Genomic DNA, 112,243 nt, shown 5'->3' with positions numbered 1-112,243 from the left:
CACAAAGCGCCAGTGGCATGGCACGATCAGAAAAACGGAGCGAATCCGTACTCATGATTTCGCGCGCTGGCTGGGCGCTGTCTCTGTAGTGCGTGATACAGCTGAACAAGGCCGGGATGATGTAGCAGCTGCAATATGTGATGCTGTAGAGATGTCGATTTTTACTGGTTTACGCAAATCAGAAATTTTCGGTCTAACCTGGGATCGCGTGAATATGGGCGGGCGATTTTTCTGGATTGATATCACCAAGAACGGCGACCCTCTGGAGCTACCTATGACAGGTACGTTGCTCGAGCTTTTCCGGCGCCGGCTGAAAATGAAATCTGGTGACGAGGTATTAGTGTTTCCCGGTGCGAAAGGCATCATTAAAGAATATCGGCATGTTATCGATCGCATCAGTGCCGCAACCATCCCAAGTCCCAACCCTGATATGCTGCAGCCAATACCTTTCAAATGGCACGATGGTCGCCGTACCTTTGGTACCGTTGCCGAGCTGGTGGGCGTGGGGAGTTATATCCTTAAGCGGCTGATGAACCACCGGACAATGCGCAGCGCAGACGTAACGCAGGGTTATCTTCATTTCGGCGCAGATGAATTGCTGGAGCCAGCTTCCAGAATAGAACGCGCTATTCTTGAGTATGCAGGATTGGTCGAAATTAAAAGCGGACTCGATAGTCAGCTGATTAATGCTCTAAGCACATTAAGTGATGATGAAAAGAGAAAGTTAATTTTCCAATGTCTCAATAAAGAAACTAAATCTGAGGCAAAGAAATGAAAAAAATGAAACTAAAAAGAGAAGCTTTTCTGGTTGCTCCATTTATTACTGACCTGTTCGCACTGGGAGTCGACTCACCGGGCGGAATAGTATTAACAGAGTTTCTCAAGCAAGATGGAGGGAAATCAGCAATAGAGCGTATAACATCATATTTTGATGCCTCTGCTGAACCTATGTCAGAGTTTCTGCATTTTATTGGATGTGAAGATTTTGAAGATGTTGAGCCAAATAAAATCAAAGCGTTATCTATAGCATTGAGTATGGATTCGAATAATGACCTGTGCCTTGATGTTCCATTCAAGGGAGAAGGCGTCGATATTTTAAATTCTGCACTGACATTGAATGCTCTGGGACTTAAAAATCAAGCTGATAGATTGGTTAGAATCGGCATAAAAATGACCATTGAGAATATTTTTAATGATGCTCTTGCGTCAATTAGTAATAGAGAAATTATCTCAAAGAGCCAAAGTGAAAGAGCGAAAAAACCTCGGAATGCTTATTACTCAGAGATTATGGAGGTGATCAGGCTTACTTGGTTGACGTACCCCGGCGCCTCTAAAACAGGAATCATCGAAGAATTAATGGTGCAGTATCATAAGAAAGTAACGAGGGGGTCATTGGATAACTGGATCGAAAGCTCTGGCCTAAGACCACCAAAGCCCAAGAAGTACACCTCATTCGAATTGGTTTACCCCCCAATAGCCGGCTATTAGGGGGCATTAGCCGGTTATCGCCTCTGAGTAACAGGCTGTTGGACTGATAATCCAATACTTGAAAATGGATAGTTATCACCATTGTTAATCTGCAATTGAAGGTGATAACTATGCGTTCTGTTCCACTCAATCCATCCCTATCTCGCTTCACCCGCGCTGAAGCCGCATCCTACCTTGGCGTAAACCCCCAGACTCTCGCTAACTGGGCTTGTACCGGTAAGGTATCAATTCCGCATCATAAGGTGGGGAGAAAGGTCATTTACATGAAGTCAGATCTGGATACGTACCTTGCAGCGAACCGTCGTACTCAGACAGCGTGAGGTGGGGTATGGTAGATAAAACAAAGGCGGCCTTGCAGGGCCGCCAGTGGGATCATTCGAAACAAAATCAGCATACCTGGCCAGCAGCTGGTGGTCAAAGCCAGAGCGCTCCTTTAATTACAGGAGCTGAAGAATCGCCTGAGATTTCAGGCGATATCGGAACTGCGCCATTGGCGGGGTTCCCATTTCAAATTCCACCCTTATCAGGATGTACTTCATTGCAGCATACCCAATACTTCCGCCATTGGCGGGGGTATGCGCCAATGCCGTACACCCCTAAAGTGATCTCCCCAAAACTGGGGAGATCTGGAGTTGCAAAAATGCAACTCGGTGCATTTCCCCAGTGCGGGATAAACACGGGGATCTCCCATATTTTCGGGAGATTGATTTTTAACCGAGGAAGTTACGCCTTGTCAGCCTCTTTAGTGAGTTTGCGCTGGCGCCGTTTAATCTCATTCTCTAATGCTGTGACAACAAACTGCCCTGTACTTTCACCATCATTTTTCAAAATCTCTACAGCTTCGGCTACTTGGTGTGGGACGCGAACATCGAATCTTTTTGACTTTGCATTGATGGATTTAGTTGCCATTACTCAATTCCTAGTGATTAGGTGTCGGACAATAATATACGAAGAAAAGGTTATGGCAATACTTGACGTGTCGGACACCAGTAAATACTATGTGTCGGACACTTTGATTTTGCTTAAGTGTAAAAACAGCGAAGCCCGGCAGTGTTGGAGCACTAACCGGGCCTCTGACCATAACGTAATCGAGACTTACATCATGGCTGATCAACAGCATACTCAATCTCACCTTAAATATACATGGCGTTTTCTTGCCTTGAACCGGCACGATAAAAAAGCCAAGCCGTGCCGCCTGTCAGTTGATGCAGTGAGCGAACGTGAAGCACGTAGCATACTGGCCCCTCATTTTATCCTTCCTCTGGCTGCTCGCCTGCCGATCACGGAGGTGTGCAATGCGTGATATATACCACCAGCTCGTAAGGCACTCTCCTGATTTTGAATGCCTCAGCGATGATGACCTGCTCGCTTCCAGTGATGTATATGGCGATGGCGTTTTCGCCATAACCAGCGCGCTTACCCTGATCGGCAATCTGACTCTTGATGCTACGGAATCTGAAAGCTATGCCGATGAGGATGCACGCCGTGATTTGGTGCTGCTTGGCAATGCACTACGTCATTTACCAAGAATGGCTCAGGCACTTGAGCAAAACAGCAGTACGGCAAATTACGTCCTTAGAAAGCGCCGCGGGGAGGTAGTGCAATGATCAGTAACGTCAAATTTAATGAACTGGAAAGACGAGTTGATCTGCTGGTGGAGCGCGTTCTGCAGCTTGAATTGCAGGTTCGCACATTGACTGATAGCCACGGTGGTGAAATTCCCCCGGGCATGACGCCCGTGGCCACGCTTGCGGCAGAGTATGGTATTTCCACGAAAAAGGCGGAAGAACTGGCGAAGAATACCGGCGTGATGCTGGTCAAGATGAAATCTGGCGGCTTCATTGCGCCTGATGAGAAATTCCGGGAGGCAGCACGCCTGGTGCTGCGCAGTGCTAAACGTAAATACGGATCTGCTTACTGGTTCCATCCTTTGCTGGGTAAATTCCAGATGAGCGGAGGTATTCCACAATGACTGTTCAATTGACGGCCGTAGAAGTGGTGTCCGATGCTCTGTTCGCCTGTTCTTACCTTTGGTCGCACGGGCGCCCCTACACCCGTAGCGATCTGGATAAAGCCATCCACCAGCACAAAGACACGACCACGCGCTACGGCAAGCTGGTGGCAAAACTAACCCAGCTTCACGGCATGACCTACGAAGAGTTGTGCGATGCCGGCTATCTGGGCAGCGATGCCGGGCAGGTGAACGAGCTGCGCCGCGAAGCGCTGAAAGAAGTGATAGGCGAAGAGGAATTGAAAGCCTGGCTTACGGACGCTCAGCGGATACAGCGCGTGTTCCCTTCCACTGAAATACAGTCCCGACGCACCCGGCTTCCGTTATCTCGCGGATCAGAGGGATATGACGCCCGACAGGATTTTGTGATCAAGCATTTCTTACCGGCGCAGTCGCTTTGCAGCATCTACGGCCCCAGCGGTTCCTATAAAAGCTTTCTGGCGGTCTCATGGGCCTGCCATATAGCAACAGGCCAGTTCTGGGCTGGCAAGAAGGTGGCTCAGGGCGCCGTACTTTATGTAGTCGGTGAGGGTGGTGTGGGCGTTCCTCGGCGTATCAGAGCATGGGAGCAAGTGAACGGTCTGCAGGCCGATAATCTCTATTTGGTCAACCGGCCGGTATTTCCAGTTCGATCGTCAGAGGTCAATGAAGTGCTGCTGGCGGCGCGGCAGGTGGAGGCTGAATGTGGTCTGCCTGTTCTTCTGGTTGTGATCGACACGCTGGCCCGCTGCTTTGGTGGCAATGATGAGAATGATGCCCGAGATATGGGAGCGTTTATCGAGGGATGTGACACCATCAAGCAGAAAACAGGAGCTACGGTGCTGGTGGTGCACCACTCCGGCAAGGATGAGGCGAAGGGGGCGCGCGGATCCAGTTCATTCCGGGCTGCGCTGGATGCAGAATTCAATGTTAAGCGTGAGGGGGAGGGTAAAGCACTGATCCTCTCCTGCACCAAGATGAAAGATGCTGAGGAGCCAGATCGCAAGGCATATGACCTACGGACTGCGGAGCTGTATACCGATGAGGATGGAGAGGCAATTTGCTCTTTGGTGGTACACGATGTTCCAAGGGAGGCAAAAGAAGTTGAACCTGAGTTAGCGAATGTGTCTCGGCTAACCGAAAATCATCAGGCCTTGTGGCAGGCTGTAAGAAGTCGAACAGCCAGTGGAGAGTCATGCACCATATCGGTGATTAAAGATGATCTTCGTGCAACGCTTGGGGCAGATAAGGTTAGAAAGTCGTTCCCTCGTTGGTTGGATAAACTGGAGAGTGAGAAAATTATTCGCGTTGACGGGGAAAACCTTTATCCGACTACCGTTGATTAAATGCGGCGGTAAGCGCGGCAAGCGCGGCATTTGGTGTATTTTATGACCTGATGCCGCACTTAAGACCTGTATATGCGCGCTAAGTGCGGCGTTTGGCTGAAAGCCTTGCCATTACTGAGTTTGACAGAGTTTTTGTGAAGATTGGTGCGGCATTAAGCGTGGCATTTCTAAACGCGGCGCTAAGTGCGGCAGATTAGACGAAAAAGGAGCTTAAATGCCAATTACTATTCAAGAAATCAAAGAGCATTATGACCAATTTGGACTTCATGACATGAGTACAATGCCAACCGCCGAGTATCAGCAGGCGCTTGCCGATGGGGCACTTTTCTGGATTGATCATCATGATTTTGTGAGAAGTACACTTTCCGGTGAGATTTTTGCTACTAACAAAGAGCAACTCGAAGTGATGATAGAACATCTAAAGGAATATCTGAGTAAGATGACTTCTTCACCAGAGCTATAATTAATGAACAAAAGAGGGCCGCATTCAAGCGGCCTTGTATCAATAATTGCTTAATACATCTCTAAGGAGTGGGTTTAAGGAGTATTCAAAACCTTCCTGAGGTTGTTCAAAAATAATAGATTTCTTATACTCTCCAAATGTCGCATGGCTAGGAGCAAAGTGGCTTCTCCTGTCATGTCCAAACCAAGTTGTTTTTATGACATCCCTTTCTAAAAGTAATTTAAACTTTGCTAGTTCTTTTTCTGGCATTGAATTAAATACTCGGGTTGCAGCATTTATTTCTAGGGCGGATGTATCATTAGAATATTCTTTTTCCAAAATATCTGCAGCCACAGCTGTTAAAGATAGGCTTTGTGTATGCTCACCAGAAGCTACTACATAGGTAATCTTTGCATTACATAACGAAAACAGCGCTGCACCTTTAGAGTGCGAGCAATGATTTTTACCAATTAAAGTTTTCACTATATAAAGTTGAAAAATGTCTAGCTTTTTGAATTCCTCTCTAACATTATCTCTCATGATAGCATTCATTTTTAATTTTTCTTGATTAGCAATATCACTTTTTTTCCTTTCCTGTTCCTTCTCGATTTTTCTTGAAAGAAAGCTATGGATAAGGTTGATTAGAGAGAATACTAATCTGGTGGTGGTTATTAGTATTAAACTTTGAGGGATTAGCTTTGGAACAGGGTCCAGTATAAAATGATCAGCTGGAGAGATTAAGATTAACACTAGGCATGTTACTAAAATTGCAATGTTTAATCTTACATCAGTCATCTTCTGCAATGACTCTAAAAACTCCTTAAATCCCTGCATTCATTCACCTATATTATGGTAAAAATAATTGTAAATTATTTATACCTTATTCTACTCCTTCCTACTCCCTGCTCGAAAGGGGGTTTCTTTAATTATTTTCGTGTATATCTTGATGTGTGACACTCCGGCGGGAGCCGTCACAGGTCGCTTACTCTATTACGCGGGGGTAAGCGACCACCCTCCTTAATGATCAGGTTTCCCGTCCGATTAATAATCAACGATGGAAACTCGCATGAAGAAATTACTCGAACTTCGCCAGCAAAAGACCTCCCTCAAAACCCAGATGCGCTCGCTTCTGGATAAAGCCGAGACCGAAAAGCGCAGCCTGAGCGATGAAGAGGGCAAGCAGTTCGACGAACTCCGCGCCCAGGCCGAAACTCTTGATGTGGAAATCGCCCGTCTTGAGGCTGTGGCGGATGATGAGCGTAGCCAGCCGGGTAAACCAGCTGAAGGCAAAACCATTTCCAATGACGAACTGCGCCACTACATCACTACAGGTGATACCCGTGCACTCTCCACGACCACGAACGCCGACGGCGGCTATACCGTTATCCCTGAACTGGATCGCGAGATCATGCGCCAGCTTAAAGATGATTCGGTTATGCGTTCGATCGCCACGGTGAAGACCACCAAAACCAATAAATACCAGAAGCTGGTTTCTGCTGGTGGGGCGAAGATTGCACGTGGCACTGAAGGAACTGCCCGTACGGCCACTGATACGCCAACGCTGAACGAAGTTGAGATTGTCCTCAACCCGATTTATGCCTATCCGAAAACTACCCAGGAGATTCTCGACTTCTCTGAAGTGGATATCCTCGGCTGGCTGACTTCTGAAGTAACCGATACCTTCGCAGAGACCGAAGAAGATGACTTCGTTAACGGCGACGGTACCAAAAAATCAAAAGGGTTCCTGGCCTACACCCGTGAAGCAACCTCTGACAAGACCCGAGCATTCGGCAAGCTGGAAAAGATGGTTACAGCCGCAGCGACCATTGCTGCAGATGAACTGATCGACCTGCTGTTCAAACTGAAAGCGAAGTACCGCAAAAATGCCGTGTGGGTGATGAACTCACAGACAGCAGCTGCGCTGCAGAAACTGAAAAACAGCAATGGTGATTACATCTGGCGTGATCGCCTGGTGGCCGGTTCCCCGGATATGTTGCTGGGCCAGCCGGTTCAGTATCTCGAAACCATGCCAGATATCGGCGTGGGTAAAGCACCGCTGGCAGTGGGTGACTTCAAGCGCGGTTATTACATTGTCGATCACACCACTGGTGTTCGTACCCGCCCTGACAACATCACCGAGCCTGGCTTCTATAAGGTTCACACTGACAAATATCTGGGCGGTGGTGTGGTGGACTCCAATGCGATCAAAGTTCTGGAAATGAAACCGGCACCTTGATTTGGAACTTCGGGGGCTTCGGCCCCTTTTTGCCCCTGCGGAGTCTGGCAATGAAAAGTATCGATTTTGAAATTCGCACATCAGAGCTTAGTGCCAGCAATAAAAAGCTGGTGGGCTACGCCGTGCGCTGGAATAGCCTGTCGGAAATCATCTGGGATGAATTCCGTGAGCAATTTGCTCCAGGGGCGTTTAAAGACAGCCTGGCATCCGGCATCGATGTACGCGCATTGTTTGAGCATAACTATACCCAGCTGCTGGGGCGTACTAAATCCGGCACGCTTGTGCTGGCGGAGGACGATATCGGACTGCGCTTTGAGCTGACGCCGCCAAATACGCAGCTTGGCAATGATGTTCTAACGCTGGTGGAGCGCGGGGATCTGTCCGGCATGAGCTTCGGCTTCCGTGCTCTGAAAGAGGCATGGGATATTGCTCAGTCTCCATACCTGCGTACCGTGATCGCTGCCGAACTACGGGAAATCACCGTAACTTCTATGCCTGCTTATCCTGAGTCTGGCGTGGAAATCGCGCACCGCTCACTTTTCTTACAACACCCGGGACTGCGCCGTAACGCTGATAATCGCAGTCGCTGGGCTGAGCTGGCGGGGCTTTAATATGTGGAATCTCTGGCCCTTCAGCCGCAAGTCTGATCAGCGCAGCATGACCATTGATGAGTTTATGGCGCTGGCAGGGATCCCCAATACCGGTTCAGGCGAATATGTCTCGACAGGAACAGCTGAATCCCTGCCGGCGGTAATGAATGCCGTATCAGTCATAAGTGAAGCGGTGGCAACCATGCCGTGTTACCTGTACTTGGTCAGAAATGATCAGGGGCGCGAGGCACGGGAATGGCTGAGTATGCACCCCGTCGACCTGCTGCTGAACGAACGGCCAAACGACTATCAGACTGCTTATCAGTTTAAGCGCACGATGATGCGCCATTGCCTGTTAAACGGTAATGCCTATGCAGTGATCGAGTGGGGCAGTGATGGCCAGCCAAAAGCACTGCATCCCTACGCGCCGGGTTCTGTTGTGCCTGAACGTATTGGTGATAAACGATACAAATACACGATCACCGAACCTTACTCAGGGACTGTGAAAACATACCTGCAGGAAGAGATTCTCCATCTTCGCTATGCCACAGACGACGGCTTTCTGGGGCGCTCACCTGTCACGATTTGCCGTGAAACGCTGGGGCTGGGCTTGGCTCAACAGCGCCACGGGGCCAGCGTAATGAAAGATGGAATGCTGGCTAGCGGTATCCTGACAACTGATGAGTACCTTGATGGGCCTAAGGGTGAGAAGGTCAAAAAGGTACTGGAACGTTATCAGGGCGCCAGAAATGCAGGAAAAGTACCGATCATTGAAGGAGGCATGGATTACAAAGAACTGGGCATGAACAATAAGGATGCCGAATGGCTGGCATCCCGTCGCTTCTCTATCGAGGACATCGCCCGCATGTTCAACGTCTCGCCGATCTTCCTTCAGGACTACAGCAACAGCTCGTACAGCAACTTCAGTGAAGCCAGTCGTGCTTTCCTTACCATGACCATGCGCCCCTGGCTGGCGAACTTTGAACAACAGATTAAATCCTCGCTGCTCATTACCTCGATTATGCCGGGGGTGCGTTATCTGATGGAGTTCGATTCTGCTGATCTTCTCCGGGCTAATCCGACAGAGCGATTCTCTACCTACGAAAAAGGCATCAAATCAGGCGTCATGTGCCCTAACGAAGCCCGCGAACGTGAAGGCATGCCACCGCGTGAGGGTGGAGACGAATACAGCCAGGCATGGAAACAGACCGTTGAGGTGAAAGGGGCAAATGATGACAGCAGCTCAGATTAGCCTTGAAGAGGCGAAGATGCACCTGCGCCTGGATGATGACTTTGATTATGAGGATACGCTCCTGCAGGGGCTTATTGCGGCCTCGATTGAGGTTTGTCAGACCTATATCGGCAAACGTTTTGGAGAGGAACTCGATTTTACTCCGGCGATCCGCATTGGCTGCCTGATGTACATGGCTTTCCTCTATGAAAACCGGGGCATGGTCTCAGAGGTAGAAAAAGCCGAAGTGCCTTTGACCATCGGTGCCCTCTGGGGTGTCTATCGCGATCCGGGGGTTTACTGATGCCCTGTGCACCCCTCCGTTACTGCAGCGTCCAGGGCTGTAAAGCCCGTGTTAAGTCAGGGCGGTGCGCTGAACATCTCAGCGAGGCGAGAGCGGAGCACGACTCCCGTCGCGGTACGCGCTCTCAGCGTGGCTATACCAACCGCTGGCAGCGATATCGCCTGCGGTATCTCAAAGTCAACCCTCTCTGTAAATCCTGCCAGAAGGCAGGGGAGTACACACCCGCCGTCATTGTGGATCACATCATCCCAATCCAGGGTGAGGCTGATGTGTTGTTCTGGCCCGACTGGAATCACCAGCCACTGTGTCATGCCTGCCATAACCGCAAGACATTCCAGGATGATCCCATTACCAAATCGAATCGCGCTGCCGGGCATTACTGGGCTGAAGAAGCCAGAGCAGCGAGGCAGAGAGACTGGCAACTCCATAGCGACGACTCAGCAACTGGAGAGGTTACCTGTGTGTGAGTTCTCAGTGGGACATCATGGATTGCAACGAGGCTGCAGGGTGCTAAGCAGAGCAGGTGAGAGCAAGGGCCTGCCCGGGCCGACCGGTAGCCCTGCGACGGGGTGGGGGGAGTTTTCAAAACAAGCCGCGAGCCTGCCGGGACCGCCCGCCCCCTCAAATTTTTGCGCACGGCTTTTTTTCTGAAAATAAGGACGAACAATGGCAAGACCTCCGAAACCGCCAGCTTATCTGGATGAACTGGCCAGCCAGCAATGGAAGGCAAAAGCGAAGCAATTGGCAGAACGCGGTGATCTGACCCCGGCAGACTGGATCAATCTTGAACTTTACTGCGCCAATTATTCGATTTACCGGAAGGCGGTTGAGGACGTGGCCAGCCGTGGCTTCAGCATTACAAACAGCCAGGGTAGCGAGAGCCGAAACCCCGCGCTGAGTGCAAAGGCCGACGCGGAAAAAATCATGATTAAAATGTCATCACTGCTGGGCTTTGACCCGGTCAGCCGTCGCCGGAATCCGGTAGAAACAGATGAGGGTGACGAACTTGACGGCCTGGCATGAGTACGCTGTTGCGATAAAAACAGGAGAAATTCCTGCCTGTAAGCGTATTAAACAGGCGGTAAACAGGTACTTTTCCGACCTTGAAGACTCCCGTTATGCATTCGATAACGCAGTTGTTGAGCGCTTTATTGCGTTCTCACGCGTCTGTCCACATGTGAAAGGACCGTTACGCGGCAAGCCGATTGTGCTCGAGCCCTGGCAGCAATTTGCCTTTGCATGCCTGTTAGGGTTCCGGATCAGGACCAGCGGGTTACGTAAATACCGTAGCGCCTATATTCAGGTGCCCCGTAAAAATGCCAAATCAACTGTAGCAGCTATCCTCGCCAACTGGTTCCTGGTGATGGAAGAAGGGCAGCAGGACATTTACACCGCGGCAGTGAGTCGCGATCAGGCCCGGATCGTATTTGATGATGCCCGGCAGATGAGCCTATTGTCGAAACCGCTGCGCAAAAGGCTGGCAATTCAGCAGCACAAGATGATTTACCCGAAATCGAACAGCCTGCTGAAGCCTCTGGCAGCAAAGGCGGCGACCATTGAAGGGACTAACCCGAGCCTGGCGATAGTTGATGAATATCACCTGCATCCGGATAACAGCGTTTATTCTGCACTGGAACTGGGGATGGGTGCGCGTCCTGAGCCTTTCCTGTTCGCTATCACCACCGCCGGCAGCAGCATCGTGTCAGCCTGTAAGCAGCATTACGATTACTGCTGCCAGATCCTCGATGGCGATGAGGTAAACGACTCGCTGTTTGCCTTGATTTACGAACTGGACGATGAAAAAGAGATCGACCAGCCGGAGTTGTGGATAAAGGCTAATCCCAACCTGGATGTATCGGTGAACCGCGATGCGCTGGGTGACACTATCCAGAAAGCACGCGGCATCCCGTCTCAGTGGGTGGAGATGCTTACCAAGCGCTTCAACATCTGGTGCCAGGGCGCGACTCCCTGGCTTGGTCGCGGGATGTGGGATATGTGCAAAACGGATTATCAGGATACTGACCTGACAGGTGCCCGTTGCTACATCGGGCTAGATCTCTCCTCAACCAGCGACATATCCAGTGTCTGCTACATCTTCCCGTTGGGCAGGGAAGTCAAAATTGTTACCCGGCATTATCTTCCAGAACTGCAGCTGGCTAACCCTGCAAACAAGAATCGCCAGCTTTATCGCGGCTGGGAAAAGGCCGGATGGCTGCGCACGACCCCTGGCGACTGTATTGACTATGATCGCATCCGGGACGACATCCTTAGTGATGCTGATGAATTCGATATCGTGCAGGTCGGGTTTGATACCTGGAATGCCACGCATCTGCGTACCCAGTTAATGGGTGCCGGTTTTGACGTTGTTCCCTTTCCTCAGAACTTCCAGAAATTTAGCCCGGTGGCTAAGGCCGCTGAGGTATTCGTTAACCGTAAGGTCATTCAGCACAACGGTGATCCAATACTGGCGTGGGCGATCAGTAACGTGGTGATGGAGACCGATGCTGCCGCCAACATCAAACCAAACAAGAAGAAGTCTGCAAACAAAATCGACCCTGCCGTCGCGTTCCTGATGGCGCTCGGTACCTGTCTCAATGAAAACGAAGAGTTCGCTTACACCGTGAGCGAAGAACACCAATCCTGGCTGGAGAATTTCAATGGCGTCTAAACGCATTTTTACATCATCAAAAAACGTGTCTGCACTGGCTAAAGGCATCAGCCTTCCGGCATCAATGCGCGAAATCCTGCCGCGTATTGGCGAGCTGTCTGGCGGAGAAAATCTTACCCGACTCTGCACTGATGCCCGTATTGCTTCCCAACTGATCGCAACTTCAAATCTGGCTAAATAAGGAATTACACAATGAAAGAGATCATCCTCAGCAAACCTATTACTGCTCATGGCGAAGAAATTCATGTACTGGAACTGCGTGAGCCTACCTATGATGAAATTGAAGCGCTGGGCATCCCGTTCAGCTACACCGCCAGTGGCGAAATGAATCTGAACACGGCATCAGCTCTGAAATACATTCCTGTTCTGGCCGGTATTCCACGTTCTTCAGCGAAACAGATGACCCCGGGTGATGTATTCAGTGTCGGTATGGCCGTCATTGGTTTTTTTACGGGGTCGGCGAACCAAGAGGACTAAGAGAGCGACTCTACAATGTTGCCCATTTCTGGCGGGTTAACCCGCTGGATTTGAAGCGTGAAGCCCTCAGCCAGTTTCTGGAGCTGGAACAGGAGGCTATCAGGATAGACGGGGAGATGAATCGTGGCAGGTAACTTTGAACTAAAGGCCATTATATCCGGGATAGATAAGCTGTCCCCTGAACTTAAAAAGATGCAAAAAAACATCAAAAAGGTCAGGGAGCAAACCGGAGAAATAGCTGTTAAAGCGCTGGCAATGGGAACAGCACTGACCACAGCCTTTGCCCTTCCGATCAGCAAAGCTATGGCCTTTGAGTCAACGATGGCTGATATCCGGAAGGTAGTGGATTTCGATAACGCCAAACAGTTTTCTGAAATGGGTGAGGCGGTTCTGAAACTCTCCACGCAGCTGCCGATGGCTGCGGAGGGTATCGGGCAGATCGTGGCCGCTGGTGGGCAGGCTGGTATTGCGCGTAACGAGCTTATGGGGTTTGCCAGTGACGCGGTAAAAATGGGTATCGCTTTCGATCAGACTGCTGAAGAGTCTGGCCAGATGATGGCGACGTGGCGTACGGCCTTCAAAATGACCCAGGGTGAAGTGGTTACCCTCGCTGATAAAATTAACTTCCTCGGCAACACTGGCCCCGCTAATGCGAAGAAGATTTCGGACGTTGTTACCCGTGTGGGTAGCATTGGTAAAACCGCGGGGCTCAATAGCGGTGAAGTTGCTGCTCTGGGTGCAACGATCACTGGTGTCGGTGTGCAGTCGGAAGTTGCCTCCACGGGTATTAAAAACCTGACCAAGGCCCTCACCGCCGGTAGGGCGATGACGAAAGACCAGGTTGCAGGTTTTAAAATGCTGGGCTTTAACAACACCCAGCTTGCGAAAGACATGCAGAAAGATGCGAAGGGCACGATCGTTAAAGTATTAAGCGCTCTCGGTAAAATATCAGAGGACAGGCAGCAGGCAGCGATGCTCAAGCTTTTCGGATCTGAATCCGCAGAAGCCATTGTGCCATTACTGACCAACCTTGATTTGTTACGGACGAACTTTGGGCGTGTGACCGATGCGCAGCAGTACGCGGGGTCGATGCAAAAAGAATACGCCTCAAGGGCAGCGACAACACAGAACGCCGTGCAGCTTCTGCGAAACCAGTTTGATGCAGCGAGTGTTACCATTGGCTCGGTGTTCCTGCCTTACATCACTGAGCTCACGAAGAAGGTTCAGCCGGTACTGGAGCAATTCCGGCAGTACGTTAAAAATAACCCTGACATGGTGAAAAATACCTTTAAGTTAGGCGTCGCGTTACTCAGTGTTGGCGCTGCATTCGGTACGGTTTCCCGCGCAGCGAAGATTCTCGAAGGGGTGATGAAAATGTCTACCCTGGGCAGAGTGGTTTCTCTTCTTACCTTAGGCGCCACACTGGCGATCAGTAACTGGGACAAAGTAGGGCCGGTTGTGAAATCTGTCTGGCGAGAACTGGATAAAGTGGCGCAATCCATGGGGGGCTGGGAAGAGACAATTACCTCTATCTCAACTGTGATGGCAGGTATGTTTATGATCAAGACCGTAGGCTCCCTCCGTGCGGCGCTGGGAACTGCGCAATCTCTTTCAGGTATTCTGGGACGTATTTCTTCTCTGGGAGCTATGACGGTCACGATTGGCATTGCGTTATCAATGTTCAAGCAACTGGAGGATCTGGAAAAGCAATCTTCGCAGGCTGGTAAAAGTAAGGGCCAGTTCCTGGTGGACAAAATGCAGTCCAATGAACATGAGCGAGGTTATACCGGTTTCATTTCCCGTTTACGTGAATTGCTGGGTATGGATGCTTCCATTCCTCAGGGACATTACTCTCCGTCCGTGCCATTGAACCGCGGGCAGCCGGCCGAATTGAAAGTGAGCTTTGAAGGGGCGCCTCCAGGAATGAAAGTCACGCCTGCGGCGACGGCAACTCCGTGGTTAAGTTACGATGTTGGATATACAAAATTCTCTAACCCTACACAGTGATCACTGATCACTAGAAGCAGCTATCTTAAATGATCAGTGATCACTCCATAAAACACAGGAAAAGTGATCACTGATCTCCCCTCATAGCTTGTGACTTTCTGCCATAGTTATCTTTTCACCTCAATTAAATCATAAGGTTGCTATTTTGGTTATCACGCAACAGAGCAAATAACTGACTTCATTTGTCTAATTACCGTGTTTTCAGATGAGTGATCACTTTTACGTGATCGGTGATGTCTCTGATACCCCATATGAGAGGAGAACGGCTGTGGTTGCTTTGGAGTGTATTCCTATTTCAATGTATTGCGCCCAAACGGGCGAGACTTTGGATGCAGTGAATAAACGTATTCAAAGGGGAATCTGGCGTGAAGGGACGCACGTTTTAAAAATTGAAGGCGTAAAGGAAAGATGGATCGATCTGGCTGAGGTCAGTACTTGGGCCAGAAGTAACGGCAAGCATCATACTCGGTGATACCTGTACAAGGTATCCTATAGGTATCCTAGAAAAGACTAAGGGCCTACGTTTTCACGTAAGCCCTTGATATTTGGTGGCCCCTGCTGGACTTGAACCAGCGACCAAGCGATTATGAGTCGCCTGCTCTAACCACTGAGCTAAGGGGCCGTGGCGGTGGATTATAAAGTAACTCCTCGCCGCAATCCAGACATACCCGCCTGCCTGCTGTTTTTATAAACAACCCATTTTCAATCTCTTATACTTAGAGCCTGAATCATTAAGCGGGAGTAATCATGATCAACGACATCCTTGCGCCAGGCCTGAGGGTGGTGTTCTGCGGCATCAATCCGGGCAAGTCCTCTGCCCATACTGGTTTTCACTTTGCTCATCCGGGAAATCGCTTCTGGAAGGTGGTCTACCAGGCCGGGTTCACCGACAAACTGCTGAAGCCGGAAGAGGAGCAGCAGCTGCTGGATACGCGCTGCGGCATCACCATGCTGGTGGAACGGCCGACGGTGCAGGCGAGCGAGGTGGATCTGCATGAGCTGCGCAGCGGCGGGCGGGAACTGATTAAGAAGATAGAGGACTATCAGCCGGCGGCGCTGGCGATCCTCGGTAAGCAGGCCTACGAGCAGGCGTTCAGTCAGCGAGGCGTGCAGTGGGGAAAGCAGAGCATTACCATCGGCGTGACCCAGGTGTGGGTGCTGCCCAATCCGAGCGGGCTGAACAGAGCGACGGTGGAGAAGCTGGTGGAGGCGTATCGGGAGCTGGATGAGGCGCTGGTGACGCGAGGGCTTTAAAACCCCCTCACCCTGACCCTCTCCCCATAGGGGAGAGGGAAAAAAGCCAAAAAAAAGCTCCCGATTGGGAGCTTTTTTACGTTCAGGACTGTTAGTCGTCCAGGAAGCTACGCAGCACTTCAGAGCGGCTTGGGTGACGCAGTTTACGCAGCGCCTTCGCTTCGATCTGACGGATACGTTCGCGGGTCACGTCGAACTGTTTACCCACTTCTTCCAGCGTGTGGTCGGTATTCATATCGATACCGAAACGCATACGCAGGACTTTCGCTTCACGGGCGGTCAGGCCAGCCAGCACGTCGTGGGTGGCGGCACGCAGGCTCTCGGTGGTAGCAGAGTCCAGCGGCAGCTCGAGGGTGGTATCCTCGATAAAGTCACCCAGATGCGAATCTTCATCGTCGCCGATTGGCGTTTCCATGGAGATTGGCTCTTTGGCGATCTTCAGCACCTTACGGATCTTGTCTTCTGGCATCAGCATGCGCTCGGCCAGCTCTTCTGGCGTCGGCTCGCGGCCCATCTCCTGCAGCATCTGGCGGGAAATACGGTTGAGCTTGTTGATGGTCTCAATCATATGCACCGGAATACGGATGGTGCGCGCCTGATCCGCGATAGAGCGGGTGATAGCCTGACGGATCCACCAGGTTGCGTAGGTGGAGAACTTGTAACCACGACGGTATTCGAACTTATCAACCGCTTTCATCAGACCGATGTTACCTTCCTGAATCAGATCCAGGAACTGCAGGCCACGGTTGGTGTATTTCTTGGCGATAGAGATAACCAGACGCAAGTTCGCTTCAACCATCTCTTTCTTCGCACGGCGGGCTTTCGCTTCACCGATGGACATACGACGGTTAATGTCTTTGACCTGCTCGATGGTCAGGCCGGTCTCTTCTTCAATCTGCTGCAGCTTCTGCAGGCCACGATGTACGTCGTCAGCCACGTCACGCAGTTTTTCAGACCAGGGTTTGTTCATCGCGATAGCTGCGTTGAACCAGGTTTCGCTGGTTTCGTTGCCGGTGAACAGGGTGATGAAGTTCTTCTTCGGCATTTTGCACTGTTCAACGCACATTTTCATGATGATGCGTTCCTGGGTACGGACGCGGTCCATCATGACGCGCATGCTGTTAACCAGGTAATCGAACTGTTTTGGCACCAGACGGAACTGTTTGAACACTTCAGAAAGCTTCAGGATCTCTTCCTGAGCGGCAGCATGGCTACGGCCTTTGGCTTTAATGGTGTCGCGGGTGACTTCATACTGTGTACGCAGCTCACCGAACTTCTCGCGCGCCAGCTCAGGGTCGATGCTGTTGTCATCGTCGCTGCTGTCGTCATCGCTCTCTTCTTCGTCTTCGTCTTCGTCATCATCCATCTCTTCCTGAGACAGTTCAGATCCGACGTGCGTCGCCGTAGGGGCCATGTCTTCTTCCGCGTTCGGATCGACAAAGCCGGTGATCAGATCGGACAGACGCGCTTCTTCTGCTTCTACGCGATCGTACTGCTCGAGCAGATAGGTGATGGCTTCCGGGTATTCGGCAACGGAACACTGAACCTGGTTGATCCCGTCTTCGATACGTTTAGCGATGTCAATTTCGCCTTCACGGGTCAACAGTTCAACGGTACCCATTTCACGCATGTACATGCGAACCGGGTCAGTCGTACGGCCGATTTCAGATTCAACGCTCGACAGAACCTGTGCAGCAGCTTCTTCTGCATCTTCGTCGGTGTTGTTTGAGTTTTCAGCAAGCAACAGATCATCGGCATCAGGGGCTTCTTCCATCACCTGAATACCCATGTCATTGATCATTTGGATGATGTCTTCGATCTGATCGGAGTCGACGATATCTTCCGGCAGATGGTCATTGACCTCGGCATAGGTCAGATAGCCTTGCTCCTTACCACGTTGGACAAGAAGTTTCAGCTGTGACTGCGGGTTTTGCTCCATAAGACGGTATCCACACTTATTCGTTTGATTGGTGTCGGCGATGCTGCAGCCAACCTTTAAAGCGAGGGCGTACTTGTATTTTTGCCGCTGCCTCTCAGTGCGGCTGTCGGGATCTACCCGAACGATATTCGGCACTTAAGCCGTTAAATTCACTTCCGGGCGCGTGCTTCAGTAATCACACGCACCTCTTCGCGTTCTGCTGGCGTCAACCCGTGGGTCCGCGAGCGCGCGATTAATTCAGAGAGCCGCAGCTCAAGCATTGAATCAAACATATGGTTGAGCGAGTCGGTGAAGGTCTCTTCAGCGATATCTTTATCTGCTATATCGTCCCACATCGACAGTTTTTCAAGGGTTGCGGACGCTTTTGTTCCGCGATAGTGCTCTAAAAGTTGCCCGGTGGTCAGACCTGGCTGTGACAGACAAGTGTTGACCAGTTCTGCAAATAAGCCAAGTCCGGGCAGCTTTTCGTGGTCCAGACCTGCCAGCGAGGGCACTTTCGGTGCCAGTTCTGGATTTTGCACCAGCAGTCCTATCAGTATACGCATGGTTGTGCGTTTTAGCTGAGGAGCGGCGCGAACCGCGCCGCTATCCGCCAGCTTTGGCATTAAACGTTCAAGCTGACTGTCATCCAGAATGCCGAGTTTTTTACCCAGCTCCTGGCGCAGATAGATGCGCAACGTTTCGCCCGGCACCTGCGTAATGAGCGGCAAGGCCAGCGTGCTCAGCTGAGCGCGGCCATCCGGGGTGCTCAAATCAACCTGCGGCATCAGGCTGTTAAACAGAAACGTGGAGAGCGGCTGAGCCTGCTCCATCCGCGCTTCAAATGCCGCTTTGCCCTCTTTACGCACCAGCGTATCCGGGTCTTCGCCGTCGGGCAGGAACATAAAGCGCAGCTGACGCCCGTCGGTCATATACGGCAGCGCCGTTTCCAGCGCACGCCACGCGGCTTCGCGTCCAGCGCGGTCGCCGTCGTAACAGCAGACCACGGTGTTGGTCACCCGGAACAGCAGCTGAATATGGTCGGCGGTGGTAGAGGTACCCAGAGACGCAACGGCATAGTTAATGTCGAACTGCGCCAGCGCCACCACGTCCATATAGCCTTCGACCACCAACAGGCGCTGCGGTTCAGCGTTGTCCTGCTGGGCTTCATACAGGCCATACAGCTGGCGGCCCTTATGGAAAATATCGGTTTCCGGGGAGTTGAGGTATTTCGGCAGGGCATCGCCCAGCACGCGGCCACCAAAACCAATAACCCGGCCACGCTTGTCGCGAATGGGGAACATCACCCGCTCGCGGAAGCGGTCATAGCTACGTCCCTTGTCATTAGTGACCAGCATGCCCGCGTCGATGAGGGATTTACGATCTTCGCTATTGCCGCCAAAACGCTTTAACACGTTATCCCAACCGGGAGGGGCGTAACCAATAGCGAAACGCGCAATAACATCGTCGCTCAGTCCGCGCTTGTTCAGATACTGACGCGCAGGCTCAGCCGCAGAGTGCTTAAGAGACTGTTGGTAAAATGCGTTCAGGCCGTCCATCAGCTGATACAGCGTTTGTCGTTGATGACGCTCTATCTGACTTGGCCCGCTGCCTGCTTCATACGGCACTTCAAGGTTGTGCATGGCAGCCAGCTCTTCGACGGTTTCAACGAACTCGAGCTTGTCGTAGTTCATCAAAAAGTCGACGGCGTTGCCGTGCGCGCCACAGCCGAAGCAGTGGTAGAACTGCTTTTCACCGTTCACGGTGAAAGAGGGGGTTTTTTCGTTATGGAATGGACAGCACGCGTGGTAGTTCTTGCCCTGCTTTTTCAGCTTTACCCGCGCGTCGATGAGATCGACGATGTCGGTTCTTGCCAGCAGATCATTAATGAAAACGCGAGGAATTCGTCCAGCCATAGGCCCCATTAATTTTTAGTGACTCATAAACGAAAACAAGCCGCGCATTCCTTCCGGAAGCACGGCCTTACGACTATTACTCTGTCTGACAATTGAGGACGCGTGTCCTCAAAAGATTAGTACAGACGAGTACGGCGTGCGTTTTCGCGAGCCAGTTTCTTCGCGTGACGTTTCACAGCAGAAGCTTTAGCGCGCTTACGTTCGGTCGTTGGTTTTTCATAGAACTCACGACGACGAACTTCAGCCAGAACACCTGCTTTCTCGCATGAACGCTTGAAGCGACGCAGTGCTACGTCGAACGGCTCGTTTTCACGTACTTTAATTACCGGCATGTAACTCTCACCTTTATAAATTCGGTTTGCCGCTGGCATCAACGCCAGCTTATTTCAAAATGGTGCGGAATTTTACTGCAATTGCTGCTGCTTTGTAAAGCACCGCGGCCGTTTTTGAAAGGGACTTTTATAAGGGTGAGGAGTATACACGAAGAGAACTCCAGGGGTGAGGAAAGTTTTACATCAACCCGCCCAGGCTCTACACTGCGCGGTATCTGAGTGAGGTAAAACAAGTCATGCGTGTACTGGGTATTGAAACATCCTGCGATGAAACCGGCATCGCAATTTACGACGATGAAAAAGGGCTGGTCGCCAACCAACTGTATAGTCAGGTGAAATTACATGCTGACTACGGCGGCGTGGTGCCGGAGCTGGCCTCCCGCGACCATGTGCGTAAAACGGTGCCCCTGATTCAGGCGGCGCTGAAAGAGGCGGGCTTAACGGCAAAAGATATCGACGCCGTGGCCTACACGGCCGGTCCGGGTCTGGTCGGCGCGCTGCTGGTCGGCGCAACCATTGGCCGTTCGCTGGCGTTCGCGTGGGATGTACCGGCAATCCCGGTTCACCATATGGAAGGGCACCTGCTGGCACCGATGCTGGAAGACAATCCACCGGCATTTCCGTTCGTGGCGCTGCTGGTCTCCGGCGGCCATACTCAGCTGATCAGCGTTACCGGCATTGGTCAGTACGAACTGCTGGGCGAGTCCATTGACGATGCGGCGGGCGAAGCCTTCGACAAAACAGCCAAGCTGCTGGGGCTCGATTACCCGGGCGGCCCGATGCTGTCGAAGATGGCCTCCCAGGGCACCGAAGGACGCTTTGTCTTCCCGCGTCCGATGACCGATCGTCCGGGTCTCGATTTCAGCTTCTCCGGCCTGAAAACCTTCGCGGCGAATACTATCCGTAATAATGATGACGACGATCAGACCCGCGCCGATATCGCCCGTGCCTTTGAGGATGCGGTGGTGGATACGCTGATGATCAAGTGCAAGCGCGCTTTGGATCAGACCGGCTTTAAGCGTCTGGTGATGGCCGGCGGCGTCAGCGCCAACCGCACCCTGCGTGCGAAGCTCGCCGAGATGATGCAAAAACGTCGCGGTGAAGTGTTCTATGCCCGCCCGGAGTTTTGCACCGATAACGGGGCGATGATCGCCTATGCCGGGATGGTACGTCTGAAACCGGACGCCACGGCGGATTTAAGCGTCTCAGTACGCCCGCGCTGGCCGCTGGCAGAATTACCTGCCGCCTGATGGTACCGCCTTGCCCGGATGTCAGAGTGTGATATCAAACATCCGGGTTTTGGCTAACAGGCAGTAAAGCTGACAGCCGTTGTTCACCCCCAGTTTCTCCATCGCCCGCATTTTATGTGCGCTCACGGTTTTGATGCTCAGATGCATCCGCCGTGAGATATCCGTCAGGCTAAGCCCCTTGCAGATCAAGCGCAGCACTTCCGTTTCCCGTGGCGAAAGCGCTTCACTGTGCATTTTTCCTTGCTGAAAAAGGGTATTCATCAGCGTGCGCTCGATAAAAACCTCGCCGTTAATGACCGAATGGAGCGCCTGGTGAAGGATCTTCTCATCCACGTGGCGGCTCAGGTAGGCTCTGGCACCTGCCGCCAGCGCCAGGCGAATCATCAGCGGATTGGTATCGGGCGAGATCATCATCACTTTCAGTGTTGGATAGTTATGGGCTAACCATTTCACCAGCGTCAGGCCCTCCATCTCGTTGAGCGAATGGATGAGCGTATACCCCAGCAGTAAAATATCCGTCGTGTTGCGGGCAAGCAGGGCGATAAGCTCACCGGTCGATGCCGCCTCTCCAGAGAGATCAAAGCGCGCAGCCGGAGCGGCCTCCGTCAGCTGTCCCGTGCTGTTCATGATCATGGCGTGTACCCCGCGACGAATCAGGGTGTGTTCATCAGCAATCGCAATATTGATTGTCATCGGGTTTCCTTCAGCATTTTATATGCCGTTAATAATGAGTCGTGCAGACTGACAGATATTTTATATTAAGAGAGGAGTGGCTTATTGCCGTTGTAAAAGCATTATTATAAAAAAGTGTGCTTGCGTTATATGTTTTAAATGCCAGGGCGATAATTTAGGTTATTTTTATCCGCTGTCAGCGTTGACATATTTATCATGCTGGTGTTCATTCTGAAAATAGCGTGTCGGGACAATTCTTATTTTTTAAAAGAGCGCTCTTATTGGATGGCGTACTTTTTTCATTCATTCTGAAAATACGGAAGATTGTTTATTACATGTCATAAAGGAATGTTGGCTAAAATGAAAAAAAGTATTCTCTCGCTACTCATTTGCGCAGCCGTCACCTGTTCGGCTTACGCCGAAACGGCCCCTCACGCAGAACTGGCTCAGGAGGGGGAGTCTTATGCGGCGATTGTGATAAAGCTTAAGCCCGGCAAGCCCCTGTTGAAAGCGACCAGCACCGCGACCACTGCTTCCCCGGATAAGCTGACCCTCAGCGACCCGGCTCTCGTCCCGACCACCATGTTTCACTCTGATAAATTACGCAGCAGTGCCTCCGATGATTTAGCGCAACTCAACGCGCGTTATGGCTTCGATCGCTATGTGCGTATTGAATTGCCGGAAAATAAAAGTACGGATAAGACCTATATTAATAACCTGATCGCCGAGCTGGAGCAAAACCAGAATATCGAGCTTGTTTATCCCGAAACTCTGCCGGTCTCGCTGGATAAAATTGAGATGGATGAAGGACAAACCCGGCCGTTATTAAAATCCACCCTGCAAAATACCGTGGGTGCTACGGCCGTACCGGATTTTCGTCAACTACAGGATTATGCCAAATCGCCTGGCGAAAAACGCCAGGGGTATTATATGGGGGGCGTTAACCGCGACAGCGTGAATGGGTATCCCGGTAACGACGGTGAAGGCGTAACCATTATTTCCATGGAAAACTATATCTGGAACACCAGCCATGTAAATCTGCCGACGCCAGCCCTGACGCAGGGCGACAGCCGGTATCGCACCGGCGAAGACCATGATACCGCCTCTGTGGGGATCATGGCCGCGAAAGATATGGGCGCAGGCATACGCGGCCTGAGCTGGAAAAGCCGGGTGGGTTTTGCCGCATGGCAGTATAACAACCTCTACAACATGATCCCGTTGCTGAAGGCGGGTGACGTGGTGCAGATGGGGATGCAGACCGGCGGCGGGGAGATCACCGGTTGCACCACCAACGCCTGCTACGTGCCGCAGGAAAACGTGCAGAGCTATTACGACATTATCAAAGCCCTGACCGATAAAGGTGTGTACGTGATTGAAGCCGCCGGCAACGGTAATGTTAATCTCGACCACCCGGCCTTCAACGGCAAATTTGATGTACACACCCGTGATTCCGGGGCCATTATCGCCGGTGCCTTCTGTGCGAAAAGCGGAAAAAGAGCCTCGTTCAGCACCTACGGCTCCCGCGTCACCAGCTCCTCGTGGGGTTGCTCAGACGTGGCGAGTACCGGCTATGGCGATCTGTACAACAGTACAAACGCCCAGTATACGCGCTCCTTCTCAGGCACCTCTTCGGCCAACCCCATCGTGGCCGGCGTCGTTGCCAGCCTGTCGGGCATCGCCAAAGCCAACGGCATCACCGTGACCCCGGTGCAGATGCGCCAGATCCTGCAGGAAACCGGCACGCCGCTGGCGGATGGGGATTCGGCAAAAGTGGGGACCCACCCTGATATGGAACGGGCGGTGGCCAGGATCCTGGCGCTGAAGCAGGGGGATAAAACGGTGCCCGCCCCGACCGCTGCGGCAGGCGCAGATTACACCATGGTTTCGCCTGCCAGCGGGGTCAGCACCTATCCGCTGGATGGCAGCAAGAGCCTGAACGTGAAGTCGTTTAACTGGAGTGTCAGCAAAGGGGCCGGAACGTTCTGGCTGCAGGAGAAGCTGAACGGTTCGCTGGTGAACAGCGTGAATAGCGCCAACGCATGGGCGGTGATCCCGGCCAATACCGAAGGTGAAGTGACCTATACGCTGACCACCACCGGCGAAGACGGGCGTACCGCGCAGGACAGCATGACCATCAAGGTCAGCAAACCGGCAGCGCCTGCAACCGCCGTCCCGGCCTATAACGCCAAAATTGCCTATCCGACCAAATGCACGAAAGTGTCCTACAACGGCAAAATCTGGATGAACCAGTGGTACGTCAACCCGGGTCAGGAAACGCCGGGGAATGGCGGGACCTGGGGCGTCTGGCGTCAGCAGGGGGCATCAGGAAACAGTTGCAAATAACCTTCTCAGCCTGGCGATAAGCCAGGCTTTTTTCTGCACTAAACCTTGAGCATCCCTTTCTCTTCCAGAAACGCAATAATCGTTGCCAGACCGTTGCCCGCCTTCAGGTTGGTAAAGGTCCAGGGACGCTCGCCGCGCATGCGGTGAGTATCGCGTTCCATGACTTCCAGCGAGGCACCCACATAGGGCGCGAGATCGGTTTTGTTGATCACCAGAAAATCGGATTTGGTGATCCCCGGCCCACCCTTACGCGGGATCTTCTCCCCTTCGGCGACGTCGATCACGTAGATGGTCAGATCCGCCAGCTCCGGGCTGAAGGTGGCGCTCAGGTTATCCCCGCCGCTCTCAACAAAAATCAGATCCAGATTGCCGAACTTCTCGCTTAACGCTTCCACCGCCGCGAGGTTCATCGAGGCATCTTCGCGGATCGCGGTATGCGGGCAGCCGCCGGTCTCCACCCCGACAATGCGCTCCGGCTCCAGCGCGCCTGCTTCGGTGAGGATCCGCTGATCCTCTTTGGTGTAAATGTCGTTGGTCACGACTGCCAGCTGATACTGGTCGCGCATCGCTTTGCACAGGGCTTCCAGCAGGGCGGTTTTGCCCGACCCCACCGGGCCGCCGACGCCCACGCGCAGGGGGTGTTTGTACTCAGACATAGGACTCCTCAGGAACGGAATAACCGTGAATATTGGGTTTCATGACGCGCCGAGGCGATGGCAGAGAGCGGCGTCGCCGCCCCCAGCTGGTCATCGCGGCGCAGAAGCGCCTGCTCCAGCCCGTCGGCATAGCGATCGCAAAGTTCGATGATCAACAGCTGGGCCGCCTGCTGGCCGAAGGGCACCAGCTTGACGCCCGCCATCACCGCGCTCTCAATCCAGCTGTAGCCGAGGCTTAATGCCATTTCCCGCAGGCCGATACCCCAGCGCACGCCGAGCCACGCCATGCCGCACAGCTGGCTTTGTGAGAACAGCGGCAGCCAGTTGGGCGGGCAGTCCGTCTCCCAGCTTTTGATCAGCCGGGTGAAGGCCGCCCCGCGGTTGCGCTCCTCTTCCCGCAGCTCGCGGGTTTCGCGGCAGGCGAGCAGGTACGCCGTCCAGCGCGAGGCGGCGGCAATATCCTGCTGCTCGCAGGCGCGGTACAGGCGGGCAAACAGCGGCAGATCGACGCAGAAAAAGCTCTGCTCCATCTGCTGACATTGCCAGGCTTTGAACGCTGCCGGGGTGGTAACCCAGCCCGCTTCCGCCGCCCACTCCAGCCCCTGCGACCAGGTATAAGATCCCACCGGCAGGCTGCTGCTGGTGAGCTGCATCAGGCGCAGCTGGCGGGAGGGCTTCATCAGCTCATCAGCGCCAGCAGGGCGGAGGCGATCAGCCCCCCGCCGAAGACTTTACGCAGCCCGTCGTGACGGCGCAGCAGCATACCGGCCGCAAAGCTGACGCACAGCACCGCGGCGCTGGCGAGCATAAAGCCGCTGGTGAACAGCCAGAAGCTGTGGCCCGCCATCTCAACCCCGTGCGCCCAGCCGTGGAACATCGCCAGCGCCGGAACGGCCAACAGCAGGCGATTTTCGGCTTTGAACATCATCGCCCCGCACACCGCCAGCGAGGCGACGATCAGCATCTCCATCCCGCCAAAGCCGCCGAGCAGGCTACCTGCTACCGCGCCGGTGAGCATCATGCCGAGGGTGGCAAAGGGCATCAGCAACTTGCGACCGCTCAGCGCGGCGAGCACGCCTGCGCCGGTCAGCATCAGCAGATGATCCAGCCCGGTCAGGGGATGGAAAAAGCCGGCCTGAAAACTGTCGCTGCCGTGCCCCGGATGGGCCAGCGCGGGCAGAGAGAAGGCCAGCAGGAGCAGGGGTAACAGCTTGCGCATGATGAATCCTTAATGTGAATGAGCGTGAGAGTGCGAATGGGAGTGGCCTTCGCTGGCATAGGCACCCGCCTCCGGTTCGAAGGGCAGGCTGGCGAACGTCACCTCGAGATCGAACAGCTGCAGCATCTCGTCCAGGACGTGATCGTGGTGGTAGCGCAGCTCGCCGGGCAGGATTTGCAGCGGCACGTGGCGGTTGCCGAGGTGATAGCAGGCCCGGGCCAGCAGGAAGGGATCGGCGCAACGCACCACCGACAGCGGCTCGGCGGCGGCAATGACTTCCACCACCTCGCGCCCGTCGTCACTGATGAGCAGGTCGCCGCCCCGCAGCAGCAGGCCTCGCGGCAGCATCAGCCCCGCGTCGCGTCCGTCGTCCAGCACCACGCGGGCGCGGCTCTTGACCCGGACATCAATCGGCAGCGTCACGCGGGCGGTGACGGGGTGCGAATGGTCGAGGCGTTGGGTTAAGGTGAGCATAATTTCTCCTCAGAACAGAAAATAGCGTTGCGCCATCGGCAGAACCTCTGCCGGTTCGCTGGTGATCGGTTCCCCGTCAATGCGCACCTCGTAGGTTTGCGCGTCGACGGTAATGTTCGGCTGCAGGCCGTTATGGATCATGTCGGCCTTTTTCACCGTCCGGCAGCCTTTTACCACCGCGGTGGCGCTCTGCAGGTTCAGCTGCTGCGCGATGCCGTGGTCGGCGGCGGCCCGGGAAAGAAACGTCAGGCGGGTGGCGTGACGGGCGGCACCCAACGCGCCAAACATTGGCCGGTAGTGCACCGGCTGCGGGGTGGGGATCGAGGCGTTAATGTCGCCCATCGGCGCGCAGGCGATCATCCCGCCTTTGACGATGGTGGCGGGCTTCACGCCAAAGAAGGCGGGGGACCAGACCACCAGATCCGCCAGCTTTCCGGCCTCAATCGACCCGACCTCGTGGGCAATGCCGTGGGTCAGCGCCGGGTTGATGGTGTACTTGGCGATATAGCGTTTCACCCGCAGGTTATCGTTATCGCCTGTCTCCTCTGGCAGCGGGCCGCGCTGCACCTTCATGCGGTGCGCCACCTGCCAGGTGCGGATAATCACTTCGCCTACCCGGCCCATTGCCTGCGAATCCGACGAGGTGAGGGAGAAGGCGCCGATGTCGTGCAGCACGTCCTCGGCGGCGATGGTCTCCCGGCGAATGCGCGATTCGGCAAAGGCCACGTCCTCGGCAATATCCGGATCGAGGTGGTGGCAGACCATCAGCATGTCCAGATGCTCGTCGATGGTGTTGACCGTATACGGCAGGGTCGGGTTGGTGGAGGAGGGCAGAATATTCGGGTGCGCGCAGGCGGTGATGATATCCGGCGCATGGCCGCCGCCCGCCCCTTCGGTGTGGAAGGTGTGGATGGTGCGCCCGGCGATGGCCGCCAGGGTGTCTTCCACAAAACCGGCCTCGTTGAGAGTGTCACTGTGCAGCGCCACCTGGATATCCATCTCATCCGCCACCGTCAGGGAGCAGTCGATCGCCGCAGGGGTTGAACCCCAGTCCTCATGAATTTTCAGGCCAATCGCACCCGCCGCAACCTGCTCGCGCAGGGCATCCGGGTTGGAAGCGTTGCCTTTGCCCAGCAGGCCGATATTCACCGGCAGGGTGTCGGCGGCCTGGAGCATCCGCGCGATATACCAGGGACCCGGCGTGCAGGTGGTGGCATGGGTTCCGGCAGCAGGCCCGGTGCCGCCGCCGATCATGGTGGTGACGCCGGAGACCAGCGCCTCTTCCGCCTGCTGCGGGCAGATCCAGTGGATGTGGGTATCCACCCCGCCCGCGGTGACGATCTTGCCTTCGGCGGCGATCGCTTCGGTGGACGCGCCAATCGGGATGGTCACACCGGGCTGAATGTCCGGGTTACCGGCTTTGCCGACGGCAACGATCCGGCCATCCTTGACGCCGATATCAGCTTTGACGATCCCCCAGTGATCGACGATCAACGCATTGGTCAGGACCAGATCCACGCAATCCTGCGCCGTCATTTGCCCCTGGCCCATGCCGTCGCGGATCACCTTCCCGCCGCCGAATTTAACCTCTTCGCCGTAGATCGTCAGATCCTGTTCCACCTCGATCCACAGCTCGGTATCGGCCAGCCGCACTTTATCCCCGGTGGTGGGGCCAAACATGTCGGCATAGGCCTGACGCGAGATCTCAGCCATGATCCACCTCGCCCATTACCTCGCCGCGAAAGCCGACGATGCGCTGTGCGCCCGCCACCTGCACCAGGGTGACGGTGCGCTTTTGCCCCGGCTCGAAGCGCACGGCGGTGCCGGCGGCAATGTTCAGCCGGAAGCCTTTGGTTGGCTCACGATCGAACTTCAGCGCCGGATTGACTTCGTAAAAATGGTAATGGGATCCGACCTGGATCGGCCGATCCCCGTGGTTCTCGACGATCGTCGTCAGCGTGTTGCGCCCGGCATTGATAACGATCTGTCCGGGTTGTATCTGATATTCGCCTGGGATCATGCTGCCCCCTTACAGGATCGGATTGTGAACGGTGACCAGCTTGGAGCCGTCCGGGAAGGTGGCCTCCACCTGAATGTCCGGGATCATCTCCGGCACGCCCTCCATCACCTGGCTGCGGGTCAGGACGTGGCGGCCGGCTTCCATCAGCTCCGCCACCGTCTGCCCGTCGCGCGCCCCTTCCATAATGAAGGCGCTGATCAGGGCCACCGATTCCGGGTAATTGAGCTTCACGCCGCGGGCGAGACGGCGCTCGGCCACCAGCGCGGCGGTAAACAGCAACAGCTTGTCTTTTTCTCTGGGGGTCAGTTCCATCGTGCGTCTCTCAGGTGTGCCAGATTCGGGGCGAGCAGGGGGCTTTGGCGGTGAGCTGCGGGCGCAGGCGCTGCCAGATCTCGCGCATCGCCTGCTGGCAAATCAGGTTGTCATGGGCCAGAAAACGGACCGACAGCAGGCCGTCGGTGAGGGTCGCGCCCGCGAAATGATCCAGCGGTGCCAGGGCCTCGCGGGCCTCCTCCAGCTGCGTTTCGGTCGCCGGATAAAACAGCAGGGTGCCGATCCACGGGTGTTCCGCCACGGGCGTCAGATCGCCGTCGGCCAGATGCTGGCGCTCGATCAGCAGCGGTTCGCCCTCGAGCCAGACCTCAAGGCGACTCTCAATGCGTCCGTGGCTGAAGGGCTCATTGATCACCGGGCGGCCGAGGCAAAACAGCTCCCAGGCCAGCAGGGTGCTGCTGCGCTGCAGATGAAACACCGAGCGCAGGGCGGCATTCGCGCCGGGGAAGAAAATGGTGTCCTGCGGCAGCCACTCCAGAATGGCGTTCTCATCCAGGGTGAAGTGCTGATCCAGCCGCGCCAGGGCACCAGTGCTGCGATAGAACTTGCTGGCACCGGGCATGGTGATCAGCGCGTGGCTGCGGGCCTCAAGGTGAACGTCGATCGTCAGTTCATCTCCGCCGACAATCCCGCCCGGCGGGTGCAGCAGGTAGAGGTGACAAGTTTCGTCTTCGGGATAGAACGGGCGTTGCACGGTGAGCGGCCCGACGTGGCGGGCAGAATGAAGGAGGGTTTTTTCAGGAGTGTGACAAAACTGCAAAGCAAGCGAGGCTTGCCAGCCTTTTACCGTTTTATCAACCCTCTGAGTTGCTAACATACGTCATCCATCTGCTCGCTATCGGGATATTTTCAGTATGCCCTGGCGGAAATGAAGGCTGTCATATGAGTCACTTATGGATGGGGCGGCAATGCCCGGCGGCGCTATGCTTGCCGGGCCTACAGATCGTGCATGTTGTGGGTTTGTAGGCCGGGTAAGGCGTAGCCGCCACCCGGCTTCTCCGTTGCCTGAGCGTGGCACGGGTGTTGAGTCCCCGCTGAAATCGGCGAACCGGAGACCGGATGACAAGGGCTGGACGCCACGTTCACCGGTTCCGTTCATTTCATATTCTGCTGGACATGAGGTGAACGGAACGATTCCACTCCTTGAAAAGAGAAACTTACCGATAATCCTCCGCATCAATATCATACCCGGAGGGCTCCCAGCGGATCGCCAGTAGCGAAACCAACCCAATCAGCGGCGCAAGGGCAATCACCCAGAAAACAGCCGTATCCATCGACGCCACCAGCAGCGGGAACATAAACAGCGACAGCGTCGAGCTGCTGCGCATCAGCGTCTGGTTCAGCCCCACGCCGACCCCGCGCAGCGACGTCGGGTAACTGAGCGAAGCAAAGGTCATGGTGTGCGCCCCGGGACCAAAGCCCTGGCCGAACAGGAACAGGGCCAGCATCGCCACCGCTGCGATCCCTTCCGCAGCACCTTCCGGACGACCAATAATCGCCAGCACCACCAGGGCCGTAAGCTGACAGGCATACCCCCCCAGCGACATCCGCCATGCGCCAAAGCGTGGAACCAGTCGCACCGCCAGCAGACCGCCGACAAACGCAAACAGTAGGTTCAGGGCCAGCGAGATAAGAATGGTGGTCAGCATCGACTGCACAAAGAAGCTGGAGATAATCACCGGCAGGCCAAAAGCCACGGCGTTATAGGCGAAGGACGACACAATCGACAGCAGCGTGGCCAGCGTAGTGCGGCGCAGATAGACCCCGCGGAACAGATTCAGGTAGTTACGCCAGCTGGCTTTATTCACCACCGGGGCGGGCTGGTCGAGCGCCTCCTGCGGCACGTGGGCATTGATGTTGTATGCCTTGCGCAGAATCGAGGCCGCCTCTTTCAGGTTGCCCTGATTCGCCGCCCAGACCGGGGATTCACTCATATACCGGCTGCGGATGGCGATGATCGCCAGGGCGGGAAGCGCCCCGAAGCCAAGGATAATCCGCCACAGCCAGTCGCTGTGCGTCTCTGGCAGCACGCCATAGAAGAAGAGCACCAGCAGATAAGAGATGCTGATTGCGGTATACCAGGTAGGGCACCACATCGCGACGCTGGCGGCTTTGTTGCCGGGGCCTTTTAGCCTCGCGAACTCGCTTAAGAAGGCCATCGCCACCGGAAGATCGATCCCCACGCCCAGACCCATCACAAAGCGCGCCCCGGCCAGCACGTACTCGTTTGGGGCAAAGGCACAGGCGATGGCCGCGACCACAAAGAACACCATATCGGCCATAAAGACCCGGTAGCGCCCGATTTTATCCGTCAGGTAGCCGCCAATGAGCGCCCCGACAATGGCGCCGAAGGTGATCGCCGAGGCCACCATGCCGGTGCCCGCGGGGGTGAGGTTGAACTCGCGGGTAATGTCTTTGATCCCGAACGCCAGCGCACCCAGGTCGTAGGCATCGAGAAAGATACCGCCCAGGGCAATGCCGATGACGATGCGCGCATTGGCCCGGCCCTGTGAGCCTTCATTGACCAGTTGGGTGACGTCCGCTGCGTTACGGACCCATTTGATCTCCCCGTCGGGAGTTTTTCCTGCCGTTGCAAGTGAGGTTGGATCTGCGATCTCTGTCATTTTCTTATGTTGTGTTGGCTGTACGAACAAAAAGAGTACTCACAGCAAGAAAACGATCTAAATCACATTTGGTTATAAGGCATAACGAAGGGGTTAAGGCGAAAGGGGTTTTACAGCGACGCCTTACTGCGGATCTTTCTTCTTTCTCTTCAGCCGGGCCCAGATCTTGGTCTCCTGACGACGCCACAGGCGCTGGATGTTGTCATGATGACGCAGCAGGATCAGGCAGGAGAGCATCGACACCGGGAAGGTGAACTGGGGTTTGAACCACCAGACGTAAAACGGGGCAATCAGCGCGCTGACGATGGCACCCAGAGAAGAGTAACCGCTGAGCAACACGCTGAGCAGCCAGGTGCCGGCCATCACGCCGGTGAGATCCCAGCCGATAGGGGCAATGGCACCGAAGGCAGTGGCTACGCCTTTACCGCCTTTGAAACCGAAGAAGACCGGCCAGATGTGGCCCAGACAGGCGGCGATGGCAATCAGCCCCAGCCAGAACGGCGTCACGCCCAGTGCATACGCCCCCCAGACGGGAAGCATGCCTTTCAGGACGTCAAAAATCAGAACCGCTACGGCTGCTCCTTTGCCGCCAATTCGTAGTACATTGGTCGCCCCCGGATTCCCGGAACCACTCTCGCGTGGGTCAGGCAACCCGGCGATACGGCAGACCAGAATGGCGCTGGATATTGAGCCGCAAAGGTAGGCAAGGAGGATCATTCCAGGCGCGATTGCACTCATAACGCTGTTCCGTTTTGAAAATATCGTTTTGTACTTAGCATCTGTGGATAATACGCATAATTCGCCGGGAGTGGTATCCGGTTTAGCCAAAAACCAGGCAGGTCGTGATGGATATAGTATTTATAGAGCAACTTTCGGTAATCACCACTATCGGGGTGTATGACTGGGAACAGACCATCGAGCAGAAATTAGTGTTCGATATCGAAATGGGCTGGGATAACGTCGCCGCCGCGAAAAGCGATGATGTGAACGACTGCCTGAGCTATGCCGACGTCAGTGAAACCGTCATCAGCCACGTGGAAGGCCAGCGTTTTGCGCTGGTGGAGCGCGTGGCGGAAGAGGTGGCGGAACTGCTGCTTAGCCGCTTTAATTCCCCGTGGGTGCGCATCAAAGTCAGCAAGCCGGGCGCGGTGGCGCGGGCGGCCAATGTGGGCGTTATTATTGAGCGTAGCCAAAATCTGAAAGGAAACATTTAACGGTATAATAGTTAAACCAATTCCTGTTAAATCAGTCTTACAGCTGTTCCTTCTGCGGTTACCCTCCGGGTAACCCGTTTTTTCTGTCTTTTTAGGGGTTTATTGATGAGCGATATGCACTCCCTGCTGGTGGCAGCAATACTGGGTGTGGTCGAAGGATTGACAGAGTTTTTGCCGGTTTCCAGTACGGGCCACATGATTATTGTTGGCCATCTGCTGGGGTTCGAAGGCGAAACGGCGAAAACCTTTGAGGTGGTGATCCAGTTAGGATCCATTCTGGCGGTGGTGGTGATGTTCTGGCGCCGTCTGTTCGGGCTGATTGGCATTCACTTTGGTCATCCGCCGCATGAAGGCACCGGAAAAGGGCGGTTGACCCTGGTGCACATTCTGCTCGGGATGATCCCGGCGGTGGTGCTGGGCCTGGTGTTGCACGACACCATCAAATCGCTGTTTAACCCGATAAACGTGATGTACGCGCTGGTGGTCGGTGGCGTGCTGCTGATTGCCGCTGAACTGCTGAAGCCAAAAGAGCCGCGCGCGGAGGGTCTGGATGACATGACCTACCGTCAGGCGTTTATGATTGGTTGCTTCCAGTGTCTGGCGCTGTGGCCGGGCTTCTCCCGCTCCGGGGCGACGATTTCAGGCGGGATGCTGATGGGCGTGAGCCGCTATGCCGCCTCTGAGTTCTCGTTCCTGCTGGCGGTGCCGATGATGATGGGGGCGACCGCGCTCGATCTCTACAAGAGCTACCACTTCCTGACCGCAGGCGACATTCCGATGTTTGCCGTGGGCTTTATCACCGCCTTTATCGTGGCGCTGATCGCCATCAAAACCTTCCTGCAGCTGATCAAGCGCATCTCGTTTATCCCGTTCGCCATCTATCGCTTTATCGTGGCGGCCGCAGTTTACGTGGTCTTCTTCTGATGACTCACTGCCCTCAGTCTTTCGGCTGAGGGCAACGCTGTTCCTTCCAGTCCGCTACCGCCTGAATCCGCCGTTTTGTTAACTCTTCCCGAATCTCTGGCCCTTTAAAGCCGGCCTGGATCACCGCTTGAGTCGGCACGGCTTTCGCCACCTCCCAGGCTTCACGCAGCAACCGCCCCTGCGGATAGTCGCTGGCTTCAAACCCGGTGCGCCCGCGCACGTCAGCCTCGCTGGTCAGGGCGATTTGCTCCACGCGCTGTGGCTTGCGCCAGGCGTCGATGCTGTCGAACAGCTTCACAATGGTGGCCGGTTTGAGGATGGGGAAGGTGTGGATCAGGTCATGGAACTCGGCGACCAGCTTCGCCAGATCGCGGATCTCATTCGGCACCCGCATGCGCTGGCAGACCTTCTCAACCAGCCTGACCCCCGCCGGGCCGTGTCCGTGATGGCGTGGCCACAGCTCGGGCGGCGTTAAGCCCTTGCCGAGGTCATGACAGAGGGTAGCGAAGCGCACGTCCACCTCCGGGCTGAGCATCGCCGCCATGCTTAAGGTCATCAGAGTATGGATGCCGGTATCAATTTCCGGGTGCCACTTCGCCGGGGCTGGTACGCCAAACAGCGCATCCACTTCCGGGAACAGCACCTTCAGCGCCCCGCAGTCGCGCAGCACCTGGAAGTAAACCTGCGGATTACGGGTGGTGAGCGCACTCTCGGTCTCTTTCCACACGCGCTCCGGGGTGAGGTGTTCCAGCTCGCCTGCCTCGGTCATCGCCGTCATCAGCGTCATAGTTTCATCGGCGATGCGAAAGCTCAGATGGGCATAGCGGGCAGCAAAGCGCGCCACGCGCAGCACGCGGAGCGGATCTTCAGAGAAGGCGGGGGAGACATGGCGCAGGATGCGGTTTTGCAGATCCTGTTTACCGCCGTAAGCATCGACGATATGACCGTTTTCATCCTGCGCGAGGGCATTGATGGTCAGATCGCGGCGCTGTAAATCGTCTTCGAGGGTGACATCAGGGTCGGCATGGCAGATAAACCCGGTATAGCCGACGCCGGATTTGCGCTCGGTACGCGCCAGAGCGTACTCCTGGCGGCTTTGGGGGTGCAGAAACACGGGGAAATCGCGGCCTACCTGCTGGTAACCCGCGTCGAGCATCGCCTGAGGGGTGGCGCCCACCACCACCCAGTCTTTATCTTTGACCGGCAGACCTAACAACGCATCACGAACCGCACCACCGACCAGATAAATCTTCACGCCACACTCTCCCGTATCAAATATTGGCAAAATAATACGTAAGTGTGGCAGAGATGGCGACTTAGTTCATCCAACGGTCTTTACGCTTACGGCTCGGCACCAGATGCGGCAGCACCAGACCCAGCAGCAGACCCATACCCAGCACGCCGCCGCCATACATAAACCACTGCATGATGATGGTGCGCTGTTTGTCATCCAGCTGCAGGTTGGCCGCGCTCACCTTTTTCTGCGCGACGATCAGCTCGTTCTTCAGCTTCTGGTTCTCATCTTTGAGACCGTTGATGACGCCGTCGCTCTGGGCCACTTTCTGCTGCATCTCAGCGGTGCGCTGGTTCCAGGTGGCGTCGATATTGGTCAGCTTGTCGGTCAGGGTTTTGACCTGGTTTTCCAGATCCGGCACGCGGGTGCGCAGGCTCGGGTCGGTGCTAAGCTCTTTCAGGGGGATCCAGGCGGTACGGCCGCTGCTGTCGCGCACCTGGCCATAGTTGGATTCCGCGTTGCTCTGCAACAGCACCACTTCCTCGCCGGCATTAATCGTACCCACGAGGCGATAATTGTCACCCGGACCGCTGCGTACCCAGGTATTCAGTTCGTCAGAAACGTAGCGCTTCTCTTCTGCGTGGACCACGGTCGCGGCGCTAAAAGCAAGTAATGTCAGTCCGATCAGGCGTAATTTAAGCATCAGGCAGTCGTTATTTTCATGAAAAGTGGAACGATATTAGTGGAAACAGCCTTCAGGCTCAAAGGATTCGTCAGCATTCGGAATCCTCTGTGCGCTGTTGCCCACTGTAGCAAACTTTACGCCCGTCAAATTGCCCATTGCGTGGCAATCTGGCGCAAAATACTATCTACTGACAAAAAAGTGGCGAGTAAGTTCGCCGTAATTTACCCCACGATATTGCAATCAAAAAGAACAAGGCCATGGCTCAGGAAATCGAATTAAAGTTTATCGTTGAAAGCGACAGCGTTGACGCGCTGCGAAACCATCTGCATCAGCTGACCGGCGAGCATCACGCGCCGGTGCAACTGCTCAACATCTATTACGAAACGCAGGACCTGTGGCTGCGCCGTCATGACCGTGGGCTGCGCATCCGTGGCGTGGACGGGCGTTACGAGATGACCATGAAAATCGGCGGTCGCGTGGTCGGCGGCTTGCATCAGCGCCCGGAATACAACGTTGATATCAGCCAGCCTGAGCTGGAGCTGGCGCGCTTCCCCGCGGAAGTGTGGCCGGAAGGCGGGCTGCCAGACGGTCTGGCGGAGCGCGTCAGCCCGTTGTTCAGCACCGATTTCTGGCGCGAGAAGTGGCTGGTGAACGAAGGTAAAAGCCGGATCGAAATTGCCCTCGACCTGGGCGAAGTGAAAGCCGGGGAGTTCCAGGAGCCGATCTGCGAGCTGGAGCTTGAGCTGCTGGAAGGCCACGCCGATGACGTGCTGAAGCTGGCCCGCAAGCTGGTGACCCAGAGCGGTCTGCGTCAGGGCAGCCTGAGCAAAGCCGCTCGCGGCTATCATCTGGCCCAGGGCAACGCCCCGCGTCTCCTGAAACCCACCGACATTCTGCGCCTCGCACCGAAATCTTCGGTCGAGCAGGGCTTTGAAGCCTCGCTGGAGCTGGCCCTGAGCCAGTGGCAGTACCACGAAGAGCTGTGGATCCGCGGCGTGAAAGGGGCCAAAGAACAGGTGCTGGCGGCGATGGCGCTGGTGCGTCACAGCCTGACGCTGTTCGGCGGCATTGTGCCACGTAAAGCGAGTGCTCACTTACGTGATCTGTTGACCCAGGCCGACGCCCTGATGGCTTCTGACGTCTCTGCCGAAACGGCGGTCTACAATCCGCAAACCGCTACTGCCAAACTGGCGCTCACCGAGTTCCTGGTGACCCGCGGCTGGCGCAGCTTCCTCGATGCGAAGGGGGAGACCAAAATTGCGGATAACTTTAAACGTTTCGCCGATATCCACCTGTCCCGCCACGCCGCTGAGCTGAAAACCATTTTCGGACATCCGCTGGGCGATCAGTACGGCGATCAGCTGATCCGTCTGGCGCGTAACGTCGACAGCATTCTGCTGCTGGCAGGGGCCTATGACGGCCCGGTCGCCCGCGCATGGCTGGAGAACTGGCAAGGGCTGCTGTATGCCATCAAAACCCGCCAGCACATTGAAATTGAGCATTTCCGCAACGAAGCCATTTCGCAGGAGCCATTCTGGCTGCACAGCGGAAAACGTTAACGCAGGCAAGGAACCCCCATGATGCCGCTTTCTTCACCCTTAGAGCAGCAGTGGCAGACGGTATGTGAGCGTCTGCCGGAAGCATTACCCGCTTCGTCGTTAAGCGAGCAGGCGCGACAGGTACTGACCTTCAGCGACTTTGTGCAGGAGAGCGTCACCGCCCATCCTGACTGGCTGGCGGAACTTGAAGCCTCGGCACCTCAGGCGGACGAGTGGCAGCACTACGCGCAGTGGTTACAGGACGCGCTGGCGGACATCAGCGATGAAGCTGCGCTGATGCGCGCGCTGCGCCAGTTCCGCCGTCGGGTGATGGTACGCATCGCCTGGGCGCAGGCGTTGATGCGGGTGAGTGAAGAGAGCACGTTGCAGCAGTTAAGCCACCTGGCGGAGACGCTGATCGTCGCCGCCCGCGACTGGCTGTACGACGCCTGCTGCCGCGAATGGGGCACGCCGTGCAGCGAGGAGGGCACTCCGCAGCCGCTGCTGATATTAGGCATGGGCAAACTGGGCGGCGGCGAACTCAATTTTTCCTCGGATATCGATCTGATCTTCGCCTGGCCGGAGAAGGGCGCCACCCGCGGCGGACGTCGCGAGCTGGATAACGCCCAGTTCTTCACCCGCCTGGGGCAGCGGTTGATTAAGGCGCTGGATCAACCCACCCAGGACGGCTTTGTCTACCGGGTGGATATGCGCCTGCGTCCGTTCGGCGACAGCGGCCCGCTGGTGCTGAGCTTTGCCGCGCTGGAAGATTATTACCAGGAGCAGGGCCGCGACTGGGAACGCTACGCGATGGTTAAGGCGCGGATCATGGGCGATAACGCCGATGTGTACGCCAACGAGCTGCGCGCCATGCTGCGCCCGTTCGTGTTCCGTCGCTACATTGATTTCAGCGTCATCCAGTCGCTGCGCAACATGAAAGGGATGATTGCCCGGGAAGTGCGTCGTCGCGGCCTGAAGGACAACATCAAGCTGGGGGCGGGCGGCATCCGCGAGATCGAGTTTATCGTCCAGGTCTTCCAGCTGATCCGCGGCGGGCGCGAGCCCTCGCTACAGTCCCGCTCCCTGCTGCCAACCCTGTCCGCTATCGCTCAGCTGCACCTGCTGCCGGAAGGCGATGACCGGATCCTGCGCGAGGCCTACCTCTTTTTGCGGCGTCTGGAAAACCTGCTCCAGAGCATCAATGACGAACAAACCCAGACCCTGCCGGGGGATGAGCTTAACCGCGCCCGCCTCGCCTGGGGAATGCGCGTAGACAACTGGCAGGCGCTGACCGACGCGCTGGATGCACATATGGCAGCGGTGCGGCGTATTTTTAACGACCTGATCGGCGACGATGAGAGCGAATCCCAGGACGATGAGCTGTCCGAACACTGGCGTGAGCTATGGCAGGATGCGCTGCAGGAGGACGACACCACCCCGGTGCTGACCCACCTCAGCGATGAGGATCGCCATCGGGTCGTGGCGCTGATTGCCGATTTCCGCCTTGAGCTGAACAAGCGCGCCATTGGCCCGCGCGGCCGCCAGGTGCTGGATCACCTGATGCCGCACCTGCTCAGCGACGTCTGCTCCCGGGCCGATGCCCCGGTGCCGCTGTCGCGCCTGACCCCGCTGCTGAGCGGGATCATCACCCGTACCACCTATCTGGAGCTGCTCAGCGAGTTTCCGGGGGCGCTCAAGCACCTGATTTCCCTCTGCGCCGCCTCGCCGATGATTGCCAGCAAGCTGGCACGCTATCCGCTGCTGCTGGACGAGCTGCTCGATCCCAACACCCTTTACCAGCCGACGGCGACCGACGCCTATCGCGACGAGCTGCGCCAGTATCTGCTGCGCGTGCCGGAAGAGGACGAAGAGCAACAGCTGGAGGCGCTGCGTCAGTTTAAACAGGCGCAGCTGCTGCGCGTGGCGGCGGCCGATATCTCCGGCACGCTGCCAGTGATGAAAGTGAGCGATCACTTAACCTGGCTGGCGGAAGCGATTATCGATGCGGTGGTCCATCAGGCGTGGGTGCAGATGGTGGCGCGTTACGGCCAGCCGAAGCACCTGGCCGATCGCGAAGGACGCGGCTTTGCGGTGGTGGGCTACGGCAAACTGGGCGGCTGGGAGCTGGGCTACAGCTCCGATCTGGATCTGATTTTCCTCCACGACTGCCCGGTGGACGTAATGACCGACGGCGAGCGCGAGATCGACGGGCGTCAGTTCTATCTGCGCCTCGCCCAGCGCATTATGCACCTCTTCAGCACCCGCACCTCGTCCGGCATTCTGTATGAGGTGGACGCCCGCCTGCGTCCGTCCGGGGCGGCGGGCATGCTGGTCACCTCCACCGACGCCTTCGCTGATTATCAGCAGAACGAGGCCTGGACCTGGGAGCATCAGGCCCTGGTGCGCGCCCGGGTGGTGTATGGCGATCCGCAGCTGAAAGCGCAGTTCGATACCATTCGTCGCGACGTGCTGACCGCCACGCGCGAGGGCCCGACGCTGCAAACCGAAGTGCGCGAGATGCGCGAGAAGATGCGCGCCCATCTGGGAAATAAACACCGCGATCGCTTTGATATCAAAGCCGATGAGGGCGGGATCACCGACATTGAATTTATCACCCAGTACCTGGTGCTGCGTGACGCGCACAGCAAGCCGAAGCTCACCCGCTGGTCGGATAACGTGCGCATTCTGGAGCTGCTGGCGCAAAACGACATTATGGACGAGCACGAGGCGCTGGCATTGACCCGCGCCTACACCACGCTGCGCGATGAGCTGCACCATCTGGCCCTGCAGGAGCAGCCCGGGCATCTGCCGCTGGACTGTTTTAACGCCGAGCGAGAGCTGGTGCGTGCCTGCTGGCAGAAGTGGCTGGTGGAACCGTGCGTAACAAAACAAGTGTGATATTATCGCGCGCAAATTGTGAATCTTTCTGGAGTCAGGAATGAAAGTAACACTGCCAGAGTTTGAACGTGCTGGAGTTATGGTGGTTGGCGATGTGATGCTGGATCGCTACTGGTATGGGCCAACCAGCCGCATTTCCCCGGAAGCCCCGGTCCCGGTGGTGAAGGTGGATACCATTGAAGAGCGTCCTGGCGGCGCGGCAAACGTGGCGATGAACATTGCTTCTCTCGGCGCGCATTCGCGCCTGGTGGGGCTGACCGGCATCGATGACGCCGCACGGGCACTGAGCAAGACCCTGGCGGATGTGAACGTCAAATGTGATTTCGTTTCTGTCCCGACGCACCCGACGATCACCAAGCTGCGCGTGCTGTCACGCAACCAGCAGCTGATCCGCCTCGACTTTGAAGAGGGTTTCGAAGGCGTGGATCCTGAGCCGCTGCACGAGCGCATCAACCAGGCGCTGGGCAATATCGGCGCGCTGGTGCTCTCCGACTACGCCAAAGGGGCGCTGGCCAGCGTTCAGCAGATGATTACGCTGGCGCGTAATGCCGGCGTGCCGGTGCTGATCGACCCGAAAGGCACCGATTTTGAACGCTATCGCGGGGCGACGCTGCTCACGCCAAACCTGTCTGAATTCGAAGCTGTGGCGGGTAAATGTAAATCCGAAGAGGAGATCGTTGAGCGCGGCATGAAGATCATCGCCGATTTCGACTTCTCCGCGCTGCTGGTGACCCGCTCCGAGCAGGGGATGACCCTGCTGCAGCCGGGCAAAGCGCCGCTGCATATGCCAACCCAGGCGCAGGAAGTGTATGACGTCACCGGTGCCGGTGATACCGTTATCGGCGTGCTGGCGGCCACCCTGGCCGCGGGTAATACCCTGGAAGAGGCCTGCTACTTTGCTAATGCCGCCGCGGGCGTGGTGGTGGGTAAACTGGGGACCTCTACCGTTTCGCCTATCGAACTGGAAAACGCGGTACGCGGTCGTGCCGATACCGGCTTTGGCGTGATGAGCGAAGACGAGCTGAAAGTGGCGGTGGCCGCCGCGCGTAAGCGTGGTGAGAAAGTGGTGATGACCAACGGCGTGTTCGACATTCTGCACGCGGGCCACGTCTCCTATCTGGCGAACGCGCGCAAGCTGGGCGACCGTCTGATTGTGGCGGTTAACAGCGATGCCTCTACCAAACGGCTGAAGGGCGAGACCCGTCCGGTGAACCCGCTTGAGCAGCGCATGATTGTGCTCGGCGCGCTGGAAGCGGTGGACTGGGTGGTTTCGTTCGAGGAAGACACGCCGCAGCGCCTGATTGCCGGGATCCTGCCGGATCTGCTGGTCAAAGGCGGTGACTACAAGCCTGAACAGATCGCGGGTAGCGAAGAGGTGTGGGCTAACGGCGGGGAAGTGATGGTGCTCAACTTTGAGGACGGGTGTTCAACCACCAACATCATTAAGAAGATCCAGAAAGACAGTCAGTAATTCGTGCGGGCTGATGCCCTCACCCCAACCCTCTCCCACAGGGAGAGGGGGTAAACATTAAAAACGGCAACCTGGGTTGCCGTTTTGCGTTTACCTTGTAGGCCCGTGCAAGCGCAGCGCCGCCGGGAATTATTCCACGTTATCCACCGGTGGGATCGCCGGCGCCGGTTTCACTTCGTCAACGACGTTGCGGTTTTCCAGCTCGGTCAGACGCTGTTCCAGCAGGGCGATTTTCTCGCGGGTACGCAGCAGCACCTGCGTCTGCACGTCAAATTCTTCACGGCTGACCAGATCCAGACGCATCAGCTGCGACTGCAGCACCTGGCGGATCTTCTTCTCAACATCATCACCAAACTCACGTACGCCTTTCGGCATGGATTCATGGACCTGGCGGGCAAGTTGTTCAATTTTTTTTGGGTCGATCATGGTAGTTCCCTTGAAGAAAAGGTGTTAACGACCATTGTAGCGCGTAACCGCGATCCTTAAACCAGAATTGTGTGAAGCTTATGCGTTGCCGAACATAATCATTAGCGTTATAGTTATCCCGCTTATTCTCAGGGCGGGGCGAAATTCCCCACCGGCGGTAAATCAACCTTCGCGTTGAAAGCCCGCGAGCGCTTTGGGTGCAAACTCAAAGGTCAGCAGATCCGGTGTAATTCCGGGGCCGACGGTTAAAGTCCGGATGGGAGAGAGTAACGAACCAGCCGGGCGAGGCCCGCTCACGTTATTTTTTTGCCGTACTACGGCGCTCCTAAGACTGCCCTGATTCTGGTAACCATAATTTTAATGAGGTTTTTTTACCATGAATCAGACGCTCCTTTCCTCTTTCGGCACCTCTGCTGACCGTGTAGAACACGCGCTTGCTGCGCTTCGCGAAGGTCGCGGCGTGATGGTGCTTGACGATGAAGATCGTGAAAACGAAGGCGATATGATTTTCGCCGCCGAAACCATGACCGTTGAACAGATGGCGCTGACCATCCGTCACGGCAGCGGTATTGTTTGCCTGTGTATCACCGAAGATCGCCGTAAGCAGCTGGATCTACCGATGATGGTAGAGAACAACACCAGCGCCTATGGCACCGGTTTTACCGTGACCATCGAAGCGGCCAGCGGTGTGACCACCGGTGTGTCAGCTGCTGACCGCGTGACCACCGTGCGCGCAGCCATTGCCGATGGCGCAAAACCTTCTGACCTGAACCGTCCGGGCCACGTATTCCCGCTGCGCGCGCAGCCGGGTGGCGTCCTGACGCGCGGCGGCCACACCGAAGCGACTATCGATCTGGTGACTCTGGCCGGTTTCAAACCTGCCGGTGTGCTGTGTGAACTGACCAATGATGATGGCTCTATGGCGCGCGCGCCGGAGTGCATTGAATTCGCCGGTAAACACAACATGGCCGTGGTCACCATCGAAGATCTGGTGGCGTATCGCCAGGCGCATGAGCGCAAAGCCAGCTGATAACACAGCATAAAAAACGCCGGGATAACCCGGCGTTTTTTTAGCCTATTCCTGCCGTCTGGAGCAGCACCAGACTGAGTCCCATCACCGACATCCCGCACAGCACACCGTAGCTGGGGTTGTTATTCGGATCGATCTCTTTGGCGAGCGGCATCAGCTCATCCACCGACAGCGCCACCATAATCCCTGCTACTGCCGCCATAATGGCCGCCATTACCACCGGCGAAATCAGACTGCCGAGAATCAGCCACGCCAGCACCCCGCCGAGGATCTCTGCCATGCCGGATATACCTGCCCAAAACACCGCTTTACGCTTTGAGCCCGTGGCCGCATAGACCGGGCCCGCTACCGCCAGTCCTTCCGGGATATTATGCAATGCGACTGCCAGCGCAATACCGAAACCCAACTCCAGATTGTTGCTGGCGGTCACGTAGGTGGCGACACCTTCGGGGAAGTTGTGCAGGCTGATGCCGAGGGTCAGCAGCATCGCTGTACGCCTCAGGTTGCCCGGCAGCGGCTGACTGCCCTTTTGCATCAGATCCTGCGGATGCGCGTGGGGCAGCATTTTGTCCAGTGCAAAGTAGCCCAGCAGACCAATGACAAACATCCCGTACCCGAGTACCGGCGACATGCCTTCCGTACCGAGGGCGGCAGGCAGCATCTCCATCAGGGAGATGAGCAGCATGATCCCGGCGGCAAAGCCGAGGGAAAAGGCCAGCACGCGGTTAGAGGGCTTCTGGCCCAGGACGCCGAGCATGGCGCCGATAAAGGTGGCGGCACCTGCAAGAATAGTCAGAATCAGGGGAACTGACATTCACCTCTCCTTATGATAATGATTCTCATTCATATTAAAGGCTAAACGCACGCAACGCGAGCGGGTACAGACGCCTTTACAGATCCCTTACATTCAAATTTCCTGATGATCTTCATCATGGTTATCTGAGTTCATCTTATCCGGATAACGGGTAAGGTAAAGCAATCAAATCGACACCTTGTGTAAGGATATCATCATGACTTCTTCCCGTATGCCAGCGCTGTTTTTGGGTCACGGTAGCCCAATGAATGTGCTGGAAGATAACGTCTACACCCGCGCCTGGCGACATCTGGGCGAGACGTTGCCGCGTCCGAAGGCGATTGTGGTGGTCTCCGCACACTGGTTTACCCGTGGCACCGGCGTCACCGCGATGGAAACGCCGAAAACCATCCATGATTTTGGTGGGTTCCCGCAGGCGCTGTACGACACGCACTATCCAGCACCGGGATCCCCGGCACTGGCGCAGCAGCTGGTGGATCTGCTGGCACCGATCCCTGTCACCCTCGATAAAGAGGCGTGGGGCTTTGACCATGGCTCCTGGGGCGTGCTGATCAAGATGTACCCGGAAGCCGACATCCCGATGGTGCAGCTCAGCATCGACAGCACCAAACCGGCGGCCTGGCACTTAGAGGTGGGCCGTAAGCTGGCGTCTCTGCGTGATGAAGGCATTATGCTGGTAGCCAGTGGCAACGTGGTGCATAACCTGCGTACCGCCCGCTGGCACGGGGAAAATACGCCTTATCCGTGGGCGACGTCTTTCAATGATTACGTGAAAGCGAACCTTAACTGGCAAGGGCCGGCAGAAGAGCATCCGCTAGTGAATTATCTGGCGCACGACGGCGGCTCGCTCTCTAACCCGACGGCGGAACACTTCCTGCCGCTGCTCTATGTCCTGGGCGCATGGGACGGCCAGGAGCCAATTACTACGCCGGTGGACGGTATCGAGATGGGCAGCCTGAGTATGTTGTCGGTGCAGGTGGGGTAAAGCGCCCGGTGGCGCTACGCTTACCGGGCCTACGGGATTTGTAGGCCGGGTAAGGCGAAGCCGCCACCCGGCAATGCGGTTACTCCACAAAAATATGCGGATAGAAGCGGGACAGATCCTGGGTGATCAGCGCCCGATCCTCGCGAATACCGATCCCGGCTGGCTGATCGTTGATTAGCCAGCTGCCAATCAGCATATAGCTGTCGCCATACTTCGGTAGCTGACAGAACTGCTGGACGATCATTCCTTCTTCGCCATACGGGCCTTCTACCGCTTCCACGGTGTTACCGTTTTCGATAATCGACACGTTGGCTCCCTCGCGGGAGAAAATCGGCTTTTTGACGTACTTATCCATTTGTGGATAGTCATCTTCCGCGAAGTACGCCGGCAGCAGATTGGGATGGTCCGGGAACATCTCCCACAGCAACGGCAGCAGGGCTTTGTTGGAGATAATGCTCTTCCAGGCCGGTTCCAGCCAGCGCACGCCGGCATCTTCCAGCTTGGTGGAGAACACTTCGCGCAGCATGTATTCCCACGGATAGAGCTTGAACAGGTTGCTGATCACCTGATCCTGCGTGTCGGTGAACTGACCTTTTTCGCCAAGGCCAATATCTTCGATATAGAGGAATTCAGTGGCGACTTCTGCCTCGGCGGCACAATCCTGCAGATACTGCACCGTGCCGCGATCTTCGACCGTGTCACGACAGCAGGCAAAGTGCAGTAGATTGAAGCCATGCTGCTCGCGCAGCTCAGCGAAACGCTCGATCAGCTTTTCCTGCAGGCTGTTGAACTGGTCGCTGCCTTCCGGTAGATGACCGGCGTTCTGCTGATCTTCCAGCCAGATCCACTGGAAGAAGGCCGCTTCATACAGCGAGGTGGGCGTATCGGCGTTGTTCTCGAGCAGCTTCGGCTCGCCGGTGCCATCCCACGCCAGATCGAGGCGCGAATAGAGCGACGGCTGATGGGTCAGCCATGACTGACGCACAAAGCCCCAGGTGTGCTTCGGAATGCGGAATTTGGTCAGCAGCTCATCGCTGTTAATGACCTTCTCCACCACCTTCAGGCACATCTGATGCAGCTCTGCCGTTACCGCTTCCAGCTTCTCAACCTGGGCGAGGGTCAGCTTGTAATAGGCATCTTCACACCAGTACGGCTCGCCGTACATGGTGTGAAAGTTGAATCCGTATTCGGTGGCTTTTTCGCGCCAGTCCGGGCGCTCAACAATACTGACTCGTTCCATTATCAGCCGCCCATAGAGCGAGTTGAGGTGCCGGCCGCGCTGCGTTGCATGGTGTTCTGTTTGGCAACAGAATCACCAAAGCCGCCGCGGGTAACGGTATTAGTGGTGGCCGGTTTTGGCGCCATCGCGGTTTTAGGTACGTTCATGGTACGGCCTGGCTGGGCGGCACCGTAACCTTTGCCGCTGGCATCGGTGTACTGGCCATAAGCCGGGCTGGCCGGGTTCTTCGAGCTGAACAGGGGCTGCTGTTGATAGCCCGCACCGCCGCTCATCAGACGGCCCATCATGTAACCCGCCATCAACGGCATCCAGAAGCTTCCGCTGGATTGGGCCTGCGCCTGGTTTTCTGCTGGCGCGGTGCCTGCCTGAGCCGGGGTCGGTGCCTGCTGGCACTGGCCTTCACCGAACTCTGCCACGCAGTCTTCACGGCTGGCGTATTTCGGCGCGGTACGTTCCGCTTCCTTCAGGGCGTTGTTGTACGAGGTGGTACACTCCGCGCTTTTGCCGGTAGCGGCCGCACAGTCATCGGCGTTTTGATAGAGGGAAACCGTTTCGTCGGTTTTTTCACAGCCTGCCAGCATAAAAGCGGCGCTCAGCGCCAGGGCGACAGGGGTGAAATGACGCGCGTTCCAGCTTTTACGGAACGAGGCGTGATTAATAGATTTTGTCCGTTTCATCATTGTCTTCCAGGACCCAGTGGTAAAACACAGAAAATAACGCTCAGAATAGAGGATGAGTGGTGGAAATTGAAGCTATCGGAGTCAAAGAGGAGGATCTTTACGTTGGCTTACGTATTTTTGTCGGACTGGGGGGATTTACCCGGCCTGGTGGACCCAGGCCAGGTAGCAGCATCAGTTGCTGGTGGTGCGTGCAGTAGCAGGGGTCAAACCGTCAGCAGACGCGTCCTGCTGTGGGTTTTCCGGCGCGACGGCTTCAGGCGTGGTCGAGATCGGTTTACCTAATGAACCGTTGAGCGCAACCAGATCCTGCTCGTTCAACGTACCCAGCGCCTGCTTGATGTTCAGCTGGTTAATCAGGTAGTTATAACGGGCGTTGGAGAGCTGTTGTTTGGCGTTATACAGCGTGGTGGTCGCGTCCAGCACGTCGACAATGGTACGGGTACCCACCGCGTAACCGGCTTCTGACGCATCCAGTGAGCTCTGGGCAGAGACAACGGCCTGTTTGTAGGCGTTGATGCTGCTGACAGAGGCGTTCACGTTGTTGAAGGAGGAACGCACGGTCTGCACAACGCTGCGGTGCGCGCTTTCAAGCTGCTCGCTGGCACCGACAAAGTTGTACTGCGCCTGTTTGACCTGCGAGTTGACCTGGCCGCCCTGATAGATTGGCAGGGAGAAGTTCAGGCCGATTTTGTTCTGGCCAACGTCGCTGTCGTTGTACTGGGCACCACTGGTGCGGGAACCGCTGTAGCTGGTGTTAGAAATGCCGCTGGAGGCACTCAGGCTCAGGGTCGGCAGATGGCCATCCTGTGCCAGGCGGATCTGCTCGCGGGCCAGATCCTGGCTCAGACGGGCCTGCAACAGGTTAAGGTTACGGTTTTCAGCTTCTTTCAGCAGGGCATTCACCGCCTGCGGCTTTTCAGTTTTGAAGTGATCAACGTTTAACGATGCCAGTTGCGGGTAGTAATTACCGGTGACCTGACGCAGCTCTTCAACGGCGTTATCCAGATCGTTACGCGCGGTCACTTCGTTCGCCAGCACGCTGTCGTATTGTGAACGGGCGTTCTGTACGTCAGTGATGGCAACCAGACCCACGTTGAAACGCTGGGTGGTCTGATCGAGCTGGCGATAGATAGCTTGTTTCTGCGCTTCAATGTAGGAGAGCGTATCGATTGAGCTCAGCACTTTGAAGTAGGCGGTTGCGGTATTAAGGATCAGCGTCTGCTGGTCGGTCTGATAGGTGACATCCTGAATACCGGCAGATTTCTCCTGCAGGCTCAGGTTACGCCATTTGGACATATCAAACAGCGTCTGGGTTAACTGGAGCGAACCGCTGGTGACGTTGGAGTCGACGCCGTTAGCATCACGATAACCGTTGTTATAGGTATAATCGGCACCCAAACCCAGCTGTGGTAATAATGGGCTGCGTGCTTCATTAATTTTTTCAAAGGCAGCATCACGATCGGCAGCGGATTTACGCAGTTCCGGGTTGCTCAGACGTGCCTGCTTATAAACCTGTATCAGGTCTTCTGCCTGACTCAACGCGCTGAAACCCGTCAGGCTCAGGCCGATGAGGATGGGGAGCAATTTCTTCATTTGCTTTCCTTGTTGTGAAGCTTAGTTAGCGCTGATCTAATTAAAAAATATCTACCGATTCTAGCAGACTTCGCCACTGCAAAAGGTTGGCGTTCCGTGCCATGCGGCAGTAACTTGCACCAATTTACCATACTGTAGTAGAAACCGCAGTTTAGCAGAATTGAATTTCACCTTAACGCCACCATTTATACCAGGATGCAAACATGGATAAACCAGAAAAGTTGCCAGTGACTTTTACAAAAAACGATGTAGAAATTATTGCACGAGAAACGCTCTACAGCGGATTTTTTTCACTGGAATTATACCGTTTTCGCCATCGTTTGTTTAACGGTGAAATGAGTGGCGAAGTCAGGCGCGAAATTTTTGAGCGCGGGCATGCCGCAGTCTTGCTACCCTTTGACCCAGTGCGTGACGAAGTGGTACTGATAGAGCAGATTCGCATTGCCGCGCTGGATACCAGCGAAAGCCCATGGTTACTTGAGATGGTGGCCGGGATGATCGAAGAGGGCGAGACGCCGGAAGATGTCGCCCGCCGCGAGGCGATGGAAGAGGCCGGGCTGGACGTCGGTCGGACAAAACCGATCACCAGCTATCTGGCAAGCCCAGGGGGCACCAGCGAGCGCCTGTCAATTCTGGTTGGCGAAGTGGACGCCACGACCGCGCAAGGGATTCACGGTCTGGTTGATGAAAACGAAGATATTCGGGTTCATGTGGTAAGTCGGGAGCAGGCTTATCAATGGGTAAAAGAGGGGAAAATCGACAACGCGGCTTCTGTCATCGCTTTGCAATGGCTACAGCTGCATTATCAGGACTTACGAAACGAGTGGAAAAGATGAAGCGTTATACACCTGACTTCCCTGAAATGATGCGTCTGTGCGAGACCAATTTCGCACAATTACGCCGACTACTGCCGCGTAACGACGTGGCCGGTGAAACAGTGAGCTATCAGGTGAGCAACGCGCAGTATCGGTTAACTATTGTTGAATCAACCCGTTACACTACCCTGGTGGAGATTGAGCAAACCGCGCCGTCCATCAGCTACTGGAGCCTGCCGTCAATGACGGTGCGGCTCTACCATGACGCGACGGTCGCTGAAGTGTGTTCAAGCCAGCAGATCTTCCGCTTCAAAGCGCGGTATGATTACCCAAATAAAAAGTTGCATCAACGTGACGAAAAGCATCAAATTAACCAGTTTTTAGCCGACTGGCTAAAATATTGTTTAGCACATGGAGCAATGGCGATTCCGGTTTGTTAGCGTCGTAAACCTACCTAAGGACACCATTTGGAAAGCCTGTTGAACCTGACTGTTGCTGGTGGGGCGCCAGTCAGGGTATTACAAATTACTGATACTCACCTGTTTGCCAAAAAGCATGAAACCCTGTTGGGTGTTAATACCTGGGAGAGTTATCAGGCTGTTCTGGAAGCCATTCATGCCCAGAAGCGCGAATGCGATCTGATTGTCGCCACGGGCGATTTGGCGCAGGATCAAACCTCCGCGGCTTATCAGCATTTTGCTGAAGGTATCGCGAGCTTTAATGCGCCCTGCGTCTGGTTACCCGGTAATCACGATTTTCAACCTTCGATGTACAGCGCGCTTCAGGATGCGGGGATTTCGCCTGCGAAGCGGGTTCATTCAGGCGACAACTGGCAGATCCTGCTGCTCGACAGCCAGGTCTTCGGCGTGCCGCACGGCGAGCTGAGCGAGTTTCAGCTGGAGTGGCTCGAAGCAAAGCTGGCGGCCGATCCCGAGCGTCACACCCTGCTTTTATTGCATCATCATCCGCTGCCAGCAGGATGTAGCTGGCTCGATCAGCACAGCCTGCGCAACTCTGCAGATCTCGATCAGGTGCTGATGAAATTCCCACGGGTCAATAACCTACTTTGCGGCCATATTCACCAGGAACTCGATCTCGACTGGAACGGTCGTCGCCTGCTGGCTACGCCCTCCACCTGCGTGCAGTTCAAACCGCACTGTGCGAACTTCACCTTAGACACCATTGCCCCAGGCTGGCGCTGGCTGGATCTGCATCCCGACGGTCGGCTTACGACTGAAGTCTGCCGCCTGGAAGGCTCGCAGTTCCGCCCGGATACTGCGTCAGAAGGCTACTGATGTCTGCGCTCCTTTATTTGCACGGGTTCAACAGTTCCCCGCGTTCGGCAAAAGCGACGCTGTTTCGACAGTGGCTGGAGGTCAATCATCCCCACGTCGAGATGATCGTCCCGCAGCTGCCGCCTTACCCGGCCGACGCCGCCGAAATGCTGGAGGCGATTGTCATGGCCCACGGCGGCGAGCCCTTTGGCGTGGTGGGGTCATCTCTCGGTGGCTATTACGCCACCTGGCTGTCCCAGTGCTTTATGGTGCCTGCGGTGGTAGTCAACCCGGCGGTGCGGCCTTTTGAGCTGCTGGTGGGCTATCTGGGGCACAACGAGAACCCCTACACCGGACAGCAATATGTGCTAGAGTCACGCCATATTTACGACCTCAAAGTTATGCAGATTGACCCGCTGGAAGCGCCAGATCTTATCTGGCTGCTGCAACAGACGGGTGATGAAGTGCTGGATTACCGCCAGGCGGTGGCGTATTACGCCTCCTGCCGCCAGACTATAGAAGAGGGCGGTAATCATGCCTTCACGGGCTTTGAGGATCATTTCACCCAGATTGTCGACTTTCTTGGTCTGCACAGCCTCTGACAATCGCTGCGAATTGCTAGTTTAAATCATGACGCAAACCTATAACGCTGATGCCATTGAGGTACTCACCGGGCTTGAGCCGGTTCGCCGCCGTCCGGGGATGTACACCGATACCACGCGCCCAAACCATCTGGGCCAGGAAGTAATTGATAACAGCGTCGACGAAGCGCTGGCGGGTCATGCCAAACGCGTCGACGTCATTCTGCACGCCGACCAGTCGCTGGAAGTGATCGACGACGGTCGCGGCATGCCGGTGGATATTCATCCCGAAGAGGGTGTCCCGGCGGTTGAGCTGATCCTCTGTCGTCTGCACGCGGGCGGCAAATTCTCCAACAAAAATTACCAGTTCTCAGGCGGCCTGCACGGGGTAGGTATCTCCGTGGTCAACGCCCTGTCAAAACGGGTTGAAGTCACCGTGCGCCGCGACGGCCAGGTGTACAACATTGCCTTTGAGAACGGTGACAAAGTCCAGGATTTGAAGGTGATCGGCACCTGCGGCAAACGCAATACCGGCACCAGCGTCCACTTCTGGCCGGACGAGAGCTTCTTCGATAGCCCGCGTTTCTCGGTCTCGCGCTTAACGCATATTCTGAAAGCGAAAGCGGTCCTGTGTCCTGGGGTGGAAATCACCTTTAAAGACGAGGTCAACAACAGCGAGCAGCGCTGGTGCTACGAGGACGGTCTGAACGACTACCTGGGCGAAGCGGTCAACGGCCTGCCAACCCTGCCGGAAAAACCCTTTATCGGTAATTTTTCCGGGGATACGGAAGCGGTGGATTGGGCGCTGCTGTGGCTGCCGGAAGGCGGCGAGCTGCTGACCGAAAGCTACGTAAACCTGATCCCGACCATGCAGGGCGGGACGCACGTGAACGGTCTGCGCCAGGGGCTGCTGGACGCCATGCGCGAGTTCTGCGAATACCGCAATATCCTGCCGCGCGGCGTGAAGCTGTCGGCGGAAGATATCTGGGATCGCTGCGCCTACGTGCTGTCGGTCAAAATGCAGGATCCGCAGTTTGCCGGGCAGACCAAAGAGCGTCTCTCCTCGCGCCAGTGCGCGGCGTTCGTCTCCGGCGTGGTGAAAGATGCCTTCAGCCTGTGGCTGAACCAGAACGTACAGGCCGCAGAGATGCTGGCCGAAATGGCGATCTCCAGCGCCCAGCGTCGTCTGCGCGCCGCGAAAAAAGTGGTGCGTAAAAAGCTGACCAGCGGCCCCGCGCTGCCGGGCAAGCTGGCGGACTGCACCGCGCAGGATCTGAACCGCACCGAGCTGTTCCTGGTGGAAGGGGATTCGGCAGGCGGATCGGCCAAGCAGGCGCGCGATCGTGAATATCAGGCGATCATGCCGCTGAAGGGCAAGATCCTTAACACCTGGGAAGTCTCTTCCGATGAGGTGCTGGCGTCGCAGGAGGTGCATGACATCTCGGTGGCGATCGGTATCGATCCGGACAGCGACGATCTGAGCCAGCTGCGTTACGGCAAGATCTGCATCCTTGCGGATGCGGACTCCGACGGTCTGCACATCGCCACCCTGCTGTGCGCGCTGTTCGTGAAGCACTTCCGCACGCTGGTGAAAAACGGTCATGTCCACGTGGCGCTGCCGCCGCTGTACCGTATCGATCTTGGTAAAGAGGTCTATTACGCCCTGACCGAAGAAGAGAAAGCGGGCGTGCTGGAGCAGCTGAAACGCAAGAAGGGCAAACCAAACGTACAGCGCTTTAAAGGGCTGGGCGAGATGAACCCGCTGCAGCTGCGTGAAACCACGCTCGACCCCAATACCCGCCGTCTGGTGCAGCTCACCATCAGCGATGAAGACGAGCAGCAGACCAACGCGATGATGGATATGCTGCTGGCCAAGAAGCGCTCGGAAGACCGTCGCAACTGGCTGCAGGAGAAGGGCGACCTGGCGGATATCGAAGGTTGATGCATTGCCGGGCAGCAAGGTAAAAGCAAAAAGGCAACGTAAGTTGCCTTTTTTTATGTTTGCGCCCTCTCCCTGTGGGAGAGGGCTGGGGTGAGGGCATCAGGCCGCACTATGATTCTTCCGGTACTGCAAGGGCGTCTCTCCGATGCCCTTTTTAAATGCGCTAATAAAATACGTCACATCCGAAAACCCCACCCGCGCGGCGATCTCCCGCACGCTCGCCTCCGTGTGCAGCAAACTTTCGCAGGCCTTACGCAGGCGTAACGTATTCAGGTAATCGTGAATTTTCTCCCCCGTTTCGGCATGGAATTTCCGTGAGACGTAGCTGCGGGATTTCCCCAGCTCGTCTGCCAGCGCATCAAGGCTGAATTTTTGCTGGTAATGCTCATCCAGCCAGAACATCACCTGGCTGGCGATGCCCTGGCTGTTGCCGGGCTGGCCTTCGTCATCGTGCGGCAGCATGGCAAACAGCCCAATCAGCAGGCTGGCGACGCGCTCGCTGTTCATCGGCGGCGGGTAACAGCGGAACAGATGGTCGAGATGGCTGTGGCAGTGCGCCATATCCGCCACCCAGGCTTCGCCCCCGCGCTGCGACAGTTTCTGTAGTCGCTGCTGGGTCTGGGGAAAGTCGCGCAGCGCCTTCAGGACCGCATGCTGGTCGAGATGAATAATGGTGCGGCGGTAGTTCGCTTCGGCCTGCGGATCAACCATCACCTTATGCAGGGTAAAGGGCGGAAAGAAAAACAGTCGGCCCGGGCGCATGGTGTAGTGGCGATTATCGACAATCGCTATGCCAAACCCTTCTTCAACATAAAGAATTTCCAGACACTGGTGCCAGTGGTGGTAGCGCACGGTGTTGGCGAACAGGCGACTGAACGACACGATGGCGTCGTTCAGGGTAATCAGCTCAAGGCGTTCTGCCGTGGGTGTCTCGCGCATAGTGCAATAAAACTCAACTTTTCCCTTTTCCTGCCTCTTTATAAACCACCTTTTTAAATTTCCTCAACTGCGGGTTTATTCATCTCTCGCTCCTGTGACCCGGGTAACATTTCTGCCCCTCGCTGATTAACTATTCTTTGCCGCAGTTGATTACGAGGACGACCCTATGTGCGCGGCAAACAAAGAAAAATCAAATCCGTTGTCATCCCGCCAGGATCTGGTGGCGGCCCTCAATACCCTGCTGGAAGCGGTAGATACCCAGTTCCCGGCAGGCCGTTCCCGCTTTTCGCTGGGTGATACCAGCGCGCACTACGCTACGGATGTCGCGCAGATGGAGGGGCTGTCCCGGGTACTGTGGGGGTTGTTTCCGCTGATGGCCGCAGGCGACACCACGCCGTTCAGGGACAAATACATCGCCGCCATTAAGCAGGGCACCGACCCGCAGAGCGCGGGCTACTGGGGCGAGGCCGGGCCTTACGATCAGCGTCTGGTGGAGATGGCGGCCTACGGCCTCGGGCTGGCGCTGCTGCAGGAGAAGCTCACCGATCTGTTCAGCGAGCGCGAGCTGATGAACCTGCACGCCTGGCTAAACCAAATCACCGACGCGACGATGCCGGACAGCAACTGGAACTACTTCGCCATCATGGTGCAGCTCGGCTTTAAGCGTGCCGGGTTGCCATACGACCAGCAGGCCATCGATCGCCGCTTCGCGATGATGGACGCCTACTACCTGGGGGAGGGCTGGTACTCCGATGGTCCGGGTCGGCCAAAGGATTACTACATCTCGATGGCGTTTCACTTTTATGGCCTGATCTACGCCACCCTGAGCGGTGATGAAGCACGGGCAGAGGTGCTGCGCCAGCGTTCGCGTCTGTTTGCCGAAGACTTTATTTATATGTCGGCCGCCGACGGTGCTTCGGTACCCTTTGGCCGCAGCCTGACCTACCGCTTCGCGATGGTCGCCTTCTGGAGCGCGGTGGCCTTCTCCGGGCTGGAGGTGTTCACGCCGGGCATCGTGAAGGGGATCATCCTGCGTCATCTGCGCTGGTGGCAGCAGCAGCCGATAACCGATCGCGACGGGATCCTGACCCTCGGGTTTGCCTACCCGAATCTGGCGATGTGCGAGGACTATAACAGCCCCGGCTCGCCTTACTGGGCGCTAAAAACCTTGTTGATCCTGGCCCTGCCGGAGAGCCATCCGTTCTGGCAGGCCGACGAGCAGCCGCTGCCTGCGCTTGCCGAAAAGCGCGTCATCCCCCATGCCCAACAGATCCTGATCCATACCGACCATGTGACGATGCTCACCGCCGGTCAGCTGGAGCTGAACAACTACGTCAACACCGAGGCGAAATACACCAAATTTGCCTACTCCAGCCGCTTTGGTTTCACCATTGAGCGCGGGCGTTTTGGCCTCAAGCACGCGGCCTGCGATTCCATGCTGCTGCTGGCTGATGGCGATAACTACTTCCGCGGACGCCGCGAGTGCGAGGAGGTCCGTGTTAACGAAAATTATATTTTTTCGCGCTGGTCGCCGTGGCACGACGTCCAGATCGACAGCTGGCTGGTGCCCTTCGGCGAGTGGCATCTGCGTCTGCACCGCATCAACAGCGCCCGCACGCTGCAAACGGTCGAGGGCGGGTTTGCGGTGTTGAAAACCGAGCCGCAGCTTCTCGGTCGTGGCAGTTACCTGAGCGCAGATAACGGCAGCAGCGCCATTGTCGATCTCTCGCCTGCCATCACTCGTCAGCCCGACAGCGTGGTGACGCCGCCGAACAGCAGCATCATGTTTGCCGACTGCGCCGCCATTCCGGTGCTCGCCGCCGCCATCCCGCAGGGAGAGAGCTGGCTCTGCTGCGCGGTGACGGCGTCTGCACAGAATAAAAACAGGGCGGAAAGCCCACAACTGCATATCAACAATAACCAGGTCGTGATTCGTGCGCCTGGAAGCGAACGTCAGCTGTCGTTCATTTTATAAAGCCCTTACCCTGGATATCGGCGAGGATGGTATGAATAACAAAACTGAATATTACAAAATCAGCAGTTTTATCTTTCTCTATTTCTTTACCTGGTCGGCAAGTATTGGTCTGCTGGCGATCTGGCTCGGACAAAAAGCCAATCTCAGCGGGTCGGTGATCGGCACCGTATTTGCGGTGAACGGCGTCTTCTCCGTTATTCTCAAACCGATCTACGGCTATATTCTGGATAAGATCGGCATGAGCAAATACCTGCTCTATTTTGTGGTGGCGATGTCCGCCCTGATGGCGCCGTTCTATATTTATGTTTATCAGCCGCTGTTAATGTCCAATACCATGCTGGGGATTATTATCGGCGCGCTCTATTTAAGCTTCGCCTGGTATGCGGGCGTGGCGGCGTGCGAATCCTATTCCGACCGTTTCAGCCGCCTGAATGGTATGGAGTTCGGGCAGATCCGCATGTGGGGATCGCTCGGGTGGGCGGTGGCCTCCTCGTTCTCCGGCCTGCTGTTTAACCTCTCGCCGTCTTACAACTTTATTATGGGCAGCGTGGCATCGGTGATTATGCTGATCGTCCTGCTAAGCCTGAAAGTGAATACCCACTCGGCCCATGCCGGTGAGGTGCTGACCAAAGAGAAAATCGCCCCGGCGGATGTCTATGCCCTGTTGCGCAGCCGCAAGTTCTGGGCCTTCTGCCTGTACGTGGCGGGGGTGGCGTGGATGATGTTTATCGCCGAGCAGCAGTTCTCCCGCTATTTCGTCACCTTCTTCGATGATGTCCACCGGGGCAACGCGGTGTTTGGCTATCTGGGTACCGTGCAGTCGGGAATGGAGTTCGTCATGTATATGGTGATCCCGCTGTTTGTGAACTTTATTGGGGCCAAGCGGGGATTGTTAATCGTCGGCCTGGTTGTCGGGGCGCGACTGATTATTTCCGGGATGTGCGATTCGCACCTGTTAATTTCGGTCCTCAAGCCGCTGTACGGTCTGGAGATCTGCCTCCTGCTGGTGTCGGTATTTAAATATATCGCCGAGCATTTCGATAAACGCGTCAACGCCACCATGTACCTGCTGGGCTATCAGGCGATGCTCTACGTCGGCAATGTCGTGGTGTCGTCCCCGGCCGGGTATATGTATGACCGCATCGGCTTTGAGCAGACCTATATCATCATGGGCGCCACGGCGCTGACCTTTACCCTGATTTCTGCGTTTACCTTATCCGCCTGCCAGAGCAAATGGCGCGGGGCGAAAACGCTGAACGTTGCAGAACACCACTAATTTACGCCGTCAAAGAAGGAATCGAATTATGTTAAGTCATATCACCGAGGAACGTCTGGCCGATATTCCTGCGCCCGTCGACGAACGCGCTTTTAGCGATGAATTAAGCTCGGCGCGCAGCCACGTCCTCGATTTGATTAGCCGTCATTTAACGGCGTTCGGCGACAAATTCCCGGCAGAAACCTGCAAGGAGGGGTATTACCCGCTGACGGAGAACGTCGAGTGGACCACCAGCTTCTGGACCGGACAGCTGTGGCTGGCATGGGAGATGAGCGGTGACGACAAATTTCGCGCCATGGCTGAGAAACACACCCGCTCGTTTGGCCTGCGCATCGCCGGGCGCAGCGACACCAACACCCACGATCTCGGCTTCCTCTACACGCTCTCCTGCGTGGCAGACTGGCGGCTGACCGGCAGCCGTGAGGCGCGCGGCTTCTCGCTGCTGGCCGCCGAAGCGCTGCTGGAGCGCTTTCACGAGAAAGCGAAGATCATTCAGGCGTGGGGCGATCTGGCGGATCCTGAGCAGGCCGGGCGGATGATCATCGACTGCAACATGAACCTGCCGCTGCTCTACTGGGCGACCGAGCAGACCGGCGACCCGCGCTTTGCCGAGGCCGCAAAAGCCCACGTAATGCAGGCCGCGACTTATCTGATCCGCGAAGATGCGTCGACCTTCCACACCTACTATATGGACGTGGTCACCGGCGCGCCGCGCTACGGCAACACCCAGCAGGGCTATGCGGATGACTCCTGCTGGTCGCGCGGCCAGGCGTGGGGGATCTACGGCTTTCTGCTGAGCTACATCTATACCGGCGACGCGACGATGATCGCCCTGTCAAAACGGCTGGCGAACTACTTCCTCAACCGCCTGCCGGAAGATTACGTCTGTCACTGGGATCTGGCCCTGGTGGGCACCGACGCCCTGCGTGATTCGTCGTCGGCGGCGATTGCAGTGTGCGGCCTGCTGGAGCTGGTGAAGCACCTGCCGGTGACCGACCCGGATCGCGAGCGCTATCTGGCGTGGGCGAAAGGGATCATGTCCTCGCTGACGAAGCACTATCTGATGGGCAAAGAGGAGAAGGGCAACGGCCTGCTGAAGCACTCGGTTTATCACCTCGCCAGCAATAAAGGCGTGGATGAGTGTGCCAGCTGGGGGGACTACTTCTATGTGGAAGCGCTGGTGCGCTTTACCCAGAGCTGGAAGCTCTACTGGTAACAGAAAAGCCCGGTGGCGCTAAGCTTACCGGGCATGGATGGTCAGGCTTCAGGAATACGCAGCGTCTGGCCCGGATAAATTTTATCGGGGCTGGAGAGCATAGGGCGGTTGGCCTCAAAGATTTTGTTGTATTTCGACGCATCGCCATACACGGTTTTGGAGATGGCGCTCAGGGTGTCGCCCGATTTTACCGTGTAATAGGTGGCTTCATGCTGGGTGTCGGTGGCGGTGATGGTGTTTTCCACCTCGCTGACGCCCGCAATGTTACCCACCGCGACCTGGATTTTTTCTTTCTGCTCCTGAGTCAGCCCGTCACCCGTCACCACGGCCTTACCGTCGTTGACGTTAACCTGCACCTTGTCGGCGCCCGGGATGTTGAGCTTTTTAAGGTGTTCTGAGACTTTATCGCTTTGACCTTTGTGATCGGTCAGGTTGTCCCACAGCTTTTCACCTGCTTCTTTAACGAAGTTAAAAATTCCCATTCCTTCCTCCAGATAACAATGAAATCAGGAATAAGCATAGCAGGTGCGCTTTAAGGTGATAAAAAAAGCCCGGTAACGCTATGCGTACCGGGCTTCTGTTTTGCCCGTTGGCGCTACGCTTACCGGGCCTACAAAACCGTAGGCCGGGCAAACGCAGTGCCGCCCGGCGGTACCGCGGAGATTAAACCCCGTTTTCCAGAATACGGATGTGCGTTTCCAGAACATCTGCTTTCACCGCCTCGCTCCACGCTTTCATGTGCGGGGTTTGCAGGTGCGCTTCGAGGTGGGCTACGGTTTCCCACAGCTCAACCATCACAATGGAGTCCGGAGCGGTGGTCTGGAAGCTGACGCCTGCGGCGGTGTCCACCATCGGCGCATAGCCGTGGCAGCCTGCCTCTTCTAAAACGGTTGGGATAATTTTTGCGAACTGATCCAGCACCGCCTGACGGTGATGTTGCCCAGGACGGGTGCGAATTTCAGCAATAACGGTAAGCATGGTCATTTCTCCTGATAACATGCCATCAGTTAAGCAAAAATTTCCGCGAGATGCTTGCGATATTCTGCGATATAGCGTGGCACATCCGGCATTTTGATCACGTCGTTGGTAATAAAGGTTGGCAGGGCCTCCATTCCGAGGAACTGGTTGGCCTTGTGGAACGGCAGATAGACACCGTCAACGCCCACGCCGTGGAAGAACTGGTCTTCTTCGGTGAAGGCCTCCATTGGCGCGTTCCAGGTCAGGGAGAGCATGTACTTTTTCCCCTGAATCAGGCCGCCGGAGCCATATTTTTTAGACGAATCTGAACGGGTACGGCCGTCGCTGGCATACAGCGCGCCGTGACCTTCGGTAAAGACATCGTCCATGTACTTTTTCACGGTCCATGGCGCGCCCATCCACCAGCCAGGCATCTGCCAGATCACGACGTCAGCCCAGAGGAAGTTTTGCACTTCGGCCTGGATATCGTACTCGCCGTCGGTGCGCACGATTTTAACATCATGCCCGGCGTCGCGCAGGAAGCCGTCCGCGACCTCGGTCAGGGTGTCATTCAGTTGGCCATTGGAGTGGGCGAATTTTTTCGCGCCGTTGATAATCAGAATATTGCTCATTAAGTTGTCCTCAGAGTAGCGAGTCTGAGGGCCATTCTACGCGCGACAGCGGTGCGGTGAAATTAGCAAAATGTGCAAAGTCTTTTGCTAAAAAAGCAATAATCCCTTACCAGCCGATCCTGACCTCAAATCCGCCATCCTGCCCGTTGCCGAGCGTGACCCTCATCCGGTGCAGCGTGGCGATGCGCTTCACGATCGACAGGCCCAGGCCGCTGCCGGTCTGATCCTGGCCGGGCGGGCGATAAAAACGCTCCCCGATCCGCGTCAGGGCATCGGGGGAAATGCCCGGGCCGGTGTCGCGCACGGTAAAGCTGTGGGCATCGAGCGTCACTTCTACCCGGCTGCCGCGCGGGCTGTAGCGCACGGCGTTGTCGAGCAGGTTACGCACCAGCAGGCTCAGGAGTAATGGCTGCCCGGCGCGGGTGACCTGCGGGGCGTTAATGTTCAACCGAATGTCGATCCCGGCCTGCTGCGCCGGATGATAGATATCCATCACCGCCGACTGGAGCAGATCGGCCATGTTAAGGGATTCGACATCGTCGAGATTTTCCAGTGAATCCAGGCGCGACAGTGTCAGGAGTTGCTCAACCAGCCGCGAGGCCCGGTCGATCCCGGCGTGCAGTTGGGTCAGGGCTTTCGCCTGCGCCTGCGGGTCGTCCAGCGACAGCTGCGCTACCTCGGTCTGCACTTTAAGCGCGGTCAACGGGCTGCGCAGCTCATGGGCGGCATCCGAGGTAAAACGCCGCTCCCGGGCCATCATCTCCTGGGTGCGGGCGAAAAGCTGATTCAGGGCGTCGACCACGGGGCTAACCTCCACAGGCACGCCGTGCGTCGCCAGCCGGTCGGTGGCATCGGGTGAGCGGGCGCGCAGGGTTTGGGTCAGCTTTTTCAGCGGCCAGAGTTCACGGGTCAACAGGACGATCAGCAACAGCAGCATCACCGGCAGGGCCACCAGCCACGGCGTGAGCTGCGACCTGACCACCTCCAGCGCCATCTCCTGGCGGTACTCCCGCTCCTGGCCAACCACCACCCGGTACTTGCCGTCCGGTGCGGTGAGCCATAAGAAGCGCCATTCGTCGTTATCGTCGTTGAGCTGGCCGTTATCAAAGCCTTCCCGGCGATAGTGGTAGGGAATATCGCGGCCATTTTCACCGTCGTTGAGCACCATTTTGCCGTCGGGGGTGAAGATGGCGAAGGCCAGCGCATCGTCATCCAGATGCCCGTGTTTCGCTTTTTTCGGCACCTCGCGCATCCGCTGCGGGGCGCGGATCTCATCCTGGTCCATGGTCAGCAGCCGTTTAGCGAACAGCATCTGCTGGGTGTCGAACAGCTTATCGAGCTTCTCGCTGGTCTGGTGCCAGGCGACCAGGCTGGCGGCAAACCACGCCGTCAGCGACAGGACCAGGAACAGCAGCGTCAGGCGCAGCTTGAGGCTCAGGCGTTGGGTCAGTTTCATGCGTCACCCAGGGTGTAACCGATGCCGTGCACGGTGCGGATAAAATCGCTGCCAAGCTTGCGGCGCAGATGGTGAACGTGGACTTCGATGGCGTTGCTGGAGACATCGTCGTCCCAGGTATAGAGCTTCTCTTCAATCAGCTTGCGCGGCAGCACCCGGCCCGCGTTGCGCATCAACAGCTCCAGCAGGGCGAACTCTTTCGGCTTGAGCACCAGAGTTTCGCCGTTGAGGCTGGCCACCAGACGAGTCGGATCGAGCGTCACGCCGCCGTGGCGCAGCTCGCTGCGCGCCTGGCCGTGGCTGCGGCGCACCAGCGCCTCAAGGCGGGCGGCCACTTCGATCAGCGCAAAGGGTTTACAGAGATAATCGTCGGCACCGAGGCGTAACCCCTCGACGCGCTGGTTGAGCGCATCCCGCGCGGTGAGGATCAGCACCGGCTCGCTGCGGCCCTGTTCCCGCCAGTCGCGCAGGATCTGCAGCCCGTCGATGCCGGGCAACGTCAGGTCGAGCACCACGGCATCATAGGGGGCACTGTAGAGCGCGGCTCTGCCGGTGTCACCCTCGGTGAACCAGTCCACGCTGAAGCCCAGTTTCGTCAGCCCGGCCTTAATGCCGTCGCCAATCAGCTTGTCGTCTTCTACCAGTAAAATGCGCATGTTCCCTCCCTGTTGCGGCCAGTAAACCCTCTCTAACCTTCAGCTGTACAGTAAAAAAATTTAAATTTCCCGCTTAAGAAGTTGTTAAGGTTTACCCTGTTTAATGGATTGCGAAACGACATTAAAGGGAGAGTTAAGATGAAAAAATTCGCTGCTATTGCTGCCATCATGATGATCACCACTGCGCCGGTTTTTGCGGCGCAGGGCGGGTTTAACGGCCCGTCAGCGACGGCAACCCAGACGCAAACCCAGCAGGGCGGTTTTGTCGATAACGACGCCAACCTCACCACGGCGCAAAAGGTCAAGGATCAGAAGGACGACAGCTGGGTGAAACTGCGCGGGAACATCACCGAGCGCCTGTCCGACGACCGCTACACCTTCCGCGATGAGAGCGGTACGGTAGTGGTAGAGATTGACCACAAACGCTGGAACGGCGTGACTGTCACCCCGCAGGATAAGGTTGAGCTGCAGGGCAAAGTCGACAAAGAGTGGAACGATTTCGAAATCGACGTGAAACAGGTTATCAAGCTGAATAAATAACCCGGAAAGGGGCCGCAATGGCGGCCCTTTTTCTTTGTGACTCGACTCGCCAGATGAGGTAGTATCTGCGGCAATATTGCCTGAAACCAACTGGTTTCTGAGTTGAGGAATCCCATTTAATGAGCGATATGGCAGAGCGCCTCGCGCTACATGAATTCACGGAAAACGCCTACCTGAACTACTCCATGTACGTCATCATGGACAGGGCGTTGCCGTTTATCGGTGATGGGCTGAAACCCGTTCAGCGCCGCATCGTTTATGCGATGTCTGAGCTGGGTCTGAACGCCAGCGCCAAGTTTAAAAAATCCGCCCGTACCGTGGGTGACGTGCTGGGTAAATACCATCCGCACGGCGACAGCGCCTGCTATGAAGCCATGGTGCTGATGGCCCAACCGTTCTCTTACCGCTATCCACTGGTCGACGGCCAGGGGAACTGGGGTGCGCCGGACGATCCGAAGTCCTTCGCGGCGATGCGTTACACCGAATCCCGTCTCTCTAAATATGCCGAACTGCTGCTCAGCGAGCTGGGTCAGGGCACCGTGGAGTGGGTACCGAACTTCGACGGGACGATGCAGGAGCCAAAAATGCTGCCTGCGCGTCTGCCGAACATTCTGCTAAACGGCACCACCGGCATTGCCGTGGGGATGGCGACGGACATTCCGCCGCACAACCTGCGCGAAGTGGCGCAAGCGGCGATTACCCTGATTGAACAGCCGAAAACCTCGCTCGACGAGCTGCTGGATATCGTGCAGGGGCCGGACTACCCGACCGAAGCGGAGATCATCACCTCCCGCGCGGAAATCCGCAAAATCTACCAGAACGGTCGCGGCTCCGTGCGCATGCGTGCGGTGTGGACCAAAGAGGACGGTGCGGTGGTGATCACGGCGCTGCCGCACCAGGTCTCCGGCGCGAAAGTGCTGGAGCAGATCGCCGCCCAGATGCGCAATAAAAAGCTGCCGATGGTGGATGACCTGCGCGACGAATCCGACCACGAGAACCCGACCCGTCTGGTGATCGTGCCGCGTTCCAACCGCGTGGACATGGAGCCGGTGATGAATCACCTGTTCGCCACCACCGATCTGGAAAAAAGCTACCGTATTAACCTGAACATGATCGGGCTCGACGGCCGTCCGGCGGTGAAAAACCTGCTGGAGATCCTCACCGAGTGGCTGACCTTCCGCCGCGATACGGTGCGCCGTCGCCTGAACCATCGTCTGGAAAAAGTGCTTAAGCGCCTGCATATCCTCGAAGGTTTGCTGGTAGCGTTCCTGAATATCGACGAAGTGATCGAGATCATCCGTTCTGAGGATGAGCCGAAGCCGGCGCTGATGTCGCGTTTTGGCATCAGCGAAACCCAGGCGGAAGCGATCCTCGAGCTGAAGCTGCGCCATCTCGCCAAACTGGAAGAGATGAAGATCCGCGGCGAGCAGAACGCGCTGGAAAAAGAGCGCGATCAGCTGCAGGCGATCCTCGCCTCCGATCGCAAGATGAACAACCTGCTGAAGAAAGAGCTGCAGGCGGATGCCGAAGCCTTCGGTGACGACCGACGTTCTCCGCTGCACGAGCGCGAAGAGGCGAAAGCGATGAGCGAGCATGACATGCAGCCGTCCGAGCCGGTCACCATCGTTCTGTCGCAAAGCGGTTGGGTACGTAGCGCCAAGGGGCACGATATCGACGCTCCGGGCCTGAGTTACAAAGCGGGCGACAGCTTCAAAGCTGCCGTGAAAGGCAAAAGCAACCAGCCGGTGGCCTTTATTGACACCACCGGGCGCAGCTACGCTATCGATCCGATTACGCTGCCGTCGGCGCGCGGGCAGGGCGAGCCGCTGACCGGCAAGCTGACGCTGCCGCCGGGCGCAACGGTTGAGCATATGCTGATGGAAGGCGACGAGCAGAAGCTGCTGCTGGCCTCCGATGCGGGCTATGGTTTTATCTGTACCTTCAACGATCTGGTGTCGCGTAACCGCGCGGGCAAGGCGTTGATTAGCCTGCCGGATAACGCCCGCGTTCTGACGCCGCTGGTGATTGAGGACGAGAGCGACATGCTGCTGGCGATCTCCGCCGCGGGCCGGATGCTGATGTTCCCGCTCAGCGACCTGCCGCAGCTGTCGAAAGGCAAGGGCAACAAGATCATCAACATCTCGACGGCGGAAGCGGCCGCAGGCGAAGACAGCCTGGCGCATCTCTTCATTCTGCCGCCGCAGAGCACTCTGACCATCCACATGGGTAAACGCAAAATCAAACTGCGCCCGGAAGAGCTGCAGAAAGTGGTGGGCGAACGTGGACGCAGAGGGTCGTTGATGCGCGGCCTGCAACGCATTGACCGGGTGGAGATCGACTCTCCGAACCGCGGTAATGCGAGCGACGAAGCGTAATTGAGCCTCTCCCCCTCCGTTCAGGAGGGGGTCTCGCGAAAAATATCCGTTATAAAAACAAAGCAGTTACCCGTTGCAGTATAATCGTTAGCTGTCAGGGGTTTTTGAGGTCGCTATGCTATTAATTGTTCGAACCATTCTTGCCGTTATTTACTGCATTCTGGTCTGTGTTTTCGGCTGTATTTACTGCCTGTTCAGCCCGCGTAATCCAAAGCACGTTGCCACTTTTGGCCACATGTTCGCCCGTCTGGGGCCGCTGTTTGGCCTGAAGGTCGAAACGCGCCTGCCGGAAGGGGCAGAGAAACATGGCAACGCTATCTATATCGGTAACCATCAGAACAACTACGATATGGTCACCGCGGCCAAAATCGTCCAGCCGCCTACCGTCACCGTGGGTAAAAAAAGCCTGCTGTGGGTGCCGTTCTTCGGCCTGCTCTACTGGTTGACCGGCAACCTGCTGATCGACCGTAACAACCGCGCTAAAGCGCACGGCACTATCGCCGAGGTGGTGAACCACTTCAAAAAGCGCAAAATCTCCATCTGGATGTTCCCGGAAGGGACCCGCAGCCGGGGTCGTGGCCTGCTGCCGTTTAAAACTGGCGCGTTTCACGCCGCAATTGCGGCAGGTGTACCGATTATTCCGGTGTGTGTTTCCAACACATCGAATAAGATTAACCTCAACCGCCTGCGTAACGGTCTGGTTATCGTCGAGATGCTGCCGCCGGTCGATGTCAGTAAATATGGCAAAGATCAGGTGCGCGAGCTGGCGGCCCACTGCCGCGAATTAATGCTGAATAAAATCGCTGAGCTCGATAAAGAAGTCGCAGAGCGCGAAGCCGCTGGCAGGGTTTAAGCCGGCTTGAAGGGAAAACGAGTTCCCGCGTTGTTAGTACGTTTATACATGGAGCTAATATGTCACTCAGTCGCCGTCAGTTTATTCAGGCATCGGGTATCGCACTTTGTGCTGGTGCGGTTCCGCTGAGGGCAAACGCCGCCGGGCAGCAGCAGCCGCTGCCCATCCCGCCGTTACTTGAATCCCGTCGCGGTCAGCCGCTGTTCCTGACGCTACAGCGCACCCACTGGTCGTTCACCCAGGGCACGCGGGCGAACGTCTGGGGCATTAACGGGCGCTACCTCGGCCCGACGGTGCGCGTCTGGAGCGGCGATGACGTCAAACTGATCTACAGCAACCGCCTGGCGGAGAACGTCGCCATGACCATCAGCGGTTTGCAGGTGCCGGGCCCGCTGCTGGGCGGCGCGCCGCGCATGATGTCCCCGAGCGCCGACTGGGCACCGGTGCTGCCCGTTCGCCAGAACGCCGCCACCCTCTGGTATCACGCCAACACGCCAAACCGCACCGCGCAGCAGGTCTATACCGGTCTGGCGGGGATGTGGCTGATAGAAGATGAGATCAGCAAATCCCTGCCGATCCCCAATCACTACGGGGTCGATGACTTTCCGATCATCATTCAGGATAAGCGGCTGGATAACTTCGGTACGCCGGAGTATAGCGAGCCGGGCAGCGGCGGCTTTGTCGGTGACACGCTGCTGGTCAACGGCGCGCAGAGCCCCTATGTCGAGGTGTCGCGCGGCTGGGTGCGCCTGCGTCTGCTGAATGCTTCCAACTCGCGCCGCTACCAGCTGCAGATGAGCGATGGCCGTGCGCTGCACGTGATTGCCGGGGATCAGGGCTTCCTCCCGGCTCCGGTGCCGGTTAAGCAGCTGGCGCTGGCCCCGGGCGAGCGACGCGAAATTCTGGTGGATATGACCAACGGCGATGAAGTGTCGATCACCTGCGGCGAGGCGGCGGGTATCGTGGATCGCCTGCGCGGCTTCTTTGAGCCGTCGAGTATTCTGGTCTCGACCCTGGTGCTGACCCTGCGTCCAACCGGCCTGTTGCCGCTGGTCACCGATACCCTGCCGATGCGCCTGCTGCCGGAAGAGATCCTGAGCGGGACGCCGGTGCGTACCCGGGATATCAGCCTTGGTGACGATCCGGGCATTAACGGCCAGCTGTGGGATGTGAACCGCATTGATATCACCGCCCAGCAGGGCTCCTGGGAGCGCTGGACGGTGCGCGCCGACATGCCGCAGGCGTTCCATATCGAAGGGGTACGGTTCCTGGTGCGTAACGTCAACGGGGCCATGCCGTTCCCGGAAGACAGAGGCTGGAAAGATACCGTCTGGGTCGACGGGCAGGTGGAGCTGCTGGTTTATTACGGTCAGCCTTCCTGGCCACACTTCCCGTTCCTGTTCCACAGCCAGACGCTGGAGATGATGGACAGGGGTTCAGTGGGACAAATGTTAATTAATCCGGCACCGTAATCGTGCCGGGTGGCGGCTTCGCCTTACCCGGCCTACATGCCCCGTAGGCCCGGTAAGCGCAGCGCCACCGGGCAATAATATCTGCGCACAATACTCCTTCATTTCCCACATTGATCCAGCGTATAATCCCGCTCCTTTTGTCTATTTTTTCTTCGGAAGCATTATGAGCGCAATTTCCCTGATCCAGCCGGATCGTGACCTCTTCTCCTGGCCCCAGTACTGGGCGGCCTGCTTTGGACCGGCGCCGTTCCTGCCGATGTCTCGTGAAGAGATGGACCAACTTGGCTGGGACAGCTGCGACATTATTCTGGTGACCGGCGATGCCTACGTCGATCACCCGAGCTTTGGCATGGCGATCTGTGGTCGCATGCTTGAAGCCCAGGGCTTCCGCGTCGGGATCATTGCCCAGCCGGACTGGAACAGCAAAGAGGACTTTATGCGCCTCGGTAAACCAAACCTGTTCTTCGGCGTCACCGCGGGCAACATGGACTCGATGATCAACCGTTACACCGCCGACCGCAAACTGCGTCACGACGATGCCTATACCGCGGATAACGTGGCGGGCAAGCGTCCGGATCGCGCGACTCTCGTCTACACCCAACGATGCAAAGAAGCATGGAAAGACGTGCCGGTCATCCTGGGGGGGATCGAGGCGAGCCTGCGCCGTACCGCGCATTATGATTACTGGTCTGATACCGTGCGCCGTTCGGTGCTGGTGGACTCCAAAGCCGATATGCTGATCTTCGGCAACGGTGAGCGTCCGCTGGTGGAAGTGGCGCACCGTCTGTCTCAGGGCGAGCCGGTAGGCAATATCCGCGACGTGCGCAACACCGCGATCATGGTGAAAGAGGCACTGCCGGGCTGGAGCGGAGTCGATTCCCGTATCATCGATATGCCGGGCAAAATCGACCCTATCCCGCACCCGTACGGCGAAGATCTGCCGTGTGCGGACAACAAGCCTGTCGAGCCGAAGAAAGCCGAAGCCAAAGCCATCACCGTTCAGCCGCCGCGTCCAAAGCCGTGGGAAAAGACCTACGTGCTGCTGCCGTCCTTTGAGAAAGTCAAAGCGGACAAAGTGCTGTACGCTCATGCCTCGCGTATTCTGCACCACGAAACCAACCCGGGCTGTGCCCGTGCATTAATGCAAAAGCACGGCGAGCGTTATATCTGGGTCAACCCGCCGGCCATCCCGCTCTCCACTGAAGAGATGGACAGCGTCTTTGCGCTGCCGTACAAGCGCGTGCCGCATCCGGCATACGGTAACAGCCGCATTCCGGCGTACGAGATGATCCGCTTCTCGATCAACATTATGCGCGGCTGCTTCGGCGGGTGCTCTTTCTGCTCCATTACCGAGCATGAAGGGCGCATTATTCAGAGCCGCTCCGAAGAGTCGATTGTTAACGAGATCGAAGCCATTCGCGACACGGTGCCGGGCTTTACCGGCGTGATCTCCGATCTGGGTGGCCCGACCGCCAACATGTACATGCTGCGCTGTAAGTCGCCGCGTGCGGAGCAAACCTGCCGTCGTCTCTCCTGTGTCTATCCGAGCATTTGCGAGCACATGGACACCAACCACGAGCCGACGATCAACCTGTATCGTCGCGCCCGCGACCTGAAGGGCATCAAGAAAATCCTGATCGCCTCCGGCGTGCGTTACGACATCGCGGTGGAAGATCCGCGCTACATCAAAGAGCTGGCGACCCACCACGTGGGCGGCTACCTGAAGATTGCCCCTGAGCATACCGAAGAAGGCCCGCTGTCGAAGATGATGAAGCCGGGAATGGGCAGCTACGACCGCTTCAAAGAGCTGTTCGATACCTACTCCAAACAGGCAGGGAAAGAGCAGTATCTGATCCCGTACTTCATCTCCGCGCACCCGGGTACGCGTGATGAGGACATGGTGAATCTGGCCCTGTGGCTGAAGCAGCGCCGCTTCCGTCTGGATCAGGTGCAGAACTTCTACCCGTCACCGCTGGCGAACTCGACCACCATGTATTACACCGGCAAGAACCCGCTGAGTAAGATTGGTTATAAGAGTGAAGATGTGGTGGTGCCGAAAGGGGACAAGCAGCGTCGCCTGCATAAAGCCCTGCTGCGTTACCACGATCCGGCTAACTGGCCGCTAATCCGCCAGGCGCTGGAAGAGATGGGTAAAAAGCACCTGATCGGCTCCCGTCGCGACTGCCTGGTGCCTGCACCGACGCTGGATGAGATGCGCGAAGCGCGTCGCCAGAATCGCAATACGCGCCCGGCGCTGACCAAGCACACGCCGATTGTGCATCAGCGTTCGAACGCGGGGGCGACGGCGAAGAAGGGTGTAAAACGTAAGATCGGTTAACGATGATGCCCTCACCCCGGCCCTCTCCCTGTGGGAGAGGGTGGAAAGTATTCCCTCTCCCACAGGGAGAGGGTTAGGGTGAGGGGAAGTTACCCGCCAAACTGATCCGGATCCGGCCCTAAACGCTTGCCTTTATCCAGCTTCGCAATTTCACCCAGCTCGTCTTTATCGAGACGGAAATCCCACACCTTGAAGTTCTCCGCGATGCGCGCCGGAGTAACGGATTTCGGGATCACCACCAGGCCGCAGTCCAGATGCCAGCGAATGACAATCTGTGCCGGGGTTTTGCCGTACTTATCGGCCAGGTCACGAATAATTTTCTGATCGAACACGCCTTCGCCGCCCTGAGCCAGCGGGCTCCAGGATTCGGTCTGGATCTTGTGGGTGGCATTCCAGGAATGGAGCTGACGCTGCTGCATCAGCGGGTGCAGTTCGATCTGGTTGATCACCGGGGCTACGCCCGTCTCATCAATCAGGCGCTGCAGGTGGTGGACCTGGAAGTTACAGACCCCGATGCTTTTCACCAGCCCGGCTTTTTGCAGGTCTATCATCCCTTTCCAGGCGTCGACATAGTGGTCGATGGCCGGAACCGGCCAGTGCATCAGGTAGAGATCGACAAAATCGAGTTGCAGCTTGTCCAGGCTCTCCTGCAGCGCTTGTGCCGGACGTTTCTGGTCGTCGTTCCACAGCTTAGTGGTGATGAATAACTCATCGCGTGGCACACCGGCGCTGGCCAGCGCTTTGCCCACGCCGTCCTCATTTTTGTAGGCGGCTGCGGTATCAATAGAGCGATAGCCGACTTCCAGTGCTTTATGAATGGCGGACACGACCTCGTCGTTACCGGCTTTCCATACGCCGAGCCCCAACTGGGGCATTACGTTGCCGTCCTGAAGCTTGATTACGGTTTGGTTTGCCATTTTTCCTCCTTCATTGGACATCCACCAGAGGTAGTCCTCTGGTGGTGTATGTGCATTAAGCCTGGCCTAAATGCCGAAAAACGAAAGGTAAGCGTGCAAAATCGCTTAGCGAGCGGCCTCGTAAATACGACGGCTCACGTCGAGGGTAATGTCGTGATGCTCACCGATCTGGGTCATGCCGTGCTCTTCGAGTTTCGCCAGCAGGGCAGGGATGGAGCTTCCGTCCAGGCCGTAGCCGGAGAGACGTGTCGGCACGCCCAGCTGCTCGAAGAAGTTGCGGGTGGCGGCGATAGCGGCATCGATACGCTCGTCGTCAGACCCGTCGGTGATACCCCAGACGCGCTCAGCGTACTGCAGCAGTTTGCCGCGCTTGGTGTCGCGTTTTTCATTCCACAGCGCCGGCAGTACGACCGCCAGAGTCTGGGCGTGATCGAGGCCATGCATCGCCGTCAGCTCGTGGCCCAACATGTGGGTGGCCCAGTCCTGCGGCACGCCAGCACCGATCAGGCCGTTCAGCGCCTGAGTCGCAGCCCACATCACGTTGGCACGCACGTCGTAGTTTTCGGGCTCTTTCAGCGCCAGCGGGCCGTCTTCGATCAGGGTCAGCAGAATGCCCTCAGCGAAACGATCCTGGATTTTGGCGTTCACCGGGTAAGTGACGTACTGCTCCACGGTGTGGACAAAGGCATCGACTACGCCGTTCGCCACCTGACGCGGCGGCAGGGTGTAGGTGTAAACCGGATCCAGCACCGCAAACACCGGCTGCACGTGCTCGTTCATAAAGGCCTGCTTGTCGCCGGTGGTTTTACGGGAAATCACCGCGCCTTTGTTGGATTCGGAGCCGGTCGCGGGCAGGGTCAGCACGGAGCCCATCGGGATGGCGCTTTTGATGTCGCTGCCGCCGGTCTGCAGGATGTGCCACGGGTCGATGCCGTCAGCATAGTGGGCTGCCGCAGCGATAAACTTGGTGCCGTCCAGCACGGAACCGCCGCCGACTGCCAGCAGGAAGGTGATCTTCTCATCGCGGGCGATTTTCACGGCGTTCATCAGGGTTTCGTAAGACGGGTTCGGCTCGATGCCGCCAAACTCACGCACGTCCAGCCCTTCCAGCGCGCTGTAGACCTGATCCAGCACGCCGTTTTTCTTCACGCTGCCGCCGCCGTAGGTGATCAGCACGCGGGCGTCGGTCGGGATCTGCTCGCGCAGGTCGGCGATAGCATCTTTACCAAACAGAATGCGGGTCGGGGTATGCAGATTAAAATTGTTCATTGTTCGTTCCCTTTGGTGGGTGAAAATACCGGGCTAACTGATGGTGCCCATTGTGGCGAGCACAGGCTCTACTCTCAATGCACATTCCTGCCGTTGTCTTGCCCATTTCTACAGGGCGCTGGAGAAACTGCGAAAAACCGCGCACACTGCAAGCGTCGGAAACCCTCCCCGGAATGAGCAAAGATGAACCGTGATGAGACCTGCCTGCAGCTGACGGCGAAAATTAACAGACTGAAAGATAATGAAAATACTCTCGGCACGCTGTTGCCGGACGTGCGTCTGCTGTACGGCACCCAGCCCGGCACTCGCACGCCGGTGATGTATCAGCCAGGTATCATTTTTCTCTTTTCCGGGCATAAAATTGGCTATATCAACGAGCGGGTGTTCCGCTACGACCCGCGTGAATATCTGCTCCTGACAGTACCTTTACCCTTCGAATGTGAAACCTTCGCGACAGAAGCCGTGCCGCTGGCTGGTATTCGTTTGAATGTCGATATCCTGCAGCTGCAGGAGCTGTTGATGGACATTGGCGAGGACGAGCTGTTTTGCCCATCGATGGCGGCAAGCGGGATCAACTCCGCCACGCTGACGGATGAGATCCTCTGCGCCATTGAGCGTCTGCTGGATGTGATGGAGCGCCCGCTGGATGCGCGCATCCTCGGGAAGCAAATAGTGCGCGAGATCCTCTATCATGTCCTGCTGGGGCCGGGCGGCGGGGCGCTGCTGGCTCTGGTCAGCCGTCAGACCCACTTCAGTCTGATCAGCCGGGTGCTGAAGCGCATTGAGAGCCAGTACACCGAAAACCTGAGCGTCGATCAGCTGGCAGCAGAGGCCAATATGAGCGTCTCGGCGTTTCACCATAACTTCAAATCGGTGACCAGCACCTCGCCGCTGCAATATCTCAAGAGCTATCGCCTGCACAAGGCGCGGATGATGATGATCCACGACGGCATGAAAGCCAGCGCGGCCGCGCTGCGGGTAGGGTATGAAAGCGCGTCGCAGTTCAGTCGGGAGTTCAAACGTTACTTCGGGGTCACGCCAGGGGAAGATGCGGCGCGTATCCGGATGATGCAGGGGATGTGATGGTGCGGGCTGTTGCCCTCACCCTAACCCTCTCCCACAGGGAGAGGGAACCGTTTCTCCCTCTCCCCTTGGGAGAGGGCAGGGGTGAGGGAGAGTAACAATCAGGCGCTACAGTATTTCTTACGGATCACCACCACGATAGTGCCCACCAGCCCGGCTACCAGCAGGAACAGCGGCAGGATCATCAGGAAGGTCATGACCTGATCTTCGTGGCGTTTCACGAACGGGATCATGCTCAGGGCATAGCCGAAGGTGGTCACCACGCCGACCCACAGCAGCGCGCTCAGCCAGTTAAAGAACTGGAAGCGGCGGTTAGAGAGCCCGGAGATGCCCGCCATGGTTGGCAGCAGGGTGCGCACAAAGGCCAAAAAACGCCCGGCGAGCAGCGCCAGCAGGCCGTGGCGATCGAACATGCAGGTCGCCCGCTGATGGTATTTATGCGGCAACTGCGCCAGCCAGCTTTTCACCAGTCGCGTATTGCCCAGCCAGCGGCCCTGCAAATAGCTGAGCCAGCAGCCCAGGCTGGCGGCGGAGGTCAGGATCACCATCGTGGGGGCAAAGTCCATCACCCCTTTACCGATTAACGCTCCTGCGAGCAGCAGCAGGCTGTCGCCTGGTAAAAATGAGGCAGGCAGTAACCCATTTTCCAGAAACAGCGTGGCAAACATCACCAGATAAACAATCCCCACCACGTGCGGATCCGCCAGCGCTGCAAAATCGTGTTGCCAGAGTGCAGCGATAATATCTTGAATAACAGCCATGGGCTTTCCTGTGGAACAGCATATATAGGGCTATTGTACTCCCTATTTCGCCGGCGGGCTTTGATCGCAGGCGCAACAAATCAGACTTTTCTGCCCGTAATGTGGAGAAAAGTGTCCGCAGAGTGTTTTTATGACCCTGCGCTATTCGATACGGGCAAAACCGGCCTCTAGATCGGCAATCAAATCCTCGACGTTTTCCAGGCCGATATGCAGACGGATCAGGGTGCCGGTAAAGTCCACTTCTCCGCCCGGACGCAGGGCAGCAATCTGCTCTGGCTGGTTCGGCAGGATCAGCGACTCGAAGCCGCCCCATGAGTAGGCCATGCTGAACAGCGAGAAGTTATCGAGGTAGTTTGCCAGCTCGTCATTGCTCAGACGCTTGTTCAGAATAAACGAGAACAAGCCGCTGCTGCCCGTAAAGTCACGTTGCCAGAACTCATGCCCGACGCTGCCCGGCAGCGCCGGATGGTTCACGCGCGCCACCTGCGGGTGCTGCGCCAGCCACCGGGCGACCTGCAGGCTGCTTTCATGATGCTGGCGCAGGCGAACGCTCAGGGTACGCAGGCCGCGGCTGGTCATGTAGGCAGTATCTGCATCCACCATCTGCCCCATCAGATAGGCATTTTCACACAGCTGCTCCCAGCAGCGGGCGTTGGAGACCGCCGTGCCGATCATGCCGTCCGAGTGGCCAATCAGGTATTTGGTGGCCGCCTGGATAGAAATATCGATACCAAAATCGAGCGCCTTAAACAGCACGCCTGCCGCCCAGGTGTTGTCGATCATAATGATGGCGTCCGGCGCTTTGCTGCGTACCGCCTGCACAATGGCCGGTACATCATGGACTTCCATGGTGATCGAACCCGGCGATTCGAGGAACACTATCCGGGTATTGGGCTGGATCAGATCGGCAATCTTCGCGCCGATCTGTGGATCGAACCAGCCGGTGGTCACGCCCAGCTTGCTGAGAATTTTGGTGCAGAAGTCCTGGCTCGGTTCGTAGGCGGTGTTGGTCATCAGGATATGATCCCCTTGCTCGACAAACGCCAGGATGGTGTTCGCCACCGCCGCCGCGCCGCATGGGAACAGCGCACAGCCCGCGCCGCCCTCCAGCTCGCACATTGCTTCCTGCAAAGAGAAGTGGGTCAGCGTGCCGCGCCGCCCGTAGAACAGCTCGCCCTTGGCCCGGTTACGGGTGGCGTGCTTTTTCGCCTCGACGGTATCGAATACCAGGGACGAGGCGCGCTGAATCACGCTGTTGACCGAACCGAGGGTATATTTCTTGCTGCGTCCTGCCTGGACAAGAGTGGTATCAAGATGTTTTTCTTTCATGTCTGCACGACCTGTTTTTATACGTCTGGACGTCCAGACTACCATGAAAGTAAAAAGGGTCACGAGAAGGGGGGCGCATTAAGTCGAAAATTTTTTAAAATTTGTTTCCGGGAAATTTTTCCTGCGTAAGCGCAAGGAAAATGAAACGAATTTACGGCACTATGTAAATACTAATGAGAACTACTATCAATTCGACGCTGTTTTGATATTATTATGCTCAGATTTTGTGATTTGCGTCCTGGAGATACCGAGTGGGTAATAATTTGATGCAGACGGATCTCTCCGTCTGGGGTATGTATCATCATGCCGACATCGTGGTGAAGATTGTGATGATCGGCCTGATTCTGGCGTCCGTCGTCACCTGGGCTATTTTCTTTAGCAAGAGCGTGGAGCTCATCTCGCACAAGCGTCGTCTTAAGCGTGAACAGCAGCAACTGGCCGAGGCCCGCACCCTGAATCAGGCGAGCGACATGACCTCTTCCTTCCAGGCCAAAAGCCTGACCACCCAGTTAATCAACGAAGCCCAGAACGAGCTTGAACTCTCTGCCGGCAGCGAAGACAACGAAGGGATTAAAGAGCGTACCGGCTTCCGCCTCGAGCGGCGTGTGGCGGCCATCGGTCGTCATATGGGTCGTGGTAACGGCTATCTGGCGACTATCGGTGCGATCTCCCCGTTCGTCGGTCTTTTCGGTACGGTCTGGGGCATCATGAACAGCTTTATCGGCATCGCCCAGACGCAAACCACCAACCTCGCGGTTGTAGCCCCTGGCATCGCAGAAGCCCTGCTGGCGACGGCGATTGGTCTGGTTGCCGCTATTCCGGCTGTGGTTATCTATAACATCTTCGCCCGTATGATTGGCAGCTACAAAGCCACCCTCGGTGACGTTGCCGCTCAGGTTCTGCTGCTGCAAAGCCGCGATCTGGACCTCAGCGCCAGCTCGGTTAAGCCGGTCCGTTCTGCTCAGAAATTACACTTAGGTTGATTCGCCATGGCAATGCGTCTTAATGAAAATCTGGACGATAACGGCGAAATGCACGAAATCAACGTGACGCCGTTTATCGACGTCATGCTGGTTCTGCTGATTATCTTCATGGTTGCTGCGCCGCTGGCGACGGTGGACGTGAAGGTCAATCTGCCTGCGTCATCCAGCCAGCCGCAGCCGCGCCCGGAAAAACCGATTTATCTGTCCGTGAAGGCGGATAAATCCATGTTCCTGGGTAACGATCCGGTGACGGACGAGTCGGTGATCCCGGCGCTGAATACGCTCACCGACGGCAAGAAAGACACTACCGTCTTCTTCCGTGCCGACAAGACCGTCGACTACGAAACCATGATGAAGGTAATGGACACGCTGCATCAGGCGGGTTACCTGAAGATTGGCCTGGTCGGCGAAGAGAAAGCGGCAGCGAAATAAAACGCAAAAAGGCAACGTAAGTTGCCTTTTTTAATGGTTATTCCCTCTCCCCGTGGGAGAGGGCCAGGGTGAGGGCATCAGCCCGCAAAGAATCGGTAAGCCCGGTAAGCGTCGCGCCACCGGGCAATGCTCTACACTACCCCAGATGCTCCCCGCCGCACACCCCGTGCACTTCCGCGGTCACATAGCTTGATTCCTGGCTCGCCAGATAGACATACACCGGTGCCAGCTCCGCAGGCTGCCCTGCACGCTTCATCGGCGTCTGCTGACCAAACTGCGGGATTTTCTCCTGGGTCTGACCGCCGGAGATTTGCAGCGCTGTCCAGATAGGCCCTGGGGCCACCACGTTGACGCGCACGCCGCTCTCGGCCACCTGTTTCGCCAGCCCGCGGCTGTAGTTGAGGATAGCCGCTTTCGTGGAGGCATAGTCCAGCAGGTGCGGGCTCGGCTGATAGGCCTGAATCGACGAGGTGGTAATGATGCTCGCCCCGGCCGGCAGCAGCGGCAGTGCCTCCTGGGTTATCCAGAACAGCGCCAGCACGTTCACGGTATAGGTCTGCTTAAACTGCTCGGTCGTCAGGTCGGCAATCTTCTCTACCGCAACCTGCTTACCGGCCACCAGCGCCAGCACGTCCAGTCCACCCAGCTCCTGATGGGCTTTATGTACCAGTGAACGGGCAAACTTTTCATCGCTCAGGTCGCCGGGGATCAGCACCGCTTTGCGTCCTGCTTCCTCTATCAGCTGCTTAACCTGCTGCGCATCCTCTTCTTCGGCGGGCAGGTAGTTAATGGCGACGTCTGCTCCTTCACGCGCGTAAGCGATGGCGGCAGCGCGTCCAATACCTGAGTCGCCCCCTGTCACCAGTGCCTTACGATCCTGTAGTCTGCCGCTGCCTTTATAGCTCTTCTCGCCGCAGTCCGGCACCGGATCCATCTTGCTCTGCACGCCGGGGGCAGGCTGCTTCTGCTGTGGGTATTCGCCAGTGTGGTACTGGGTTTTAGGGTTCTGAATTTTGCTCTGGGAATGTGCCATTGAGGTTCTCCTTGAGGGGTTAATCAGGCTTTAAGCTTAGGAGAATCAACCGGGAAGTGAGGATCATTCAGGATAATCCTTAAATCAACAGCAACAGGCGGAGCGGTACCTGCTGACGGGGATTACGGTTTTTGCGGCGGGATGTCGGCTTTCGCGGCCAGCACGTCTTCATTCAGCGCGACGGTGGTCACGCTGGTTGTACGATAGCCTTCATCGGCCAGTTTACGGGTGACGCGCAGGGTGGCGGTTTCACGCGCCCGCAGATACTGATAATTGGTTTCCAGGCGGGCCAGTATTTTCTCTTTCAGGTCGGGCCGCTGCGCCATAATGGCGTTTATTGTCGCACCGTAGATCTCTTCTTTAACCTGTAACGGGTAAATTTCCCGGCGGTTCTGCCATTTCAAACGCACCAGGCCTGCCGGAATGGAGAGCAGTTCTTTTGCAATGCGTTGTATTTCGGCATTTTTGATTTCTTTTAGCGCCGCCAGATTTTGCTCTAAGATAAATTCATCGCTCTTTTTGTCATCTAAAGCTAAATAAACGTTGTTGTTATCAACATCCTTCACGTTATTCATCCTCTAGCTTATAGAAAATAGGCGTGTTTTTTTCGCAAGTAATTAGATTCAGCCAAATGTCATTCCCGGCTTCGTTAATCTCGTCGGTTTTTTCCGCCAATATTTGACTTAGTGCCTGCGCGTCTATTTCTCCCTCTGCCTGCAGGTCATTGAGCAGGCGGGCAAACACCTCGATTTTAACCACCCGGAATAACCGGTCCTTTATATGGCGGTCGTGCTCTTCGAGCAACATATTGCGGGAGTTACCGGTGCGGGTAACACCAATTAATATATCAGGCGCGTAATCCGCGAGTGTTCTTTTCCCCTTAGTGAAATTTGCATTGCTTTCTGCTTCTGGCGGTTTCGGTTCCACGGAAGAAATGTGAAACTTAGCCGGGACCAGATTGTCGGGCAACATTTTATATTTCCTTTAATTTCAACGGGGTAGGGTTGTCTGGAGTGTGAGATTCGTTGACAATAACATGAGGCAAATTTAAAATCAAAAAAAATGGAGCCTGCCTATATGAACAGCATTTTTTATACTGTCATTACTTTGTTATTGCTTACCGCCGTGGTTCTTTTATTGATGAAAGAGTTCAATAAAAGCAGCGAAGCGGAGAACGCGCACAACCCTGCCCTGCCAGAACGGATGTCAAAAGAAGAGGGCGAAGACCATTTTTCAGTGTTAATGAATGCGATTACGCCGGTTTGGTACTGGCGTGTTAATCATGAATATATTGATTTCCTCCATGCCACAATTAAACGAATGAATATGGTGGAAATAAATAGCATTCCTGACCTGTTTGAGGCGCAGCGCCGTTGCAGCGATCTTAACTCGGCGGTGTACAAATATTACGACAATATCAAGAAGCGCTGCCTTAATGGTGAGAAAGTGTCGCATTCCGATCTGGAGGTTATGAACCTGAGCCAGTGTTTTCGCGAGTTCAGCCTTGAGGCTTATCCGTCGCTGGTGGTGCTGGTTTGGCCGGAATATCAACGACCTGTGGTTAATCCTGAGCAGGTGTAGGGTCTTTGTTGTTTAGTTGTTGCAAACACTTTGCCGCGTTGCGATATACTGCGCACTGGTTTCGTTTGCAGACAGGACTCTATGGAACGCTTTTTTGAAAACGCAATGTATGCCTCCCGCTGGCTATTAGCGCCGGTCTATTTTGGCCTTTCGCTGGCGCTGGTGGCGCTCTGTATTAAATTCTTTCAGGAAATTTATCACGTCCTGCCGCATATTTTCAGCGTCGCGGAATCCGACCTGATTCTGCTGCTGCTGTCGCTGGTGGATATGACCCTGGTGGGCGGCCTGCTGGTGATGGTGATGTTCTCGGGCTACGAAAACTTCGTCTCGCAGCTGGATATCTCTTCTGATAAAGAGAAGCTGAGCTGGCTGGGCAAGATGGATGCCTCGTCGCTGAAAAACAAAGTGGCCGCCTCGATCGTTGCCATCTCGTCGATTCACCTGCTGCGGGTGTTTATGGATGCCAAAAACATCCCGGATAACAAGCTGATGTGGTATGTGATCATCCACCTGACGTTTGTGCTGTCGGCGTTTGTGATGGGGTATCTGGATAAGCTGAGCCGCAAGTAAACAGTATGGTGTAGGCCGGGTAAGCGCAGCGCCACCCGGCTTTTTATTTACTTATCTGACGACGCCTGCCACAGATTCAGCTGCCCGTCGGCTACGTGCTGGTCAATCTGCTGCAACTCCTCATCGCTAAAGTGCAGATTATTCAGCGCCTGCACGTTCTCCTCCAGCTGCTCCGTCCGGCTGGCGCCAATCAATACCGACGTCACCCGCTCATCCTTCAGCAGCCAGCTCAGGGCCATCTGCGCCATCGTCTGACCGCGCGCCTGGGCCATTCCGTTCAGTAAACGCAGACTGTTCAGGTTGGCCTCGGTGAGCATATTCTCGGTCAGGCCGCGCACCTTTTTGCCTTCGCGCTGCATGCGTGAGCCGTCAGGAATGCCGTTCAGGTACTTCCCGGTCAGCAGCCCCTGCGCCAGCGGGGTAAAGGCGATACAGCCGGTTCCGTTGGCTTCCAGGGTATCCAGCAGGCCGCTCTTGTCCACCCAGCGGTTGAGCAGGTTGTAAGAAGGCTGATGGATAAGCAGCGGGATCTTCCACTCGCGCAGCAGCTCCGCCATCTTCTGGGTCCGCTCCGGCGAATAGGACGAGATGCCGACGTACAACGCCTTCCCGCTCTGCACCGCCTGCGCCAGCGCCGAGGCGGTCTCTTCCATCGGCGTGTTTTCATCTACGCGGTGGGAATAGAAGATATCCACGTACTCCAGCCCCATCCGCTTCAGGCTCTGATCGAGACTGGCGAGCAGATACTTGCGCGAGCCGCCCGCCCCGTAAGGACCTGGCCACATGTCATAGCCCGCTTTGGTGGAGATAATCAGTTCATCGCGATACGCTGCAAAATCATCCCGCAGCAGGCGGCCAAAATTTTCCTCCGCGCTGCCCGGCGGTGGGCCATAGTTATTGGCGAGATCAAAATGGGTGATGCCGCAGTCAAAGGCTTTGCGCAGCAGGGCGCGCTGGGAATCGAGGGCTTGAACATGGCCAAAGCTGTGCCACAAACCCAGTGACAGGGCGGGTAAGCGCAGGCCGCTTTTTCCGCAATAGCGGTACTGCATATTCTCGTAGCGTTCAGGGGAGGCGTTCCAGGGCATGATGTCTCCTTTCTTAGTGATTGATTTTCGAAACAGCGTTTCTATTCTATCCTTAGTTCGTTCACAATTCATGGAGATATGCGATGACGCGTATGACCGCCAAAGACTTTCCTCAGGAATTGCTCGACTACTACGACTATTACGCTCACGGCAATATCAACAAACGTGAGTTCCTCAATCTGGCTGCCCGCTACGCCGTCGGCGGCGTCACGGCGCTGGCGCTGTTCAATATGCTCAAGCCCAATTACGCTCTCGCCGAGCAGGTGAAGTTTACCGATCCCGATATTCTGCCCGAGTACATCACCTATCCCTCTCCGGACGGTCATGGCCAGGTGCGCGGCTATCTGGTGAAACCGACCAAAGCCACGGGCAAAGTCCCGGCGGTGGTGGTGGTGCACGAAAACCGCGGCCTTAACCCCTACATTGAGGACGTGGCGCGTCGGGTGGCAAAAGCGGGCTACATCGCCCTGGCGCCGGATGGCTTAAGTTCCGTAGGCGGTTATCCCGGCAACGATGAGGAGGGGAAGGTCCTGCAGCAGAAGGTCGATCCCACGAAGCTGATGAACGACTTCTTTGCCGCTGTTGGGTTTATGGAAAAACATCCGGATGCCACGGGCAAGGTGGGGATCACCGGCTTCTGTTACGGCGGGGGCGTTTCTAACGCCGCGGCGGTCGCCTGGCCGGAGCTGGCCTGCGCGGTGCCCTTCTATGGCCGCCAGCCGCCAGCCGCGGACGTCGCTAAAATTAAGGCCCCCTTGCTGCTGCATTATGCCGAACTCGACAAGAATGTTAACGAGGGCTGGCCAGCGTATGAAGCCGCGCTTAAATCCAACGGCAAAGTGTACGAAGCCTGGATCTATCCTGGCGTAAACCACGGATTCCACAACGATTCTACCCCGCGTTACGATCAACCCGCCGCGGAATTAGCCTGGAAACGCACCCTGGGATGGTTTGAGAAATATTTAAGTTAACCCGCCTGAAAATACCCGGCAGGGATCCTGGTGCCGGGTTCAGGTTATTTATTATAACAATGAAGATCTATGCTCTCTATTTGCATCGTTATGAAATATAAAGACGGATTATTTTAAGGGGTAATGCCCTGGGTGCTCTGTTTTAATTTCCACACTTATTAAACAGAAATGAAAAGTTTATAAAATTAACCAATAAAAGGTACCGCTTCGCATTTTATTGCCGATAACGAGGATAGTACTCGCCTCCGGGCGAGATCTCCCTCATGGCAAGGAAATAACTATGCACGTGTTTCGTAATTTCACGATCCGGTTCGTCATGCTGACGATCCTGGGGATTTTCTGCTTAATGTGGGCGGGCGTCGGGCTGTATAGCTCCTGGGCGCTGTCGCGCGTTACCGATGGCAATGACGTCGATCGGCAGCTGGTCAAACAGATGACGGTGCTCAGTCAGGGTAACGATCAGTATTTCCGCTTTGTCACCCGTCTGAGCCGGGCGATGGATGTTCAGGCCGCAGGCGGTACGGCGGATCTTACCTCCGTACAGCAGGCGCTGGACACCATGAGCAAAAAGTTCGAGGAGATGAAAGCCATGTCACCGGGGCCGATGGATGCGCAGATCTCATCCCAGACGATCGCCAGCTGGCAGGCGCTGCTGGAAAACGGCGTAAAGCCTCAGATGCAGTTCGCGCAGCAGGGTAACCTCGATGCCTATCGCCAGCAGGCGAATAACGTCACTCCGCCGCTGAGTCGCGCCTTTGGTGAAAGTGCCGGGCAATTCAATAAAGCCGCCGACACCGTTCTCGACCGTACCCGCGTGACGGTGGACGGCCTCACAAGCTTAACCCGCACGGTGATCATTACCGCGACCCTTATCGGGCTGCTGATCCTGCTGTTCGCCGATCGCTACCTGGTCGCGATGCTGGTGAAACCGCTGGATCAGCTCCGCCACCACTTTCGTCAGATTGCCCAGGGCGATCTCAGCCAGCCGATTGCTCCGTTTGGCCGTAACTGCGTGGGCCAGCTGGTGCCGCTGCTGACGGCGATGCAGGACAGCCTGCGCGAAGCGGTCAGCACCATCCGCGCCGGTAGCGAAAACATCTGGCGCGGCGCCACGGAGATCTCCTCCGGTAATAACGATCTCTCGTCGCGTACCGAAGAGCAGGCGGCGGCGCTGGAAGAGACGGCGGCCAGCATGGAGCAGCTCACCGCCACGGTGAAGCTGAATGCCGATAACGCCCGTCAGGCCAGCGAACTGGCGGATGTGGCCTCTACCACCGCCAGCCGCGGCGGGGCGCTGGTGGAAAACGTGGTCCACACCATGACCGGGATCTCCGTCAGCTCGAAGAAAATCGCGGAGATCACCAGCGTCATCAACAGCATTGCCTTCCAGACCAATATTCTCGCCCTCAACGCGGCGGTGGAAGCGGCGCGTGCGGGCGAGCAGGGGCGTGGTTTTGCGGTGGTGGCGGGCGAGGTGCGTAATCTTGCCAGCCGCAGCGCCAATGCGGCAAAAGAGATCGAAGGGCTGATTGCCGACTCCGTCTCCCGCGTGGAGGAGGGGGCCCGGCTGGTGAACGATACCGGCACCACCATGGAGGCGGTGCTGCGCGATATCACCGGCGTGACCACCATCATGAAGCAGATTGCCGCCGCCTCGGAAGAGCAGAGCAAAGGCATTTCGCAGGTGGGGGTGGCGATCACCCAGATGGACGGCGTGACCCAGCAGAACGCCTCGCTGGTAGAGCAGGTCTCGGCCGCGGCTTCCGCGCTGGAGCGTCAGACCGAGGAACTGCAACGCTCGGTGCAGAAGTTCCGCCTGGCGAGCTAACGGCGGGCCAGCTGCACGTCGCTGATCAATTGGGTCACCTGTGAGAGGTGGCCTATTTTCACTTCGCTGGAGCGCTGGAACTTGCTCTTGTCGATCAGCAGCAGCGACTGGCTGGCGCGGCTTAGCAGCTGCGACTTAAAACCCGCGCTGTGCGGGGTGGGATCCCACATCACACCCTGCTCATCCACTCCTTCGCACGAAAAAATAAACAGGTCGATCTCCAGCCCTTTCAGCTGGGTTACCAGAGCCGGGTTCACATAGCAGCGGTACTTGCGCTCCAGCGTCCCGCCCGAGCAGATCAGGGTGATGCGTTCGCGCTTCGCCATCTCATGGCAGATCGGCAGGCTGTTGGTGAACACCGTCAGGGCAATATCCGGCAGCTGCCGTGCCAGGTGAAAGCAGGTTGAACTGGCATCAAGGGCGAGGGTCATCCCCTCGCTGACCCAGTCGAGGGCGTGGCGGGCAATGTCGGCTTTATCGGCGTAATGGCTTTTCAGCCGCGCGCCAAAAGGTTCGCCGCCGTCGCGATGGTCCGGGTGGATGGCCCGCGCCCGCCCGTGATGGCGCACAATTTTGCCCTGCTGTTGCAGCTGCTTCAGATCGCGGCGAATCGTCTCTTTGCTGACGTTAAGATCCGCGGCAAGCGCGTCGGTGGTCAGCCAGTCGGACGCCGCCAGCAGACGGAGAAGATCCTGATGACGGGTGCTTTTCATGGATGCGTTCCGCTGCGGGAGAGGGAGATCAGCGTCTGGCCAATCGCCACGCCATTCTTGCCGGTGTGTTTAATCTGGTACATCGACCGATCGGCGCGGCGCAGGGCGTTGACGAAATCATCCTGCTCCTGCACCTCATCGATCCCCACCGAGGCTCCCACCTGCGCCTGGCCGTTATCCAGTTCGAACGGCGTCAGGGCTGCATTCAGGCAGTGGTGCGCGGTGCTGTGCACCAGCAGGCTGGTGAGGGGGAAGGGCAGCAGCAGGACAAACTCGTCTCCGCCCAGACGCCCGACCACGGCGCCCGGCGGACAGGTGTCGCGCAGACGCTGGCTGAGCTGGATCAGCAGCTCATCGCCGCTACGGTGACCGAAGGTATCGTTCACCGTTTTAAAGTCATCCAGATCGATAAAGGCAATGCACAGCGGGCCCTGGGCTTTAAGCTGTGCGAAGTGCGTGAGCAGCGCATGGCGGTTGGCGAGGCCGGTGAGCGGATCGTGATTCGCCAGCTGGGCCAGCTGCTCCTCGTACTGCTTCTCTTTGGTCATGTCGATGTGGGTGCCGGTCACCTTCAGGGCGTTGCCTTGCTCGTCCCACTCCGTGACGCGGCCACGATCCAGCACCCAGGTGACGGTGCCGTTTTTGTGCTGCATCCGGTGCAGCGCTTCGTAGAAGGGGGTTTTGCCGTGCAGATGATCGTAGAAGGCATCCAGCACGTTCTGCCTGTCATCGGGGTGCAGATGTTCGCGCCAGATCTCAAACTGCGCGCTCAGCTCCTTGGGCTGATAGCCCAGCATCGAGCCCCAGCGGCGGTTATAAATAATCAGCTTCCCGGTCGGGACGTCGAGCTGCCATAAACAGAGACCCGTTCCGTCGAGCGCGGCGCTGAGCTTGCTGCGGGCGTCACGCGCCAGCCTGGCAAGCCGGGCATTGTGCTTTTTGAGAATCTGAATCTGGTGTTCCAGCGCCTTTTCTGACATGCGAATAGTCTGAAGAAAGAAATTATTGATGCCAGTTTACCGGATGGTTGTAAATACGCTGTTGAAAAAAGAGGGGGATTTGCGTTAAAGCCTTTTACCCCTAAAGGAGGCACGACGTCATAACCGCTTCGCTGTATAATTAAATATATAACGAATGCGAGGACATGATGAAACAGCAATTTTGGCAAGCTTTTACCCTGAGTTTAATGGCTTTACTGCCCCTCTCTTCCCAGGCATCCCGCCTGATCACCGACCAGATTGGCCGTCAGGTAACGATCCCCGATGAGGTCGACCGCGTGGTGGTACTTCAACACCAGACCCTGAACCTGCTGGTGCAAATGAACGCCACCGACAAAATCGTCGGGGTGATGGCGAACTGGAAACAGCAGCTGGGCGACGGCTACGCGCGTCTGGCTCCTGAGCTGAACCAGAAAGCGGCGCTGGGCGATCTGACCCACGTCGACCCGGAAAAGCTGGTGGACCTGAAGCCGGATGTGGTGTTTGTCACCAACTACGCGCCGCAGGAGATGATCGACAAGATCGCTGGCCTCGGTATTCCGGTGGTCGCCATCTCCCTGCGCCACGATGCCGCGGGCGAAAAAGCAAAAATGAACCCGACGATGGCCGATGAAGAGCAGGCGTACGATCTCGGGCTGCGCGAAGGGATCACGCTGATCGGCGAGATCGTCAACAAGCAGCCGGAAGCGAAGGCGCTGATCGAAGCGACCGACAAAGGCCGCAGGATGGTCAGCGATCGCCTGAAAGATATTCCGGCGGAAAAACGCGTTCGCGCCTATATGGCTAACCCGGAACTGACCACCTACGGCTCCGGGAAATACACCGGGCTGATGATGGCGCATGCGGGGGCGGTTAACGTGGCGGCGGCAACCATTCAGGGTTTCAAAACCGTGGCGATGGAGCAGGTGATTGCCTGGAACCCGCAGGTGATTTTCGTTCAGGACCGATACCCTTCCGTGGTCAACGAGATCAAAACCGGCGCGCAGTGGCAGACCATTGACGCGGTGAAAAATCAGCGCGTCTACCTGATGCCGGACTACGCCAAAGCCTGGGGCTACCCGATGCCGGAGGCGATGGGCATCGGCGAGCTGTGGATGGCGAAAAAACTCTACCCGGAGAAATTCAAGGACGTGGATATGCGCCAGGTGGCTAACGACTGGTATCAGCGCTTCTATCGCACCACGTATCAGGGGATCGACTGATGCGCGTGCTGGCCGCTGGCAGCCTGCGCAGGGTATGGCCGCAGTTAATGGCCCACTTCCCGGAACCGGTTGAGACGCAGTTCGGCCCGGCAGGGCTGTTACGTGAGCGTATTGAATCGGGCGAGGCCTGCGATCTCTTTGCCTCGGCCAATCTTGCCCATCCGCAGTCGCTGCTGGCTGCCGGGCGGGCGCAATCCGTGGCGCTGTTCGCCAGCAATAGACTCTGTCTGACCGTGCGCAGCGAGGTGCTGCGCGATGGCGATGACTGGCGCTCTGTGCTGACCCGGGCCGATTTACGCATTGCCACCTCGACGGCGGGAGCCGATCCGTCCGGGGATTACACGCAGACGCTGTTTACCCGGATGGGTGAGGCTGGCGAGGCGGTGAGAAAACGGGCGCTGCCGCTGGTGGGGGGACGAGGATCCGTCCCCGTTCCGGCAGGCAGGCTGGCGGCGGAGTGGATTATCCTGAGCGGGCAGGCGGAGGTCTTTATCGGTTACGCCAGCTACGCGGCACCTTTGCGCGAGATAGCCGGGCTGACGGTCATCGACATCCCGGCACCCTTTAATCCGCGCGCGGAGTATGGCTGCGCGGTGATGACGCCGCAGGGGCAAACGCTGGCGGATTTTTTACAGTCAGAAAAGGCAAAAACGATCCTGCAAGATGAGGGTTTTTTGCCGGGTGGCGCTGAGCTTACCCGGCCTACAAAACCCAACCCGTAGGCCCGGCAAGCGCAGCGCCGCCGGGCAATGGGTCAGCACATCTTAACCCTGACGTTTATCTTCGGTATTGGTATCAAAATCGCTCGCGGCATGACGCTCATGCAGCTGTTCGTTCAGCTCGCCGTTGGTGCGGTTGACGATACGCCCGCGCTTCACCGCCGGACGGCTGGCGATATCTTTCGCCCAGCGCTGGACGTTCTTGTAGCTTTCCGCGTCGAGGAACTCCGCCGCGCCATAGACCTGGCCGAGCGCCACGCTGCCAAACCACGGCCAGATAGCGATATCCGCGATGCTGTACTCTTCTCCCGCTACATAACGACCGCGCGCCAGCTGTTTATCCAGCACGTCGAACAGGCGTTTGGCTTCCATGGTGAAGCGGTCAATCGCATACTCAATTTTCACCGGGGCATAGTGATAGAAGTGACCAAACCCGCCGCCGAGGAACGGGGCGGAGCCCTGCAGCCAGAACAGCCAGTTCAGGGTTTCTACCCGTCCAGCGGGATCTTTTGGCAGGAAGTGACCGAATTTCTCCGCCAGATAGAGCAGGATATTGCCGGATTCAAACACGCGGGTCGGCGGCGTGGTGGAGTGATCGCGCAGGGCCGGAATTTTGGAGTTCGGGTTAACGTCGACAAAGCCACTGGAGAACTGATCGCCCTCGCCGATGCGGATCAGCCAGGCGTCATATTCCGCACCGGTCACGCCCAGCGCCAGCAGCTCTTCCAGCAGGATCGTCACCTTCTGGCCGTTCGGCGTGCCCAGGGAGTAAAGCTGCAGCGGATGCGACCCGACCGGCAGTTCTTTGTCATGGGTCGCGCCCGAGATTGGACGGTTGATGCTGGCGAACGCGCCGCCGTTGGGGTTCTGCTTCCATTCCCAGACTTTCGCTGGCTGGTAGTTGTTGTCGGACATGTTGATCTGCCTTTTTGGGATGTGTTGAGGCAGTTTAGCAGGCATTCAGTGAAGGGTTTAACGAACTGAGCGCATAAGCATATGCAGTATTCCTTCTGGCGCTTATATATATAAATTCCGCATAAGCTTAATCAAAAATGGCATTTTCATTGTTAATGCGAAAGGGCTTAAAGCTGAATATGATGCGCAAACAGATATCTGTGAAAAATAAAAATTAGCAGTTAAAAAAACTTTCAAGGCAAGGAGTTAGTGAGATATGCGTAAGCCATTAGTATCTGCTGTTCTGGTCGCGCTGGCCCTGGTCGCCGCGGGCTGTGATGATGCCAAAAATAAAGAGACTGCGTCGGCCCCGGCGGCCAAAAGCGATGCGCCAAAAGAGGGCGGTTCACTGATTATCGGCATTACCTCCGGCGACCCGCTGGCGGTTAACCCGCTGTATGCCAGCGACCGCACCACCCTGACCATCATGCAGGCGCTCTATGCTCCGCTCTACAGCTTTAACGATGGCAAAATCGAATGGGGCCTGGCCGAAAGCCTGACGCCATCCGCCGATAACCTCAGCTACACCCTGACCTTAAAACCGAATCTGAAATGGCAGGACGGCCAGCCGCTGACCGCCGACGACGTGGTCTTCACCTTCAATAAACTGCTGGAGGAGAAACAGCACAGCTTCTTCCGCAGCATGTTCACCTATGGCGGCAAGCCGGTGGCGGTGAGCAAGGTCGACGATCGCACCGTCAAGTTCACCCTGCCGCAGGTGAGCGCCGCCTTTACCGGCACTCTGGTGCAGATCTACCCGATCCCGCAGCACGTCTTCGCCAGTGAAGCCGATCTGGAAAAGAGCACCAAAAACGATGCACCGGTCGGTTCCGGGCCGTTCAAATTTAAAGAGTACCGCGCCGGGCAGTATTACGCCCTGACCCGCTTTGACGACTACTGGAACGGCAAAGCGAAGCTCGACTCCGTGACCTACCGTTTCGCCAAGGACAGCAACTCCGCCAACCTCGCGCTGCAAAACGGCGAGATCAACCTGAAGATGGTCGATCCGCAGGATGTGTCGCGCCTGAAGAATACCGGCAAGTTTGATTTCGTGGTCTATCCGGAAGGGCGTCTGGCCTATATGACCTTCAACCAGAACGTGCCGGTGATGAAGAGCAAAGAGCTGCGCCAGGCTATCGCTTACGCCATCAATAAGGACGAGCTGACCCAGACCGCGTTCACCTCGCTGGACTATGCCAAACCGGCCACCTCGTTCCTGACCCCGGATACGCTGTACCAGACTAACGACGTTGAGCAGTACAAGTTCGACCAGCAGAAAGCCAAAGATCTGCTGAAAGCCTCCGGCGCGCCGGCAAACCTCAAGCTGCGTCTGGCCTACGTCAACACCAACAAAACCCAGGAGAGCCAGGCGCTCTACATTCAGCAGGCGCTGAAGGGGATTGGCGTGAACGTGGAGCTGATGCCGCTCGACTCTAACGCCATGTCCCAGCGCAGTCTGGATATGAAGAATACTGCCTGGGAGCTGAACCTCGGCGGCTACATCATGGGTGCCGAGCCGGATGGCTACAAATCGCTGTTCATGAGCAACGAAGCCTACAACTACGCCCACTACAAGAACCCGCAGTTCGATGCCCTGTGGGATAAAGGTGCCGTGGAGACCGACGCCGGCAAACGTGCTGAGATCTACAAGCAGATCCAGCAGACCGTGGCCAATGAAATGACCTACTACCCGATTGCCTACACCAACGCCACCGTGGCCGTGGATAAACGCTTCGGCGGCACCAAAGAAGCGGAACCGAAGCCGGTGTATCTGTTCCAGGATCTGTCAAAAATCTACCAAAAATAAGCTGTCGCCCCGGTCAACCGATCGGGGCTTTTTGTTGGGTAAGTCGTAAGGGCATGTCGTGAACACATTACTGATGCGTCGGCTGCTGCAACTGGTGCCGATGCTGTTCTTTATCTCGCTGGTGGCGTTTTTGCTGGTCAAGCTCGCCCCGGGCGATCCGGTGGCGGCGTACATTACCCCGCGCATGGCACCTGAGGACATCGAGCGTATTCGCCAGAGTCTGGGGCTGGATAAGCCGCTGGTGACGCAATATTTTCTGTGGCTGAAAAACATTCTGCAGGGCGATCTGGGCTATTCGCTGATCTACCACCGCCCGGTGCTGGTGATGATTGCCGAGCGAATTCCGGCCACCCTTGGGCTGATGGGAGCCTCGCTGCTGATGGCGATTATCCTCGCCATTCCGCTGGGGCTGCTGGCCGGAGCCTTTAAGCACCGCTGGCTGGATCATGTCCTGAACCTGTTCGCCTATATTGGCATCTCGGTGCCGATTTTCTGGTTTGGTATTCTGCTGATTACCGTCTTTGCCGTGCAGCTCAACTGGTTCCCCAGCATGGGAATGCGCACCATCGGCATGGAGGATAACTGGCTGGACGTGGTGCGCCACGGCGTGCTGCCGTGCATTGCGCTCACCTTCTATAACCTCTCCAGCTACGTGCGCTACATCCGCTCCAACACCATCTCGCAGCTCTCGGCCGACTACGTGCAGACCCAGCTGGCCTATGGGGCCACACGTTCCAGCATCCTGTTCCGCCACGTGCTGAAAAACGTGCTGCTGCCGGTGATCACCCTGTTTGGCCTGTCGTTTGGCGAGCTGGTGGTGGGGGCCTATGTCACCGAGAGCGTCTTCTCGTGGCCGGGCATGGGATTACTGGGGATCCAGTCGATCACCTCCCTGGACTACCCGCTGATTATGGCGATCATCATGCTTTCGTCGCTGATGCTGATCGTCGGCAACCTGATCGCCGACCTGTTATATCGCTTCGCCGATCCCCGCATACGTACCCTGAGGTAACCCCGGATGAGCAGACGCTGGCAACAGGTTCGTCACCAGCTGCGCCGCAATCGTCCGGCGCAGTTCTCTCTTTTTGTCCTCTTTATTTTTGTCGCCGCCGCGCTCTGCGCGGGGCTGAGCCCTTACGATCCGGATCAGATGTTACTGGGCGCACGCACGCTACCGCCGGATGGCGCCCACTGGTTTGGCACCGACGAGTACGGGCGCGACTACTTTACCCGCGCCCTGTACGGCGGGCAGATCTCGCTGATGGTCGGCTGTCTGGCGATGGTCTTTTCAACGCTGATCGGCACCCTTGTCGGCACGGTGAGCGGCTACTTCGGCGGCTGGCTGGATAACCTGATGATGCGCGCGGTGGATATCCTGATGGCGATCCCGGCCTTCTTCCTGCTGCTGGTGCTCAACGCTTATCTGAAGCCCGGCGTGGATAACATCATCATGATCATCAGCCTGCTGACGTGGATGAACATGTCCCGGCTGGTGCGTGCCGAAACGCTGTCCGTTAAAGAGCGCGAGTATGTGCTCTATGCCCGCGCCTCGGGGGAGCACCCGTTGCGGATTATCCTGCGCCACATCATCCCTGGCGTGCTGCCGACCATTATCGTCGCCGCCACCCTGAATATTGCCTCGGCCATTCTGATGGAGTCGACCCTTAGCTTCCTCGGACTCGGGGTGCAGGCACCTGCCGCCTCATGGGGCAGCATGCTCAATAACGCCCAGTCCTATATTGGGGAGGCCTCGTGGCTGGCGATGTTCCCCGGCATTCTGATTTTGCTGACGGTATTCAGTTTTAACGTGTTAGGCGACGTGTTCCGCACCGCCTTTGAGCCGGGAGCGAACCGCGATGAATAACTTACTTGAACTCGACAACCTGCAAACCACCTTCCGCACCCGCGATGGCGATGTCCACGCGGTGCGCGGGGTGAGCTTTCACGTTCAGCCGGGGGAGCTGGTGGGCATTGTCGGCGAGTCCGGCTGCGGCAAGAGCGTCACCTGCAAATCGATCATTCAGCTGCTGGGCAGCAACGGGCGCATTACCGGGGGGCAGATCCGTTTCAACAATGACGATCTGGCCCAGAAATCCCCGGAGCAGATGCGCGCCATTCGCGGGAACCAGATCGCGATGATTTTTCAGGATCCGATGACGGCGCTTAACCCGGTGGTCACCATCGGCAGGCAGATGTCCGAGATCCTGATGCGTAACAAAGGTCTGAACAAAAGAGCGGCCCGCGCGGCGAGCATCGCCATGCTGGAGCAGGTGGGCATTGCCGAAGCGGAGCGCCGTTACGACCAGTATCCGCACGAGTTCAGCGGCGGGATGCGCCAGCGGGTGATGATCGCCATCGCGCTCTCCTGCGATCCCAAACTGCTGATAGCCGATGAACCCACTACCGCGCTGGACGTCACCATTCAGGCGCAGATCCTGCGGCTGCTGAAAAGCCTGCAGCAGAAAACCCACACCGCCATCCTGCTGATCACCCACGATCTCGGGGTCGTCGCCCAGGTATGCAGTCGGGTGGTGGTAATGTACGGCGGGCTGGTGATGGAGGAGGGCAGCGTGGAGGATATCTTTTATCGCCCGGCGCACCCCTACACTCAGGGGCTGCTGGCGTCGCTGCCGCACCCGGAGCAGAGCAGCCATCGCCTGTCGCCTATCGAAGGATCGCCGCCGGGCCTGCTCAATCCGCCCCCGGGTTGCCCGTTTGCCGAACGCTGTCCACACCGGATGCCGCAGTGCGATCGTCAGCCCGCATTTTACCGCCCCGATCCGGGGCACCGCGCGGCCTGCTGGCTGCTGGCCGATAAGGAGGTTCAGGCATGAGCGAACAACATTCCCCGCTGGTCAGCGTCCGGGACCTGCATAAGCACTTCACCCTCAACGGCGGCCTGCTGCGCAAAGGGGTAGCGGTGAAAGCGGTGGACGGCGTCAGCTTTGATATCCGCCAGGGAGAGACCTTTGGCCTGGTGGGCGAGTCCGGCTGCGGTAAATCGACCCTCGGGCGCGCCATTCTGCGGCTGTTTGATATCACCTCCGGTGAGATAGATTTTGCCGGGCAACCGATCGCCCAGGCCAGCGAAAAGCAGCTCAAGCCGCTGCGCAAGCGGATGCAGGCCATTTTCCAGGACCCGTATTCGTCGCTGAACCCCGGGATGACCGTCCAGCAGCTGGTGGCGGAGCCGATGCAGATCCACGGCTACAGCCGCGAGGAGCAGCGGGAGCGTACCGAAACCCTGCTCTATAAAGTGGGGCTCAAGCAGGAACATCTTCAGCGCTTCCCGCACGAGTTCAGCGGCGGCCAGCGTCAGCGGATCAGCATTGCCCGGGCGCTGTCGGTGCGCCCGGAGTTTGTCCTGTGCGATGAGCCCCTGTCGGCGCTGGATGTTTCGGTGCAGGCGCAGGTGGTGAACATCCTCCAGGATCTGCAGCAGGAGCTGGGGCTGACCTACCTGTTTATCGCCCACGATCTGTCGATGGTGCGCCATATCTCGACGCGCATCGGGGTGATGTACCTCGGCAAGCTGGTAGAGGTGGCGCCTGCCGACAGGCTATATCAGCATCCGGCGCACCCCTACACCCGGGCCCTGTTAGCCTCGGTGCCGCAGCCCGATCCGCGGATCCGCAATCTGGAGCAGGCGACCTTGCGCGGGGAGATCCCCGGCCCGACCTCCGTACTGCCGGGCTGTAAGTTCTGCAGCCGCTGCCCGCACGTGATGCCGGTATGCCGCCTCGAAACCCCCGCAATGCAGGAGATCGCCCCCGGCCATTTCACTGCCTGTTGGTTGTTTAAGGTGTGAGGGCATCAGGCCGCACATTCCCGTAGGCCCGTGCAAGCGCAGCGCCGCCGGGCAATGGCCGCCGGGCAAGGCGTTTCGAACTATCCTTCAGAGATCCCCTTTATTCTGTCGGAGTTGACCATGAAACCTTTCTCGATCCTGTCCGCGGCCGTCGTGCTTTCCCTCTCTCTCTTTACCTCCCACGTTAACGCTGCCCTCGAGGCGGGCAGCAGGGCACCCAACTTCACGCTGCAGGGGGCGCTGGCGGGAAAACCCCTGACCTTCTCCCTGCAGCAGGCGCTGCAAAAAGGACCGGTGGTGCTCTACTTCTTCCCGGCGGCCTTCAGCAAGGGCTGCAACATCGAAGCCAACGCCTTTGCCGACGCCACCGACGAATTTTACAAGCTCGGTGCCAGCGTGGTGGGCGTCACCGCCGGCAATGTCGAGCAGGTGGATGAGTTTTCCAAAAAAGAGTGCCGGGATAAATTCACCGTCGCCGCCGATCCCGGGGCGAAGGTGGCCGCTCAGTATCAGACGCTGATGCAGCTGAATGGCAAAACGCTCTCCGAACGCACGTCGTTTGTCATCGCGCCTGATGGTAAAATCCTGCTGAGCTACACCGACCGTAGCCCCGAAGCGCACATTCAGAAAACGATGGCGGCCGTTAAGCAGTACGCCGATTCGCACTCGTAGCGCCGCGGGTTTTTGTCGCATTTTTTATCAGGAGTGCAAGGAATGATTGTCGTGACCGGAGGGGCGCGCAGCGGTAAGAGCGCTCACGTTGAGGGGCTGGTCGCCCGCCACTATTCTCAGGTGTTATACATCGCCACCTCCACCGTCACCGACGACGAGATGGCGGCGCGTATCGCCCGGCATCGCGCCCAGCGGCCCGCCCACTGGCGCACCCTGGAGCGTTATCGCGATCTTGGCGCGGCTCTCCACCAGCAGGTGCAGCCGGGTGAAGCGGTGGTGATCGAGTGCATTACCACTATGCTGGCGAACCTGCTGTACGACGCCTCGGGCGGGGCCGATCCCGATACGCTGGACTTTGCGGCACTGGAGGTTGAATTACAGCAGCAGATCGACGATCTGATCGTCGCCTGCCTGGCGACCCGCGCCCCGGTGTACATCGTGACGAACGAGCTGGGGATGAGCATCACCCCGGAAAATCGTCTGGCGCGGCATTTTGTCGATATCGCCGGGCGGGCAAATCAGAAGCTGGCCCAGGCGGCAGAAGAGGTCTGGCTGGTGGTCTCAGGGATTGGAGTCAAAATTAAATGAGCTTAGCGATGTTATGGGCGACGCTGCGCCTGATGTCACGTATTCCGGTGCCGGAAAAATGGGCCGATGGGGTGGAGTTCCGCCAGCTGGCCCGTGGGGTGCCATGGTTTGTGCTGGTTGGCGCGACGATCGGTGCGCTGGCCGGGCTGCTGGCGCTGGTGGTGAGTCAGACCGGCGGCGGGATCTCTATTGGCGCCGCGGCTTACGTGCTGGCGCTGGTGCTGCTGACCGGCGGCTTCCATCTGGACGGGCTGGCCGATACCTGCGACGGCATCTTCTCGGCCCGCAGCCGGGAGCGAATGCTCGAGATCATGAAGGACAGCCGACTGGGCACCTTTGGCGGCCTGGCGCTGGTGTTCGCCATTCTGCTGAAAGTCTTCGCGGTGATTGGCCTGGCGCATCTTCCCGCCAAAGAGTGGTTCATGCTGCTGGTCTGCGCCCCGATAGCCGGGCGCGCCGCGCTGGTGCTGGGGATGTACGGTCAGCGCTACGCCCGCGAAGGCGAAGGGATGGGCAGCCTCTATATCGGCCAGGTGAGCTTCCGCAATGCCGCGCTCACCCTGCTGGGCGGGACGCTGGCGGTGGGGTTGATCGCCGGGCTGCACGGGCTGGCGGCGATGCTGGTCACTTACGTCGCGATCTATGGTCTGGTGCACTATCTTCGCCGTCGTCTCGGCGGGCAGACCGGGGATACCCTGGGGGCGCTGGCCGAAACCGCAGAGATCGTCTTTCTGCTGGCATTAATGTGGGTCTGAAGATGCGATTTTTTCTGGTTCGTCACGGACAAACCTCGGCCAACGCCAGCGGCCTGTTCTATGGCAGTACCGATGTGCCCCTGACGCCGCTGGGGATTGAGCAAAGTGCGCGGGTGGGCGGTCTGCTGGCGGAGGTGACATTCAGCGAGGCGATCGCCAGCCAGCTGCTGCGCGCGCAGCAAACCGCGGAGCGGATTGTCCCGGTGACCGGGTACGATCCACGGCTCAACGAGATGGATTTTGGTCGCTGGGAGATGCGGCACTTCAGCAGCATTGCTGAAGAGGAGCCTGAAGCCTGGCAGACCTGGCTGGATGACTGGCAAAACGCTACCCCCAGCGGCGGCGAGCCCTTCCCGCACTTTGCCGAGCGGGTGAAGGCCGTAGCCGACGAGTTAATCCAGCGCCAGGAGCCAGGCGATATGCTGATCGTGGCGCATCAGGGGGTACTCAGCCTTCTGCTGGCCCACTGGTTAAAGATGCCGACAGGCTCCTTGTGGCACTTCCCGTTTAAGCAGGATGCTTACACGATGGTGGAAAATCGCGGCGGATTTATGCTGTTACGCGCCTTTAACGACCGGAGCCCTTTCCGGGAAGAAGAATGAGAACAACACAGATGCAGACAATACAGGAACTGCTGGCCGCCATTCAGCCGCTGGATAAAGACAAACAGATGCAGGCGGCGCAGCATATCGATGGCCTGGTGAAGCCGCTTAACAGCCTGGGACGGCTGGAAACCCTGGCCATCCAGCTGGCGGGGATGCCGGGCTTAACCCGGCTCGAGGATCTGCAAAAAGAGATCGTCGTGATGTGCGCCGATCACGGCGTTTACGCAGAGGGCGTCGCTATCAGCCCGCAGCAGGTGACCTACCTGCAGGCGCTGAATATGCTCAAGGGCACTTCCGGGGTTTGCGTGCTGGCGAAGAACAGTGGCGCGACCGTGCTGCCGGTGGATATCGGCATCGACTGCGAGCCCATCGGGACGATGCTGAGCCTGAAGGTGGGGCGCGGCAGCGGCAACATCGCCCGCGGCCCGGCGATGAGCCGTGTTGATGCAGAACAGCTGCTACTGCGCAGCGCCCGGCTGGTGCAACAGCGTGCCGCAGAGGGGATCGCGGTGTTTGGCGTCGGCGAGCTGGGTATCGCCAACACCACCCCCGCGTCGGCGATGATCAGCGTGCTCAGCGGCTGCGATCCGCACGAGGTGGTGGGGATCGGCGCTAACCTGCCGGCAGATCGGATGCAGCATAAAGAGGCGATTGTCCGTCAGGCGATTGCCGTCAATCAGCCCGATCCCGGCGATGCCATCGATGTGCTGGCGAAAGTGGGTGGCTACGATCTGGTGGGGATGACCGGCGCGATCCTCGGGGCGGGGGCGTGCGGGCTGCCGGTGGTGCTGGACGGTTTCCTCTCTTATGCCGCGGCGATGGCCGCATGCCAGCTCGCGCCTGAGGTGAAAAACTACTGCATCCCGTCGCATTTTTCGGCGGAAAAAGGATCCCGGCGGGCGCTGGAATACCTCGGCTTAACCCCTTATCTGCATATGGATCTGCGTTTGGGGGAGGGGAGCGGGGCAGCGCTGGCGATGTCGATCGTCAGCGCCGCCGGGGCGATGTATTGCCAGATGGGCGTGTTGGCAGAGAGTGGGATCAGCCTCAAAGCCTGATCCGCTAATCCAGATTACCCGTGGCCCAGTACATCGCCTGGGTACGGTTTTTCACTTTGATTTTCTTGAAGATATTGTAGATATGGGTGCGGACGGTATGTTCGCTGATAAACAGCGCGTTGGCGATATCGTTGTTTGTCGCACCTTTACAGAGTTTATCGAGGATCTGTTTCTCCCGGTCCGTCAGCAGCTCGTTGCTCTGCTCTGCGGCTTCCCGCACCTGAGGTTGAAACAGATGCGACGTCAGGCCCTGAATAAGGTTGTAACTGATTTGCAGGGTCTCTTTTATTCGGGCGCTGACGTGAGGCTGGGTATCGGAACGATAAAAAATATCCGATAGCGACGGCCATTCGCTAACGGGTTTGCCGCGCTCATGATCGTCCATATTCATCAATACCACTTTTATCGGCTGGGTCTGTTTGCGCAGCGCATTTTGCCAGAAGGTACTAAGGCGTTTATTTGCTGAGACAATATCAAATAGCACCAGCGTACCTGCCGGCAGCATTTCCGGTAAGGGAACGCGTATATTATGTAATTTAATAGGAGTAAGCGTTTCTGTTTGCAGTAATGAAAGAAAAGCCTGCGCCTGTAGTGAGGGTTCAGTTAAAAAACATACAGAGACTGGCTGTGTAGAGCTTTGTATGTCATCAGACATTTCTGTGATCCTTCTTATATATTAAAAGATCTAATCATTTATTCAGCATGGTGTTGTTGCTTCGCGTTTTCAGACAAAAAAAGCCATTACAGGAAGGGCGCTACTGAACTCATTAGCATGAAAAGTAACGGCTAAAATACTTTGTGGGCTAATTTAGCTATGAGGCTAGTCAGCAACCGCCTCGCTGTCAAAGCGGGTGATGAAAAAAAGTGACGCCTGTCGGGCTGATGCTGACAATTCTGTGTGACAGTATTATGTCGTTGATTTTGCACTTGTTTTATTGCGTCTTATTTCAGCATGCCCTGACGATAATAAGGCGGACGTATGAGATAACGCCGCCATGCTCATACCGGGATCGTAGAATATTAAAGTTTTGTCAGAATACGTATATCGTTGTAAGGTACTTTTTCGGTCTTTTTTCATAATCAAATCGCTGTCGGTGATATTAAAACATCCTCTTCCAGCACTACACATGCCTGAGTACATTTTCAAAATTTTATACCACACCACGCGCTTATTATTGAGCTCGTGGTGAAAACAACACACACAGTAATGGGATGAAAAAATGAAAAAAGTCTATCTGGGTTTACTGCTCTCTTCTGCGCTGTTTGGTATTAATGTTGCAAACGCCGCCGTAACACTGGACGGCGCAACCATCGATTTCAAAGGTTATGTTTTGCAGTCCTCCTGCAAAATTTCCTATGAAGGCGTGAACGGTCAGACCGTTTATCTGCCGGTCACGCAGGCAACCGATTTTGTTTCTGCCCTCGGTCAGGAAAGTAATAAGACAAAGGCATTTTCCATCAAATTAAAAGACTGTGCTGATGACTATGCGCTGAAAAGTTATACCGAGCCAGATGTCTATCGCAAAATCAGCTGGAGCGTAGGCCCAGGTATGTGGGTGGCGAAAGATAACGTCGGCCAGCTGAGCCTGATTAAAAACAATGGTTCAGCGGATAACGTATCTATCTTCCTGAGAAATACGGATTCTACTAACTCAGTCAGCGCTGTTAACGCCAGCAACTACAAATTCAAAGCATCCGCTTCCGATGATGATGTTTATAACTTCCTCGCCGGGTATGCCAAAACTAAAACGCTGGTAGCACCAGGTGCAGGAAGCGTTTCAGGTTCAGCAACCTTCGAAATTGTTTACGAATAATACCCTGACGGCGGCGATTCACTCGCCGCCTTCTCCGGTTTAAGCCAGCTTCACTTTTTTTATTTTGTCAGGGGGATACTAATGAAATATTTGGTTTTAGCGATGGCGGCGATCTCCACCCTGCCAGCGCTGGCAGATAACATCCTCATCAACGGGAAGCGGTTTATTTACCCGCAAGCTGAGAAAGAAATTACGGTTAAGCTGAATAACACCTCTTCGCGTCCGGCGCTGGCCCAGGTCTGGTTAGATAATGGCGATCCCAGCGTGTCGCCCGAGAATATCACTACGCCATTTGTTATTACCCCACCCATTTCCAGAATGGATGCGCAAGGCGGGCAGTCCATTCGTATCCGTCTGGCCTCCGCAACGGGTTTGCCGTCCGACAAGGAGTCATTATGGTGGCTGAATGTACTGGATATTCCCGCCGCAGCGAAAAAGTCGCAGCCTGATTCTGCCGGTGAGCTGCAAATGGCGATTCGTTCACGTTTAAAATTCATCTATCGCCCTACCGGATTAAGCGGACGTGAGCAGGCCGCGGAAAAACTGGTACTGAAAGGCTCGGGAAATACTATTACCGTTTCTAATCCAACGCCTTTTTATATTACCGTTATCGCTTTTCTACCGGATAAAGAAAAAGCGTTGAACAGTCAGGCGGTCATGCTGGCCCCTCAGTCCACGCAACAGGTGACATTCCGTTCTTCCGTTCATTCTGGTGATGAACTTTCTGTTGTCGAGATTAATGACTTTGGCGGCACGAGTAAATTTAAAGCAAAAATCATTTAATAATAAAGCGCTTCCCTACGGCTTATAATAAATTCCTACTGTAAAGCAGGATGATTATGTTTTTTAATGAAAGGAAAGATGATGGCTATTATTAAGCGGGCTGTCATTGTTATTCTCATTATGAGCACTACCCCTGCGTTGTGCCAGGCTGAAGGTGACAGCGCAGAGGGCGATCAGGAATATACCTTCAACAGCAACTTTCTCGTGGGCGCAAGTAGCCAGACAGATTTAAAACGCTTTGATACCACCAGCCTGCAACCCGGAACCTATTCCGTTGACGTTTATAATAACGGTGAGTGGAAAGGATTAAATGATCTGCAGGTCACCCGGGATGCCAAAGGGCATGCCGGGGTCTGTTATACCCGGGAGATGCTGGAAAACTTTGGTATTGATGTCACGAAGCTGAATAAAGAAAAGCATGAAGACGCTAATTTTTGCGGCAATTTAAGTGAATGGAGCGACGAACCCACTCTGCAGGACACATTGAGTTCTGCCCAATTGCGTTTAGACCTTAGCGTGCCGCAGCAGTTTGAAAACGAACAATACAGAGGATATGTTGCGCCCGCGCGGTGGGATAAAGGCATCTCTGCGCTGAATATTTCTTATATGGCGGACTATTACGACATTATTCAGGCAGATAATGGCGATAAAGGTAGAAATGCTTTTATGGGCGTTCAGGCTTATCTCTCTTCTGCCGGATGGCAGTTGCACCACAATGGCAACGCCAACTGGACCGATAAAGAAGGGGCGAAATGGACCAGCAATGAAACCACCTTAACCCGGCCGTTGGCCGCTGTTAAATCGCTGCTCACGCTCGGACAATTTGGGTCTAATGGTGATTCGTTCGACTCCGTGAACCTGCTCGGTGCCAGTCTGGCCACCGACGATATGATGTACCCGGACAACATGATCAGCTATGCCCCGGTGGTGAATGGGGTGGCGGAAACCAACGCGTTAGTCACTATTCATCAGAACAATAATCTCATCTATCAAACCACCGTCGCCCCGGGGCCGTTCAGCCTGAACAACATTTATCCCTCCGGCGTGGGCAGCGATTTGATCGTCACCGTCCATGAAGCCGACGGTCGGGAGAAAACCTTTTCGGTGCCTTACAACTCGGTGGTGAAATTACAGCATCCGGACATGAGCGATTATTCGATCACCGTCGGGGAGGCGAATGATGACAGGTTACGTAATAAACCGATTATCGGCGTGGGGACCTGGCGCTATGGTCTGAATAATACCTTTACGGTGTATGGTGGCGTCAGCGGTTTTAATGATTATCAGGCATACCAGGCAGGTTCAGGGATGAATACGGTTATCGGCGGTCTGGCGCTTGATGTCACCCAGGCGAAGACGCGTTTAGCCAGTAGCGATGTTTCAGGTCAACAGTACCGTCTGATGTTCAACCGCACCTTTACGGAATCGAATACTGGCGTGAGTCTCCAGTTCAGCCAGGCGACAGAAAATTACTATTCGCTGCCAGGCGCGCTTTATATTATCGACCAGCAAAAACAAGGGATGTTTGCTGATTACGCCCCGAAAAAAACCAGCGTCAGCCTCACTATAAATCAGCAGTTTCCCGAGGGGTGGGGAAATCTTTATCTCTCTGGCTCGGTCAACCGCTACTGGCATCGTTCGGGTACGGAGGAGCAGTACTCCGTAGGCTATGGCAACAGCTGGGGAAAACTGAACTGGGGGATTAACCTGCAACGGGTCTATACCAATCCGAACAGCAGCTCCGTTTCGGGTATTGATCCGCAACTGGATAACGGCCTGGCCCCCGCCCGGCGTAAAAAAGACGACACTATCTCGCTTAACATCAGCTATCCCCTCTCGTTTGGCGAAGACAGGACAGCCTCTGTGTCGTCCAATACCACCTTCAAAAACGGCGCGTTTGACAGCACGCAACTGGGGCTGAACGGTTCGTTAGATAAAGAGAACACCTTACTGTATGGCGTGACCAGCAGCGCTAATAAGAACAACGATTATGACGTCGGGCTCAACGGCAACTACATTGCGCCCTGGTCATCCCTGACCGCCAGCTACAGCTACGGCAATACCTATCAGCAGATCGGCGCCGGGGCGAGCGGGACGATGCTGGTCCACTCCGGCGGCGTGACCCTCTCTTCCGAAATGGGGCCGACCCTTACTCTGGCGGAGGCGAAAGGGGCAAAAGGGGCCTCTATCGCTGGCTCCACGTCGCGTTTCGACAGCAACGGCTATGCCCTGACTTCGGCCCTGCAGCCTTATCGGGTGAACAACATTGAAGTGGATATGAAAGGCGCATCTGAGGATGTGAATTTTGACTCCACCAATATGCAGGTCGCGCCTTATGAAGGCAGCGTTACCAAAGTGGTCTTTAAAACCAACGTGACAAAATCCCGTATGCTCGTCGCCCGCCGTCCGGGCAATGTCGCCCTGCCATTTGGCGCGGAAATCAGGGATGAAAAGGATGAGTCCATCGGTTTTGTCGGCCAGGGTAGCACGCTGTTTATCAGCAGCGATACCGCCAAACGGGCGCGTATTGGCTGGGATGGCGGACGGTGCGAAGTCAATTTGATGCAACCAGAGCTTAAGGAGCAAGTATGTCTCTGAAGTGCTTGCTTTGTTCCGCAATCACCCTGTGGCTGGTGGGGAGCGGTATAGCACAGGCGGAATGCTTTACCCTGGCGGGTGGTCCGTCAGGATCCTCTCTGTTTATGGATATTGGCCGGGTTATCGTGGATGCCGATGCCCCGGTGGGATCGGTGGTGGCTAAACGCAGCTGGACGCTGCGGGAGATGAATACCACGTATCGCTGCTCGGGGAGTAATCAGTTCGATTCCCGGGTAACGATGCCGGGCAGCCAGGACAATGGCAACAAGGTGTGGTCCACCAATATCCCCGGGATTGGGCTGCGCTACACCCTGAAAAACAGCCAGGCGATGCCGCTGGTGTATGACAGTAAAACCACCCTGCCGTCGGCGCCGGGCAGCGATGTCACCCTGAAGAACGCCACTTTTACCCTGGAGGTGGTGAAAACCGCGCTGCTGTCAGGAAGCGGCAAAATCGCCGCCGGGCAATACACGGCCTTCGGTAATGTCCCGGCAGGTAACCCTCTGTTAACCACCTGGATGCGCGAAAGCTCGCTGACGATCGTCTCCCCGTCCTGCCAGGTGAGTAACACCACCCACTTTAATGTTGATATGGGGACCGTCTCCTTTTCCGCCTTCAAAGGGCCGGGCAGCACCGCCGGAGGGCGTGACTTTGCGATCAAACTCCAGTGTCCTGGCGGCGCGGGCGTCTCGGGAACGCGGGTCAATATGACCTTCGACGGGAATCTGGCCGAGAACACGACGGTGCAGCAGGGGGTGTTACGTAACGATCTCAAAGGGGTGAACACCGCCTACGGCATCGGGGTACAGATCCTCGATAAGAACTATAAGGTGGTGGAGTTTCGCAAAGCGCACCCCGTCGCCACCTTAACCGGCGAAGTTACCCAGTTTCTGAACCTCGCTTACTTTGCCCGCTACTATCAGTATTTGCCCCAGGCCACGGCGGGGGCGGTGCAAGCGCATATGGTGTTTAACATTACCTATGACTGAGGTGCATTAACTGGCGTTGATGCCACCGTCCGAGGAGCAGCACCGTGGTGAGCGCGCCGAGCAGGGCGCAGAACATATCGGACTGGGTATCCCAGGGATCGCCCTGAGTACCGAGGAAATCATCCGCGCCCTGGCCCATCGCCAGCGCCGCCCACCACTCGATTAGCTCGTAGGTGGCGCTGATCGCCAGCGCAATACAGCACACCAGGAAGGCCGTCATCTTGCGCCCGGTGACGTAGCCGCCGCGCACCAGGATCTCCCGGGCCGCCAGCGCAGGCACCAGCCCCTGGAAAAAATGCCCCAGCTTGTCATACGGGTTGCGGCTCAGATGGAACATCTCCTGAACGTCAAAGCCGATGGGCACTTTGGCGTAGGTGTACATCCCGCCCACCATCAGGATGATGGCGTGCCAGAAGATCAGCGTGTAGAGCAGGGGAGTCAGCGGGTAGCGCCGTTGGGTGGCGAGCAGCAGCGGCACGATAATAATGACCGGGGTCACCTCCATCAGCCAGGTGGTGCGGTCCGAGGTCATTAGGCCGGTATACATCAGGATCAGCAGCAGAAGCAGCGCGCCGACCTTTAATCCAGAGGAGAGTCCAGTTTGCGTCATGTGAGTTAACTGTTGAGTAAAAACAGAAACTATTAACCGGGACGGCGAAAAACACAACGTTTGGTAGCGGAGCATAAAAAAACGGGGCCAATCGCGGCCCCGTTGATCGTTCATAACAATCAGAACGACTTGCGTAAACGCAGACTGAAGGTGTGCGCCTGGTAGCGCTCGCCGGCCTGCAGATCGTAACGCGCGTCGAGACTCAGATCGTTGGCGTCATACAGAGTGGTGCCCACGGCCACGCCCGCCATATCTTCCACCGGAGAGGCCCCTTTGGTGATAAAGCTGGTTTCACCGATAGTATCGGCGGCGTAGGTCGCATGGCTGCTGACCTGGCGGATATCGTACTGGTGGATCCACGAGACCTGGGCGAACGGCGTCAGGTTACCCAGGCCGGTGGCGAAGGTCTTCTCGATGCGGGCTCCGATATCGCTCACCACAGACTGGGCGTGGGTGCTGCTGACATCCAGCGCCATGCCGTTGCCGCCGGTTTCGCTGTAACCATCCACATGCTGATAGCCGTAGGTCAGGCCCGCCAGCGGCGTCAGGACCACGTCAGCCGGCAGGGTAATCGGATAGCCAAGCTCGCTTTGCAGGGTGATGGACTGACCGTTGAACTTGCCATGGGCAGCGCCGGAGAAGCCGGTGAAATCAGCGCGACGCACGGAGCTGTAGTTCTGACGGTTCAGACCCGCAGAGAGGTTCAGGTACCACGGATTGCCGGTGTAACCTGCATAGCCAATCACCCCGTAGTTATCGGCGGTGGAGTTGTTGCCGCTCAGGTTGTCTTTACCGTGTACGGAGGTGTTGCTGTAGTTCAGGGCTGCGCCCAGACGCCAGTCGTCACCCAGCGCACGGTCGGCACCGATGATCAGGCCGCCAAACTTCGCGGTGTAGCCACTGACGTTGTCGGTGCTGTCCTGACGAGCATAACCGCCGAACGGCTGACCCCAGACGATCCAGTTGTTGGCGTAGTCATCGCCGGTTGCCACGCCGCTGACGCCGGAGGCTTGCGGGTTACGTGCGGCATCGATGTGAGCACCCACTACGGCCTGAGCGGTAGAGGTCGCAACGGTGGCCGCGGAGCTGGTGTTCAGGTTCTGGCTGGTGGAGAGACGCTCGCCTGCGCGGTTCGCTTCCTGTTGACCTTCAATTGCCAGCGAGGCGTTATACAGATTCAGCAGCTGCGGGGAGGCGATACCGGAGTAGTGCGCCAGCCCGCCGAGTGACGCCGTGGCGCTCGGGATGGTGGCATAACCGCGTTTGGTCGGCTGAGCCGGTGCGGGTTCCGCTGGCGCAGGCTGCGTCGGCGGCGTTGGCACTGCGACGACCGGGGTGGTGACGTCGGGCTCTGCCACTACCGGCGGGGTGACTTCTGGCGCAGGCGTTGGTTCTACCGGTTCAGGCGTCGGCTGTACCGGATCGATGATGACCGGCTCTGCGCCCAGGGTTACGACCAGGGCCTTGCTGTCAGCAACGTCATAAACGGCGCCATTGACCGTACCGCGGTAGCCGAAGGCTTTATATTTCAGCTGGTCGGCGTGGTAGTCGGTCTCTGCGCCTGCGGCATTGATCACGACGTAACGCTGGCCTTCGGCGAACTGGTAGGTGCTGCCGGTGCGCAGCAGGTTGATGCTTGAACCCGCGTCGATAGTGGCATTGCCGCTGACGTTCAGTCGGCCATAGCCGGTATCGGCAAGCAGATCGCCGCGGGCATCCGCCAGATCCGAGACGCCGGAAATCAGCGTTGCGGCGGCTTTCTGATGATAATCGCCGGAGATGTTGATGCTGTTGTTAATCTGCAGGGAGGCCGCTTCGTTCACCACGGTGCCGTTTGCTACAGGTGCATCATCGCTCATCTGCAGTGACATCAGGCCGTATTCAGGCATCCTGCTTGCCGTATTGATATTGTCGTTCAGCAGCAGCGAGCCGGTACCGAATACCACACTGGAATTGGTAATGGTGCCTGTCGCGCCCTCGATGCCGGTCAGCGTGCCCATCGTGGTGGTGCCGCCGTTAATGGTCAATGGCGTTGTGCCTGAAACGAAAATATCCCCGGTAACGACCCCGGTGTTGGTCAGCGTAACGGTGCTGTCGGCGTTATTGCTGTCGGCATACAGAGCGTTGCTGCCGCCGGTTAACTGGCCGTTGTTTACAATCAGGGTGTTTATGCTCTGGTTGTTGTAGTTCCAGATATAAATACCGCTCCAGCTGCCCTTGATCTCGCCATTGTTAACGATGGAACCGATGGTGCTGCCGTTGCCGCTGTTGTTATAGACACCGATGTCATTGGCGGTGATCGAACCGTTATTTTCGAGGGTACCGATAGAGCCGGCGTTCTGAATGGCGAAGGAGCTACCGTTAATTACCTTGTCATTCACCAGGGTATTAATTACGCCCTCGTTAATGATCCCGGTGCTGCCGTAATAATCCGTCGTGGCACCCTCAATGGTCCCGGTGTTATGCAGTGAGTCAATGGTACCGCTGTTAAAGATGGCCGCTTTTCGCCCCATGGACATGCCGTTGTTGCTATCCGCAGAGGAGATCAGGCCCGCGTTGTTCAGGTTATTAATGGTGCCCTGGTTGCTGATACCGCGGTAACCACTTATTTTGCCATCAACAGTATTGGTTAACGTTCCGATTGTTCCGTCATTACTCAGCGTGCCGGTGTTATAAAAACCGATGCTGTAATTGTTCGGGACGCTCTCAAGGGTGCCGCTGTTGGTAAAAGTATTCACCACACCCGATGCACCCAGCGCCACGACGCTACCGTTTTGATACTGGTTCACGCTGGCGATGGTGCCGTTATTATTAAACGTGTCTACTGTCCCCTCGATCTGAACAATATTGTTGTTTAAAAATTGGGTGTTATCGCCGCTGTCGGTAATGGTGCCATCATTGGTCAGCGTCGCTACAGTAGCGCCCGCGTTCACGGTTAACGCCGTTATCGGGGTCCCGGTCAGGGAGCCTTCGTGGGTGATGTGTACTGACGCATTTGAGCTGGCGATCTGAACGCTGCTCGACGGCGTATCAATAATAACGTCCGATGTGGCGTAGGCCTGCGCGGTCGTTGATGCCACCAGCAGAGAGATCAGCTGGCTAAGACGTTTCTTTTCCATGGTGTACCATCATAAAGTTGCGATATTTGTGCAAAATGCAGTTGTGATTTCTTCGGATTAATCCGATATCTTCGGGCGCAGAATATACAATTTGTTGCCGAAAACAATAAGTGTTACTTAATTATTTCCGGTGGAATTCATTCCACATATTTTGTCATGTTGATAATTTGAGTTAAGGCTGGTGCGGTATGAGGATATATCCTCACTTTTTACAGGGAACGGTATTGATTAATTTATCTTTATTATTGGCAGGGTGTATGACCGCCGACCCGCACAGCGCTGCACAGAAAATAGCCAGTGAAAGTGGTCTGATCAGTGAGAAATTTGACACAGATCCCTTCCCGATTATCAGCTGGCATCGCATCACGCCGCCGGTAAATTCCCTGCGGGTTTATATCGAAGGGGATGGCTTTGCCTGGAAGAGCCGCACCATCCCCTCTGATAATCCCACGCCGCGTAATCCGACCGGTTTAAAGCTGGCTGCGGCGGACAAGCAGGCAAATGTGGTTTATCTTGCCCGGCCCTGCCAGTTTATCGGACCGCCGCTGCCAGCTAGCTGCCAGGTAAACATCTGGACGCAGGATCGCTTTTCGCCCGCGGTAATAGAGGCGATGAACGAGGCGCTCAGCCAGATGGTGGCGCGTTATCCTGGCGTGAAGCTCGATTTGGTCGGCTACTCCGGGGGCGGTAATATCGCCGCGCTGCTGGCGGAACGCCGGAATGATGTGCGCTCCCTGCGCACGGTGGCCGGCAATCTCGACGTGGCGTATGTTAACGCCCTGCATCATGTTACCCCGATGCCCGCGGCTGAGAACGCCATCGATCGGGCTCCCGCGCTTCGCGCCCTGCCGCAGATCCACTACAGCGGCGAAGCCGACACCACCGTGCCGCCCGCTGTCGCCCGACGTTTTCAACAGGCGGTGGGGGAGAGCTGTGTGCGAACGGAGGTGGTCAGCGCAATGGAGCATGGTTCGGACTGGGCGGCAGTGTGGCCGCGACTGCTGGCGCAAGGTTTGCCGGCGTGCTGATGGGTGATCAACGTTGAGTGATGTCAGGACCGAACAATGAAAAAGAAAGAGTTTGTAACCCAGGATCTGCTGAGCAAAATCTACCAGGACACCACGGCGGGGCCACGCAAACTTCCCCCTGAAAGGCAGCTGGCCGAAGAGTATGGCGTCTCGCGTTTCACCATCCGCCAGGCGCTGGAAAAGCTGGTCAGTATTGGCGTGGTGCGGATCGTGCAGGGCTCGGGGATCTGGATCAACGAGCATGCGCGCAATAATCCGCTGATCTACAACTCGATCACCGAAAAGCGATTCGATCAGATGCGCTACCGGATGATCAGCCTGCATAAAACAAGGCCCGATCGCGCGGCACAGCAGATCTTTGGCATCGATGAAGAGAGTTTTATCTGGCACTTTTGCCGCCTGCGCTACGTCGATGACCAGCCCGTTCAGCTGGAAGTCTCCAGCATGCCGGCCGCCGATTTCCCCGATCTTAATCAGCAGGCGATTGAGCGTTCCATTCAGCAGTACGTCTTAAGCAAAGGGATGAATATTTCCCATATGCTGACCATCTACCGGGCGGTCAGCGTCAGCCGCGAGCAGGCGGTGATACTGGGCTGCAAAAAAGGCAGCCCGGCAATGCATATTAATAATCGCGGGATACTGGAAGGGGGCCGGGTCTTTGAGGTGAGCGATATTATCGATATCAACTACACCTGCACCTGGGTCAGCCCGTATAACCGCGATAATTTAGCCTGGCGACAAAATCAGGGCGTGTGAATCGTGCCGTCCGGCAGGCGGCTTTGCGTCCACTCGTGCGGGCGATAGACCAGCGGATACGCCAGGGCCAACTCTTCATTAAAGCCGGTGCCGATACCGGGCGCTGTCGGCGGATAGACAAACCCGTCCTTCACCTCAGGCGCGCTAGGGAAGACGCTGTCGGTGGCACTGGAGCGCGGAATAAATTCCTGGATAGCCGCATTATGCAGGTGAATGTTCAGGTGTGTATTCACCGCCACGCCGATGGGGGTCATATCACCGGGGCCATGCCAGGCGAGACGTACGCCAAAAGCCTGACACAGGTGCGCCAGCTTTAGCGCCGGGGTGATGCCGCCGATCTGCGAGATATGGCAGCGAATAAAGTCGATGCGGCGATTGACGATCAGGTCGTGCCATTCAGCAGGGTTATTGAAAAGCTCGCCCATCGCCAGCGGGACGCAGCTCTGCTGGCGAACCTGCTCCAGCCAGGCGCTCTGCTGGGGCGGTAAGATATCTTCAATAAAGTAGGGCTGGTAAGGCTCAAGCTGTTTTGCCAGCTGCACCGCCTGCTGCGGGAATAAACGCTCGTGAACATCGTGTAAGAAATGGAGCTTCCAGCCATATTTTTCGCGCAGGGCGCGGAACATCTCTACGGTATTCGCCATGTATTCATGCTGATCGAACCAGGCGCCGGACGTCGGATTCTCCGGGGCATGCAGCGCCGATGGCGTACCGCCGTAAAAACCCAGCTGGCAGCGGATATGACGATAACCTTGCGCCACCAGTTTATCGACAGAGGTAAAGAGTTCCTCCAGCGTCTCACCGCTGGCGTGGCTGTAAGCCGGGATCGCGTCGCGGGATTTGCCGCCCAGCAGTTGGTACAGCGGCATGCCGGCCAGCTGCCCTTTAATATCCCACAGGGCCATATCCACGCCGGAGATCGCGTTATTCATCGCCGGACCGTTACGCCAGTAGGCGTTGACGTTCATCATTTGCCACAGGTCTTCGATGTTGTTGGCATCCCGGCCGATCAGCAGCGGCTTGAGATACTCATCTACCAGGGTTTTAACCGCCAGCGGGCGCTGCTGGAAAGTGGCACAGCCGTGTCCGACGGGCCCTTGCTGCGTGGTAACGCGAACGGTCACCAAGTTATGTCGGTCCGGACGGGTAATAAAACACTCGATATTAGTGATAATCACAGGCGTCACGAGAAACTCCTTTGCTGCTCTGTGGAAATACAGAATGGGAATATCATCGCCTTAAAAATGTTTTCCGGTAAACCGTTTTTTTATTATTTATTTTGGTCAGTTATTTGATTCTATTTTAATTAAAAACCATACCAATTTTACATTAAGGGTGGTTTTATGGCTCTTTACGTAGTTAAGTGTGAGCGATATCAAATTTTATTGGTTTGTTTTGTAGGGTGGGTTTATCTATTCTCGTGGCATCAATAAAACAACAACCCTACCGGCAGGAGTCTTTATGGGGACGCAAGAAGCCATCAATAATATTATTCGTCTGGTCGGCGGCCAGGGGAATATTAATAAAGTCTGGCACTGTATGACGCGGCTACGGTTTGATTTAATCGACGATAATAAAGTGGATCAGGCTGCGATTAAAAATCTGCCGGGGGTGCTGGGCGCACAGCTGCAAAGCGATCAGTTTCAGGTGATCATCGGGCCGAAGGTGAACAGCTGGTACGAGCAAATGCTTAATGTGCTCGGCCAGGGGGCTGATAACGCGCCGACGGCGACAAAGGGGCGTAAAAGCCTGGTCTCCCTCTTTATGGATACCGTCTCGGGGGTGTTTGGTCCGATTGTTCCGGCTATCGCTGGTGCCGGGATGATAAAAGGCTTGCTGGCGGGGCTTATCGCATTGAAGGTGGTTTCGGCGAAAAGCGACACCGTCATGATTATCGACCTGATTGCCAGCGGCGTTTTCTATTTCCTGCCGTTCTTCCTCGCCGTGTCGGCGGCGAAGATCTTCAAAACCAATGAGTATCTCGCCGCGGCGGTTGCCGCCTGTCTGATGTATCCCTCCTTAATAGAAGCAGCGAAAGCGTTGGCGACACATCAGGAAGGGGCGGTCAGTGCGCTCTGGTTAATGAATGCGATCCCGGTATCCGTCTTTAACTATGCCTCGAGCGTCATTCCGGTGATCTTCTCGGTGCTGGCATTGAGCTATATCCATCGCTGGGTAGACAGCATCATGCCGGATGTACTGAAAACCGTCTTCACGCCGACGCTCACCCTCTTTATAGGTGCCCTGGCGGCGCTGGTGGTAATCGGTCCAGTTGGCATCTGGCTGGGTAAAGGACTCGCCTTCTTTATAGAAGGGCTGTTTGGTGTGTCGGCCAGTTTTGCCGGACTTATCGTCGGGGCCATCCGTCCGGTGGCAATCCTGACCGGTATGCATCACGCAATGACGCCGATTGCCCTGCAGAACTTCAGTGACCGTGGCTACGACATGCTGATGCCGATGATGTTTATGGCCAATATGGCAATTGCCGGGGCGACATTTGCTATCTGGCGCCTGAGTCGGGACCGCCAGGAGAGGACCGTTACGCTGTCGGCGGCCATCTCTGCGCTGCTGGGGATCACCGAACCGGCACTCTTTGGGGTCCTGACGCGCTATAAGAAAGCCTTTATTGCCGCCACGGTGGCCAGCTCGCTGGCATCAGCCTTTATTGCCTTCTTCGGCGTGCGTCTCTATGGCTACATTCTGTCGAGCATCTTTAGTTTGCCTGCTTATATAGGCCCCTACTTTGTCTTTGCTCTGGCGGGCGTGGCGATATCTCTGGTGCTCTCCTTTACGCTGACTACCGTTCTGGTGAAGAAAGAGCAGGCCGCAGAGTGATTCTGGACCCCGTCTTAAAGGGTGCGTAGCAGGGAATATCAGCACGTTTGTGGATAACTCTGTGGGCAAATGCGTATAAGGCGGGGTTTTGCTGGGGAATGCAGCAGTCAGTCATTTTTCTGTCATTTAAGGGTTGCGGCCCCGGAAGAACTCCCTATAATGCGCCTC

At 56.6% G+C, this 112,243-nt stretch carries 111 protein-coding genes, 1 tRNA gene and 1 riboswitch (1 of these 113 cut by a window edge); of the genes, 68 read left to right on the top strand and 44 right to left on the bottom strand.

From position 1 onward, the window contains the following. From V7Q49_RS18280 to V7Q49_RS18240, 8 genes are all read left to right on the top strand, one after another. A protein-coding gene (locus V7Q49_RS18280) for an integrase family protein (protein ID WP_333854170.1) crosses the window boundary here: on the top strand, positions 1-775 show its 3' portion. Its footprint begins 653 nt before the window's first position; the window shows 775 of its 1,428 coding nt (coding positions 654-1,428); the start codon falls outside the window, past its left edge; it ends in the stop codon at positions 773-775. Further along, positions 772-1,488: a hypothetical protein gene (locus tag V7Q49_RS18275; RefSeq protein ID WP_333854168.1), complete on the top strand. Its 717-nt coding sequence runs from the start codon at positions 772-774 to the stop codon at positions 1,486-1,488. The genes V7Q49_RS18280 and V7Q49_RS18275 overlap by 4 nt, the downstream gene beginning before the upstream one ends. Positions 1,489-1,598: 110 nt before the next feature. Next, positions 1,599-1,808, top strand: coding sequence for a helix-turn-helix domain-containing protein (locus V7Q49_RS18270; RefSeq protein ID WP_333854166.1), 210 nt, complete (start codon positions 1,599-1,601; stop codon positions 1,806-1,808). Between the two features lie 8 nt (positions 1,809-1,816). Next, the gene (locus tag V7Q49_RS23570; RefSeq protein WP_442913079.1) at positions 1,817-2,791 is read left to right on the top strand and encodes a host cell division inhibitor Icd-like protein; all 975 of its coding nucleotides are present in this window, start codon (positions 1,817-1,819) and stop codon (positions 2,789-2,791) included. Further along, positions 2,784-3,095 (top strand): hypothetical protein, encoded by a 312-nt coding sequence (locus tag V7Q49_RS18255; protein ID WP_333854163.1) that lies wholly within the window; start codon positions 2,784-2,786, stop codon positions 3,093-3,095. The genes V7Q49_RS23570 and V7Q49_RS18255 overlap by 8 nt, the downstream gene beginning before the upstream one ends. Beyond that, a complete protein-coding gene (locus tag V7Q49_RS18250) occupies positions 3,092-3,460 on the top strand; it encodes a hypothetical protein (protein WP_333854161.1) in 369 nt (122 codons plus the stop codon). The genes V7Q49_RS18255 and V7Q49_RS18250 overlap by 4 nt, the downstream gene beginning before the upstream one ends. Continuing rightward, complete coding sequence (locus V7Q49_RS18245) at positions 3,457-4,824, top strand: helicase RepA family protein (protein ID WP_333854159.1); 1,368 nt, start codon at positions 3,457-3,459, stop codon at positions 4,822-4,824. The genes V7Q49_RS18250 and V7Q49_RS18245 overlap by 4 nt, the downstream gene beginning before the upstream one ends. 214 nt (positions 4,825-5,038) lie before the next feature. Continuing rightward, a complete protein-coding gene (locus V7Q49_RS18240) occupies positions 5,039-5,287 on the top strand; it encodes a hypothetical protein (RefSeq protein ID WP_333854158.1) in 249 nt (82 codons plus the stop codon). A gap of 39 nt (positions 5,288-5,326) precedes the next feature. Here the strand turns inward: V7Q49_RS18240 and V7Q49_RS18235 are convergent, their stop codons facing one another. Continuing rightward, on the bottom strand, positions 5,327-6,100 hold the full coding sequence (locus V7Q49_RS18235; RefSeq protein WP_333854156.1) for a hypothetical protein: 774 nt from the start codon (positions 6,098-6,100) through the stop codon (positions 5,327-5,329). 232 nt (positions 6,101-6,332) lie between these two features. Here V7Q49_RS18235 and V7Q49_RS18230 point away from each other — a divergent pair, with 232 nt between their 5' ends. The 11 genes from V7Q49_RS18230 (at position 6,333) to V7Q49_RS18180 (ending at position 15,251) form a co-directional block, all read left to right on the top strand. Then, complete coding sequence (locus V7Q49_RS18230) at positions 6,333-7,502, top strand: phage major capsid protein (protein ID WP_333854154.1); 1,170 nt, start codon at positions 6,333-6,335, stop codon at positions 7,500-7,502. Between the two features lie 50 nt (positions 7,503-7,552). Beyond that, positions 7,553-8,113 (top strand): HK97 family phage prohead protease, encoded by a 561-nt coding sequence (locus V7Q49_RS18225; RefSeq protein WP_333854152.1) that lies wholly within the window; start codon positions 7,553-7,555, stop codon positions 8,111-8,113. A 1-nt stretch (position 8,114) separates the two neighbouring features. Beyond that, a complete protein-coding gene (locus V7Q49_RS18220; protein ID WP_333854150.1) occupies positions 8,115-9,344 on the top strand; it encodes a phage portal protein in 1,230 nt (409 codons plus the stop codon). Further along, positions 9,325-9,627: a head-tail connector protein gene (locus tag V7Q49_RS18215; RefSeq protein ID WP_333854238.1), complete on the top strand. Its 303-nt coding sequence runs from the start codon at positions 9,325-9,327 to the stop codon at positions 9,625-9,627. The genes V7Q49_RS18220 and V7Q49_RS18215 overlap by 20 nt, the downstream gene beginning before the upstream one ends. Continuing rightward, on the top strand, positions 9,627-10,094 hold the full coding sequence (locus V7Q49_RS18210; RefSeq protein WP_333854148.1) for an HNH endonuclease: 468 nt from the start codon (positions 9,627-9,629) through the stop codon (positions 10,092-10,094). The genes V7Q49_RS18215 and V7Q49_RS18210 overlap by 1 nt, the downstream gene beginning before the upstream one ends. A gap of 199 nt (positions 10,095-10,293) precedes the next feature. Beyond that, positions 10,294-10,650 carry a phage terminase small subunit P27 family gene (locus tag V7Q49_RS18205; protein WP_267458984.1) on the top strand — a complete coding sequence of 119 codons (357 nt, stop codon included), beginning with the start codon at positions 10,294-10,296 and terminating at the stop codon, positions 10,648-10,650. After that, positions 10,634-12,295 carry a terminase large subunit gene (locus V7Q49_RS18200; RefSeq protein ID WP_333854144.1) on the top strand — a complete coding sequence of 554 codons (1,662 nt, stop codon included), beginning with the start codon at positions 10,634-10,636 and terminating at the stop codon, positions 12,293-12,295. The genes V7Q49_RS18205 and V7Q49_RS18200 overlap by 17 nt, the downstream gene beginning before the upstream one ends. Further along, a complete protein-coding gene (locus V7Q49_RS18195) occupies positions 12,285-12,476 on the top strand; it encodes a hypothetical protein (protein WP_333854142.1) in 192 nt (63 codons plus the stop codon). Before V7Q49_RS18200 ends, V7Q49_RS18195 begins: the two co-directional genes overlap by 11 nt. An 11-nt stretch (positions 12,477-12,487) precedes the next feature. Then, on the top strand, positions 12,488-12,772 hold the full coding sequence (locus V7Q49_RS18190; RefSeq protein WP_333854141.1) for a phage tail assembly protein: 285 nt from the start codon (positions 12,488-12,490) through the stop codon (positions 12,770-12,772). Between the two features lie 123 nt (positions 12,773-12,895). Beyond that, on the top strand, positions 12,896-14,779 hold the full coding sequence (locus V7Q49_RS18185; protein ID WP_333854139.1) for a phage tail tape measure protein: 1,884 nt from the start codon (positions 12,896-12,898) through the stop codon (positions 14,777-14,779). 298 nt (positions 14,780-15,077) lie between these two features. Further along, positions 15,078-15,251 (top strand): excisionase, encoded by a 174-nt coding sequence (locus tag V7Q49_RS18180; RefSeq protein WP_442913081.1) that lies wholly within the window; start codon positions 15,078-15,080, stop codon positions 15,249-15,251. A gap of 74 nt (positions 15,252-15,325) precedes the next feature. On the opposite strand, the gene V7Q49_RS18175 is transcribed toward V7Q49_RS18180, so the two are convergent. After that, positions 15,326-15,401: transfer RNA gene (locus tag V7Q49_RS18175), tRNA-Ile, on the bottom strand. Positions 15,402-15,526: 125 nt separating this feature from the next. Here V7Q49_RS18175 and mug point away from each other — a divergent pair. Continuing rightward, positions 15,527-16,033 carry a G/U mismatch-specific DNA glycosylase gene (gene mug, locus V7Q49_RS18170; RefSeq protein ID WP_333854137.1) on the top strand — a complete coding sequence of 169 codons (507 nt, stop codon included), beginning with the start codon at positions 15,527-15,529 and terminating at the stop codon, positions 16,031-16,033. A 91-nt stretch (positions 16,034-16,124) separates the two neighbouring features. On the opposite strand, the gene rpoD is transcribed toward mug, so the two are convergent. From rpoD to rpsU, 3 genes are all read right to left on the bottom strand, one after another. After that, positions 16,125-18,014, bottom strand: coding sequence for an RNA polymerase sigma factor RpoD (rpoD, locus tag V7Q49_RS18165; protein ID WP_333854234.1), 1,890 nt, complete (start codon positions 18,012-18,014; stop codon positions 16,125-16,127). A gap of 107 nt (positions 18,015-18,121) precedes the next feature. Further along, positions 18,122-19,867, bottom strand: a complete 1,746-nt coding sequence (gene dnaG / locus V7Q49_RS18160) for a DNA primase (protein ID WP_333854135.1) — start codon at positions 19,865-19,867, stop codon at positions 18,122-18,124. A gap of 116 nt (positions 19,868-19,983) precedes the next feature. Continuing rightward, positions 19,984-20,199: a 30S ribosomal protein S21 gene (gene rpsU / locus V7Q49_RS18155; protein WP_001144069.1), complete on the bottom strand. Its 216-nt coding sequence runs from the start codon at positions 20,197-20,199 to the stop codon at positions 19,984-19,986. A 236-nt stretch (positions 20,200-20,435) separates the two neighbouring features. On the opposite strand from rpsU, the gene tsaD reads away from it, so the two are divergent. Beyond that, positions 20,436-21,449 (top strand): tRNA (adenosine(37)-N6)-threonylcarbamoyltransferase complex transferase subunit TsaD, encoded by a 1,014-nt coding sequence (gene tsaD / locus V7Q49_RS18150; protein ID WP_333854130.1) that lies wholly within the window; start codon positions 20,436-20,438, stop codon positions 21,447-21,449. A gap of 21 nt (positions 21,450-21,470) precedes the next feature. Here tsaD and V7Q49_RS18145 read toward each other — a convergent pair whose 3' ends face one another. Continuing rightward, positions 21,471-22,142, bottom strand: a complete 672-nt coding sequence (locus tag V7Q49_RS18145) for a response regulator transcription factor (RefSeq protein WP_333854128.1) — start codon at positions 22,140-22,142, stop codon at positions 21,471-21,473. 339 nt (positions 22,143-22,481) lie between these two features. On the opposite strand from V7Q49_RS18145, the gene V7Q49_RS18140 reads away from it, so the two are divergent. Then, positions 22,482-24,464: a S8 family serine peptidase gene (locus V7Q49_RS18140; RefSeq protein WP_333854126.1), complete on the top strand. Its 1,983-nt coding sequence runs from the start codon at positions 22,482-22,484 to the stop codon at positions 24,462-24,464. 38 nt (positions 24,465-24,502) lie between these two features. Here the strand turns inward: V7Q49_RS18140 and ureG are convergent, their stop codons facing one another. From ureG to plsY, 10 genes are all read right to left on the bottom strand, one after another. Next, positions 24,503-25,120: an urease accessory protein UreG gene (gene ureG, locus V7Q49_RS18135; RefSeq protein WP_333854124.1), complete on the bottom strand. Its 618-nt coding sequence runs from the start codon at positions 25,118-25,120 to the stop codon at positions 24,503-24,505. 8 nt (positions 25,121-25,128) lie between these two features. Further along, entirely contained in the window at positions 25,129-25,800 is a 672-nt protein-coding gene (locus V7Q49_RS18130) for an urease accessory protein UreF (RefSeq protein WP_333854122.1), read from the bottom strand. Continuing rightward, a complete protein-coding gene (locus V7Q49_RS18125; RefSeq protein WP_333854121.1) occupies positions 25,800-26,339 on the bottom strand; it encodes a HupE/UreJ family protein in 540 nt (179 codons plus the stop codon). Before V7Q49_RS18125 ends, V7Q49_RS18130 begins: the two co-directional genes overlap by 1 nt. Before the next feature lie 9 nt (positions 26,340-26,348). Then, a complete protein-coding gene (ureE, locus tag V7Q49_RS18120; RefSeq protein WP_333854120.1) occupies positions 26,349-26,813 on the bottom strand; it encodes an urease accessory protein UreE in 465 nt (154 codons plus the stop codon). A gap of 9 nt (positions 26,814-26,822) precedes the next feature. After that, complete coding sequence (gene ureC, locus V7Q49_RS18115; RefSeq protein ID WP_333854118.1) at positions 26,823-28,526, bottom strand: urease subunit alpha; 1,704 nt, start codon at positions 28,524-28,526, stop codon at positions 26,823-26,825. Next, positions 28,519-28,833: an urease subunit beta gene (locus V7Q49_RS18110; protein WP_333854116.1), complete on the bottom strand. Its 315-nt coding sequence runs from the start codon at positions 28,831-28,833 to the stop codon at positions 28,519-28,521. Before V7Q49_RS18110 ends, ureC begins: the two co-directional genes overlap by 8 nt. Positions 28,834-28,842: 9 nt before the next feature. Beyond that, positions 28,843-29,145 (bottom strand): urease subunit gamma, encoded by a 303-nt coding sequence (locus V7Q49_RS18105; protein WP_103822891.1) that lies wholly within the window; start codon positions 29,143-29,145, stop codon positions 28,843-28,845. A 10-nt stretch (positions 29,146-29,155) separates the two neighbouring features. Beyond that, a complete protein-coding gene (locus tag V7Q49_RS18100; protein WP_333854114.1) occupies positions 29,156-29,983 on the bottom strand; it encodes an urease accessory protein UreD in 828 nt (275 codons plus the stop codon). Positions 29,984-30,323: 340 nt separating this feature from the next. Continuing rightward, positions 30,324-31,790 (bottom strand): MFS transporter, encoded by a 1,467-nt coding sequence (locus tag V7Q49_RS18095; protein WP_333854112.1) that lies wholly within the window; start codon positions 31,788-31,790, stop codon positions 30,324-30,326. Positions 31,791-31,913: 123 nt separating this feature from the next. After that, positions 31,914-32,528 (bottom strand): glycerol-3-phosphate 1-O-acyltransferase PlsY, encoded by a 615-nt coding sequence (gene plsY, locus V7Q49_RS18090; RefSeq protein ID WP_333854111.1) that lies wholly within the window; start codon positions 32,526-32,528, stop codon positions 31,914-31,916. Positions 32,529-32,635: 107 nt separating this feature from the next. Between plsY and folB the strand changes: the two genes are divergently transcribed. Together folB and bacA are read left to right on the top strand one after the other, a co-directional pair. Continuing rightward, entirely contained in the window at positions 32,636-33,004 is a 369-nt protein-coding gene (gene folB / locus V7Q49_RS18085; RefSeq protein ID WP_106995853.1) for a bifunctional dihydroneopterin aldolase/7,8-dihydroneopterin epimerase, read from the top strand. Positions 33,005-33,109: 105 nt separating this feature from the next. After that, on the top strand, positions 33,110-33,928 hold the full coding sequence (gene bacA, locus V7Q49_RS18080) for an undecaprenyl-diphosphate phosphatase (protein WP_333854110.1): 819 nt from the start codon (positions 33,110-33,112) through the stop codon (positions 33,926-33,928). A gap of 13 nt (positions 33,929-33,941) precedes the next feature. Here the strand turns inward: bacA and V7Q49_RS18075 are convergent, their stop codons facing one another. Both V7Q49_RS18075 and V7Q49_RS18070 read right to left on the bottom strand, forming a co-directional pair. Continuing rightward, a complete protein-coding gene (locus tag V7Q49_RS18075; protein ID WP_333854108.1) occupies positions 33,942-35,183 on the bottom strand; it encodes a multifunctional CCA addition/repair protein in 1,242 nt (413 codons plus the stop codon). Between the two features lie 61 nt (positions 35,184-35,244). Then, positions 35,245-35,865, bottom strand: coding sequence for a TIGR04211 family SH3 domain-containing protein (locus tag V7Q49_RS18070; protein ID WP_032614215.1), 621 nt, complete (start codon positions 35,863-35,865; stop codon positions 35,245-35,247). Between the two features lie 239 nt (positions 35,866-36,104). Between V7Q49_RS18070 and V7Q49_RS18065 the strand changes: the two genes are divergently transcribed. Genes V7Q49_RS18065 through hldE form a run of 3 tightly spaced genes read left to right on the top strand, consistent with a single transcriptional unit; the run spans position 36,105 to position 41,754 of the window. After that, positions 36,105-37,406 carry a CYTH domain-containing protein gene (locus V7Q49_RS18065; protein ID WP_333854105.1) on the top strand — a complete coding sequence of 434 codons (1,302 nt, stop codon included), beginning with the start codon at positions 36,105-36,107 and terminating at the stop codon, positions 37,404-37,406. 18 nt (positions 37,407-37,424) lie between these two features. Next, complete coding sequence (glnE, locus tag V7Q49_RS18060) at positions 37,425-40,283, top strand: bifunctional [glutamate--ammonia ligase]-adenylyl-L-tyrosine phosphorylase/[glutamate--ammonia-ligase] adenylyltransferase (RefSeq protein ID WP_333854103.1); 2,859 nt, start codon at positions 37,425-37,427, stop codon at positions 40,281-40,283. Positions 40,284-40,323: 40 nt separating this feature from the next. Further along, positions 40,324-41,754: a bifunctional D-glycero-beta-D-manno-heptose-7-phosphate kinase/D-glycero-beta-D-manno-heptose 1-phosphate adenylyltransferase HldE gene (gene hldE / locus V7Q49_RS18055; RefSeq protein ID WP_333854100.1), complete on the top strand. Its 1,431-nt coding sequence runs from the start codon at positions 40,324-40,326 to the stop codon at positions 41,752-41,754. 129 nt (positions 41,755-41,883) lie between these two features. Here hldE and ubiK read toward each other — a convergent pair whose 3' ends face one another. Beyond that, positions 41,884-42,180, bottom strand: coding sequence for a ubiquinone biosynthesis accessory factor UbiK (gene ubiK, locus V7Q49_RS18050; RefSeq protein WP_106995846.1), 297 nt, complete (start codon positions 42,178-42,180; stop codon positions 41,884-41,886). 120 nt (positions 42,181-42,300) lie between these two features. After that, a riboswitch (FMN riboswitch) is annotated at positions 42,301-42,452 on the top strand. A 104-nt stretch (positions 42,453-42,556) separates the two neighbouring features. Here ubiK and ribB point away from each other — a divergent pair. After that, a complete protein-coding gene (gene ribB, locus V7Q49_RS18045; protein WP_333854097.1) occupies positions 42,557-43,210 on the top strand; it encodes a 3,4-dihydroxy-2-butanone-4-phosphate synthase in 654 nt (217 codons plus the stop codon). Positions 43,211-43,250: 40 nt separating this feature from the next. Here ribB and zupT read toward each other — a convergent pair whose 3' ends face one another. After that, positions 43,251-44,024, bottom strand: a complete 774-nt coding sequence (zupT, locus tag V7Q49_RS18040) for a zinc transporter ZupT (protein ID WP_333854095.1) — start codon at positions 44,022-44,024, stop codon at positions 43,251-43,253. A 196-nt stretch (positions 44,025-44,220) separates the two neighbouring features. Between zupT and ygiD the strand changes: the two genes are divergently transcribed. Further along, entirely contained in the window at positions 44,221-45,009 is a 789-nt protein-coding gene (ygiD, locus tag V7Q49_RS18035) for a 4,5-DOPA dioxygenase extradiol (RefSeq protein WP_333854094.1), read from the top strand. Positions 45,010-45,088: 79 nt separating this feature from the next. Here the strand turns inward: ygiD and V7Q49_RS18030 are convergent, their stop codons facing one another. The 3 genes from V7Q49_RS18030 to tolC form a co-directional block, all read right to left on the bottom strand. Then, positions 45,089-46,249: a glutathionylspermidine synthase family protein gene (locus tag V7Q49_RS18030; protein ID WP_333854093.1), complete on the bottom strand. Its 1,161-nt coding sequence runs from the start codon at positions 46,247-46,249 to the stop codon at positions 45,089-45,091. A gap of 2 nt (positions 46,250-46,251) precedes the next feature. After that, on the bottom strand, positions 46,252-46,926 hold the full coding sequence (locus V7Q49_RS18025; protein ID WP_333854091.1) for a DUF1190 family protein: 675 nt from the start codon (positions 46,924-46,926) through the stop codon (positions 46,252-46,254). Between the two features lie 174 nt (positions 46,927-47,100). Then, positions 47,101-48,522: an outer membrane channel protein TolC gene (tolC, locus tag V7Q49_RS18020; RefSeq protein WP_333854089.1), complete on the bottom strand. Its 1,422-nt coding sequence runs from the start codon at positions 48,520-48,522 to the stop codon at positions 47,101-47,103. 203 nt (positions 48,523-48,725) lie between these two features. Here tolC and nudF point away from each other — a divergent pair, with 203 nt between their 5' ends. From nudF to parE, 5 genes are read left to right on the top strand one after another with little or no spacing between them, the layout of a single operon-like run. Continuing rightward, on the top strand, positions 48,726-49,358 hold the full coding sequence (gene nudF, locus V7Q49_RS18015; protein ID WP_333854087.1) for an ADP-ribose diphosphatase: 633 nt from the start codon (positions 48,726-48,728) through the stop codon (positions 49,356-49,358). After that, entirely contained in the window at positions 49,355-49,777 is a 423-nt protein-coding gene (locus V7Q49_RS18010; RefSeq protein WP_333854085.1) for a DUF1249 family protein, read from the top strand. Before nudF ends, V7Q49_RS18010 begins: the two co-directional genes overlap by 4 nt. Before the next feature lie 27 nt (positions 49,778-49,804). Beyond that, a complete protein-coding gene (cpdA, locus tag V7Q49_RS18005; RefSeq protein WP_333854083.1) occupies positions 49,805-50,632 on the top strand; it encodes a 3',5'-cyclic-AMP phosphodiesterase in 828 nt (275 codons plus the stop codon). Then, the gene (yqiA, locus tag V7Q49_RS18000; RefSeq protein ID WP_333854082.1) at positions 50,632-51,213 is read left to right on the top strand and encodes an esterase YqiA; all 582 of its coding nucleotides are present in this window, start codon (positions 50,632-50,634) and stop codon (positions 51,211-51,213) included. Before cpdA ends, yqiA begins: the two co-directional genes overlap by 1 nt. A 28-nt stretch (positions 51,214-51,241) precedes the next feature. After that, positions 51,242-53,134, top strand: a complete 1,893-nt coding sequence (parE, locus tag V7Q49_RS17995; protein WP_333854080.1) for a DNA topoisomerase IV subunit B — start codon at positions 51,242-51,244, stop codon at positions 53,132-53,134. Positions 53,135-53,233: 99 nt separating this feature from the next. On the opposite strand, the gene V7Q49_RS17990 is transcribed toward parE, so the two are convergent. Then, positions 53,234-54,073 carry a helix-turn-helix transcriptional regulator gene (locus tag V7Q49_RS17990; RefSeq protein WP_333854078.1) on the bottom strand — a complete coding sequence of 280 codons (840 nt, stop codon included), beginning with the start codon at positions 54,071-54,073 and terminating at the stop codon, positions 53,234-53,236. A gap of 166 nt (positions 54,074-54,239) precedes the next feature. On the opposite strand from V7Q49_RS17990, the gene V7Q49_RS17985 reads away from it, so the two are divergent. The 3 genes from V7Q49_RS17985 to V7Q49_RS17975 are packed head-to-tail and all read left to right on the top strand — an operon-like array spanning position 54,240 to position 58,540. Beyond that, positions 54,240-56,048 (top strand): DUF2264 domain-containing protein, encoded by a 1,809-nt coding sequence (locus tag V7Q49_RS17985; protein WP_333854076.1) that lies wholly within the window; start codon positions 54,240-54,242, stop codon positions 56,046-56,048. Between the two features lie 31 nt (positions 56,049-56,079). Then, positions 56,080-57,324 carry an oligosaccharide MFS transporter gene (locus tag V7Q49_RS17980; protein ID WP_333854074.1) on the top strand — a complete coding sequence of 415 codons (1,245 nt, stop codon included), beginning with the start codon at positions 56,080-56,082 and terminating at the stop codon, positions 57,322-57,324. A 28-nt stretch (positions 57,325-57,352) separates the two neighbouring features. Next, entirely contained in the window at positions 57,353-58,540 is a 1,188-nt protein-coding gene (locus tag V7Q49_RS17975; protein WP_333854072.1) for a glycoside hydrolase family 88 protein, read from the top strand. Positions 58,541-58,581: 41 nt separating this feature from the next. Here V7Q49_RS17975 and lysM read toward each other — a convergent pair whose 3' ends face one another. From lysM to qseB, 5 genes are all read right to left on the bottom strand, one after another. Then, positions 58,582-59,022 carry a peptidoglycan-binding protein LysM gene (gene lysM / locus V7Q49_RS17970; protein WP_032614158.1) on the bottom strand — a complete coding sequence of 147 codons (441 nt, stop codon included), beginning with the start codon at positions 59,020-59,022 and terminating at the stop codon, positions 58,582-58,584. Positions 59,023-59,203: 181 nt separating this feature from the next. After that, the gene (locus V7Q49_RS17965; protein WP_333854069.1) at positions 59,204-59,518 is read right to left on the bottom strand and encodes a putative quinol monooxygenase; all 315 of its coding nucleotides are present in this window, start codon (positions 59,516-59,518) and stop codon (positions 59,204-59,206) included. Positions 59,519-59,547: 29 nt separating this feature from the next. After that, positions 59,548-60,129, bottom strand: coding sequence for an NAD(P)H-dependent oxidoreductase (locus V7Q49_RS17960; protein WP_333854067.1), 582 nt, complete (start codon positions 60,127-60,129; stop codon positions 59,548-59,550). A gap of 106 nt (positions 60,130-60,235) precedes the next feature. Continuing rightward, a complete protein-coding gene (gene qseC / locus V7Q49_RS17955) occupies positions 60,236-61,585 on the bottom strand; it encodes a quorum sensing histidine kinase QseC (protein ID WP_333854065.1) in 1,350 nt (449 codons plus the stop codon). Further along, the gene (gene qseB / locus V7Q49_RS17950; RefSeq protein WP_333854063.1) at positions 61,582-62,241 is read right to left on the bottom strand and encodes a quorum sensing response regulator transcription factor QseB; all 660 of its coding nucleotides are present in this window, start codon (positions 62,239-62,241) and stop codon (positions 61,582-61,584) included. The genes qseC and qseB overlap by 4 nt, the downstream gene beginning before the upstream one ends. A 138-nt stretch (positions 62,242-62,379) precedes the next feature. Between qseB and V7Q49_RS17945 the strand changes: the two genes are divergently transcribed. The 5 genes from V7Q49_RS17945 (at position 62,380) to V7Q49_RS17925 (ending at position 69,819) form a co-directional block, all read left to right on the top strand. Next, positions 62,380-62,781 carry a YgiW/YdeI family stress tolerance OB fold protein gene (locus V7Q49_RS17945; RefSeq protein WP_333854061.1) on the top strand — a complete coding sequence of 134 codons (402 nt, stop codon included), beginning with the start codon at positions 62,380-62,382 and terminating at the stop codon, positions 62,779-62,781. A 119-nt stretch (positions 62,782-62,900) separates the two neighbouring features. Continuing rightward, positions 62,901-65,156 (top strand): DNA topoisomerase IV subunit A, encoded by a 2,256-nt coding sequence (gene parC, locus V7Q49_RS17940; RefSeq protein ID WP_333854059.1) that lies wholly within the window; start codon positions 62,901-62,903, stop codon positions 65,154-65,156. A 115-nt stretch (positions 65,157-65,271) separates the two neighbouring features. After that, on the top strand, positions 65,272-66,009 hold the full coding sequence (gene plsC, locus V7Q49_RS17935; protein ID WP_333854057.1) for a 1-acylglycerol-3-phosphate O-acyltransferase: 738 nt from the start codon (positions 65,272-65,274) through the stop codon (positions 66,007-66,009). A gap of 59 nt (positions 66,010-66,068) precedes the next feature. After that, positions 66,069-67,481, top strand: a complete 1,413-nt coding sequence (ftsP, locus tag V7Q49_RS17930; RefSeq protein WP_333854054.1) for a cell division protein FtsP — start codon at positions 66,069-66,071, stop codon at positions 67,479-67,481. Positions 67,482-67,644: 163 nt separating this feature from the next. Continuing rightward, on the top strand, positions 67,645-69,819 hold the full coding sequence (locus V7Q49_RS17925) for a YgiQ family radical SAM protein (protein ID WP_333854052.1): 2,175 nt from the start codon (positions 67,645-67,647) through the stop codon (positions 69,817-69,819). An 89-nt stretch (positions 69,820-69,908) separates the two neighbouring features. Here V7Q49_RS17925 and dkgA read toward each other — a convergent pair whose 3' ends face one another. Beyond that, on the bottom strand, positions 69,909-70,736 hold the full coding sequence (gene dkgA, locus V7Q49_RS17920) for a 2,5-didehydrogluconate reductase DkgA (protein WP_333854050.1): 828 nt from the start codon (positions 70,734-70,736) through the stop codon (positions 69,909-69,911). A 105-nt stretch (positions 70,737-70,841) separates the two neighbouring features. Then, positions 70,842-72,005: an alcohol dehydrogenase gene (yqhD, locus tag V7Q49_RS17915; protein ID WP_333854048.1), complete on the bottom strand. Its 1,164-nt coding sequence runs from the start codon at positions 72,003-72,005 to the stop codon at positions 70,842-70,844. Positions 72,006-72,188: 183 nt separating this feature from the next. On the opposite strand from yqhD, the gene V7Q49_RS17910 reads away from it, so the two are divergent. Further along, on the top strand, positions 72,189-73,088 hold the full coding sequence (locus V7Q49_RS17910; protein WP_333854046.1) for an AraC family transcriptional regulator: 900 nt from the start codon (positions 72,189-72,191) through the stop codon (positions 73,086-73,088). Between the two features lie 101 nt (positions 73,089-73,189). Here V7Q49_RS17910 and yghB read toward each other — a convergent pair whose 3' ends face one another. Further along, positions 73,190-73,849 (bottom strand): DedA family general envelope maintenance protein YghB, encoded by a 660-nt coding sequence (gene yghB / locus V7Q49_RS17905; RefSeq protein WP_333854045.1) that lies wholly within the window; start codon positions 73,847-73,849, stop codon positions 73,190-73,192. A gap of 141 nt (positions 73,850-73,990) precedes the next feature. Next, positions 73,991-75,178, bottom strand: a complete 1,188-nt coding sequence (gene metC / locus V7Q49_RS17900; RefSeq protein ID WP_333854044.1) for a cystathionine beta-lyase — start codon at positions 75,176-75,178, stop codon at positions 73,991-73,993. A 251-nt stretch (positions 75,179-75,429) separates the two neighbouring features. On the opposite strand from metC, the gene exbB reads away from it, so the two are divergent. Beyond that, positions 75,430-76,161 (top strand): tol-pal system-associated acyl-CoA thioesterase, encoded by a 732-nt coding sequence (gene exbB, locus V7Q49_RS17895; protein ID WP_333854043.1) that lies wholly within the window; start codon positions 75,430-75,432, stop codon positions 76,159-76,161. 6 nt (positions 76,162-76,167) lie between these two features. Continuing rightward, a complete protein-coding gene (exbD, locus tag V7Q49_RS17890; RefSeq protein WP_333854040.1) occupies positions 76,168-76,593 on the top strand; it encodes a TonB system transport protein ExbD in 426 nt (141 codons plus the stop codon). A gap of 136 nt (positions 76,594-76,729) precedes the next feature. Here the strand turns inward: exbD and V7Q49_RS17885 are convergent, their stop codons facing one another. The 3 genes from V7Q49_RS17885 to V7Q49_RS17875 form a co-directional block, all read right to left on the bottom strand. Then, positions 76,730-77,626, bottom strand: a complete 897-nt coding sequence (locus tag V7Q49_RS17885) for an SDR family oxidoreductase (protein WP_333854038.1) — start codon at positions 77,624-77,626, stop codon at positions 76,730-76,732. Between the two features lie 122 nt (positions 77,627-77,748). Then, positions 77,749-78,201, bottom strand: coding sequence for a cytoplasmic protein (locus V7Q49_RS17880; protein WP_333854037.1), 453 nt, complete (start codon positions 78,199-78,201; stop codon positions 77,749-77,751). Then, positions 78,194-78,598 carry a hypothetical protein gene (locus V7Q49_RS17875; protein WP_333854035.1) on the bottom strand — a complete coding sequence of 135 codons (405 nt, stop codon included), beginning with the start codon at positions 78,596-78,598 and terminating at the stop codon, positions 78,194-78,196. The genes V7Q49_RS17880 and V7Q49_RS17875 overlap by 8 nt, the downstream gene beginning before the upstream one ends. 105 nt (positions 78,599-78,703) lie before the next feature. On the opposite strand from V7Q49_RS17875, the gene V7Q49_RS17870 reads away from it, so the two are divergent. Continuing rightward, on the top strand, positions 78,704-79,207 hold the full coding sequence (locus tag V7Q49_RS17870; RefSeq protein WP_333854034.1) for an ESA_00282 family adhesion-associated protein: 504 nt from the start codon (positions 78,704-78,706) through the stop codon (positions 79,205-79,207). A gap of 81 nt (positions 79,208-79,288) precedes the next feature. Then, complete coding sequence (locus V7Q49_RS17865; protein WP_333854031.1) at positions 79,289-79,777, top strand: TIGR00645 family protein; 489 nt, start codon at positions 79,289-79,291, stop codon at positions 79,775-79,777. A 47-nt stretch (positions 79,778-79,824) separates the two neighbouring features. Here V7Q49_RS17865 and V7Q49_RS17860 read toward each other — a convergent pair whose 3' ends face one another. Further along, positions 79,825-80,865, bottom strand: a complete 1,041-nt coding sequence (locus V7Q49_RS17860) for an aldo/keto reductase (RefSeq protein WP_333854029.1) — start codon at positions 80,863-80,865, stop codon at positions 79,825-79,827. Positions 80,866-80,948: 83 nt separating this feature from the next. Here V7Q49_RS17860 and yghX point away from each other — a divergent pair, with 83 nt between their 5' ends. Then, entirely contained in the window at positions 80,949-81,836 is an 888-nt protein-coding gene (gene yghX, locus V7Q49_RS17855; RefSeq protein ID WP_333854027.1) for a YghX family hydrolase, read from the top strand. Positions 81,837-82,116: 280 nt separating this feature from the next. Beyond that, positions 82,117-83,664 (top strand): methyl-accepting chemotaxis protein, encoded by a 1,548-nt coding sequence (locus tag V7Q49_RS17850; protein ID WP_333854025.1) that lies wholly within the window; start codon positions 82,117-82,119, stop codon positions 83,662-83,664. Here V7Q49_RS17850 and fucR read toward each other — a convergent pair. Both fucR and V7Q49_RS17840 read right to left on the bottom strand, forming a co-directional pair. Beyond that, positions 83,661-84,377 carry an L-fucose operon activator gene (fucR, locus tag V7Q49_RS17845; protein WP_333854023.1) on the bottom strand — a complete coding sequence of 239 codons (717 nt, stop codon included), beginning with the start codon at positions 84,375-84,377 and terminating at the stop codon, positions 83,661-83,663. The two genes, V7Q49_RS17850 and fucR, sit on opposite strands and share 4 nt — an antisense overlap. Continuing rightward, entirely contained in the window at positions 84,374-85,357 is a 984-nt protein-coding gene (locus V7Q49_RS17840; protein ID WP_333854021.1) for a sensor domain-containing diguanylate cyclase, read from the bottom strand. Before V7Q49_RS17840 ends, fucR begins: the two co-directional genes overlap by 4 nt. Positions 85,358-85,524: 167 nt before the next feature. On the opposite strand from V7Q49_RS17840, the gene V7Q49_RS17835 reads away from it, so the two are divergent. Next, the gene (locus V7Q49_RS17835) at positions 85,525-86,577 is read left to right on the top strand and encodes an ABC transporter substrate-binding protein (protein ID WP_333854019.1); all 1,053 of its coding nucleotides are present in this window, start codon (positions 85,525-85,527) and stop codon (positions 86,575-86,577) included. Continuing rightward, on the top strand, positions 86,577-87,299 hold the full coding sequence (locus V7Q49_RS17830) for a molybdate ABC transporter substrate-binding protein (protein ID WP_333854018.1): 723 nt from the start codon (positions 86,577-86,579) through the stop codon (positions 87,297-87,299). The genes V7Q49_RS17835 and V7Q49_RS17830 overlap by 1 nt, the downstream gene beginning before the upstream one ends. Before the next feature lie 42 nt (positions 87,300-87,341). Here V7Q49_RS17830 and yghU read toward each other — a convergent pair whose 3' ends face one another. Further along, positions 87,342-88,211 (bottom strand): glutathione-dependent disulfide-bond oxidoreductase, encoded by an 870-nt coding sequence (gene yghU, locus V7Q49_RS17825; RefSeq protein WP_333854016.1) that lies wholly within the window; start codon positions 88,209-88,211, stop codon positions 87,342-87,344. Between the two features lie 256 nt (positions 88,212-88,467). Between yghU and V7Q49_RS17820 the strand changes: the two genes are divergently transcribed. The 10 genes from V7Q49_RS17820 to cobT all read left to right on the top strand — a co-directional run bounded on the left by V7Q49_RS17820 (position 88,468) and on the right by cobT (position 97,543). Next, entirely contained in the window at positions 88,468-90,057 is a 1,590-nt protein-coding gene (locus V7Q49_RS17820; protein ID WP_333854014.1) for an ABC transporter substrate-binding protein, read from the top strand. 58 nt (positions 90,058-90,115) lie between these two features. After that, positions 90,116-91,069, top strand: a complete 954-nt coding sequence (locus tag V7Q49_RS17815; protein WP_106996089.1) for an ABC transporter permease — start codon at positions 90,116-90,118, stop codon at positions 91,067-91,069. 6 nt (positions 91,070-91,075) lie between these two features. Beyond that, a complete protein-coding gene (locus V7Q49_RS17810) occupies positions 91,076-91,921 on the top strand; it encodes an ABC transporter permease (RefSeq protein ID WP_333854011.1) in 846 nt (281 codons plus the stop codon). Next, positions 91,914-92,891: an ABC transporter ATP-binding protein gene (locus V7Q49_RS17805; RefSeq protein WP_333854010.1), complete on the top strand. Its 978-nt coding sequence runs from the start codon at positions 91,914-91,916 to the stop codon at positions 92,889-92,891. The genes V7Q49_RS17810 and V7Q49_RS17805 overlap by 8 nt, the downstream gene beginning before the upstream one ends. Then, positions 92,888-93,865 carry an ABC transporter ATP-binding protein gene (locus V7Q49_RS17800; protein ID WP_333854009.1) on the top strand — a complete coding sequence of 326 codons (978 nt, stop codon included), beginning with the start codon at positions 92,888-92,890 and terminating at the stop codon, positions 93,863-93,865. The genes V7Q49_RS17805 and V7Q49_RS17800 overlap by 4 nt, the downstream gene beginning before the upstream one ends. A gap of 120 nt (positions 93,866-93,985) precedes the next feature. Beyond that, positions 93,986-94,537 (top strand): peroxiredoxin, encoded by a 552-nt coding sequence (locus V7Q49_RS17795; protein WP_333854007.1) that lies wholly within the window; start codon positions 93,986-93,988, stop codon positions 94,535-94,537. Between the two features lie 42 nt (positions 94,538-94,579). Further along, the gene (gene cobU, locus V7Q49_RS17790; RefSeq protein WP_333854005.1) at positions 94,580-95,125 is read left to right on the top strand and encodes a bifunctional adenosylcobinamide kinase/adenosylcobinamide-phosphate guanylyltransferase; all 546 of its coding nucleotides are present in this window, start codon (positions 94,580-94,582) and stop codon (positions 95,123-95,125) included. Next, positions 95,122-95,880, top strand: coding sequence for an adenosylcobinamide-GDP ribazoletransferase (gene cobS / locus V7Q49_RS17785; RefSeq protein ID WP_333854003.1), 759 nt, complete (start codon positions 95,122-95,124; stop codon positions 95,878-95,880). Before cobU ends, cobS begins: the two co-directional genes overlap by 4 nt. A 2-nt stretch (positions 95,881-95,882) precedes the next feature. Then, positions 95,883-96,482, top strand: coding sequence for an alpha-ribazole phosphatase (gene cobC, locus V7Q49_RS17780; RefSeq protein WP_333854001.1), 600 nt, complete (start codon positions 95,883-95,885; stop codon positions 96,480-96,482). Positions 96,483-96,493: 11 nt separating this feature from the next. Beyond that, complete coding sequence (cobT, locus tag V7Q49_RS17775; RefSeq protein ID WP_333854232.1) at positions 96,494-97,543, top strand: nicotinate-nucleotide--dimethylbenzimidazole phosphoribosyltransferase; 1,050 nt, start codon at positions 96,494-96,496, stop codon at positions 97,541-97,543. Positions 97,544-97,547: 4 nt separating this feature from the next. Here the strand turns inward: cobT and V7Q49_RS17770 are convergent, their stop codons facing one another. Further along, on the bottom strand, positions 97,548-98,048 hold the full coding sequence (locus tag V7Q49_RS17770; protein ID WP_333853999.1) for a LuxR C-terminal-related transcriptional regulator: 501 nt from the start codon (positions 98,046-98,048) through the stop codon (positions 97,548-97,550). A gap of 715 nt (positions 98,049-98,763) precedes the next feature. On the opposite strand from V7Q49_RS17770, the gene V7Q49_RS17765 reads away from it, so the two are divergent. From V7Q49_RS17765 to V7Q49_RS17750, 4 genes are all read left to right on the top strand, one after another. Then, positions 98,764-99,357 carry a fimbrial protein gene (locus tag V7Q49_RS17765; RefSeq protein WP_333853997.1) on the top strand — a complete coding sequence of 198 codons (594 nt, stop codon included), beginning with the start codon at positions 98,764-98,766 and terminating at the stop codon, positions 99,355-99,357. Between the two features lie 81 nt (positions 99,358-99,438). Then, the gene (locus V7Q49_RS17760; RefSeq protein WP_333853995.1) at positions 99,439-100,140 is read left to right on the top strand and encodes a fimbrial biogenesis chaperone; all 702 of its coding nucleotides are present in this window, start codon (positions 99,439-99,441) and stop codon (positions 100,138-100,140) included. An 81-nt stretch (positions 100,141-100,221) separates the two neighbouring features. Then, entirely contained in the window at positions 100,222-102,738 is a 2,517-nt protein-coding gene (locus V7Q49_RS17755; RefSeq protein ID WP_333853993.1) for a fimbria/pilus outer membrane usher protein, read from the top strand. Beyond that, complete coding sequence (locus V7Q49_RS17750) at positions 102,729-103,727, top strand: fimbrial protein (protein ID WP_333853991.1); 999 nt, start codon at positions 102,729-102,731, stop codon at positions 103,725-103,727. Before V7Q49_RS17755 ends, V7Q49_RS17750 begins: the two co-directional genes overlap by 10 nt. Here the strand turns inward: V7Q49_RS17750 and V7Q49_RS17745 are convergent. Beyond that, positions 103,714-104,337, bottom strand: coding sequence for a DUF2238 domain-containing protein (locus V7Q49_RS17745; RefSeq protein WP_333853989.1), 624 nt, complete (start codon positions 104,335-104,337; stop codon positions 103,714-103,716). The genes V7Q49_RS17750 and V7Q49_RS17745 overlap by 14 nt on opposite strands. A 119-nt stretch (positions 104,338-104,456) precedes the next feature. After that, positions 104,457-107,456: an autotransporter family protein gene (locus tag V7Q49_RS17740; RefSeq protein WP_333853987.1), complete on the bottom strand. Its 3,000-nt coding sequence runs from the start codon at positions 107,454-107,456 to the stop codon at positions 104,457-104,459. Positions 107,457-107,713: 257 nt separating this feature from the next. On the opposite strand from V7Q49_RS17740, the gene V7Q49_RS17735 reads away from it, so the two are divergent. Beyond that, positions 107,714-108,484: an alpha/beta hydrolase gene (locus V7Q49_RS17735; RefSeq protein WP_333853985.1), complete on the top strand. Its 771-nt coding sequence runs from the start codon at positions 107,714-107,716 to the stop codon at positions 108,482-108,484. 36 nt (positions 108,485-108,520) lie between these two features. Then, positions 108,521-109,240, top strand: coding sequence for a GntR family transcriptional regulator (locus tag V7Q49_RS17730; RefSeq protein WP_333853983.1), 720 nt, complete (start codon positions 108,521-108,523; stop codon positions 109,238-109,240). On the opposite strand, the gene V7Q49_RS17725 is transcribed toward V7Q49_RS17730, so the two are convergent. Then, the gene (locus V7Q49_RS17725; protein ID WP_333853981.1) at positions 109,228-110,427 is read right to left on the bottom strand and encodes an enolase C-terminal domain-like protein; all 1,200 of its coding nucleotides are present in this window, start codon (positions 110,425-110,427) and stop codon (positions 109,228-109,230) included. The two genes, V7Q49_RS17730 and V7Q49_RS17725, sit on opposite strands and share 13 nt — an antisense overlap. A 274-nt stretch (positions 110,428-110,701) precedes the next feature. Here V7Q49_RS17725 and V7Q49_RS17720 point away from each other — a divergent pair, with 274 nt between their 5' ends. After that, a complete protein-coding gene (locus tag V7Q49_RS17720) occupies positions 110,702-112,075 on the top strand; it encodes a PTS transporter subunit EIIC (protein WP_333853979.1) in 1,374 nt (457 codons plus the stop codon). Positions 112,076-112,243 lie beyond the last annotated feature (168 nt).

It is taken from the genome of Leclercia sp., assembly GCF_036780805.1.
In the GTDB taxonomy this organism is placed as follows: Bacteria; Pseudomonadota; Gammaproteobacteria; order Enterobacterales; family Enterobacteriaceae; genus Enterobacter.
Note: the sequence above shows the minus strand (reverse complement) of the source record. Positions and strands in the feature narration are given on the sequence as shown.

What these genes read in the sequence shown, in the direction of transcription:
- V7Q49_RS18275 (WP_333854168.1), top strand. Translation starts at nt 772, where the DNA reads ATGAAAAAAATGAAACTAAAAAGAGAAGCTTTTCTGGTTGCTCCATTT.
- V7Q49_RS18270 (WP_333854166.1), top strand. Translation starts at nt 1,599, where the DNA reads ATGCGTTCTGTTCCACTCAATCCATCCCTATCTCGCTTCACCCGCGCT.
- V7Q49_RS23570 (WP_442913079.1), top strand. Translation starts at nt 1,817, where the DNA reads ATGGTAGATAAAACAAAGGCGGCCTTGCAGGGCCGCCAGTGGGATCAT.
- V7Q49_RS18255 (WP_333854163.1), top strand. Translation starts at nt 2,784, where the DNA reads ATGCGTGATATATACCACCAGCTCGTAAGGCACTCTCCTGATTTTGAA.
- V7Q49_RS18250 (WP_333854161.1), top strand. Translation starts at nt 3,092, where the DNA reads ATGATCAGTAACGTCAAATTTAATGAACTGGAAAGACGAGTTGATCTG.
- V7Q49_RS18245 (WP_333854159.1), top strand. Translation starts at nt 3,457, where the DNA reads ATGACTGTTCAATTGACGGCCGTAGAAGTGGTGTCCGATGCTCTGTTC.
- V7Q49_RS18240 (WP_333854158.1), top strand. Translation starts at nt 5,039, where the DNA reads ATGCCAATTACTATTCAAGAAATCAAAGAGCATTATGACCAATTTGGA.
- V7Q49_RS18235 (WP_333854156.1), bottom strand. Translation starts at nt 6,100, where the DNA reads ATGCAGGGATTTAAGGAGTTTTTAGAGTCATTGCAGAAGATGACTGAT.
- V7Q49_RS18230 (WP_333854154.1), top strand. Translation starts at nt 6,333, where the DNA reads ATGAAGAAATTACTCGAACTTCGCCAGCAAAAGACCTCCCTCAAAACC.
- V7Q49_RS18225 (WP_333854152.1), top strand. Translation starts at nt 7,553, where the DNA reads ATGAAAAGTATCGATTTTGAAATTCGCACATCAGAGCTTAGTGCCAGC.
- V7Q49_RS18220 (WP_333854150.1), top strand. Translation starts at nt 8,115, where the DNA reads ATGTGGAATCTCTGGCCCTTCAGCCGCAAGTCTGATCAGCGCAGCATG.
- V7Q49_RS18215 (WP_333854238.1), top strand. Translation starts at nt 9,325, where the DNA reads ATGACAGCAGCTCAGATTAGCCTTGAAGAGGCGAAGATGCACCTGCGC.
- V7Q49_RS18210 (WP_333854148.1), top strand. Translation starts at nt 9,627, where the DNA reads ATGCCCTGTGCACCCCTCCGTTACTGCAGCGTCCAGGGCTGTAAAGCC.
- V7Q49_RS18205 (WP_267458984.1), top strand. Translation starts at nt 10,294, where the DNA reads ATGGCAAGACCTCCGAAACCGCCAGCTTATCTGGATGAACTGGCCAGC.
- V7Q49_RS18195 (WP_333854142.1), top strand. Translation starts at nt 12,285, where the DNA reads ATGGCGTCTAAACGCATTTTTACATCATCAAAAAACGTGTCTGCACTG.
- V7Q49_RS18190 (WP_333854141.1), top strand. Translation starts at nt 12,488, where the DNA reads ATGAAAGAGATCATCCTCAGCAAACCTATTACTGCTCATGGCGAAGAA.
- V7Q49_RS18180 (WP_442913081.1), top strand. Translation starts at nt 15,078, where the DNA reads ATGTATTGCGCCCAAACGGGCGAGACTTTGGATGCAGTGAATAAACGT.
- mug (WP_333854137.1), top strand. Translation starts at nt 15,527, where the DNA reads ATGATCAACGACATCCTTGCGCCAGGCCTGAGGGTGGTGTTCTGCGGC.
- dnaG (WP_333854135.1), bottom strand. Translation starts at nt 19,867, where the DNA reads ATGGCTGGACGAATTCCTCGCGTTTTCATTAATGATCTGCTGGCAAGA.
- rpsU (WP_001144069.1), bottom strand. Translation starts at nt 20,199, where the DNA reads ATGCCGGTAATTAAAGTACGTGAAAACGAGCCGTTCGACGTAGCACTG.
- tsaD (WP_333854130.1), top strand. Translation starts at nt 20,436, where the DNA reads ATGCGTGTACTGGGTATTGAAACATCCTGCGATGAAACCGGCATCGCA.
- V7Q49_RS18145 (WP_333854128.1), bottom strand. Translation starts at nt 22,142, where the DNA reads ATGACAATCAATATTGCGATTGCTGATGAACACACCCTGATTCGTCGC.
- V7Q49_RS18140 (WP_333854126.1), top strand. Translation starts at nt 22,482, where the DNA reads ATGAAAAAAAGTATTCTCTCGCTACTCATTTGCGCAGCCGTCACCTGT.
- ureG (WP_333854124.1), bottom strand. Translation starts at nt 25,120, where the DNA reads ATGTCTGAGTACAAACACCCCCTGCGCGTGGGCGTCGGCGGCCCGGTG.
- V7Q49_RS18130 (WP_333854122.1), bottom strand. Translation starts at nt 25,800, where the DNA reads ATGAAGCCCTCCCGCCAGCTGCGCCTGATGCAGCTCACCAGCAGCAGC.
- V7Q49_RS18125 (WP_333854121.1), bottom strand. Translation starts at nt 26,339, where the DNA reads ATGCGCAAGCTGTTACCCCTGCTCCTGCTGGCCTTCTCTCTGCCCGCG.
- ureE (WP_333854120.1), bottom strand. Translation starts at nt 26,813, where the DNA reads ATGCTCACCTTAACCCAACGCCTCGACCATTCGCACCCCGTCACCGCC.
- ureC (WP_333854118.1), bottom strand. Translation starts at nt 28,526, where the DNA reads ATGGCTGAGATCTCGCGTCAGGCCTATGCCGACATGTTTGGCCCCACC.
- V7Q49_RS18110 (WP_333854116.1), bottom strand. Translation starts at nt 28,833, where the DNA reads ATGATCCCAGGCGAATATCAGATACAACCCGGACAGATCGTTATCAAT.
- V7Q49_RS18105 (WP_103822891.1), bottom strand. Translation starts at nt 29,145, where the DNA reads ATGGAACTGACCCCCAGAGAAAAAGACAAGCTGTTGCTGTTTACCGCC.
- V7Q49_RS18100 (WP_333854114.1), bottom strand. Translation starts at nt 29,983, where the DNA reads ATGTTAGCAACTCAGAGGGTTGATAAAACGGTAAAAGGCTGGCAAGCC.
- V7Q49_RS18095 (WP_333854112.1), bottom strand. Translation starts at nt 31,790, where the DNA reads ATGACAGAGATCGCAGATCCAACCTCACTTGCAACGGCAGGAAAAACT.
- plsY (WP_333854111.1), bottom strand. Translation starts at nt 32,528, where the DNA reads ATGAGTGCAATCGCGCCTGGAATGATCCTCCTTGCCTACCTTTGCGGC.
- folB (WP_106995853.1), top strand. Translation starts at nt 32,636, where the DNA reads ATGGATATAGTATTTATAGAGCAACTTTCGGTAATCACCACTATCGGG.
- bacA (WP_333854110.1), top strand. Translation starts at nt 33,110, where the DNA reads ATGAGCGATATGCACTCCCTGCTGGTGGCAGCAATACTGGGTGTGGTC.
- V7Q49_RS18070 (WP_032614215.1), bottom strand. Translation starts at nt 35,865, where the DNA reads ATGCTTAAATTACGCCTGATCGGACTGACATTACTTGCTTTTAGCGCC.
- V7Q49_RS18065 (WP_333854105.1), top strand. Translation starts at nt 36,105, where the DNA reads ATGGCTCAGGAAATCGAATTAAAGTTTATCGTTGAAAGCGACAGCGTT.
- glnE (WP_333854103.1), top strand. Translation starts at nt 37,425, where the DNA reads ATGATGCCGCTTTCTTCACCCTTAGAGCAGCAGTGGCAGACGGTATGT.
- hldE (WP_333854100.1), top strand. Translation starts at nt 40,324, where the DNA reads ATGAAAGTAACACTGCCAGAGTTTGAACGTGCTGGAGTTATGGTGGTT.
- ubiK (WP_106995846.1), bottom strand. Translation starts at nt 42,180, where the DNA reads ATGATCGACCCAAAAAAAATTGAACAACTTGCCCGCCAGGTCCATGAA.
- ribB (WP_333854097.1), top strand. Translation starts at nt 42,557, where the DNA reads ATGAATCAGACGCTCCTTTCCTCTTTCGGCACCTCTGCTGACCGTGTA.
- zupT (WP_333854095.1), bottom strand. Translation starts at nt 44,024, where the DNA reads ATGTCAGTTCCCCTGATTCTGACTATTCTTGCAGGTGCCGCCACCTTT.
- ygiD (WP_333854094.1), top strand. Translation starts at nt 44,221, where the DNA reads ATGACTTCTTCCCGTATGCCAGCGCTGTTTTTGGGTCACGGTAGCCCA.
- V7Q49_RS18030 (WP_333854093.1), bottom strand. Translation starts at nt 46,249, where the DNA reads ATGGAACGAGTCAGTATTGTTGAGCGCCCGGACTGGCGCGAAAAAGCC.
- V7Q49_RS18025 (WP_333854091.1), bottom strand. Translation starts at nt 46,926, where the DNA reads ATGAAACGGACAAAATCTATTAATCACGCCTCGTTCCGTAAAAGCTGG.
- tolC (WP_333854089.1), bottom strand. Translation starts at nt 48,522, where the DNA reads ATGAAGAAATTGCTCCCCATCCTCATCGGCCTGAGCCTGACGGGTTTC.
- nudF (WP_333854087.1), top strand. Translation starts at nt 48,726, where the DNA reads ATGGATAAACCAGAAAAGTTGCCAGTGACTTTTACAAAAAACGATGTA.
- V7Q49_RS18010 (WP_333854085.1), top strand. Translation starts at nt 49,355, where the DNA reads ATGAAGCGTTATACACCTGACTTCCCTGAAATGATGCGTCTGTGCGAG.
- yqiA (WP_333854082.1), top strand. Translation starts at nt 50,632, where the DNA reads ATGTCTGCGCTCCTTTATTTGCACGGGTTCAACAGTTCCCCGCGTTCG.
- parE (WP_333854080.1), top strand. Translation starts at nt 51,242, where the DNA reads ATGACGCAAACCTATAACGCTGATGCCATTGAGGTACTCACCGGGCTT.
- V7Q49_RS17990 (WP_333854078.1), bottom strand. Translation starts at nt 54,073, where the DNA reads ATGCGCGAGACACCCACGGCAGAACGCCTTGAGCTGATTACCCTGAAC.
- V7Q49_RS17985 (WP_333854076.1), top strand. Translation starts at nt 54,240, where the DNA reads ATGTGCGCGGCAAACAAAGAAAAATCAAATCCGTTGTCATCCCGCCAG.
- V7Q49_RS17980 (WP_333854074.1), top strand. Translation starts at nt 56,080, where the DNA reads ATGAATAACAAAACTGAATATTACAAAATCAGCAGTTTTATCTTTCTC.
- V7Q49_RS17975 (WP_333854072.1), top strand. Translation starts at nt 57,353, where the DNA reads ATGTTAAGTCATATCACCGAGGAACGTCTGGCCGATATTCCTGCGCCC.
- lysM (WP_032614158.1), bottom strand. Translation starts at nt 59,022, where the DNA reads ATGGGAATTTTTAACTTCGTTAAAGAAGCAGGTGAAAAGCTGTGGGAC.
- V7Q49_RS17965 (WP_333854069.1), bottom strand. Translation starts at nt 59,518, where the DNA reads ATGCTTACCGTTATTGCTGAAATTCGCACCCGTCCTGGGCAACATCAC.
- V7Q49_RS17960 (WP_333854067.1), bottom strand. Translation starts at nt 60,129, where the DNA reads ATGAGCAATATTCTGATTATCAACGGCGCGAAAAAATTCGCCCACTCC.
- qseC (WP_333854065.1), bottom strand. Translation starts at nt 61,585, where the DNA reads ATGAAACTGACCCAACGCCTGAGCCTCAAGCTGCGCCTGACGCTGCTG.
- qseB (WP_333854063.1), bottom strand. Translation starts at nt 62,241, where the DNA reads ATGCGCATTTTACTGGTAGAAGACGACAAGCTGATTGGCGACGGCATT.
- V7Q49_RS17945 (WP_333854061.1), top strand. Translation starts at nt 62,380, where the DNA reads ATGAAAAAATTCGCTGCTATTGCTGCCATCATGATGATCACCACTGCG.
- parC (WP_333854059.1), top strand. Translation starts at nt 62,901, where the DNA reads ATGAGCGATATGGCAGAGCGCCTCGCGCTACATGAATTCACGGAAAAC.
- plsC (WP_333854057.1), top strand. Translation starts at nt 65,272, where the DNA reads ATGCTATTAATTGTTCGAACCATTCTTGCCGTTATTTACTGCATTCTG.
- ftsP (WP_333854054.1), top strand. Translation starts at nt 66,069, where the DNA reads ATGTCACTCAGTCGCCGTCAGTTTATTCAGGCATCGGGTATCGCACTT.
- V7Q49_RS17925 (WP_333854052.1), top strand. Translation starts at nt 67,645, where the DNA reads ATGAGCGCAATTTCCCTGATCCAGCCGGATCGTGACCTCTTCTCCTGG.
- dkgA (WP_333854050.1), bottom strand. Translation starts at nt 70,736, where the DNA reads ATGGCAAACCAAACCGTAATCAAGCTTCAGGACGGCAACGTAATGCCC.
- yqhD (WP_333854048.1), bottom strand. Translation starts at nt 72,005, where the DNA reads ATGAACAATTTTAATCTGCATACCCCGACCCGCATTCTGTTTGGTAAA.
- V7Q49_RS17910 (WP_333854046.1), top strand. Translation starts at nt 72,189, where the DNA reads ATGAACCGTGATGAGACCTGCCTGCAGCTGACGGCGAAAATTAACAGA.
- yghB (WP_333854045.1), bottom strand. Translation starts at nt 73,849, where the DNA reads ATGGCTGTTATTCAAGATATTATCGCTGCACTCTGGCAACACGATTTT.
- metC (WP_333854044.1), bottom strand. Translation starts at nt 75,178, where the DNA reads ATGAAAGAAAAACATCTTGATACCACTCTTGTCCAGGCAGGACGCAGC.
- exbD (WP_333854040.1), top strand. Translation starts at nt 76,168, where the DNA reads ATGGCAATGCGTCTTAATGAAAATCTGGACGATAACGGCGAAATGCAC.
- V7Q49_RS17885 (WP_333854038.1), bottom strand. Translation starts at nt 77,626, where the DNA reads ATGGCACATTCCCAGAGCAAAATTCAGAACCCTAAAACCCAGTACCAC.
- V7Q49_RS17880 (WP_333854037.1), bottom strand. Translation starts at nt 78,201, where the DNA reads ATGAATAACGTGAAGGATGTTGATAACAACAACGTTTATTTAGCTTTA.
- V7Q49_RS17875 (WP_333854035.1), bottom strand. Translation starts at nt 78,598, where the DNA reads ATGTTGCCCGACAATCTGGTCCCGGCTAAGTTTCACATTTCTTCCGTG.
- V7Q49_RS17870 (WP_333854034.1), top strand. Translation starts at nt 78,704, where the DNA reads ATGAACAGCATTTTTTATACTGTCATTACTTTGTTATTGCTTACCGCC.
- V7Q49_RS17865 (WP_333854031.1), top strand. Translation starts at nt 79,289, where the DNA reads ATGGAACGCTTTTTTGAAAACGCAATGTATGCCTCCCGCTGGCTATTA.
- V7Q49_RS17860 (WP_333854029.1), bottom strand. Translation starts at nt 80,865, where the DNA reads ATGCCCTGGAACGCCTCCCCTGAACGCTACGAGAATATGCAGTACCGC.
- yghX (WP_333854027.1), top strand. Translation starts at nt 80,949, where the DNA reads ATGACGCGTATGACCGCCAAAGACTTTCCTCAGGAATTGCTCGACTAC.
- V7Q49_RS17850 (WP_333854025.1), top strand. Translation starts at nt 82,117, where the DNA reads ATGCACGTGTTTCGTAATTTCACGATCCGGTTCGTCATGCTGACGATC.
- fucR (WP_333854023.1), bottom strand. Translation starts at nt 84,377, where the DNA reads ATGAAAAGCACCCGTCATCAGGATCTTCTCCGTCTGCTGGCGGCGTCC.
- V7Q49_RS17840 (WP_333854021.1), bottom strand. Translation starts at nt 85,357, where the DNA reads ATGTCAGAAAAGGCGCTGGAACACCAGATTCAGATTCTCAAAAAGCAC.
- V7Q49_RS17835 (WP_333854019.1), top strand. Translation starts at nt 85,525, where the DNA reads ATGAAACAGCAATTTTGGCAAGCTTTTACCCTGAGTTTAATGGCTTTA.
- V7Q49_RS17830 (WP_333854018.1), top strand. Translation starts at nt 86,577, where the DNA reads ATGCGCGTGCTGGCCGCTGGCAGCCTGCGCAGGGTATGGCCGCAGTTA.
- yghU (WP_333854016.1), bottom strand. Translation starts at nt 88,211, where the DNA reads ATGTCCGACAACAACTACCAGCCAGCGAAAGTCTGGGAATGGAAGCAG.
- V7Q49_RS17820 (WP_333854014.1), top strand. Translation starts at nt 88,468, where the DNA reads ATGCGTAAGCCATTAGTATCTGCTGTTCTGGTCGCGCTGGCCCTGGTC.
- V7Q49_RS17810 (WP_333854011.1), top strand. Translation starts at nt 91,076, where the DNA reads ATGAGCAGACGCTGGCAACAGGTTCGTCACCAGCTGCGCCGCAATCGT.
- V7Q49_RS17805 (WP_333854010.1), top strand. Translation starts at nt 91,914, where the DNA reads ATGAATAACTTACTTGAACTCGACAACCTGCAAACCACCTTCCGCACC.
- V7Q49_RS17800 (WP_333854009.1), top strand. Translation starts at nt 92,888, where the DNA reads ATGAGCGAACAACATTCCCCGCTGGTCAGCGTCCGGGACCTGCATAAG.
- V7Q49_RS17795 (WP_333854007.1), top strand. Translation starts at nt 93,986, where the DNA reads ATGAAACCTTTCTCGATCCTGTCCGCGGCCGTCGTGCTTTCCCTCTCT.
- cobU (WP_333854005.1), top strand. Translation starts at nt 94,580, where the DNA reads ATGATTGTCGTGACCGGAGGGGCGCGCAGCGGTAAGAGCGCTCACGTT.
- cobS (WP_333854003.1), top strand. Translation starts at nt 95,122, where the DNA reads ATGAGCTTAGCGATGTTATGGGCGACGCTGCGCCTGATGTCACGTATT.
- cobC (WP_333854001.1), top strand. Translation starts at nt 95,883, where the DNA reads ATGCGATTTTTTCTGGTTCGTCACGGACAAACCTCGGCCAACGCCAGC.
- cobT (WP_333854232.1), top strand. Translation starts at nt 96,494, where the DNA reads ATGCAGACAATACAGGAACTGCTGGCCGCCATTCAGCCGCTGGATAAA.
- V7Q49_RS17770 (WP_333853999.1), bottom strand. Translation starts at nt 98,048, where the DNA reads ATGCTGCCGGCAGGTACGCTGGTGCTATTTGATATTGTCTCAGCAAAT.
- V7Q49_RS17765 (WP_333853997.1), top strand. Translation starts at nt 98,764, where the DNA reads ATGAAAAAAGTCTATCTGGGTTTACTGCTCTCTTCTGCGCTGTTTGGT.
- V7Q49_RS17760 (WP_333853995.1), top strand. Translation starts at nt 99,439, where the DNA reads ATGAAATATTTGGTTTTAGCGATGGCGGCGATCTCCACCCTGCCAGCG.
- V7Q49_RS17755 (WP_333853993.1), top strand. Translation starts at nt 100,222, where the DNA reads ATGGCTATTATTAAGCGGGCTGTCATTGTTATTCTCATTATGAGCACT.
- V7Q49_RS17750 (WP_333853991.1), top strand. Translation starts at nt 102,729, where the DNA reads ATGTCTCTGAAGTGCTTGCTTTGTTCCGCAATCACCCTGTGGCTGGTG.
- V7Q49_RS17745 (WP_333853989.1), bottom strand. Translation starts at nt 104,337, where the DNA reads ATGACGCAAACTGGACTCTCCTCTGGATTAAAGGTCGGCGCGCTGCTT.
- V7Q49_RS17740 (WP_333853987.1), bottom strand. Translation starts at nt 107,456, where the DNA reads ATGGAAAAGAAACGTCTTAGCCAGCTGATCTCTCTGCTGGTGGCATCA.
- V7Q49_RS17735 (WP_333853985.1), top strand. Translation starts at nt 107,714, where the DNA reads ATGACCGCCGACCCGCACAGCGCTGCACAGAAAATAGCCAGTGAAAGT.
- V7Q49_RS17730 (WP_333853983.1), top strand. Translation starts at nt 108,521, where the DNA reads ATGAAAAAGAAAGAGTTTGTAACCCAGGATCTGCTGAGCAAAATCTAC.
- V7Q49_RS17720 (WP_333853979.1), top strand. Translation starts at nt 110,702, where the DNA reads ATGGGGACGCAAGAAGCCATCAATAATATTATTCGTCTGGTCGGCGGC.